The 115343-nt window shown below is 32.8% G+C and carries 98 protein-coding genes and 1 other RNA gene (2 of these 99 cut by a window edge); 63 read left to right on the top strand and 36 right to left on the bottom strand.

The window, feature by feature from the left end:
- Positions 1-124 carry the beginning of a DUF4197 domain-containing protein gene (locus ACN0WI_RS05845; protein ID WP_417885712.1) on the bottom strand. The gene continues 581 nt to the left of window position 1, outside the view, so only the first 124 of its 705 coding nucleotides appear in the window; the start codon lies at positions 122-124; the stop codon falls past the left edge of the window.
- 131 nt (positions 125-255) lie between these two features.
- Between ACN0WI_RS05845 and ACN0WI_RS05840 the strand changes: the two genes are divergently transcribed.
- Positions 256-1746 (top strand): catalase, encoded by a 1491-nt coding sequence (locus ACN0WI_RS05840; RefSeq protein ID WP_417885711.1) that lies wholly within the window; start codon positions 256-258, stop codon positions 1744-1746.
- A gap of 49 nt (positions 1747-1795) precedes the next feature.
- Here the strand turns inward: ACN0WI_RS05840 and purU are convergent, their stop codons facing one another.
- Positions 1796-2644, bottom strand: a complete 849-nt coding sequence (gene purU / locus ACN0WI_RS05835) for a formyltetrahydrofolate deformylase (protein WP_417885710.1) — start codon at positions 2642-2644, stop codon at positions 1796-1798.
- Between the two features lie 170 nt (positions 2645-2814).
- Here purU and ACN0WI_RS05830 point away from each other — a divergent pair, with 170 nt between their 5' ends.
- Both ACN0WI_RS05830 and ACN0WI_RS05825 read left to right on the top strand, forming a co-directional pair.
- The gene (locus tag ACN0WI_RS05830) at positions 2815-6261 is read left to right on the top strand and encodes a methylmalonyl-CoA mutase family protein (protein ID WP_417885709.1); all 3447 of its coding nucleotides are present in this window, start codon (positions 2815-2817) and stop codon (positions 6259-6261) included.
- Positions 6262-6432: 171 nt separating this feature from the next.
- Positions 6433-7053, top strand: a complete 621-nt coding sequence (locus ACN0WI_RS05825; RefSeq protein ID WP_417885708.1) for a MarC family protein — start codon at positions 6433-6435, stop codon at positions 7051-7053.
- A 2-nt stretch (positions 7054-7055) separates the two neighbouring features.
- On the opposite strand, the gene ACN0WI_RS05820 is transcribed toward ACN0WI_RS05825, so the two are convergent.
- A complete protein-coding gene (locus tag ACN0WI_RS05820) occupies positions 7056-7433 on the bottom strand; it encodes a hypothetical protein (RefSeq protein ID WP_417885707.1) in 378 nt (125 codons plus the stop codon).
- 125 nt (positions 7434-7558) lie between these two features.
- Between ACN0WI_RS05820 and ACN0WI_RS05815 the strand changes: the two genes are divergently transcribed.
- Positions 7559-8008: an Lrp/AsnC family transcriptional regulator gene (locus ACN0WI_RS05815; protein WP_417885706.1), complete on the top strand. Its 450-nt coding sequence runs from the start codon at positions 7559-7561 to the stop codon at positions 8006-8008.
- A 35-nt stretch (positions 8009-8043) separates the two neighbouring features.
- On the opposite strand, the gene ACN0WI_RS05810 is transcribed toward ACN0WI_RS05815, so the two are convergent.
- Positions 8044-8940 (bottom strand): class I SAM-dependent methyltransferase, encoded by an 897-nt coding sequence (locus ACN0WI_RS05810; RefSeq protein ID WP_417885705.1) that lies wholly within the window; start codon positions 8938-8940, stop codon positions 8044-8046.
- Between the two features lie 171 nt (positions 8941-9111).
- On the opposite strand from ACN0WI_RS05810, the gene ACN0WI_RS05805 reads away from it, so the two are divergent.
- The gene (locus ACN0WI_RS05805; RefSeq protein ID WP_417885704.1) at positions 9112-9306 is read left to right on the top strand and encodes a DUF1328 domain-containing protein; all 195 of its coding nucleotides are present in this window, start codon (positions 9112-9114) and stop codon (positions 9304-9306) included.
- A gap of 96 nt (positions 9307-9402) precedes the next feature.
- Positions 9403-10857, top strand: coding sequence for a hypothetical protein (locus tag ACN0WI_RS05800; protein WP_417885703.1), 1455 nt, complete (start codon positions 9403-9405; stop codon positions 10855-10857).
- 240 nt (positions 10858-11097) lie between these two features.
- Here ACN0WI_RS05800 and ACN0WI_RS05795 read toward each other — a convergent pair whose 3' ends face one another.
- The 6 genes from ACN0WI_RS05795 to ACN0WI_RS05770 form a co-directional block, all read right to left on the bottom strand.
- The gene (locus tag ACN0WI_RS05795; protein WP_417885702.1) at positions 11098-12207 is read right to left on the bottom strand and encodes a porin; all 1110 of its coding nucleotides are present in this window, start codon (positions 12205-12207) and stop codon (positions 11098-11100) included.
- 133 nt (positions 12208-12340) lie between these two features.
- Complete coding sequence (locus ACN0WI_RS05790; protein WP_417885701.1) at positions 12341-13555, bottom strand: ammonium transporter; 1215 nt, start codon at positions 13553-13555, stop codon at positions 12341-12343.
- A 33-nt stretch (positions 13556-13588) separates the two neighbouring features.
- Positions 13589-13927: a P-II family nitrogen regulator gene (locus tag ACN0WI_RS05785; RefSeq protein WP_417885700.1), complete on the bottom strand. Its 339-nt coding sequence runs from the start codon at positions 13925-13927 to the stop codon at positions 13589-13591.
- A gap of 171 nt (positions 13928-14098) precedes the next feature.
- Positions 14099-14470 (bottom strand): fluoride efflux transporter CrcB, encoded by a 372-nt coding sequence (crcB, locus tag ACN0WI_RS05780; protein ID WP_417885699.1) that lies wholly within the window; start codon positions 14468-14470, stop codon positions 14099-14101.
- Between the two features lie 3 nt (positions 14471-14473).
- A complete protein-coding gene (locus ACN0WI_RS05775) occupies positions 14474-15508 on the bottom strand; it encodes a GyrI-like domain-containing protein (RefSeq protein ID WP_417885698.1) in 1035 nt (344 codons plus the stop codon).
- A gap of 40 nt (positions 15509-15548) precedes the next feature.
- The gene (locus tag ACN0WI_RS05770; protein ID WP_417885697.1) at positions 15549-15734 is read right to left on the bottom strand and encodes a hypothetical protein; all 186 of its coding nucleotides are present in this window, start codon (positions 15732-15734) and stop codon (positions 15549-15551) included.
- Between the two features lie 44 nt (positions 15735-15778).
- Between ACN0WI_RS05770 and ACN0WI_RS05765 the strand changes: the two genes are divergently transcribed.
- Positions 15779-16165, top strand: a complete 387-nt coding sequence (locus tag ACN0WI_RS05765; RefSeq protein WP_417885696.1) for a hypothetical protein — start codon at positions 15779-15781, stop codon at positions 16163-16165.
- Here the strand turns inward: ACN0WI_RS05765 and ACN0WI_RS05760 are convergent, their stop codons facing one another.
- Positions 16166-18016, bottom strand: a complete 1851-nt coding sequence (locus tag ACN0WI_RS05760; protein WP_417885695.1) for a hypothetical protein — start codon at positions 18014-18016, stop codon at positions 16166-16168.
- Between the two features lie 224 nt (positions 18017-18240).
- Positions 18241-19308 (bottom strand): branched-chain amino acid aminotransferase, encoded by a 1068-nt coding sequence (locus ACN0WI_RS05755; RefSeq protein WP_417885694.1) that lies wholly within the window; start codon positions 19306-19308, stop codon positions 18241-18243.
- A 102-nt stretch (positions 19309-19410) separates the two neighbouring features.
- Between ACN0WI_RS05755 and ACN0WI_RS05750 the strand changes: the two genes are divergently transcribed.
- The 3 genes from ACN0WI_RS05750 (at position 19411) to ACN0WI_RS05740 (ending at position 21575) form a co-directional block, all read left to right on the top strand.
- Positions 19411-19923 (top strand): DUF4920 domain-containing protein, encoded by a 513-nt coding sequence (locus ACN0WI_RS05750; RefSeq protein WP_417885693.1) that lies wholly within the window; start codon positions 19411-19413, stop codon positions 19921-19923.
- 1 nt (position 19924) lies between these two features.
- A complete protein-coding gene (gene mnmD, locus ACN0WI_RS05745) occupies positions 19925-20593 on the top strand; it encodes a tRNA (5-methylaminomethyl-2-thiouridine)(34)-methyltransferase MnmD (protein ID WP_417885692.1) in 669 nt (222 codons plus the stop codon).
- Positions 20594-20669: 76 nt separating this feature from the next.
- Positions 20670-21575, top strand: a complete 906-nt coding sequence (locus tag ACN0WI_RS05740; protein WP_417885691.1) for a TIGR01777 family oxidoreductase — start codon at positions 20670-20672, stop codon at positions 21573-21575.
- Positions 21576-21660: 85 nt separating this feature from the next.
- Here ACN0WI_RS05740 and ACN0WI_RS05735 read toward each other — a convergent pair whose 3' ends face one another.
- On the bottom strand, positions 21661-22332 hold the full coding sequence (locus ACN0WI_RS05735; RefSeq protein ID WP_417885690.1) for a YceI family protein: 672 nt from the start codon (positions 22330-22332) through the stop codon (positions 21661-21663).
- A 162-nt stretch (positions 22333-22494) separates the two neighbouring features.
- Here ACN0WI_RS05735 and ACN0WI_RS05730 point away from each other — a divergent pair, with 162 nt between their 5' ends.
- From ACN0WI_RS05730 to ACN0WI_RS05695, 8 genes are all read left to right on the top strand, one after another.
- A complete protein-coding gene (locus tag ACN0WI_RS05730; protein ID WP_417885689.1) occupies positions 22495-23085 on the top strand; it encodes a nucleotide exchange factor GrpE in 591 nt (196 codons plus the stop codon).
- Positions 23086-23128: 43 nt separating this feature from the next.
- Positions 23129-24250: a molecular chaperone DnaJ gene (gene dnaJ, locus ACN0WI_RS05725; RefSeq protein WP_417885688.1), complete on the top strand. Its 1122-nt coding sequence runs from the start codon at positions 23129-23131 to the stop codon at positions 24248-24250.
- A gap of 562 nt (positions 24251-24812) precedes the next feature.
- Positions 24813-24935: a hypothetical protein gene (locus tag ACN0WI_RS05720; RefSeq protein ID WP_417885687.1), complete on the top strand. Its 123-nt coding sequence runs from the start codon at positions 24813-24815 to the stop codon at positions 24933-24935.
- A gap of 185 nt (positions 24936-25120) precedes the next feature.
- Positions 25121-26053 (top strand): ABC transporter ATP-binding protein, encoded by a 933-nt coding sequence (locus ACN0WI_RS05715; RefSeq protein WP_417885686.1) that lies wholly within the window; start codon positions 25121-25123, stop codon positions 26051-26053.
- Complete coding sequence (locus tag ACN0WI_RS05710; protein ID WP_417885685.1) at positions 26046-27344, top strand: ABC transporter permease; 1299 nt, start codon at positions 26046-26048, stop codon at positions 27342-27344. Before ACN0WI_RS05715 ends, ACN0WI_RS05710 begins: the two co-directional genes overlap by 8 nt.
- The gene (locus ACN0WI_RS05705) at positions 27295-28251 is read left to right on the top strand and encodes a mechanosensitive ion channel family protein (protein WP_417885684.1); all 957 of its coding nucleotides are present in this window, start codon (positions 27295-27297) and stop codon (positions 28249-28251) included. The genes ACN0WI_RS05710 and ACN0WI_RS05705 overlap by 50 nt, the downstream gene beginning before the upstream one ends.
- Position 28252: 1 nt before the next feature.
- Positions 28253-29152 (top strand): DUF6268 family outer membrane beta-barrel protein, encoded by a 900-nt coding sequence (locus tag ACN0WI_RS05700; RefSeq protein ID WP_417885683.1) that lies wholly within the window; start codon positions 28253-28255, stop codon positions 29150-29152.
- Positions 29152-30318 carry a sigma-54-dependent transcriptional regulator gene (locus ACN0WI_RS05695; protein WP_417885682.1) on the top strand — a complete coding sequence of 389 codons (1167 nt, stop codon included), beginning with the start codon at positions 29152-29154 and terminating at the stop codon, positions 30316-30318. The genes ACN0WI_RS05700 and ACN0WI_RS05695 overlap by 1 nt, the downstream gene beginning before the upstream one ends.
- Before the next feature lie 40 nt (positions 30319-30358).
- Here ACN0WI_RS05695 and ACN0WI_RS05690 read toward each other — a convergent pair whose 3' ends face one another.
- On the bottom strand, positions 30359-30940 hold the full coding sequence (locus tag ACN0WI_RS05690) for a hypothetical protein (protein ID WP_417885681.1): 582 nt from the start codon (positions 30938-30940) through the stop codon (positions 30359-30361).
- Between the two features lie 185 nt (positions 30941-31125).
- On the opposite strand from ACN0WI_RS05690, the gene ACN0WI_RS05685 reads away from it, so the two are divergent.
- From ACN0WI_RS05685 to ACN0WI_RS05670, 4 genes are all read left to right on the top strand, one after another.
- Positions 31126-31536: a hypothetical protein gene (locus tag ACN0WI_RS05685; protein WP_417885680.1), complete on the top strand. Its 411-nt coding sequence runs from the start codon at positions 31126-31128 to the stop codon at positions 31534-31536.
- 62 nt (positions 31537-31598) lie between these two features.
- The gene (locus ACN0WI_RS05680; RefSeq protein WP_417885679.1) at positions 31599-32972 is read left to right on the top strand and encodes an MATE family efflux transporter; all 1374 of its coding nucleotides are present in this window, start codon (positions 31599-31601) and stop codon (positions 32970-32972) included.
- A gap of 10 nt (positions 32973-32982) precedes the next feature.
- Entirely contained in the window at positions 32983-33213 is a 231-nt protein-coding gene (locus ACN0WI_RS05675) for a hypothetical protein (protein WP_417885678.1), read from the top strand.
- 5 nt (positions 33214-33218) lie between these two features.
- On the top strand, positions 33219-33782 hold the full coding sequence (locus tag ACN0WI_RS05670; protein WP_417885677.1) for a phosphatase PAP2 family protein: 564 nt from the start codon (positions 33219-33221) through the stop codon (positions 33780-33782).
- Here the strand turns inward: ACN0WI_RS05670 and ACN0WI_RS05665 are convergent.
- The 3 genes from ACN0WI_RS05665 to ACN0WI_RS05655 are packed head-to-tail and all read right to left on the bottom strand — an operon-like array spanning position 33779 to position 36751.
- Positions 33779-35404 carry an ArnT family glycosyltransferase gene (locus ACN0WI_RS05665; RefSeq protein WP_417885676.1) on the bottom strand — a complete coding sequence of 542 codons (1626 nt, stop codon included), beginning with the start codon at positions 35402-35404 and terminating at the stop codon, positions 33779-33781. The two genes, ACN0WI_RS05670 and ACN0WI_RS05665, sit on opposite strands and share 4 nt — an antisense overlap.
- A gap of 7 nt (positions 35405-35411) precedes the next feature.
- Positions 35412-36038, bottom strand: a complete 627-nt coding sequence (locus tag ACN0WI_RS05660) for a lipid-A-disaccharide synthase N-terminal domain-containing protein (RefSeq protein WP_417885784.1) — start codon at positions 36036-36038, stop codon at positions 35412-35414.
- On the bottom strand, positions 36038-36751 hold the full coding sequence (locus tag ACN0WI_RS05655) for a glycosyltransferase (protein WP_417885675.1): 714 nt from the start codon (positions 36749-36751) through the stop codon (positions 36038-36040). The genes ACN0WI_RS05660 and ACN0WI_RS05655 overlap by 1 nt, the downstream gene beginning before the upstream one ends.
- Positions 36752-37077: 326 nt before the next feature.
- Between ACN0WI_RS05655 and ACN0WI_RS05650 the strand changes: the two genes are divergently transcribed.
- A complete protein-coding gene (locus ACN0WI_RS05650; protein ID WP_417885674.1) occupies positions 37078-37506 on the top strand; it encodes an organic hydroperoxide resistance protein in 429 nt (142 codons plus the stop codon).
- Positions 37507-37548: 42 nt separating this feature from the next.
- Here the strand turns inward: ACN0WI_RS05650 and ACN0WI_RS05645 are convergent, their stop codons facing one another.
- Positions 37549-38109, bottom strand: a complete 561-nt coding sequence (locus ACN0WI_RS05645; protein ID WP_417885673.1) for a DUF2911 domain-containing protein — start codon at positions 38107-38109, stop codon at positions 37549-37551.
- A 159-nt stretch (positions 38110-38268) separates the two neighbouring features.
- On the opposite strand from ACN0WI_RS05645, the gene ACN0WI_RS05640 reads away from it, so the two are divergent.
- The 4 genes from ACN0WI_RS05640 to ACN0WI_RS05625 are packed head-to-tail and all read left to right on the top strand — an operon-like array spanning position 38269 to position 41526.
- A complete protein-coding gene (locus tag ACN0WI_RS05640) occupies positions 38269-38814 on the top strand; it encodes an RNA polymerase sigma factor (protein ID WP_417885672.1) in 546 nt (181 codons plus the stop codon).
- Entirely contained in the window at positions 38798-39433 is a 636-nt protein-coding gene (locus ACN0WI_RS05635; protein ID WP_417885671.1) for a hypothetical protein, read from the top strand. Before ACN0WI_RS05640 ends, ACN0WI_RS05635 begins: the two co-directional genes overlap by 17 nt.
- Positions 39414-40802 carry a hypothetical protein gene (locus ACN0WI_RS05630; protein ID WP_417885670.1) on the top strand — a complete coding sequence of 463 codons (1389 nt, stop codon included), beginning with the start codon at positions 39414-39416 and terminating at the stop codon, positions 40800-40802. Before ACN0WI_RS05635 ends, ACN0WI_RS05630 begins: the two co-directional genes overlap by 20 nt.
- 34 nt (positions 40803-40836) lie before the next feature.
- Positions 40837-41526, top strand: coding sequence for a peptidoglycan DD-metalloendopeptidase family protein (locus ACN0WI_RS05625; protein WP_417885669.1), 690 nt, complete (start codon positions 40837-40839; stop codon positions 41524-41526).
- Between the two features lie 4 nt (positions 41527-41530).
- On the opposite strand, the gene ACN0WI_RS05620 is transcribed toward ACN0WI_RS05625, so the two are convergent.
- Together ACN0WI_RS05620 and clpB are read right to left on the bottom strand one after the other, a co-directional pair.
- Positions 41531-42013 (bottom strand): DUF4199 domain-containing protein, encoded by a 483-nt coding sequence (locus tag ACN0WI_RS05620; protein ID WP_417885668.1) that lies wholly within the window; start codon positions 42011-42013, stop codon positions 41531-41533.
- Positions 42014-42133: 120 nt separating this feature from the next.
- Complete coding sequence (gene clpB, locus ACN0WI_RS05615) at positions 42134-44740, bottom strand: ATP-dependent chaperone ClpB (RefSeq protein ID WP_417885667.1); 2607 nt, start codon at positions 44738-44740, stop codon at positions 42134-42136.
- 142 nt (positions 44741-44882) lie between these two features.
- Between clpB and ytxJ the strand changes: the two genes are divergently transcribed.
- On the top strand, positions 44883-45311 hold the full coding sequence (gene ytxJ / locus ACN0WI_RS05610; RefSeq protein ID WP_417885666.1) for a bacillithiol system redox-active protein YtxJ: 429 nt from the start codon (positions 44883-44885) through the stop codon (positions 45309-45311).
- A 118-nt stretch (positions 45312-45429) separates the two neighbouring features.
- Positions 45430-45642: a hypothetical protein gene (locus tag ACN0WI_RS05605; RefSeq protein ID WP_417885665.1), complete on the top strand. Its 213-nt coding sequence runs from the start codon at positions 45430-45432 to the stop codon at positions 45640-45642.
- Between the two features lie 71 nt (positions 45643-45713).
- Here the strand turns inward: ACN0WI_RS05605 and fahA are convergent, their stop codons facing one another.
- Entirely contained in the window at positions 45714-47003 is a 1290-nt protein-coding gene (gene fahA, locus ACN0WI_RS05600) for a fumarylacetoacetase (RefSeq protein ID WP_417885664.1), read from the bottom strand.
- Positions 47004-47112: 109 nt separating this feature from the next.
- On the opposite strand from fahA, the gene glyA reads away from it, so the two are divergent.
- Positions 47113-48387, top strand: coding sequence for a serine hydroxymethyltransferase (gene glyA, locus ACN0WI_RS05595; RefSeq protein ID WP_417885663.1), 1275 nt, complete (start codon positions 47113-47115; stop codon positions 48385-48387).
- A 69-nt stretch (positions 48388-48456) separates the two neighbouring features.
- Here the strand turns inward: glyA and ACN0WI_RS05590 are convergent, their stop codons facing one another.
- A complete protein-coding gene (locus tag ACN0WI_RS05590; protein WP_417885662.1) occupies positions 48457-48801 on the bottom strand; it encodes a DUF6249 domain-containing protein in 345 nt (114 codons plus the stop codon).
- Between the two features lie 147 nt (positions 48802-48948).
- Here ACN0WI_RS05590 and ACN0WI_RS05585 point away from each other — a divergent pair, with 147 nt between their 5' ends.
- On the top strand, positions 48949-49530 hold the full coding sequence (locus ACN0WI_RS05585) for an RNA polymerase sigma factor (protein WP_417885661.1): 582 nt from the start codon (positions 48949-48951) through the stop codon (positions 49528-49530).
- Positions 49520-49963, top strand: coding sequence for a hypothetical protein (locus ACN0WI_RS05580; RefSeq protein WP_417885660.1), 444 nt, complete (start codon positions 49520-49522; stop codon positions 49961-49963). Before ACN0WI_RS05585 ends, ACN0WI_RS05580 begins: the two co-directional genes overlap by 11 nt.
- On the opposite strand, the gene ACN0WI_RS05575 is transcribed toward ACN0WI_RS05580, so the two are convergent.
- Both ACN0WI_RS05575 and ACN0WI_RS05570 read right to left on the bottom strand, forming a co-directional pair.
- On the bottom strand, positions 49960-50373 hold the full coding sequence (locus ACN0WI_RS05575; RefSeq protein ID WP_417885659.1) for an acyl-CoA thioesterase: 414 nt from the start codon (positions 50371-50373) through the stop codon (positions 49960-49962). The genes ACN0WI_RS05580 and ACN0WI_RS05575 overlap by 4 nt on opposite strands.
- Positions 50374-50376: 3 nt before the next feature.
- Positions 50377-51444: a glutaminyl-peptide cyclotransferase gene (locus ACN0WI_RS05570; RefSeq protein WP_417885658.1), complete on the bottom strand. Its 1068-nt coding sequence runs from the start codon at positions 51442-51444 to the stop codon at positions 50377-50379.
- 87 nt (positions 51445-51531) lie between these two features.
- Here ACN0WI_RS05570 and ffs point away from each other — a divergent pair.
- From ffs to fsa, 3 genes are all read left to right on the top strand, one after another.
- Positions 51532-51630, top strand: an RNA gene (gene ffs, locus ACN0WI_RS05565) — signal recognition particle sRNA small type.
- 44 nt (positions 51631-51674) lie between these two features.
- Complete coding sequence (locus ACN0WI_RS05560) at positions 51675-52493, top strand: SDR family oxidoreductase (RefSeq protein WP_417885657.1); 819 nt, start codon at positions 51675-51677, stop codon at positions 52491-52493.
- A 75-nt stretch (positions 52494-52568) separates the two neighbouring features.
- A complete protein-coding gene (gene fsa / locus ACN0WI_RS05555) occupies positions 52569-53225 on the top strand; it encodes a fructose-6-phosphate aldolase (RefSeq protein ID WP_417885656.1) in 657 nt (218 codons plus the stop codon).
- 57 nt (positions 53226-53282) lie between these two features.
- Here fsa and ACN0WI_RS05550 read toward each other — a convergent pair whose 3' ends face one another.
- The gene (locus tag ACN0WI_RS05550) at positions 53283-54653 is read right to left on the bottom strand and encodes a TlpA family protein disulfide reductase (RefSeq protein WP_417885655.1); all 1371 of its coding nucleotides are present in this window, start codon (positions 54651-54653) and stop codon (positions 53283-53285) included.
- Between the two features lie 213 nt (positions 54654-54866).
- Here ACN0WI_RS05550 and ACN0WI_RS05545 point away from each other — a divergent pair, with 213 nt between their 5' ends.
- The gene (locus tag ACN0WI_RS05545) at positions 54867-56492 is read left to right on the top strand and encodes an ABC-F family ATP-binding cassette domain-containing protein (protein ID WP_417885654.1); all 1626 of its coding nucleotides are present in this window, start codon (positions 54867-54869) and stop codon (positions 56490-56492) included.
- Between the two features lie 109 nt (positions 56493-56601).
- Here the strand turns inward: ACN0WI_RS05545 and ACN0WI_RS05540 are convergent, their stop codons facing one another.
- Entirely contained in the window at positions 56602-58950 is a 2349-nt protein-coding gene (locus tag ACN0WI_RS05540) for a TonB-dependent receptor domain-containing protein (protein ID WP_417885653.1), read from the bottom strand.
- Positions 58951-59237: 287 nt separating this feature from the next.
- On the opposite strand from ACN0WI_RS05540, the gene ACN0WI_RS05535 reads away from it, so the two are divergent.
- The gene (locus ACN0WI_RS05535; RefSeq protein WP_417885652.1) at positions 59238-59600 is read left to right on the top strand and encodes a CoA-binding protein; all 363 of its coding nucleotides are present in this window, start codon (positions 59238-59240) and stop codon (positions 59598-59600) included.
- Here ACN0WI_RS05535 and ACN0WI_RS05530 read toward each other — a convergent pair.
- A complete protein-coding gene (locus tag ACN0WI_RS05530; protein ID WP_417885651.1) occupies positions 59571-61034 on the bottom strand; it encodes a sodium:solute symporter in 1464 nt (487 codons plus the stop codon). The genes ACN0WI_RS05535 and ACN0WI_RS05530 overlap by 30 nt on opposite strands.
- An 83-nt stretch (positions 61035-61117) precedes the next feature.
- On the opposite strand from ACN0WI_RS05530, the gene recR reads away from it, so the two are divergent.
- From recR to rimO, 17 genes are all read left to right on the top strand, one after another.
- Positions 61118-61741 carry a recombination mediator RecR gene (gene recR / locus ACN0WI_RS05525; protein WP_417885650.1) on the top strand — a complete coding sequence of 208 codons (624 nt, stop codon included), beginning with the start codon at positions 61118-61120 and terminating at the stop codon, positions 61739-61741.
- A 110-nt stretch (positions 61742-61851) separates the two neighbouring features.
- Positions 61852-63186 carry a dihydrolipoamide acetyltransferase family protein gene (locus tag ACN0WI_RS05520; protein ID WP_417885649.1) on the top strand — a complete coding sequence of 445 codons (1335 nt, stop codon included), beginning with the start codon at positions 61852-61854 and terminating at the stop codon, positions 63184-63186.
- Between the two features lie 84 nt (positions 63187-63270).
- Positions 63271-64044, top strand: coding sequence for an exonuclease domain-containing protein (locus ACN0WI_RS05515; RefSeq protein WP_417885648.1), 774 nt, complete (start codon positions 63271-63273; stop codon positions 64042-64044).
- A 4-nt stretch (positions 64045-64048) separates the two neighbouring features.
- Positions 64049-64996 carry a carboxypeptidase-like regulatory domain-containing protein gene (locus tag ACN0WI_RS05510; protein WP_417885647.1) on the top strand — a complete coding sequence of 316 codons (948 nt, stop codon included), beginning with the start codon at positions 64049-64051 and terminating at the stop codon, positions 64994-64996.
- An 11-nt stretch (positions 64997-65007) separates the two neighbouring features.
- On the top strand, positions 65008-65622 hold the full coding sequence (locus tag ACN0WI_RS05505) for a fumarylacetoacetate hydrolase family protein (protein WP_417885646.1): 615 nt from the start codon (positions 65008-65010) through the stop codon (positions 65620-65622).
- Between the two features lie 6 nt (positions 65623-65628).
- Positions 65629-65967: an Hpt domain-containing protein gene (locus tag ACN0WI_RS05500; RefSeq protein WP_417885645.1), complete on the top strand. Its 339-nt coding sequence runs from the start codon at positions 65629-65631 to the stop codon at positions 65965-65967.
- A complete protein-coding gene (locus ACN0WI_RS05495; protein ID WP_417885644.1) occupies positions 65967-67205 on the top strand; it encodes a CinA family nicotinamide mononucleotide deamidase-related protein in 1239 nt (412 codons plus the stop codon). The genes ACN0WI_RS05500 and ACN0WI_RS05495 overlap by 1 nt, the downstream gene beginning before the upstream one ends.
- A 145-nt stretch (positions 67206-67350) precedes the next feature.
- Entirely contained in the window at positions 67351-67590 is a 240-nt protein-coding gene (rpmB, locus tag ACN0WI_RS05490; protein ID WP_013070732.1) for a 50S ribosomal protein L28, read from the top strand.
- Between the two features lie 26 nt (positions 67591-67616).
- Entirely contained in the window at positions 67617-67799 is a 183-nt protein-coding gene (gene rpmG, locus ACN0WI_RS05485) for a 50S ribosomal protein L33 (RefSeq protein WP_417885643.1), read from the top strand.
- Between the two features lie 8 nt (positions 67800-67807).
- Positions 67808-67957: a DUF4295 domain-containing protein gene (locus ACN0WI_RS05480; protein WP_417885642.1), complete on the top strand. Its 150-nt coding sequence runs from the start codon at positions 67808-67810 to the stop codon at positions 67955-67957.
- A 136-nt stretch (positions 67958-68093) separates the two neighbouring features.
- Positions 68094-69044, top strand: a complete 951-nt coding sequence (gene ftsY / locus ACN0WI_RS05475) for a signal recognition particle-docking protein FtsY (protein WP_417885641.1) — start codon at positions 68094-68096, stop codon at positions 69042-69044.
- A 29-nt stretch (positions 69045-69073) separates the two neighbouring features.
- Positions 69074-70738, top strand: coding sequence for an amidase family protein (locus ACN0WI_RS05470; protein ID WP_417885640.1), 1665 nt, complete (start codon positions 69074-69076; stop codon positions 70736-70738).
- A complete protein-coding gene (locus tag ACN0WI_RS05465) occupies positions 70738-71019 on the top strand; it encodes a hypothetical protein (protein WP_417885639.1) in 282 nt (93 codons plus the stop codon). Before ACN0WI_RS05470 ends, ACN0WI_RS05465 begins: the two co-directional genes overlap by 1 nt.
- A gap of 132 nt (positions 71020-71151) precedes the next feature.
- The gene (locus ACN0WI_RS05460) at positions 71152-74376 is read left to right on the top strand and encodes a S41 family peptidase (protein ID WP_417885638.1); all 3225 of its coding nucleotides are present in this window, start codon (positions 71152-71154) and stop codon (positions 74374-74376) included.
- A gap of 102 nt (positions 74377-74478) precedes the next feature.
- Positions 74479-75354 carry an aminotransferase class IV gene (locus tag ACN0WI_RS05455; protein WP_417885637.1) on the top strand — a complete coding sequence of 292 codons (876 nt, stop codon included), beginning with the start codon at positions 74479-74481 and terminating at the stop codon, positions 75352-75354.
- A 118-nt stretch (positions 75355-75472) separates the two neighbouring features.
- Positions 75473-75724 (top strand): hypothetical protein, encoded by a 252-nt coding sequence (locus ACN0WI_RS05450; RefSeq protein ID WP_417885636.1) that lies wholly within the window; start codon positions 75473-75475, stop codon positions 75722-75724.
- Between the two features lie 96 nt (positions 75725-75820).
- On the top strand, positions 75821-77170 hold the full coding sequence (gene rimO, locus ACN0WI_RS05445) for a 30S ribosomal protein S12 methylthiotransferase RimO (RefSeq protein ID WP_417885635.1): 1350 nt from the start codon (positions 75821-75823) through the stop codon (positions 77168-77170).
- Positions 77171-77235: 65 nt separating this feature from the next.
- Here rimO and ACN0WI_RS05440 read toward each other — a convergent pair whose 3' ends face one another.
- On the bottom strand, positions 77236-78297 hold the full coding sequence (locus tag ACN0WI_RS05440; protein WP_417885634.1) for a class I fructose-bisphosphate aldolase: 1062 nt from the start codon (positions 78295-78297) through the stop codon (positions 77236-77238).
- Between the two features lie 202 nt (positions 78298-78499).
- On the opposite strand from ACN0WI_RS05440, the gene ACN0WI_RS05435 reads away from it, so the two are divergent.
- The 4 genes from ACN0WI_RS05435 to ACN0WI_RS05420 all read left to right on the top strand — a co-directional run bounded on the left by ACN0WI_RS05435 (position 78500) and on the right by ACN0WI_RS05420 (position 87010).
- Positions 78500-82198, top strand: a complete 3699-nt coding sequence (locus ACN0WI_RS05435; protein WP_417885633.1) for a two-component regulator propeller domain-containing protein — start codon at positions 78500-78502, stop codon at positions 82196-82198.
- Positions 82199-82372: 174 nt separating this feature from the next.
- Positions 82373-82693 carry a hypothetical protein gene (locus ACN0WI_RS05430; protein WP_417885632.1) on the top strand — a complete coding sequence of 107 codons (321 nt, stop codon included), beginning with the start codon at positions 82373-82375 and terminating at the stop codon, positions 82691-82693.
- A 74-nt stretch (positions 82694-82767) separates the two neighbouring features.
- Positions 82768-84543, top strand: coding sequence for an alkaline phosphatase (locus ACN0WI_RS05425; RefSeq protein WP_417885630.1), 1776 nt, complete (start codon positions 82768-82770; stop codon positions 84541-84543).
- Between the two features lie 244 nt (positions 84544-84787).
- Complete coding sequence (locus ACN0WI_RS05420; protein ID WP_417885629.1) at positions 84788-87010, top strand: TonB-dependent receptor; 2223 nt, start codon at positions 84788-84790, stop codon at positions 87008-87010.
- Between the two features lie 178 nt (positions 87011-87188).
- Here the strand turns inward: ACN0WI_RS05420 and ACN0WI_RS05415 are convergent, their stop codons facing one another.
- From ACN0WI_RS05415 to ACN0WI_RS05385, 7 genes are all read right to left on the bottom strand, one after another.
- The gene (locus tag ACN0WI_RS05415; RefSeq protein ID WP_417885628.1) at positions 87189-88784 is read right to left on the bottom strand and encodes a RagB/SusD family nutrient uptake outer membrane protein; all 1596 of its coding nucleotides are present in this window, start codon (positions 88782-88784) and stop codon (positions 87189-87191) included.
- A gap of 17 nt (positions 88785-88801) precedes the next feature.
- Positions 88802-91825 (bottom strand): SusC/RagA family TonB-linked outer membrane protein, encoded by a 3024-nt coding sequence (locus ACN0WI_RS05410; RefSeq protein WP_417885627.1) that lies wholly within the window; start codon positions 91823-91825, stop codon positions 88802-88804.
- Between the two features lie 345 nt (positions 91826-92170).
- Positions 92171-94561, bottom strand: coding sequence for a TIM-barrel domain-containing protein (locus ACN0WI_RS05405; RefSeq protein WP_417885626.1), 2391 nt, complete (start codon positions 94559-94561; stop codon positions 92171-92173).
- Between the two features lie 101 nt (positions 94562-94662).
- Positions 94663-98586, bottom strand: a complete 3924-nt coding sequence (locus ACN0WI_RS05400) for an ATP-binding protein (RefSeq protein WP_417885625.1) — start codon at positions 98584-98586, stop codon at positions 94663-94665.
- Positions 98587-99161: 575 nt separating this feature from the next.
- Positions 99162-101408, bottom strand: coding sequence for a TlpA family protein disulfide reductase (locus ACN0WI_RS05395; protein WP_417885624.1), 2247 nt, complete (start codon positions 101406-101408; stop codon positions 99162-99164).
- Positions 101409-102068: 660 nt separating this feature from the next.
- Positions 102069-104882 (bottom strand): M16 family metallopeptidase, encoded by a 2814-nt coding sequence (locus ACN0WI_RS05390; protein WP_417885623.1) that lies wholly within the window; start codon positions 104880-104882, stop codon positions 102069-102071.
- 133 nt (positions 104883-105015) lie between these two features.
- Positions 105016-107490, bottom strand: a complete 2475-nt coding sequence (locus ACN0WI_RS05385; protein ID WP_417885622.1) for a M14 family metallopeptidase — start codon at positions 107488-107490, stop codon at positions 105016-105018.
- 115 nt (positions 107491-107605) lie between these two features.
- Between ACN0WI_RS05385 and bshC the strand changes: the two genes are divergently transcribed.
- The gene (gene bshC, locus ACN0WI_RS05380) at positions 107606-109222 is read left to right on the top strand and encodes a bacillithiol biosynthesis cysteine-adding enzyme BshC (protein WP_417885621.1); all 1617 of its coding nucleotides are present in this window, start codon (positions 107606-107608) and stop codon (positions 109220-109222) included.
- A 1-nt stretch (position 109223) separates the two neighbouring features.
- A complete protein-coding gene (locus ACN0WI_RS05375) occupies positions 109224-110588 on the top strand; it encodes a pyridoxal phosphate-dependent decarboxylase family protein (protein ID WP_417885783.1) in 1365 nt (454 codons plus the stop codon).
- 85 nt (positions 110589-110673) lie between these two features.
- Here the strand turns inward: ACN0WI_RS05375 and ACN0WI_RS05370 are convergent, their stop codons facing one another.
- Complete coding sequence (locus ACN0WI_RS05370; protein ID WP_417885620.1) at positions 110674-111399, bottom strand: SIMPL domain-containing protein; 726 nt, start codon at positions 111397-111399, stop codon at positions 110674-110676.
- A 139-nt stretch (positions 111400-111538) separates the two neighbouring features.
- On the opposite strand from ACN0WI_RS05370, the gene guaA reads away from it, so the two are divergent.
- The 3 genes in view from guaA to ACN0WI_RS05355 are tightly spaced (at most 37 nt apart) and all read left to right on the top strand, a layout consistent with a single transcriptional unit that may run on beyond the window.
- A complete protein-coding gene (guaA, locus tag ACN0WI_RS05365) occupies positions 111539-113068 on the top strand; it encodes a glutamine-hydrolyzing GMP synthase (protein ID WP_417885619.1) in 1530 nt (509 codons plus the stop codon).
- 37 nt (positions 113069-113105) lie between these two features.
- Entirely contained in the window at positions 113106-115127 is a 2022-nt protein-coding gene (locus ACN0WI_RS05360) for a PBP1 and LysM peptidoglycan-binding domain-containing protein (RefSeq protein ID WP_417885618.1), read from the top strand.
- Positions 115087-115343, top strand: the 5' portion of a protein-coding gene (locus tag ACN0WI_RS05355; protein WP_417885617.1) for an OsmC family protein. It continues 148 nt past the right edge of the window; the window shows 257 of its 405 coding nt (coding positions 1-257); the start codon lies at positions 115087-115089; its stop codon lies off the right edge, out of view. Before ACN0WI_RS05360 ends, ACN0WI_RS05355 begins: the two co-directional genes overlap by 41 nt.

Genomic DNA, 115343 nt, shown 5'->3' with positions numbered 1-115343 from the left:
GCCCAGAAGCAATGTCATTATTAGAAACCCCATAACCTGAATTTGGCAAATTTGTTGCAATTTGTTGAAGTTCAGCACAGGACATTAGGCTCAATAAAGCGATAAACGATAAAATTTTTTTCATATTTCAAATATACTATTTAAGAGGTTATATCTATGTTTATTATTAAAATCTATTTATAAATAAAATTAATTGATTTTATTTATCGATTTATTTTGCTAATATTGTTTTAATTGCAGTTAAAAACTAGAATTATGTCAGAAGAAAAAAAGTTAACAACCGCATCGGGGAGACCTTTTGCTGAAAAAGAAGATTCATTAAGCGTAGGTAGAAGAGGACCATTGCTATTAGAAGATTATGTACTTCACGAAAGTATGGCGCACTTTAATAGAGAACGAATTCCAGAGCGAGTGGTACACGCAAAGGGTTCTGGTGCTTTTGGAACTTTCACCGTAACAAATGACATTACTAAATATACCCGGGCAAAGATATTTTCTGAAGTTGGTAAAAAAACCGATATGCTAGCAAGGTTCTCTACCGTTGGTGGTGAAAAAGGTTCAGCAGATTCAGATCGTGATCCAAGAGGTTTTGCACTCAAGTTTTATACAGAAGAGGGTAACTGGGATTTAGTCGGAAATAATACTCCGGTTTTCTTTATTAAAGATCCTAAGAAATTTGCTGATTTTATACATACCCAAAAACGCCATCCGTTTACCAATATGAAATCGCAAACCATGCGTTGGGATTACTGGTCACTTAATCCGGAATCTTTACACCAGGTGCTTATTTTAATGAGTGATCGTGGTACACCTTATGGTTTCCGTCATATGAATGGTTATGGCTCACATACTTTTTCTTTAATTAACGATAAAGATGAGCGTTTTTATGTAAAATTTCATTTTAAAACCGATCAGGGAATTAAGAATTTTACCGATGAAGAATCAGTTAAAATGGCAGGTGAAAATCCAGATTTTGCCCAACAGGACCTGCTAGAGCATATTGAAGATGGTAATTTCCCAACCTGGACGCTTAAAATACAGGTAATGCCAGAGGAAGAAGCGAAAGACTATAAATGGAATCCTTTTGATCTTACTAAAGTTTGGCCACATGACGATTATCCGTTAATTGAAGTGGGAAAGATGGAGTTAAATAAAAATGCCGATAATTATTTTGCGCAAATAGAGCAGTCTGCCTTTGCACCGGCACATATAGTAGATGGAATTGGTTATTCTCCAGATAAAATGTTACAGGGACGTTTGCTTTCTTATCCAGATGCGCACCGATATCGCTTAGGTGCAAATTATGAGCAAATTCCAGTAAACCGCTGTCCTTATATGGTGAATAACTATCAAAGAGACGGATTTATGCGAGTGGATGACAACGGTGGCAGAAGTGAAAATTACTATCCAAATAGTTTTGATGATATTACTGTTGACGAAAAATATAAATTAAAAGCTCCTAGAGTAACCGATACTGAAGCTGAATGGTTTAATCGTAATGCAACTGAATCTGGTGATGATGATCATTACACTCAACCGGGTAATTTATATCGAATCATGAATGAGGAAGCAAAATCGAACCTTGTTTCAAATACTGTTGGATCGATGAGCCAAATTGCAGGCGAAAAGAAAGATGAAATTATTATGCGCCAGCTTTGCCATTGGTTTAGAGCGGATCCTGAATTAGGTGCTCGAATAGCTAGTGGATTAGGTGTAGAAATTAATATGGAACAATTTAGTAGATAGTCATTTTAATCATTATTGAAACTAAAAAGCACTCAATTTGGGTGCTTTTTTAATTAAAAATAATAGTTTTATTATTGAATACCATTGTCTTTCGCTGAATATGAAGTTTAATACCGCGGGCAAAAACAATTTTTTCCAAATCTCGACCTTTTAAAATTAAATCTTGAATAGAATTAGAGTGCGAGATTCTTGCAATATCTTGTTCAATAATTGGTCCGGCATCCAATTCGGCTGTTACATAATGACAAGTTGCTCCAATAATCTTCACGCCTCGCTTGTACGCTGAATGATACGGTTTAGCACCCGCAAAAGCAGGTAAAAAGGAATGATGAATATTAATAATATTATTAGGGTATTCGGCAATCAGTTTATCAGAAATTATTTGCATATACCGTGCTAGTACAATAAAATCAATCTCAAATTCTTTTAAAAGTGATAATTGTTTTTCTTCAGCTTCAATTTTAGTGTCTTTAGTTACCGGAATATGATAAAACGGAATATCGAATGCTTTTGCTATGGGCGCTAAATTATTATGATTACTTATAATAAACGGAATTTCAATATTTAATTCACCAGCTTTATAGCGTCCTAAAATATCGTATAAACAATGGTCGTATTTGGAAACAAAAATTGCCATTTTCAACAAGCGCTCTTTTGCAAATAATTTCCAATCCATTTTATAAGTCTGAGCAATAGATTTTTCAAAATCAAGTCTAAGCTTATCAATATCGAATTCCGAAGAAAATTCATTTTCTAGACGCATAAAAAAAGTGCCATTTTCGGTGTCTACATACTGATCGATATAGACAATATTTCCATTACGTTTATGAAAAAAGTTGGTTACTTCAGCAATAATCCCGCTTGTATCTTGGCAATTTATTAAAAGAGTGAGGCGCATAGTTGGTTAATTCATCTTGATAAGCAATGAAGCCTGATTTCTAACCTTCTAAATTAGTAGATTCTAATAATTTAAACCAAAGCTTTTTCATTTTTGTGTAATTATAATTAGAAAGGGATGTATATTTCATTTTTCGTAACTTGCGAGTAAATTTTTTCACTTTTTTAAAAATGAAACAACAAATTCCCTATATTCCTAAACATAAAATAAGAATTGTTACCGCAGCTTCACTTTTTGATGGGCATGATGCGGCTATAAATATTATGCGTCGTATTATCCAGGCAACTGGAGTAGAAGTAATTCATCTTGGGCATGATCGTAGTGTCGAAGAAGTTGTGAATTGTGCTATACAGGAAGATGCCCATGCGATTGCTATGACTAGTTATCAGGGAGGGCATATCGAATATTTTAAATATATGTACGATTTGTTGCAGGAAAAAAATGCCGGGCAAATCAAGATTTTTGGTGGAGGCGGTGGAGTAATACTTCCTGAAGAAATTAAAGATCTTCACGAGTATGGGATTACCAGAATTTACGCGCCAGATGATGGGCGAGAATTAGGATTGCAGGGAATGATTAATGATTTGGTGAAAACTGTAGATGAGGAAGTACCTTCACTACCAGAAAGTACGGATGTTGGAGCAAAACTAAAATCAAAAAATACAAATACCATTTCTCGTTTAATTTCTCTTGCTGAAAATAAGCATGATGAATTTAAAATGCATTTTGAAGCTGTGCCTGAAACCGATAAAAATATCCCGGTGCTGGGAATTACAGGAACCGGTGGTGCCGGAAAATCGAGTTTGGTGGATGAACTGGTTCGTAGATTTTTAACCGATTTTCCAGAAAAACATATAGGAATTGTTTCTGTAGATCCTTCAAAAAAGAAAACCGGTGGCGCTTTGCTGGGTGATCGTATAAGAATGAATGCGATAAATCATCCTCGTGTTTATATGCGCTCGCTAGCAACACGACAAAGTAACCTTGCATTATCGAAATATGTTCAGGAAGCGGTTGAGGTGTTGAAAAAAGCCGAATACGACCTTATCGTTTTAGAAACTTCTGGGATTGGACAATCTGATACTGAAATTATTGATCATTCCGATGTTTCTTTATATGTGATGACGCCAGAATTTGGTGCGGCAACTCAACTTGAAAAGATTGATATGTTAGATTTTGCCGATTTGGTAGCGATCAATAAGTTCGATAAACGAGGCGCTCAGGATGCCTTACGTGATGTGAAAAAGCAATACCAGCGAAATCACCAGTTATGGCATGAAGATGCTAAAAAACTTCCGGTGTTTGGTACAATCGCGTCACAATTTAATGATCCCGGTATGAATACGTTGTACCGTAAGATTATGGATAAGATCGATGAGAAAACAGCTTCGAAATTAGAATCTACTTTTGAAGTGACTCGCGAAATGAGTGAGAAGATCTTTGTGATTCCGCCAAAACGAACTCGTTATCTTTCTGAAATTGCAGATAATAATCGCTCGTATAACGAAGCAGCAATTAAACAGGCTGATATCGCACAAAAACTCTTCGGTATTTATAAAACGATATTAAGTGTTGCGAATATTTCCGAAGAAAAATATAGTGCGCATTTTGATAAAAACGGATTGGTACAGGAAGAATTCTTAGACGATATTCAAACCGAAAATCATGAATTTTTAGGATTGCTGTTTAAAGAATTTGATCGTGTGAAAATGGATCTTGATCCTTACAACTGGGAAATTATTCTGGGATGGCAGGAGAAAGTTAATAAATATAGTGAGCCTATTTATTCGTTTAAGGTTCGAGACAAAGAGATTAAAATTGAAACCCATACCGAGTCGCTTTCGCATACGCAAATTCCAAAGATCGCTTTACCAAAATACTCGGCTTGGGGTGATATCTTAAAATGGAGCCTACAGGAAAATGTACCGGGCGAATTTCCATATACATCAGGATTGTACCCTTTTAAACGACAGGGAGAAGATCCAACAAGAATGTTTGCTGGGGAAGGTGGGCCAGAGCGAACCAATAGAAGATTTCATTATGTAAGTTTAGGTTTGCCGGCAAAGCGTTTGTCTACCGCTTTCGATTCGGTTACCCTTTATGGGAATGATCCAGATCATCGCCCTGATATTTATGGGAAGATCGGGAATGCCGGGGTTTCCATTTGCTGTTTAGATGATGCTAAGAAATTATATTCCGGCTTCGATTTAGCGCATCCATATACATCAGTAAGTATGACGATTAATGGCCCGGCGCCGATGTTGCTCGGATTTTTTATGAATGCCGCTATCGATCAGCAATGTGAGAAATATATAAAAGAGAACGGTCTAGAAGCTCAAGTTGAAACAAAATTAAAAGAACTTTACGACGATAATAATATCGAGCGACCAAGTTACAAGGGAGAGCTTCCTGAAGGAAATGATGGTTTAGGTTTGATGTTACTGGGATTAGCTGGTGACCAAGTGCTTCCGAAAGAAATTTATCAGGAAATAAAAATAAATACTCTGGCATCGGTTCGTGGAACGGTGCAGGCTGATATTTTAAAAGAAGACCAGGCGCAAAATACCTGTATTTTCTCTACGGAATATGCACTGCGATTGATGGGTGATGTTCAGGAATATTTTATCAAAGAGAAGGTAAGGAATTTTTATTCGGTTTCAATTTCAGGATATCATATTGCTGAAGCCGGAGCGAATCCAATTACACAGTTAGCCTTTACGCTGGCCAATGGTTTTACCTATGTAGAATACTATTTAAGCCGTGGAATGGATATCAATAAATTTGGGCCTAATTTATCGTTTTTCTTCAGTAACGGTGTAGATCCTGAATATGCAGTGATTGGCCGTGTGGCGAGAAAAATCTGGTCTAAAGCCTTAAAATATAAATACGAAGCCAATCCAAGAGCACAAATGCTGAAGTATCATATCCAGACTTCAGGACGATCTTTACATGCGCAGGAAATTGATTTTAATGATATCAGGACAACGCTTCAGGCACTTTATGCTATTTATGATAACTGTAATTCGTTACACACCAATGCTTACGATGAAGCAATCACTACGCCAACCGAAGCTTCAGTTCGACGTGCAATGGCAATTCAGCTGATTATTAATAAAGAATTAGGCTTAGCTAAAAATGAAAATCCTATTCAGGGCTCATTTATTATCGAAGAATTAACTGATTTAGTAGAAGAAGCCGTTTATGCAGAATTTGATCGCATCACCGAAAGAGGAGGTGTTTTGGGAGCAATGGAAACTATGTACCAGCGTGGGCAAATTCAGGAAGAAAGTTTGTATTACGAAACGCTGAAGCATAATGGCGATTATCCAATTATTGGTGTGAATACCTTCCTTAGTTCTACAGGTTCACCAACAGTAACACCGGGAGAGGTAATTAGAGCGACCGAAGAGGAAAAGCAAAACCAGATTAAGACTTTAGAAACTTTGCAAAAAGCTAAAGAAACAAAAGCTGAAGAAGCTTTGGAAGCAATAAAGAGAGCGGCAGTTCAAAACGAGAATATTTTTAAGGTATTAATGGAAGCAACAAAGGTATGTAGTCTTGGCCAAATCACTAACGCAATGTTTGAAGTTGGTGGGCAATATCGCAGAAATATGTAGTTTTTAATAAAAAATAACATACTGAAAATGAGTTGTTTTTAGTTTCTAAATCGTCTTTTTTTAATTTATAAAAAAAGACGATTTTTTTGTTTGTGAATTGATAAATCCGTTCTACATTTGCGCGCTTTTTAACGCCTATTTTTTAAAATTAAGCGATTTAATTTCACGTTTATGGAAAATGTATGGTTATTTGCAATAGCCGTTTTTACTGGTTTTTTTGCAATTAATAGTCCTATAGGGAATTTACCCGTATTTATTAGCTTAACTAAACAAGCTGATAAGAAAACACGTAGAAATATTTCAAAAAAAGCCACAATTACTGCATTTATAATTGTATCAGGTTTTGTGATTTTGGGGAAATATATTTTTAGTCTTTTTGGCCTGACAATTCCCGCTTTTAAAATTACAGGAGGAATTCTTATTTTCTTTGTAGGCTTTGAAATGATTAGAGCACAAGAATCTAGTATTGATAACCAGAGCGAAATAAACTTTAATGAAGGGATTTCTACTTCTCCATTAGCAATTCCAATTCTTGCTGGACCTGGTTCTATTGTTACCGCAATGAACTACACAACCAACGCCGATTATCTACAATTATTAGTAATATTGGTAATGTTCGGTTTAATTATGTATCTTAATTATTTAGCTTTTATTTCGAGCGATTATTTAGTTCGTTTTATTGGTCAAAATAAAATAGTTGTGGTAGAAAAAATTATGGGTTTAATAATTGCGATTATTGGTACAAATATGCTAATACAAGGTATTAAAATAGCTTTTTTTGAAGAAATTTAATATTAGTCTTTAGGTGGTAAATCGTTAATAAGTCGTTCAAAAAGATATATTTCTTTTCGAAGTAATTCGAGAAATTCAGAACCTTTTAAATGATGTAATTCTAATCGTTTACAAGTTGACTGTAATCGTGCTACTACTTTTTTAGTCTTTTCGATTCTCTTTCTTCGTAGCTTTTTATTTCTAGCTGATATAGCACTAGCAATACTAGGAGCTAATTGTAAAGAATCCATTACTATTTTACCTGCATATTTATCAGATTCAATTTGGGAAGTTTCCATTTCGATGATGTGCTTATCATCAGAAAAATAAGAAGAAATTGCTCTTGAAATTTGAAAGATTTCGATCGCTTTTTGATAAACAGGCAACTGAGTAGCGTTCATTTTATACTAACATTTGTTTTCTAAAATTACCTATTAAACCAGAAATTTGTATTTTAAATTTAATGCTAAATTAAATTTTTGCTTTAAAAATTAAGTAAAAATGCTTATTTTTATTTAAAAATTAAATGATAGATTCTTTAAATTGGGCTATTCTGGATTGTCTTCAGGAGAATGCAAGGCTGTCTTTTTCTGAAATTGGGCGTAGAGTAGGCTTAAGTTCTCCTGCGGTAGCAGAGCGTGTAAAGAAAATGGAAGACGCTGGAATTATAAAAGGATATAAAACTGACATATCATATCAAAAAGCAGGCTATTATTTAAAAGCAATTATAACTCTTAGCGCCTTTATGGGGCGTTTAAAGCCTTTTCTGGAAAAGGTTAAAGAACTTGAAGAAATTATAAATTGTTACAGAATTACCGGTAATGAGAACATTATTATGGAAGTTGTTTTACGAGATCAAAACCATTTGGAAGTTTTTATTGATAAGTTAATTACTTATGGAGAAACTAAAACACATATTATACTGTCTAATGCGGTAGACAAAGCTCCGGTAAAGAAACCAATTGCCAATCGGTAATCTAAAATTTTGAATTAAATTATTTTAGTAAATATTTACTTAATACCACTTACTAAATATAAAAGCGATCCACCTGCAGCATGATATTGCTCTCGTTGTACTGCACCCATAATATGGTCAGATCGGGTTTCGTATTTTTCTTGATATTCAAAATAGAAACGCATAAACTCTTCACCAGCAGCATTAAAATAATCGATGTCTTTTCGAGTTTCAGATTTCCATGCACTACCTTTCATCCATTGTTTTAAAGTTGCAATTTGCTCATTAGTGCTATAAGGAGGATACATAGCAATAGCTTTGTCTGATAAACGAACTTGAATATCCTGTAAACTTTCTTGTGCAAACCATCCCGGCAATAAATCTCCTAAAGAATTATCGCCTTCGCCTAATTCTTTTTTACCTTTTTCAATAATAAGCCGGTATTTTATATGGTCTAGCCGTTCATCAATACTTTCATTGGTAGACATTGAATCTTTTGTTAAGGTCTGCACAATATTATTAGGCTCTACACATAACAATAATCCATCTTTTTTAAGCACACGAATCATTTCTTTTAGTGCTTTTTTAGGATTTTTTAAATGAATAAGAACTGTTTGGCAAGTAACAAAATCAAAAGTTTCATCTTCAAAAGGAATATTTTCAGCATCCCCTTTAGCAAGCTTGAAATCGATTTTAGATAAATTGAAGTAATTTTCTAATTCATTATTATTTTTAAACCAGTTTACGTCGTTATCAATAGCCGTGACTGATGATTCTGGAGCCAAAAAAGGGGATAGAATGCGTGTCCAATGGCCTTGACCACAGCCTACATCCAGCATATTACAATATTTGGAGAGTTCTAATCGATTAGCGGTAAGTTCTAAAAATTCCTGATTCCACCAAAAATCTCTATACGATCCAAAATAGTTGTTTGAATGCCCTTTTTTACTCAAAATAAACGTTTTTGTAATTGGGAGTGCAATGTAATTATTTAAAGAATAGTGCTAATTATAAATTCATAATAATTGCTTATGTAATATATTAGTTAAACTTAGGTGAATTCTTATTTATTTAATAATATGTAGTTTTATTATTAATTATTTTTGTTAAAAAATAAAATGAATATGAAAAAAATAATAACATTTCTAGTAATAGCAGCAATAACCGGAATTATAGGTTTTTCAGGGTGGCGTTTTGATGGGGTAGCATTTATTAGAATACTATTTTTATTAGCTTTAGATGCACTTGTTATAGTGATCTTGGCGCGGTTTTTGTTTTCTGATAATCGGTTAAAGCTCGAAAGAGTAAAGAGAAAATAATATATTGTTTGTTTTAATTTATTAAAGCTTTCATCCGGCACGATGAAAGCTTTTTTATATTTACAATGTAGCTTATCTTTATGTAAATCATTAATTATGTGTAGAAAATTAATAGTTGTAATTTCCTTATTCTTTTTTATGAATACTCTTGCTCAGCAACAGTATTATTTAAAGAAAGGAGCGATAACCGATGGGCTTGCTATTGTTAACGATTCGCTACAAGAAACTTATGCTGTTTATTTGCCTACAAAATATTCTGTAGAGAATCCTCCAGGGATTTTGATTGTATTAAATGAAAAAGGAAAAGGACGAGAAGTAGTATCATATTTAAAAAAAATTGCTGAAGAACAGAATTATGTAATTGCAGCAACCAATACCCCACTTAAAACAGATAACGTAGAGAAAAATGTTTTACAAAATATTCGTTTTGTAAATAGTGTTTTAACTACTATAAATATAGATCCAAAACAAGTATTTATTGCAGGAAAAGGAAAAGGAGCAATTTCTGCTATTTTTTTAACACAATTGAATTTTCCGATAGCGGGTATTTTACCTATTAATCGAGCTTGGATAAATTCAAAAACTAAATTAACCGAAAGCTTTATTGGATTTAGTGCTGTTGTAGGAAGTCGAGATTACGAACGTGATTTGGTTGGAGATGTAGCTGAATTTTATGAAGATAAAGATAAAGTCTCATCAATAACACTATTTAATGGAGGACCAAATGCATGGCCAGATCTTACTAGCCTATACAATGCAACTAGTACTTTAACAATGGCTGCTATGCAGGCAAATATGCGTAAGAAGGATACTATTTTATTGGATACTTTTTTTAAATCCGATGTGAAAGCAGTTCATCAATTAAAAAATGAAAAAGCCTATTATCTTGCTTGGGAACAGTTCCAAAATATGGAAGCAAAGTATGAGCATTATAACGATCGTTTTAAAGATAAGCTTAAGCAATTAAAAAGAGAATTACGAAAAAATAAAGGAGTACGTAAACAGCGTAGATCTTATTACAATGTTTCAGAAGAAGAAGAATTTAAGAAAAATGATTTTTTAAGTTTTTTAGAAATGGATGTTTTGGAAGCGAATTTTGACAATATATCTTGGTGGGCTTCACAAGTTAACGAGTTAGAAACTAAAAAGGATTCTACAGATCAGGTTCAAGCAAATATGGCGTATCGGTTATTAGATTATTTAGATGCACTAAGCAAAACTAAATTTTTAGATATTAAAAATTCAAATTTCACAATTGATAATAAAATATTTACATCAATAATAAGAACATTAGTCAAACCTAAAGATCCTGAGCCTTATTTTGAAATTATAAAGTTAGCTGGTCACGATGGGGATTATCAAACAGCATTATTATATATGGAAGATTTGTTAAAAACAGGATTTTCTGATTTTCATGAATTGTATAAGGTAGAAGGAATTTTAGATTTACAGATGGGCAATGAATTTAATCAACTTATAAAAAAATATGGTGGAGAGCCTAAATACAGTATTTTGAATATTTCTGAAGAAGAAAAAGTAGATGAAGAATAACTATTTTGACTTATTAAAATTTCTTTTTAAGTTAATTCTTATGCTAATCGATTTATAATAAAATCCTGTCCTACTACTCTGCCGGAGAACAATTTGGGTAAAGAAATCGGCAGAGCAGAGTTTTGGGACAGGTGCATCATTAATAAACTATAACGAAACTAGAATTAATTAATTTGATGCATTTTTGGTTAGTTAATTGTGTACTCTATAAATAGCTCATTTTTTGATGCTTCATATTTTTTAGAATGAATAGATAGCTGCCAAAACAAAAGATGATAGGTTGTCCTGTGGTTTTAAATCCGAATCTAAAAATGGACCTGGATCATCTTGATCTACACTATCTAATCGTAATTCTGGTTTAATAATTAAATTACCTACTGTATAACTTCCTGTTAGTGTAAAATCTACAGTAGATGCATCGGCTCCATAAACAAGACCACCATCTTCTAATTCTTTAAAATATTCTGCACGTAAACCAATTGCAAAATTTTCTGAAGTTTGAAATTCTGGATATAATGCAGCTCCATAAAATCCTACTCCATCTGTAGTTTGGTAGGTTCCGTTAAACCCTAAATAAAATGCATCTGTAAGATTCCATCCGGTAGTTAAATCTATTTGGAATAGAGCTTCATCACTATCGTAAGACTGTTCTCCGTAAAGTAAATTTAAATAAGCGCTTCCTGCATCGTTGCTATAACCAAGTTGTCCGCCAAAACTATACTTTCCAAAAGGATTGTATTCAGTATAATCTGTAGGATTCATTATACCTAACATAGCACTCCAGTTTTCATCTATTGTGAAATCAGCTTTTATACCCGTATGAGAAAAAGGACCATAAGAGAACATATAAGAAGTGGAATAATGAAAATTAGCAGCCGGAGAGATTACTTCATAACCTAAGAAGGTATTAAAATTACCTAACGTTAAACGTACATTTTCGCTCACATTATAGAAAACATATAATTGGTTTACAATATTTGAAGGAGCAGAGGAAGCAAATACAGCATCTTCACCACGAGGACCAAAAACTAAATCGGCCACAAATCCCATTTTTTCATTTTCATAATTTAGAATAACATTTGCCATTCCAATTGCAAATCCAGGATCATTAGCAAATGAAGAAGCCGGTGCTGCTGCCATAAATTGTGGATTTCCATTTTCATCATATTCTGTTTTATTCAAGCCATTAAAATTAGCTCTAAAATAAGCATCTACTGATCCCGATACTTTTACATTGGAAAGAATACTATTATTGCTTTCTTCTTCTTGCGCTATTGCTGAGAAATTTAAAAGACAAATAGCTGAAAAGACTATTAAAATTCGGATATTTGTAAAAGTAAATTTTATCATGTTTGTGAGTATTTAGTTTGTTTGACAATGAATTGAATAAAAGTACAAGCAGAAATTTATTTAGAGGAGCACTCCGCCAAGTGCTCCTTTTTTTCTGCAACTTCTATATTTGGATATACTATTAATTTTTGGATTATTTATCTTTTCCAAATTCAGGATAAGAGTCTACACCGTGTTCGTGAATATCTAGACCTTCTAATTCTTCTTTTTCAGTTACACGTATTCCCATAACAGCTTTTAAAATGGATAATAAAATGAATGTAGTAGCCATAGCCCAAGCGCCAATAGCAATTACGCCAATAGCTTGAACTCCTAATAGTCCGAAACCACCACCATATAATAAACCGCCATCGGTAGCAAAAACACCAACTAAAATAGTTCCTACAGCACCTACTACACCGTGAACTGAAATAGCTCCTACTGGATCATCGATTTTTAATACTTTATCTATAAATTCAATAGAAAATACAACGACAATACCTGAAATAATTCCTATAAAAAATGAGCCCATTGGGGATACTGCTGCACAACCTGCCGTTATACCAACTAAACCAGCTAAAGCCCCATTCAATGTCATCGAGATATCTGCTTTTCCGTATCGAATCCATGTTAAAAATAATGCAACTACAGCTCCAGCAGCTGCCGATAAATTTGTTGTTATTACAATGCCTGCTACATTATTAGCGCTATCTCCAGATATAGCTAATTCTGAACCTGGATTAAAACCAAACCAACCTAACCATAGGATGAATACCCCTAATGCTCCGTAAACCATATTATGCCCTGGAATAGCATTAGATTTTCCATTAGTATATTTTCCAATACGCGGGCCTACTAATGCCGCTGCAACTAATGCTGCCCATCCACCAACCGAATGTACAACGGTTGAGCCTGCAAAATCTATAAAACCTAAATTACTTAACCAACCATCACCTTGCCATACCCAATGTCCGGATATCGGATAAATAACGGTAGTCATTAAAAGTGAGAAAACAAGATAGGTTGAAAATTTTGTTCTTTCAGCAACTGCACCAGAAACAATGGTTGCTGCTGTTGCACAAAATACAGTTTGAAAAAATAGATTGTGCATATCACCTATTTGATCGTAAAAAAGTTTTGGAGTACCTATGAATGTTGCAATATCATCGCCATACATAATTGTATAACCAATAGCCCAAAAGGCAATTGACCCGACAGCGAGATCCATAAGGTTCTTCATGATTATATTTGCAGAGTTTTTAGCTCTTGTGAAACCAACTTCCACTAAAGTAAAGCCAGCTTGCATAAAAAAGACTAGTATTCCGCAAATTACAATCCACATTAAATCTAAGACTGCGTTAGTATCCATAATTATAGTAGTATTTCAGTAGTTAATAATTAGTTATTTTAGAGATTGGCTTCCTTTTTCTTTAGTTCTAATTCGATACGCTTCCTCAATATCAGAAACAAAAATTTTCCCATCTCCAACTGAACCGGTATAGGCAGTTTCTAAAATGGCATTAATCGTTTTATCTAGAAAATCATCGGAGACAATAATGGATAATTTGCGTCGTTGAATGTCTGAAGTACTATACGAAACACCACGATACACATGACCATGTTTTTCGTTACCGACTCCGGTAACATCCCAATATGTAAAAAAAACTACATCATTATTATGTAAGGCTTTTTTTACTTCGTCAAATTTTGACTTTCTAATAATAGCTTCAATTTTTTTCATAAGAATTTCAGGTTTGATATTTTAAATGTATTAAAATTTCTTAATTAAAGTAAAAAAATGTGGGGTGTTGCTTAAATAAATGTAAAAAAAATAAAAATACCCCTAAATTTTTAGGGGTATTTTATTATTATTAGTAAAATTTTATTTTCAGTAGTATATTTATAATTAATCTTAGGTTAATTTTGAACAATATAAGCCTATAGCGGCAGCAATAATTCCTAAAAACAAGCTTCCAAAAGCATAAATTATGAAGTTTAGGAAATCTCCAGACTTGAAAAGTGCTTGATTTTCAAATGAAAAGGTCGAAAAAGTAGTGAAGCCTCCACAAAATCCTGTGGCTAATAATATGTATAATGGAGTTCCTAAATTATTGTGTTTTATTGCAGAACCAATAAATAAACCAATAAGGAAACTTCCTATTATATTAACCGCAAATGTTCCCCAAGGGATATTAAGGTCTGTGCTATTTAAAAATTTACTGATTAAATATCTAAAAATACTCCCTAAGCCGCCACCAAGGAAAACTAATAGTATATTTTTCATGATTTATTTAATAGGAATATAAAGATGAGTATTCCATTTAGCAGGATTTACAACTTTATCAGGGTCCGACAGATAAACTTGGAATCTGTGTCTGGTAGAATCAATTTCTAATCTATTTTCTTCAATATATTGGTAGCTTTTTTGCCAAGCTTTTTCTAAGTTTTTATAATTTCCTTTTAAAATAGTTTTTAATGCTTTTTGTGTAGGAATTTTTCCGCTTAAAATATTAGAATTTATTGGAGTAGTTATTTGAGTAGATGTAAAATACCCGGCTGAAAAAATTACCGAATTATTAGAAGTATTGTACTCATTGTATACAACTAATGGGTTTCCAATTTTTTCTATTTCGTTTTTATTCATAAAAGCATCAATAGCTTGAACTATCGGGCGCATTTTATTACTTATTTGGCTTAATTTGCTAGAAGTGCTGCTATATAAATAATAACCACCGCCATATTGAACAACACCTTCTGTAGTAATGTTGTATTTATTCATTTTACGAAGAACAACTTCTTCAATATTATCTAGACCTTCTTTAAGTTTAGGTTTTAGCTGCTCTATAGTAGATTCTCCGGTTATTAATTCCGCCAGTTTGTCTTTAAAACTTTTTTTACCTTTAATTCCCCAAGTTACTTTAGTTTTTTGGGGAGCAATAGCTTCAAAATTCCAGTACATTTTACCATTTGATTCTCCAAGGAAATTTTCAACTTTTAATTGTTGAACTATACTACTATAAGCTAAAGCTTCGTGAGTAGTTAGATTACCATCTCCTATAACAGAACTCTCCCATTGTAAATAGGGTTTGTTTATATCTATAGTATCATTCTTAATATTTTTAAATTCAATTTTGGTAAATGACCATGGAAGCCAATATTCCCAATTTTTTAAATCTAAAACTTCATTATAAACCATTTGTTGAGGTGCATTTATCGTTTCTTCATAGTCAATTTTATAATGCCCTTCTTGTGTAGCTATATAAATAGATCCTCCAATAACAAAGATTAGTATAAGAAATAAAATATATTTAAAAATTTTCATAATGCAATCGGCTTATTAGCTAATATAATTAATAATAGTATTAATATAACTCCATTTTTATAACTACCAACAATGCAATGAAAAAAAGAAAGGCTAGTAGAACAAAAAAACTTCCTTTATAATATTTACGGTGTAATTTTGCATCTTTTCGATATGTAAATATAATTACAGAGACGAATGCAATGAAAAAGAGTACCGCGAATATTAATTGACCTGTGCTAAACATTTTAGTTATTTTTACGCAAAGTTAATCGAATAAAGAAAAATTTAATGAAAAAGTATCTAGAAGCTGTACAAAAATTTCATGAAACATTTGGATTAGGTGTTTCCGAGGATATGAAACCAAGTTTAGGAAATGCGAAAAATAAGTTACGGTACGAATTAATGAAAGAGGAAAATGAGGAGTATTTAGAAGCAGCAGAGAATAATGATTTAGTAGAAGTAGCTGATGCTTTGGGTGATATGTTATATATTTTGTGCGGTACCATTTTAGAACATGGGATGCAACACAAAATTGTTGAGGTTTTTGAAGAAATACAAGAAAGTAACATGAGTAAATTGGGAAAAGATGGGAAACCAATTTATAGAGAGGATGGTAAAGTTATGAAGGGGCCTGATTATTTTAAACCTAACATAAAAAAGATATTAGATCAATAATTATTGATATTCTAAAATATGTGGAGGTTCATATCGATAAGGTTCTAAATCAAATTGATTATCAGTATTTACATTGAGCTTCATAATGTTTTGCCCACGTCCCGGAACATCGGGGAAAAATGCAAAAGATATTTTCACATTATCAAATACAAAATAATCATTGCTAATTAAGAACCCGAAACCTACTTTGGTATATAAGTCATTCTCAAAAAAGGGATTGGGTTCTTCTCCAATAAAACCTAGATCGAAATTTACATAAGGACTCATTCTAAAACCTAACCAACTAAATGGAACGTAAGATTGTGTTTGAAAGTTAAGCACAAATTTTCGTGTTCCAAATACTTCAAGGCTATTAAAACCTTCTATGCCGTTTTCTTCATTAATAGTTATCCTATCTTTTATAAATTCTTTACGCTTTATTCCTGCTACAATATCAGAACGTACAAACTGTCTAAAATGCCAAGTACCTATAGAAAATATAGGTGAAAAGTAGGTATTTTGCCATTTAAAAAGGGATTGGTTGGCTTCTCCATTATAAAAATTACTTCCGTATTGAATATTAGTAGCTAAATATCCAAAGTCTTTAAAATAATCAGAAAAAGTCAGGTCTATACCTAAATACATATTGTCATGAGAGCCTTGGTTACGTTGTATGCCAGCATTAATAATATAACTGTTACCGATCGGAATATCTTCTATATCACCATTTCTGAAAATATATCGATCTCGAGTATAATTGATTTTACGAATACCAACCGAACCTAAAATGATGTTATGATTCGAAAAATAGGAAACAGAATCTATTTTTTCACCAGGTTTTTTTAGGTATTTACGCTTGGTATAGCGAGCAGCTAACACCAAATTTGTAGGCAATTTTTCTTTAGAATTTTTATTGGCTATAGGAATAGCATAACCACCCCAAATATTAAAATCTCCAATTTTTAAAGGGGTTTTAAATATGGTGTCGAATTCCTGATGATAAATATTTTCTCGGTATAAATTTTCTTGAATACTAACTTGCCCTGCCCAACGTGCGTAGGGGGAATAAAAATCACGATCTATGCTTACGTAGTTTTTATATGATTTATCGGTTTCAACATCTCTAAGTAATTCAGTATTGATGTAGGAATTAAATATATTTTGAGCTCGATAACCAACGGTATATCCTGTACCATTTTTTAAACCATCGTCCGTTTTAGAAAAACCAGTTTTGTAAGCAAGAGTAGTTTGATGTCCTAATCCGAAAGAATTATATTCCCGTAAACGTAATTCTCCTTTTTTACTGGATAAATTTCCATCTACACTTAAACTCCAACTATCCAATATATATATATATACATCTACCGAATCTGAATTTTTAGAGACAGGTTTAGGTCGTGTTAAAACACGCCTAATATACTTTTGATTCCTCATTATACGTTCAGTTTCTAAAATTTTAAGAGAATCTAATTTTTCATTTTTATCATATAAAAGCAAGCCTTTTGCCGTAAATGCTTTTGTTTTGCCGTGTAAAGCATTCCCGATTTTATCTATTTTTCTATGTGGTTTTACGGTGGTGTCTTTTTCAGTATATCCAAAAGGATCTAAACTTTTTACATGGATATGTCGGATAATTTTACCTTGTGAAATACTAAAATTTCGTTGTAATTGATTTTCTATTTTTTGAACAGCTTTTTTTTCGTTCGATGGATTTACCGGTTCAAACATAAGGCCATACAACAGTTTAGTGAATTTACTATTGTACGATTTTTTCTGAATATTTTTATAAAATGTATCGTTTCGTTTATTCTTTATAGAATCTATATTTCGTATTTGTATGTTAGGTAAGCTGTCGTTTTGTTGAGAAAACACAGTTAAACAAAAGAATAAACAAAATATGGTGAAAAGATGTTTCAATCAGGTTTTAATTAATTAAAAAGTTATGCGAAATTATATATTTATAGCGTTATAAAAATAGTATTAACTACAAATTAAGAGGTATTTAAGTTTCATAAAACTTTCTATTCAAATTTATAGCAATAAAAAATGCGTTTCAGTTACGAAACGCATTTTTTGTATTGTAAAACAAATAAAGATTAATCTATAGCATAACGCCAATTAAATTTATCTTCTGCTATATTATACTGTATATTTAACAATTGTTGTTTAAATCTTTTTCCGTAAGAATCATCAATTGTTGGTAATTCAAATTTTTCTCCTTTGTAACCAAAACCTAAAATAGGAGTTACTACAGCAGCAGTTCCTGAACCAAAAATCTCTTTTAAAGTTCCCGCTTTTGCAGCTTCAGTAAGCTCGCTTACTTTTATTTTACGTACTTCTACTTCTACATTTTCGTTTTTAGCCAATTCCAGAATACTTTTTCTAGTAACGCCATCTAGAATTCTATCGCTAGTAGGAGCAGTTATTAATTTATCCCCAATTCTAAAAAACACATTCATAGTACCGGCTTCTTCTAAATATTCGTGAGAGTTAGAATCGGTCCAGATAACTTGTTGATAACCTTCTTCTTTAGCTAAATCGGTTGGATAAAATTGTCCGGCATAATTTCCGGCAGCTTTTGCAAAACCAATACCACCGTCTGCAGAACGGCTATAATCTTCAGAAATTTTTACGCGTACTTCACCACTGTAGTATGCTTGTGCAGGAGAACAAATAATCATGAAACGATATTCACTTGCAGGAGATGCAGAAACGCCTGCTTCGGTAGAAATTACAAATGGACGGATGTATAAAGAATTACCCATTCCTTTTTGAATCCAATCTTTTTCTAGTTGCATTAATTCTTTTAATCCATCAAAGAAAAAATCTTCTGGAAATTCAGGGATAGCTAAACGTTTACTTGATTTGTTTATTCTGTTGAAGTTTTCGTCTGGTCTAAAAAGCCAAACTTTGTCGTTTTCATCTTTATAGGCTTTCATTCCTTCGAAAACGGCTTGTCCATAATGAAAAACTTTAGCAGAAGGATCTAGTTGTAGCGGACCATAAGGTAATATTTGTGGTGTTTGCCAAGAGCCGTCTTTATAATCACAAACAAACATGTGGTCAGTGAAAGTTTGACCAAAAGAGAGTTTACTTAAATCGGTAGTTGCTAGTTTAGATTGTTTTACTTTTGTGATTTGTAAGTTTTGTTTAATGTTTTCCATTTTTTTTCATTTAAAACTCAAATTTACCGAAATTAATGCAATTTAAAAATCTAAAGTTTTGGTAATTTTGAAGTTTAAGCTAACTAATCTAATATATCTACTATGAGAAAATTTACAATTTTACTTGGTTTTATTTTTATTTTGATAGGTTGTGGACAGGTAAGTGCACAATCTTCTGATGAAAGTGTGAAAAATGAACAGATACAAGAATCTACTTACAAATCTTTTGGTGAAAAAATTTACTCTGAAAATGCTCTTTCTCAAAATGATATTCAAGAACACTATCGAAATTTAAAATTAGGAGATACTATTTCTATAAAAATAGAAGCGGTTGCTAGCAGTGTATGTAAGAAAAAGGGGTGCTGGATGGAATTAGCTGTTCCTGGAACACAAGATATTAGAATTCGATTTAAAGATTACGGATTTTTTGTACCTAAAAATATAGAGGGAAAGCAAGTAATAGCTCAAGGTAAAGCTTTTTTAAAAGAAGTATCTGTAAAAGAATTACGCCATTATGCAAAAGATGCAGGAAAAACTAAAGAAGAAATAGCAGCAATTATAGAACCTAAAAGAACATGGTCTTTTATGGCAGATGGCGTACTTATAAAACAATAATTTGGAGCGCAAAATTATAAGAACAGCAGATGGATCGGTAACTATACATTTACCGGAATTAGACGAGCAGTATCATTCTAAACATGGTGCAATACAGGAAGCTATGCATGTTTATATTGAAATGGGATTACGGTTTGAAAATATAAATCAGAAATCATCAATTTCAATTTTAGAAATTGGTTTTGGTACCGGCTTAAATGCATTACTAACAATATTAAACGGATCTGAACATGCCATACAATATACTGGAGTAGAAGCTTATCCGGTAAGTGAAGAAGAAATTAAGAGTTTAGATTATCCGGATAATCTTACTAATTTTAAAGATGCAAGAAATTATTTTGAAAAACTTCACAACGCCGAATGGGGACAACAAACGGCTATTTCTTCAATTTTCGATTTAAAAAAACGGAAACAGGACTTTAAAGATATCCAAGATATTAATGCATTCGATTTAATTTATTTTGATGCTTTTGGAGCTAGAGTTCAGCCTGAATTATGGACTGTAGCTATTTTTGAAAAAATGTATAACGCATTAAAGAAAGAAGGATTATTAGTTACTTATGCCGCAAAAGGAAGCGTACGTAGGGCTATGCAGGAAGTTGGTTTTAAAGTTGAGCGCTTACCTGGGCCACCGGGAAAAAGAGAAATGCTTCGAGCCGTTAAAAATTAGATAAATCTGCTGTTAAAGCCCGTGAAAATTGTTTGATTATTTAGCCATCCAAAGTACCTTAAAACAAAAAAATGCAATGCGGATATTAATTACAGGAGCTACCGGATTAATTGGTAGTAAGATAACCGATTTATGTAGGAAACAAAATATTTCGGTTAATTATCTTACTACGAGTAAGGAGAAAATCAAAAATGAAGAAAATTATCGTGGTTTTTTATGGAATCCTGACAAGAAGGAAATAGATGTTGATGCTATAAAAGGAGTTGATGCTATAATTAATTTGGTAGGAGAAAGTATTGCACAACGTTGGACAAAAGAAAATAAACGAGCAATTATAGAAAGTAGAGTAGAATCTACTAATTTATTGTTTGATACACTAGCTAAAAATCCACACCAAGTTTCACAAATTGTTTCGGCAAGTGCAATTGGTATTTATGAAAGTTCGCTACAGAAATTATATACAGAAGATGAAACAATAATCGACGATTCTTTTGTTGGTGAAGTCGTAGTAAAATGGGAAGCTGCTGTAGACAATTTTAAAGATTTAGGAATTAAAACTTCAAAAATTAGAATTGGATTAGTGATGGCAGAAAACGGCGGAATATTAGATCAGCTTAAACAACCTGTAGCTTATAATGTTGGCGCTCCTCTAGGAAGCGGAAAACAATGGCAATCTTGGATTCATATTACCGATTTAGCACAAATTTTCTTATTTGTTTTAAAAGAAGAAATAGGAGGTGTATTTAATGGAGTAGCACCAAATCCTGTTACTAATAAAGAGCTTACTAAGGAAGTAGCTTCTCAATTAAATAAACCTTTATGGCTGCCAAATGTTCCTTCTTTTATACTTAAAGCTTACTTTGGAGAAATGGCTCGGTTATTATTATCAAGCCAATTAGTGAGTAGCCAAAAAATTGAAGATCACGGTTATCATTTTGAATATAGAAGGTTAAACAAAGCGTTAAGTGATTTGCTGAAGTAAATAAAGAGTTGAGATTAGATTAAAAGAAATAAAAAAGCCACAATTCAAAAATTGTGGCTTTTTTATTTAGAAATAGAAAATGTACTTAGGCCTTTTTATCAGCTCTAATAGTAAACTTTAAAGTGATATCATCGTTTATAAAGTTATCACCTAAACTGTCAAATACAGATTTAGATCCGTAGTTTACATCCCAGTTAGTACGATCTATTGTAAACTCATCACTTGTAATGGTGTAAGCATCATCAGATTTTTTTATAGATACTGGGAATGTAATATTGTTCGTTTTATCTTTAATAGTTAAGTTACCAGAAAGCATTGTTTTTCCGTCACTTTCTTTAAGATCTGTAACTTCGAAAGTAGCTTCAGGATATTGGTTAATGTTAAAAAAGTCTCCTTCTTTACCTTCAACAGTACCTTTAAGGTGTGCTTCTAAGTCAGATTTATCATCACCTTCTAAATCAGTAACGTTGATAGATGTCATATCAATTGTAAAGTTACCACTTTCAATAAGGCTATCATTAGCCATAAAAGTACCTTCAGCAAAACCGATAGTTCCCATGTGCTGTCCGGCTGGTTTTTTTCCAATCCATTCAATTTCTGAAGCTTCAGGATCTACAGTGTAAGCTACAGATTCGTTGCTAGCTTCAGCTACTTCTTGAGCATCTTGAGTATTAGATTTGTTCTCATTGTTTTTACAGCTACTTGTTCCGGCTATAATGGCCACTGCCATAAAAATCTTTACAATGTTTTTTTTCATCTGTTGAAATTTAGTTTTTTTGCAATTTAGTTTAACCCCAAATGTAATTGCTATATAGTTAGCGTAATCATAAAAAAATATTAAAATATAGGATGACAATTTGACACCAGATTTTACTTGGCAACAAATTTGACAATAGACTCACAAAATAATTAAGGTACGATGACGAAAAAAGATAAAGATATTAAAGGACAAGACGATTCTGTAAAAAATAAAGTTGAAGAGAACTTAGATAAAGCTATCGAGGAAGTAGAGAAGGAAATAGAAGAAGCTAATAATAACGACGACGATACAGATGTAGTTTCTCAAGAAGAGAAATTAAAAGAAGAAGTTCAGAAAGAAAAAGATAAGTTTTTACGATTATTCGCAGAATTCGAAAATTATAAAAAACGAACTTCTAAAGAACGTTTAGATCTTTTTAAAACAGCTAACAAGGAAGTTATGCTAGCCTTACTTCCGGTTTTAGATGATTTTGACAGAGCCTTAATCGAAATTAGAAAAACTGATGATGAAAATTTAGTTAAAGGAGTTGAACTTATCCATACTAAATTTAAAGAAACACTCAATAGCAAAGGTCTTGAAATAGTAGAAGTAGAGCAAGGAGAAGTTTTTGATGCAGATAAACATGAAGCTATTACTCAAATACCAGCTCCAAATGAGGATTTAAAAGGTAAAATAGTTGATGTAGTGGAACGTGGATATAAATTAGGAGAGCGCATTATTCGTTATCCAAAAGTTGTTACTGGTAAGTAATTAGCAACAACTATAACAATTAATCGCAAGATCAATACATATCATGAAAGAAGATTATTACGACATACTAGGAATTAGCAAAGATGCTTCTGCCGCAGAAATAAAAAAAGCCTATCGAAAAATGGCTATCAAATATCACCCAGATAAAAATCCGGGAGATACTGAGGCCGAAGCTAAATTTAAAAAAGCAGCGGAAGCGTATGAAGTATTAGGTAACCAAGATAAAAAAGCAAAATACGATCGTTTTGGTCACCAAGCTTTTGATGGTAGCGGTGGTTTTGGCGGTGGTACCGGCGGCATGAATATGGATGACATATTTAGCCAATTTGGAGATATCTTTGGCGGCGGCTTCGGCGGTGGTGGAGGATTCTCTGGTTTTGGTGGTGGCGGTCAACGTCGTGCTAAAGGGAGTAATCTTAGAATTAGAGTGTCTCTAAATCTAGAAGAAATTGCCAATGGTGTTGAAAAGAAAATAAAAGTAAAGCGAAAAATAAAAGCACCAGGCACTACTTATAAAACGTGTTCTACCTGTAATGGAACCGGTCAAGTAACTCGTATTACCAATACAATACTAGGAAGAATGCAAACAGCTTCTCCGTGTACGACTTGTGGAGGTAGCGGTCAGATGATTGATAAGAAACCAGCTGATGCCGACGAGCAAGGATTGAAAATTCAGGAGGAAATGGTTTCAATTAAAATTCCTGCTGGTGTAGAAGATGGGATGCAACTAAAAGTAGCTGGAAAAGGTAATGAAGCTCCAGGAAATGGAATTCCAGGTGATTTATTAGTTGCTATTGAAGAAAAATCTCATGAAAGTTTACAACGAGAAGGAGATAATTTACACTACGATTTGTATGTAAGTTTTTCTGAAGCAACTTTAGGAGCTTCTAAAGAAATACAAACTGTTAACGGAAAAGTTCGTATAAAAATAGAGCCTGGGGTACAATCCGGTAAAATTCTTCGTCTACGCGGTAAGGGGATAAAAAGCCTTAGTGGTTATGGACATGGAGATTTATTAGTACATGTAAATGTTTGGACACCAAAAACGTTAAATAAAGAGCAACGCGAATTTTTTGAAAAAATGGCTAATGACGATAATTTCCGCCCTGACCCTAAGAAGGGAGATAAATCGTTTTTTGAAAAAGTTAAAGATATGTTTTCTTAAAGACTTAATTTTAAGAAAAAATTTATATATTTGATTCTCACTAAGACTTTTAGTGAGAATTTTTCTTTTTCATAGCAATTTTTTTCCCATCCTTATCCCAATAAGGGTGGGTTTTATTTTTAACAACTTCATTAAATCTCTTTTGAATATTATTTATCTCGTTTTAAGTGTTTTATATGGTTTTTTGATTTGAAGTAGTCAAAAATAATTTATTAAAACGAAGAAAATATATCTAGTAATTTGATCATTTTTTATTGAATTATTATTTTCTACTCAGGAAAAGTATTTTTGTAATATAGATAATCTACAGAAGATTCCGCTATAGCAGAATTAGTTAAAATAGATCGTTATTATTCTAACTTTATTAAATTATTTAAAAAGTCTAGTTTGTATAGTTCTTCTAAGTTTGTAGACAGATATACTATTTTATTACCTGTTAATGATGTTTTCCTTTCGATTATATAGATGTAAAAATGAATTAGCAAAATCACAGGAACTCACTAATAATGTTTAATTACTTAATTTTGTTAAGAATTATACTATATCTTTTCTTTCTAAAATAATGACTTCACAATTTGAAGATTTTCGACTATTAGATGGTTTCGACGGTAAAGAAATTCAAATTAGTACCTCTGGGATTATTAGAGTTGGCGGCGGTACGCAAATTATACAACCTAATATTTGAGCTAAATATGGGATTATATATTTAAATTTTGGAAAATTAATATGTTATTACGTATAATTTAGTTTTAAAATAGCATAGAATTTAAACTACCTTTTGAAGGAAGTTTTTTATGGTTTATAAAAAAATTACCGTATTTTTATAAGTCTTGCCCTAATTGAATATCTTTACCCCCACAAATAAAAGGTATGGCAGAAAATCTATTAGTGGCAGAGAACGTATATAAGCGTTTTGGGAATTATACCGCGCTTAATAACGTATCGATAACCATTCCTAAAGGAAGTATATTTGGCTTATTAGGGCCAAATGGAGCTGGAAAGACTACTTTTATCCGAATTATCAATCAAATAACAATGCCTGATGAAGGTAAAGTTTTTTTGGACGGAAATTTATTACAGCCAAATGATATAATGAATATTGGCTATCTGCCGGAAGAGCGTGGATTGTACAAATCGATGAAGGTTGGAGAACAAGCCTTATATTTAGCTAGGTTGAAAGGTTTATCTAAAGCTGAAGCTAAAAGTAGATTACAGTATTGGTTTCAAAAACTAGATATTCTAGATTGGTGGGATAAAAAAATCCAAGAACTCTCAAAAGGTATGGCGCAAAAGGTGCAATTTGTAATTACTGTTTTGCACGAACCGAAACTATTAATTTTTGATGAGCCTTTTAGTGGTTTCGATCCTGTCAATGCAAATATTATAAAAAAAGAGATTTTAGAACTGAAAGAGAAAGGAGCAACTATTCTTTTTTCTACACATAGAATGGAAAGTGTCGAAGAGCTTTGTGATTATATGGCGCTGATTAATAAATCTAATAAGTTGCTAGATGGTAAGGTTTCGGAAATAAAGAAAGCTTATAAAAGCAATACTTACGAGATTGGTTTAGAAACTTTAAATGAAGTAGAATTAGTAAGCGATCTTAAGTCTAAATATGAAATTGGAACTGCCAAGTTTAAAAGTATTAGTAATGACCTTAAGTTAAGTGTAAAATTGCCAGACGGAACTACTTCAAATGAATTAATTCAATACTTATTAACAAAAGGTCAGTTAAACCATTTTGAAGAGGTAATCCCTTCTGTTAACGATATATTCATAAAAACGGTAACTCGTAATGCGTAGTTTAAAACTTATAATACAACGCGAATATTTAGCAAGAATAAGAAATAAGTCATTCGTGGTAATGACGTTTCTTAGTCCACTAATTCTAGTAGGTATGTTTGTATTAATTGCCTATTTAAGCGTTCTAAATGATAGTGAACATTATACAATTGGTGTACACGATGAAACAGGTTTATTTACAGAGGATTTTCAAGATGATTCAAATCTTCAGTATATCGATTTTTCTTCCTCTACGCTTGAGGAAGCTAAAAATATAGTTAAGAAAAATGGATATTACGGACTTATAAATATTCCCAAGGCAACTACTAGTTCTCAATTATCAGGAGATGTAGAATTTTACGGAAAAGAATCTCCCGGATTAGGAACTATTAAAAATATAGAGAAAACAATATCCGAGCGGTTAACTCGAAATAAATTAATAGCTCGTGGGATTGATGTTTCCCAGATAGATAATGCCAAAGCCAATGTGAATGTTGAGATACAAAATTTCTCCGGAGAACATACTTCGAAAATGGCAAATTATTTAAAAATGTTTTTTGGAGGCGCAGCAGGATATTTGTTAATGATGTTTATTATTATTTACGGAAATATGGTGATGCGTAGTGTTATTGAAGAAAAAACAAATAGAATTATCGAGATTATTATTTCTTCAGTAAAACCTATGCAATTAATGTTAGGTAAGGTATTAGGAACATCTCTTGCAGGAATAACACAATTTACTATATGGGTAATTTTGGGTGGTGTTTTGTATTCTTTAGCAGGCTTATATTTTGGAATAGATCTTTTAGGAAGTTCCAAAGATGTTCACATTCAAGCAGCACAAGCAAATATGCCTGAAATTAATCAGTTAGTAAAAGATGTGCTTAATTTGCCTATTTTTAGTTTAATTATATATTTTCTAATTTACTTTTTAAGCGGATACTTTTTGTATAGTGCTATTTATGCAGCTATTGGAGCAGCAGTAGATAGCGAGACTGATACCCAACAATTTATGTTTCCAGTAATTTTACCATTAATGTTAGGTATTTATGTTGGTTTTTTCGCTGTAATAGAGAATCCACACGGTACCATAAGTACAATTTTTTCTATGATTCCGTTAACATCTCCTATAGTTATGTTAATGCGTATTCCTTTTGGTGTACCATGGTGGGAAATTACACTTTCTATTCTTATATTGGTAGTAACCAACATGGGAGTAGTATGGTTAGCTGCTAAAATTTATCGTGTTGGAATTCTAATGTATGGCAAAAAAGCTAGTTATAAAGAAATTTATAAGTGGCTTAAATATTAATATGCAGCAAGATACATCGAGTCATATTTCAAAAATAATTGAGCAAGATATTTGGGGCACTATAAAAAATGCGCTAGACTTTGCAATTTTTTCTTATGGTAAAAATGATTCGGTAGAAATTACTGTAGGTGTAGTATTATTGGTAATATTTGTATTTATTATTACCAGTTTATTATTGCGTTTTATACGTTCTTTTATTCTGAAAAGGCTTTTAAAGGAAGACAAACTTAAGTTTTTAAGTATATTTAAGTTTGTTAAGTACATTGTTTATTTAATTGTTATTCTAATAACATTAAGTTCCGCCGGAATAAATATTACAATCCTGCTTACAGCTTCTGCAGCACTTTTTGTAGGAGTAGGTTTAGCTTTACAGGAATTGTTTCAGGATATTATAGGAGGAGTTTTTATCATTTTAGATAAATCATTACTTGTAGGGGACGTTATAGAGATAGAAGAAAAAGTAGCACGGGTTATTGAAATAAAATTACGAACTACACGAGCACTTACTCGAGATGATAAAGTAATGATAATTCCCAATCATAAGTTTATTAGTAATACCGTTTATAATTATACCCAAAACCACCGAACCACTCGAGAGAATGTAAAAGTGGGAGTTGCCTATGGAAGCCCAACACAAAAAGTAAAAGAGATTTTATTGAATTGTGCCTCAGAACAAAAAGGAATTCTAGAAAATCCTGTCCCTTTTGTGCTATTTGAAGATTTTGGAGACTCATCACTATTATTCGGAATCTATTTTTATATTGATGATAGTTTTACAGATCCAAAATTAAAAAGTGAACTTCGGTTTAAAATCGATGATGCATTTCGAGAGGCAAATATTTCAATTCCTTTCCCTCAGCGAGATGTTCATTTATTTCAGACTTCACAAAAAACAGAAACCAGTTAATATGAAGAAAATACTATTACTTTTTTCGGTATTATTTTTAGTTGTGAATAGTAATAAATCTATCGCACAAACTACAGATTTAGTTCGAATTGAATACACGTATTTTCCACAATCTAATTCCGATAATTCATTTAGACGATTTCGAAGTTTTGTAAATTTTCCAATTGAACTAAAAAAGAAAGGTACCTATATAATTCCTGGGATAGAATATAGAAATGTAAATTTTAAGTATGAAGATCCCGCACAGTTTGAGACGTTACATTTAGATAGATTTCAATCGTTTACTGCTTCTTTAGGTACGATTTTTAATTTGAGAGGGAAGTGGAGAATGGGAGCAGAGGTTGGAGTCAAAGCTGCTTCAAATTTTTCAACAAACGATATTTATAGCGACGACCTTATTTTTGATGGAGCAGTATATTTTATAAGAATAGAAAAAGAAGCTGAAAAGCCATGGCGGCTTATTTTTGGGATGCATTATTCTACAACCACTGGTTTTCCATTTCCACTACCGGTAGTTAATTATTATAAAAAGTTTAATCCAAATTGGTCATATACGCTGGGTATTCCTAAATCGAATTTAAAATACCACATTAATAAGAGAAATGAACTGCAAACTTTTATAACTTTAGATGGCTTTTTTGCCAATATTCAAGATGAATTTGAAGCGACACCTGTGGTAAATGACACTAAAGATATTGCAGAAAGTATGTCGATGACTATATTATTGGCAGGAATAGGGTATCAGTATAATTTTTCAAAACATATTTCCTTTTATATTTATACAGGACATACTTTAATTAATGATATCCGTTTACGCGATAGTAATAAAGACGATGTATATACCATAAATGATACAAATACGTTTTATTCACGTGGCGGACTTAAATTTAGTATATTATAATGTCAAAAATATTATTAGTAGAAGATGAAGCAGCCATTCGAAGAGTGCTGGTTAAAATCTTAAATGAAGAAAATAAAAATTATCAGGTAACCGAAGCTGAAGATGGTTTGGTTGCCATGGATATTATTAAAAATGAAGATTTTGATCTCATTTTATGTGATATTAAAATGCCAAAAATGGATGGTGTTGAAGTATTAGAAGCCACTCATAAAATTAAGCCTGAAATTCCTATTGTTATGATTTCAGGTCATGGGGATTTAGATACAGCCGTGCAAACCATGCGAATGGGTGCTTTCGATTATATTTCGAAACCACCAGATTTAAATCGGTTACTTAATACGGTTCGGAATGCTTTAGATCGAAAAGAATTGGTGGTAGAAAATACCAAACTCAAAAAAAAAGTAAGTAAGAATTTTGAGATGATTGGTGATTCTGAAGCTATTACGCATATAAAACAAATAATAGAGAAAGTAGCACCTACCGATGCCCGTGTTTTAATTACCGGAAAAAACGGAACTGGAAAAGAGTTAGTAGCACATTGGTTACACCAAAAAAGTGAACGTTCTAAAGGACCAATGGTTGAGGTAAACTGTGCAGCAATTCCTTCAGAACTTATAGAAAGTGAACTATTTGGACATGTAAAAGGAGCTTTTACATCGGCTAATAAAGATAGAGCTGGTAAATTTGAAGCCGCCAATGGTGGAACTATTTTTTTAGATGAAATAGGTGATATGAGCCTTTCTGCACAAGCTAAAGTGTTACGTGCATTACAGGAAAATAAAGTGTCTAGAGTAGGTAGTGATAAGGATATTAAGGTTGATGTGCGCGTAGTTGCCGCAACTAATAAAGATCTTAAAAAAGAAATTGAAGACAAGAATTTTAGAGAAGATTTATACCATCGTTTAGCGGTGATTTTAATAGAAGTCCCTTCTTTAAATGAGCGTCGGGAAGATATTCCATTATTAGTAAATTATTTTACAGAAAAGATTGCTGCAGAACAAGGCACTAATAAAAAAGAATTTACCGATCCAGCCTTACAAGAGTTAAAACAATACGATTGGACAGGAAATATACGAGAATTACGAAATGTAATAGAACGCTTAATAATTTTGGGAGGGAAAGAAATTACAGAAGAAGATGTAAAGCTTTTTGCTAGCAAACTATAAGTATAAAAAAACCGGCTAAAAAACCGGTTTTTAATTTTTATTATGGAATATATCGTAAAAAATACATAGTATCCCCGCTAGGATGATCCCACTTATGAAATAAATCAAACCCAAATTTTTGATACACAATTGCATTTTTACGCATTCTAGTTTCGGCGTATAATGGTAAATTGTATTGTTTAGCTCTTCGGTAAAATTCATCTTTCATTTTTACACCAACTTGCGTACCGGCACCTCTAGATTCTTTTAAAATCCCCCAGAACCAGCAATAAAGATATTCGCCTTCCTGAGGACGTTGTTTTTTAATGTAATTCTGAGTTTTTAAAATTTTTAGTGCATTTTTAAAACCAGTTACATTTACAACTAAACCTAATTCAGCCCAAGCTTCTTTCCAAAAAGATTCTTCTTTTTTGCTTGTTTTAAATAAAATAGCAATACCATTACCATCTTCACTAACAATTAAAGCATCTTTTTTTATGGCTTTATTAACCATATGAGTTGCTAAGTATTTGTAGCGTTTCTCTTCGTTGCCTCCTTTTTTTACCACATCCATAGAGGAAGGTATTTCTTGTAATAAGGTAGAGACCTTTTCAATAATTTCCGATTTCTTTTCCTGCGTCATGGTTTGCTTCAAAATTAGACTGCGAATATAATAATTTTAACGCGCTTTTAGAATTTCAAATTTCATTAGAATAAATAAAATTTTTTAAATTCTAATAACATTATTTAATATAATTTATAGTCAGTTTTTATAAAATTAATAAGTAATTGCTATATAGTAAGCAATGCTTTTAAATAAATTATTTTTTGAAATTTCCTTTATTAAATATATCCAATCCCAATTGGCAAAAAGAAGAAGATCTAATGAGCTTTTTATTGCTAGATAATTATAGTTATAAAGATGATATATATTTTGAAAGGTATTTGAAAGACGAACTATTTTGCGACTGCAAAGGATCTATTTTTAAAATTACCGGAAAAAAAGGAACTTTTCGAGCTTATAAAAAACTTTTTGGGTTTTTGCCAGAGATTTATAAAACTAGATTAATATTTGAAAAGACGAATACTTATATAAGTTTAGAAGATTTTAGAGAATATCTAATGGATCGAGTAGCTAGTTTAGGCTATGGTGTTTCTGAAGTAAAATTACTATTGAAACTTAAAAAAGCAACTTCACACGAAGAACTTATTTTAGTTTTCTTCAACGCGAAATTTTAAATTAAAAAATCAATTTGAATGGAACGAAAAGCCATTATCTTTGCGGACTAAATTTTTAAGGTTTGCAGTTTTCAAATTACACAAAAGAGTTCGGTAGAAACTTAACTATTGCTTTCCCTGTTATGTTAGGACAATTGGGACAAGTTTTAGTAGGGTTAGCCGATAATATTATGGTTGGGCGTTTAGGAGCAGCACCACTAGCAGCAGTTTCTTTAGGGAATAGTATGGTTTTTATTGCTTTATCTCTCGGTATTGGTTTTTCGTTTGCGATTACTCCATTAATAGCAGAGGCAGATGGAGAGAATAATATCGACAAGGGACGAAGATATTTTCATCATGGGCTTATACTGTGTGGAATAAACGGAATATTTTTGTTTCTGCTTTTATTGCTTTGTAAGCCTATATTGTATTATTTAAATCAACCTCCAGAAGTAGTCGATTTGGCACTTCCATATCTCGAAATTGTTGCATTTTCAATGCTACCTTTAATGGTATTTCAAGCTTATAAACAATTTGCAGATGGTTTATCACAAACCAAATATGCCATGTATGCCACAATCATGGCCAATGTTGTAAATGTGATTTTTAACTACCTATTAATTTACGGAGTATGGATTTTTCCGGAACTAGGTCTACGAGGAGCAGGTATTGGAACATTGATTTCTCGATTTTTTATGATTTGGTTTATATGGGAAATCTTAAGGCGAAAAGAGCTATTTAAGCCCTATTTTGTATGGTCTAAAAAAGAGCTTTTTAAAGCTGATATTTTTAAACGAATGATTGCGTTAGGTTTTCCTACCGCTTTACAGATGTTTTTTGAAGTAACTATTTTTACCGCTACTGTATTTTTAGCGGGGACTCTAGGGACAATTCCACAAGCAGCCAATCAAATTGCACTAAATCTATCGTCCATGACGTTTATGATTGCTGTAGGGTTAGGAGTAGCAGCAACGGTTCGGGTTGGAAATCAAAAAGGCTTACGGCATTATCATGAATTACGCAGAATTGCATTTTCGTTATTTTTGTTGGTTTTTTTAATAGAGCTGGTATTTGCTATAAGTTTTATTTTGCTAAAAACATGGTTGCCTACTTATTATATTGATAATGTAGAAGTTATTGTATTAGCCTCTCAGTTATTAATAATTGCCGCATTATTCCAGTTGAGTGATGGGCTTCAGGTTGTAATTTTAGGAGCGTTAAGAGGTTTTCAAGATGTAAGAATGCCAACCGCAATTTGTTTTGTTTCGTATTGGATGATTGGTTTTCCAATATCTTGGTATTTTGGTCAAGAAGGTCAATTAGGTAGTTTAGGAATTTGGTTAGGATTATTAGGAGGATTAACAGCCTCTGCTTTAATGCTATTTCTAAGATTCAACTATCTTAGCAAAAAAATGATTTCAGGAGTTGATCCTGAAGAATTAATACAAAACTCATAATCATATATTTATGGAATTTCCAAAATTTTTGTTAGGTGATAATACCGATTATCCCGATGCTATTTTTGTAGTACATACTGAGTTTCCAAGATTTATTATAAATCTTGAAAATGATGAGGTTGAATGGTTAGAAGATTTTGATAAATCAGATGAAGAGGAATTAGCGAATGAAGCTGAAAACTTAATAACAGAAGCTAATGAGTTTTACGATAGAGAAGTAGCTCGCTACGAAGAATCTTAATTAGTATGGAAGAACTTATTCATTTAGATCAAGAGCTATTTTTATATTTGAATAATTTAGGAAGTCAGCGATGGGATGGGTTATGGGTATTTATTAGTGATAAATGGATGGCTATTCCATTATATGCTATATTACTTTTTCTGTTATTTAAAACTTTCGGCTGGAAATATAGTGCTATTACCTTAATTTTTATAGCACTTTTAATAACCTGTACCGACCAGATGGCGAATGCCTTTAAACATGGAATAGAACGTTTACGTCCTTGTAGACAAGAAGGTGTGATGGAGTATGCCAGAATTGTAGCAAAACGTTGTGGTAGTTATGGTTTTTATTCCGGTCATGCTTCAAATTCCATGGCTATAACCTTCTTTTTAGGTTTGCTTTTTCGAAAAAAATATCCAAAATTACTTTATTTATTAATTTTTTGGGCTATTGCTGTAGCTTATAGTCGGGTATATCTTGGAGTTCACTATCCAGGTGATATCATTGTGGGAATGTTTTTTGGTGCATTTTACGGAATATTATGGTATTATATTCACCAATTTGTAATGCAAAAAATAAATCTTTAGTTTTTCTTTTTCAAGATATAAAAATCTCTAATTAATCGTTCTTTATAGCCCGATTTATCGGGATTTACTTGATTTAAATCATATCGATCTATTTTTTTTACTTCATAGTTTTTAAATCGATTAGTTGGGAAATCTTCGGTTATTTCATGTAGCAGTCCAAATTTTTCATCTTTAGGGATTGATAAGCTGTCTTTATATAGTAGTAATGGCAATGGTTTTCCATAGTCCCATACAATTTCCGGAGAAAATGAGTCATATTCATAAACCTTAAAATTCTTCTTATTCGCTACATTTTGTAATGTAGCAAAAGATTTAAAATTGGGATTATCTAGTAGTGTATCTATTAACGGAAAGGCAAAAACTATAATTGCAGCGGTAAAAGCTACTGTTAGGTAGAATACACGTGTAATTTTTTGTTGTTTCAGAAAATATAAAATACCGATTCCTAATACGCATAAAGCAATAGAAGTAAGAATATACCAGATGTAATGTTCTCCTTCTAAATTTAAGAAAAAAGGAGCCGCAATTGTAAAAGCGAATCCAATACAAGCAATTAATCCAAAATTAAAATATACTACCCACTTTTCTTTAATTTTTAATGCTGAAAAATGACTGCCTAAATATTCAATATAGAAAGATGTATTTAATGCCATTGGGATAAGAACGGGTAGTAAATATCTCGATTTCTTTTCAGGGATAATTGAAAGTAATATTACAGAAAGCAATGTCCATAATAACGAAAATTGATATGCCTTTTTATTACTAACTTTGTTTTTTAGGTACGGATATAGCAAGGCTACAAAAGAAGGGATGGTCCAAATTCCACTTTGGGTAAAGAAACTCCAATAATAATAAAAAGGGCGTACATTGTAACTTCCCCAATTCGAAGCTTCATCAGTAGTAATGTCTAGAAAAGCAACCGGATCAGCCATCCGAACGTAAATAAACCACGAACTACCAATAGCTAAACTTAAAAATATAAAAATGGCTAAAGCGAACCACTTTTTTTTAAAGCTATTTGTTTTGTAAACTATAAAGAATGCAATAAGGAAAGGAAGAAATAGCGCATATAATGAAACTGGCCCTTTACTTAAGATCGAGAACCCTAAAAATAGGGCAGCCATAATTGCATTTCGGTAAAATTGATGTGAATTTTTGAAAAATAAGAAAAGAAAGTAAATGGTAACCATCATAAAAGCATGAGTGAAAATATCCCATTGTCCATTTCTACCTGAAAAAATAATATAGAAAGAGGAAGTAAGAATTAAACTAGCTATAAATGATTGTTTTCGAGTTATTTCTAAGCATTTTGCAAAATTATACAAACTAATAGTTAATAGTGTAGCCGCTAAAGCAGCAGGTAATCGAAAAGCCCAAAGTGTATTTTGGCCAAAAATTTCGGCAGAAAAAGCGGTAAGCCAAGTGGGTAGAGGTGGTTTTTCGTAGCGAGGTAAATCGTTTAGGGTTGTGAGTATCCAGTGGTTGGAAGTGAACATCTCTCGGGCGGTAACAAAATTCCGCGCCTCCATGATATTTACATAGATGGCGTCTAAATTAAAAAAGAATATTAGGATACATACCGCAGTTAATACCCATATATACCGATGCGGTGTATGTTTCATACTTTTTTTATTGTTTATATTTTTTTAATAAAATAATATTTCTAACGTAAATAACACTACCAAAAATATGACCAACAAATAGTACTGGATCTTTTCTGATAATGGCATATATTAAAATAAGTAAAGCTCCTATTAAACTCAATAACCAAAAACCAAATGGTAAACTTGATTTTTTTTTCTTTTCAGAATATAGCCACTGGTAAAAAAAACGTAAGTTAAAAATAATTTGAGCAATAGAACCTAAAATTAAAAGCCAAAAGGGAATAGCTTCATTATTAAAGAGCTTTTCGAAATCTTGATTGCCATTATGATAGGAATAAAACAGAATCAAGGCTGGGAAAATGTATAGAAATAATCGAAACAGTTTAGGCAGTTTTTTCCATTCGTTCTGAAGTTGAAGATTTCGAATATAAATAAAATAGGTTAAAGCTTGCCCTAACATAATCGAGAAATCATCTCTTAAATAGCCATATACAAAAAGTAAAAAAGAGGCAAACAAACTTAATTTCCAGAAAAAAGAAGGGGTTAAAACTTTTTTCTTTTTTTCAGAAAGTAACCATTGTAGCAGTAGCCTGCCTGAAAATAAAAGCTGAGCAATAAAGCCTATTGTAAAAATATGCCAAGAATCTATCATCATCCTTTCTTGGCCACTTTATAATTTATATACTTTTTTTTCATCCATAAGTAAGCAAAGCAATCTAATAATGGTCCTAGTAATCGGTTCCAAACATGGAATTTTGCAGTACCTGCAATTCTTGGATAATGTCTTACGGGTATTTGTTTTACGGTGCCTTTTTGTAACATAACCATAGCTGGAAGAAAACGGTGTAATCCTTTAAACATGGGGATTCGTTTTGCGTAATCTGCTTTTATAATTTTTAGAGGGCATCCGGTATCTTCCATTCCATCATGAGTGAAACTGCAACGGATTCCTTTTGCAATACGAGAAGACATATTCTTAACAAAAGAATCTTTTCTGTTAGATCTCCATCCAGTCACCAAATCATATTCACTTATATAATCCATTAGCAGATTGAAATCTTCAGGATCAGTTTGTAAATCGGAATCTATATATCCAATTAAAGGAGTTTTAGCATAATCGAAACCTGCTTTTATAGCAGCACTTAAACCTTGATTTTTTTCAAAAGAAATAAAATAAAAGTGCTCATTACGTGCACTAATAGCTTCAATCATTTCTAAACTATTATCTGTAGAACCATCATCAACTAATAAAATAGAAGTAGGTTTTACTGCAATTTCTAAATAAGTACTTAGTTGTTGTTCTAAGCGTTCAAGATTTTCCTCCTCATTAAATATTGGAGTGATAATCGTAAATTGATAGTACATAAGTTTCAAATTCGAGAGCAAATGTATTTATAAATTGAAAATAATTTAGGTTTTAAATGAAAATATCAATCATTTGTTATAAGAAATGAATCAAATTATGATAGAAATATTTTTATTCAAATTTTTAAAACCAAAACATAAAAAATATACAGTAAATTTATAACTATCTTACAGCCAGTTTAAAACTTCAGATTGCTTGGTATAAAGAGAATTTTATATCTTAATTTATTTTTTAATTATAATTTATAAGAACTTTAGGAAGAGTTTTTTGAGTGCTTTTAACAAGAATAGTATCTTGACCAATAATTAATAAATAAAGATATTTAATGAAAACTTTATATTCAGCAAAAGTAACTACCGATGGTGGTCGAAATGGAAGAACCATTAGTGATGATGGTGTGTTAGATCTTGAACTAGCCATGCCTAAAAGTTTAGGTGGTGAAGGTGGAGATTATAGTAATCCCGAACAATTATTTGCAGCAGGTTATTCTGCTTGTTTTGGAAGTGCTTTAGAAATGATTGCTAAAAAAGCTAATGTAGATTTAGGAGATTATAATGTAACAGCTACTATAGATCTTGGTCAAACAGAAGAAAAAGATTTAGAATTATCTGCTATTTTAGATATTTATATCCCAGATATTGAAGTAGAAAAAGGAGAAGAATTAATAAACGAAGCTCATGAAGTTTGCCCTTACTCTAGAGCAACTCGTGATAATATAGATGTAACACTTAATTTAATGATTGATGAAGAATAATCTTATTATCAATTTATAAATTATACAAAAAGAGGTTTCCTACTAGGAAGCCTCTTTTATTGGTATAGATACACTGGTAGTATCCCAAGTTATTATAAGAAATACAAAATCAGTAGTATCTTCAAAATAAATAGCTAACTGTTCTACCTTATTTTGTAGATGATTTGTGTTCGTTTCTAAAATTAAAGTATCAAATTTAGGATCGCGATAAGCATTTCCTTCCAAATCGATACCCCAGGGATACATTTTCGAATTAAAAATAATCTTCCAACTGTTCTCTTTAGGAATAGTCCATAAGGTATACTTACCAGCAGGTAAAAAACTACCATCGATCATGAGATCTTTGTTGGTAACAAATGTAGTAGCTTCATTCGCTCCAGTGCGCCAAACCTTATTGTAAGGCACTAAGTCGCCAAAAATATGTCTTCCCTTTTTATAAGGACTGTTATAAAAAATTTCTAACTTAAGTCCATTTTCTCCTTCGTAAGAAACAGTTTGTTCAGGGCTATAACTTTTTGTGTTTTGTTTTATCAAGAAGAAAACAAAAACTATAAAAAGTACAATTCCCACAATTTTTAGCAGTAATTTAAGCCCTTTATTCATAGATTTTTAATTAATAATTGAATTATCTTCTAAAAGTTAAGATAGTAATATATCTAGTACTAACAATTCTTTTAAAGATTTTTATTTAAATCTGCAACATCTAAAATTAGAAGTCGTCTTTAGTAATGAAGACCAACTTTAACCAATCAAAAAGTCATTTTGTTACAACATCAACTTTTAGAAGCCTGTAAAAATAATAGCCGAAAGGCGCAGCTAAAGCTTTATAATAAATATAGTGAGGGTATGTATTACATAGCATTACGATTTATGAATGATACTCAGGAAGCTGAAGATGCTATGCAAGAAGGATTTATTAAAGCCTTCGATAAATTACATCAGTTCACTGGTGAGGTAACTTTTGGAGCTTGGTTAAAGAAAATCGTTGTCAACAAATGTTTAGATAAGTTAAAAGCAAAAAAGTTAGAGTTAATTGCTCTTAATGAACAAGTATTGGGTAAAGTAGATGAGGATTCCTCTTGGGCGGTAGAAGATGAGGTAACAGTGACAGAAATAAAAGAAAAAATGAACAATTTACCGGAGAAATATCGATATCCGTTATTGTTATTCTTGGTAGAAGGCTATGATCACGAAGAAATTTCAGAAATATTGAATATCTCTCAAGTAGCTTCAAGAACATTAGTACATCGAGGAAAGAAAAAATTGCAAGAAGAATTAAAATATTTGAAAGATGGCACAAGATATTAGAGAATTAATGAAGAAAGATAGGGAGCAGCAAAAGCATCCGCCGCTTCCAAAAGGACATGAGCAACGGTTTATTGCTAAGTTAGAACAGGAACTTTCGAGAAATAAAAAGCAAAATAATAAACAGAGACTTGTTCAATACTTTTTAAGTGTAGCGGCAATTTTTACAGTTGCAATGGCCGTAGGAGCTTTTTTATACTACCAAACAGATCCACTAGAGATAGAAGGCACTCCACAAGTTTCTAATACTTCTAAAGATATAAATAGCACTTCAGAAAAAAACTCAACAGAAACAGCACAATTTCGGTTAAGTAATGTTTCTCCCCAGTATAAAAAGGTTGAAGATTACTACATGGGAAGCTTAAATGTTTCTTTAGCGAAATTAGAAATTACTCCGGAAAATAAAGAATTAGTAGATTCTTTTATGCTTCAAATGTCAGAGTTAGATAAAGAATATAAACGTTTAAATGAAGAGTTTAAAACTGTTGGTCCTAACGAACAAACAGTAGAAGCAATGATTTCTAACCTCCAATTACGTTTGAAGTTATTTTCGAAACTCAATCAAAAATTAAAAGAAATTCATTCATCAAGAAAAAAAGATTATGAAAATACAGAAGCTTAATTGTTTTATTTGTTTGCTTTTGTTAGGAAGTGTTCTTTCGGCACAAGAAAAAATAAGACGCGATTACTCGGTAAATAAAGATGTTGTTATAGATTTAACAACTACAAATACAAATGTTTTTATAGAAAATTGGGATAAGCCAACAGTAGCCATAGTAGGATATGTAGACTCCGATTTATCAAAATCAGAATCTAATACTATGTTAGATAATTGGGAAGTGTCTACTACAGGAACTAAAAATAAAGTGACTATACGATCAAAAAGCAAACGAGAGGAAGGATGGAATAACACCGTTACAATTCACGATGCAGAGCTTGAAGATGCGCTATCCCAAATCCCTGAGATTATGGGGCCTATTATGAACGATTTGGTAAATCCTTTACTTCAAAGTTTTTCAGAACACCCAATGCCACCCGAAGTTTACAATAATATTAGCAATCTTAATTTTGATTATGAAGCCTATAGAGAAGAAGGTGATGCTTATTTAGAACGATGGGAAAAAGAAGTTGATAAAAAATTTGATAAAGATTTTGAACGAAAAATTGAAAAATGGGCTAAAGAAATCGAAAAAAGTTCAGAAAAAGATCAAAAAAAATTAGAGAAAAGTATGGAGGCCTGGGGAGAATCTTTTGGCAAGAGTATAGAAGCCTGGGGTGAATCTTTCGGTAAAAATATGGAAGCTTGGGGAGAATCGTTTTCCAAAAAAATGGAAGCTAAATACGGAAAGTCAAAAAACAATAGATCTTTTATATCGAATTCAGCTACCGATAAAGTAAAGAAAACCATTCGTATAAAAGTACCTAAAACCGCAACCTTAAAAATGAATATTCGTTATGGCCAAATTACAACTCATACACTAACTAATGTTGATGCTAATATTTCTCACGCAGCTTTTAAAGCTAGTAGGGTAAAAGGAGAAAACTCGCATATTAAAGCTTCTTATTCACCAATATCAGTTAAAAATTGGGAATATGGTGTGCTAAATGCTGCTTATTTGCCAGTTTGTGATATTGCCAATGCAGAGAGTATTAAGTTGATTTCGAATAGCAGTGATATTACTATTGAAAATTTGCAAAAAGTAGGTATATTGTCGGGTACTTTTGGAAATTTAATTATTGAAAATTTATCTTCAGATTTTAAGAATTTGGATATTAATCTTGAAAATAGCGATTTGCGATTACACTTACCAAAAAATGCATTTACAATAAATTATAATGGTACAAAAAGTGAAATAAATTATCCGTCTTTTCTTTTGATGGAAGAAACAAATTCGTACGATAATAAATTACTAAAAGGCTATTCTAAAACGCCAAAATCAAATTCGCAACTTAATATTACTGCTAGATACAGTGATGTTTTGCTAAATTGATATGCATCAACTATTTTTGGCGAAATTGTAAACTATGAAATACGGTTTCGCTGAATTTGTTGCTTCTTTAACTAATGATTTTAATCCGGTTATTGGAAGCGGATATACTCATGAAGATTATATAGCAATAGATCTTTCTGCTAAAAATCCGCAGTTATTAAAATTAGAGCAGCTTTCTTCCGAGGCTTTTTCAGTTTATATTGATCATAATTTAAAAATTGCTAATAAAAAAATAGCTTATGGCGGTTATGCTGAGGTTCGTAATTTATACCAAAGAAGTCAACTTTTTAACGAAAATCAAGAGCAATACTTAAATAGAAATATTCATATTGGTTTAGATATTTGGGCACCAGCACAAACTGAAATATTAGCAGCTTTAGATGGAAAAGTGCATAGTTTCCAAGATAATACTAATTTTGGGGATTATGGACCAACCATTATTTTAGAACATAGTTTTCAGCAAAAAACATTTTATACTTTATATGGCCATTTAAATAGAGCATCTTTAGAATCTCTAGAAGTTGGTGGGAGTGTTAAGGCACAACAGAAAATAGCTGAATTAGGAGCCCCTTTCGAAAATGGAGATTATGCACCCCATTTACATTTTCAATTAATTAATGATATAGCGAATAAAAAAGGAGATTATCCGGGAGTTGCTTCTGAAAAAGATCTTTCTTTTTACAAGCAGAACTGTCCGGATCCTAATTTATTATTGAAAATATAAGATCTTATTTCTTTTTTTTAGTTAGTAAAGCAATTAGTGCAGCAGTACCAATACCCATTCCTAATACATTAAAAATTTCTAAGATAATAAACATTTTGGTACTGTAAAAAGTGTTTACATTTTTAGCAGACATTCCTAAATGATCTACATTGTATGCAATCATATTTTCTAGAAAATTAGGGCTAATGTAATGTAATGCTATAAGTTGAGTGATGGGAGTTAACACAGCAATAAATCCTGTAAGAATAATGCCGGATACAAAACCATTTTGCCAAGTAAAGGTTTCGTTTTTAAAAACCTTACGCCTTTTTTCTATGGAAGCCATAAAATAAATGGCAACAGCTATAAAACCGAAAAGTAATGAATAGAAGCTTTGCTTACTTATATTAACATCGTGCCATCCTAAACTTTTTTCTAAAGTGATCCATGCTAATTTTGCTAATGAAAAGATAAGCGCCCATTTAATTTCAGTTTTAAATTTTTTCATTTTAATCGCTGTTTAGGGCAGCAAAAATAATAAAGTAAATTAAAGCATTCTAGATTTAGTTTTTGAAATAAAAAAACGGACTGTTTTTAGCAGTCCGTTTTATTTATCTGTTCACTAATTTTAATTAGTTTCAGTTAATTCTTCCTGATTTCTAAAAACTAAGTGATCATCAAATTCATCTAGGAGAATAATACTATCAGTGCTTATATTTCCTGAAAGAATCTCTTTCGATAATTTATTCAATACCTCTTTTTGTACGGTTCGTTTCACTGGTCTGGCACCAAATTGCGGATCGAATCCTCGTTTTGCTAAGAAAGACAATGCTTGCTCTGTTGCATCCAAAATAATGTTTTGTTTTGCTAGCATTTTTTTTACGCCTTTTAATTGAAGATCAACAATTCGCTTAATGTCCTGCTGTGTTAATGGAGAGAACATCACAATATCGTCAATACGGTTAATGAATTCTGGGCGTACACTTTGTTTTAATAAACTAAGAACATCTGTTTTTGCAGCTTCCATGGCAGTTTCTACATCACGGATATTTTCAAATTTATCCTGAATAATCTGGCTTCCCATATTAGACGTCATAATGATGATCGTATTTTTGAAATCTGCTAAACGCCCTTTATTATCTGTTAATCGTCCTTCATCTAAAACTTGTAAAAGGATATTAAAGGTATCTGGATGCGCTTTTTCAATTTCATCTAATAATACCACAGAATATGGTTTACGACGTACCGCTTCTGTTAATTGTCCACCTTCATCGTAACCAACATATCCTGGAGGTGCACCAACTAATCGGCTAACCGAGTGGCGTTCCTGATATTCACTCATATCAATTCTCGTCATTGCCGATTCATCATCAAATAAATATTCGGCTAAAGCTTTAGCTAACTCTGTTTTACCTACACCGGTAGTCCCTAAGAATAAGAACGAACCAATTGGTCTGTTTTGATCCTGTAAACCAGCCCGACTTCTTCTAACTGCATCACTCACGGCTACAATAGCTTCTTCTTGTCCTACGACGCGTTTATGTAATTCGTCTTCTAAACGAAGTAACTTTTCACGCTCACTTTGTAGCATTTTGGTAACCGGTATTCCTGTCCACTTCGCTACTACTTCAGCAATATCATCGTTAGTTACTTCTTCCTGAATTAAAGATTTTCCGCTTTCTTTTTCCTGAACTTCTTTTTGAAGGCGTTCTAGTTTTTCCTGAGCATCTTTTATTTTTCCGTAACGTAATTCGGCTACCTTTCCATAATCTCCTTCACGCTCGGCACGTTCAGCTTCTAATTTATACTCTTCAATTTCAGTTTTTGCACTTTGGATGTTATCAACTACCTCTTTTTCATTCTTCCATTGTGCATGAATCTCGTTTCGCTCTTCTTTGAGATTTGCTAAATCGGCGTGTAAAGATTTCAATTTTAATTCATCTTTTTCACGCTTAATAGCTTCAATTTCAATTTCAAGCTGCATGATTTTACGATCTAATACATCTAACTCTTCCGGTTTGGAATTAATTTCCATACGGAGTTTAGATGCTGCTTCATCCATAAGGTCGATCGCTTTATCGGGTAAGAATCGATTAGTGATGTAACGTTGCGATAATTCTACCGCAGCGATAATCGCTTCATCTTTAATTCTTACTTTATGGTGTTGCTCGTACTTTTCTTTAATACCCCGAAGTATAGAAATTGCACTTTCGGTATCTGGCTCTTCCACCATCACTTTTTGAAAACGACGCTCTAGTGCTTTATCTTTTTCAAAATATTTTTGATATTCATCTAAAGTAGTTGCGCCAATAGCTCTAAGTTCACCACGGGCAAGCGCAGGTTTTAAAATATTTGCGGCATCCATGGCACCCTGGCCTCCACCAGCACCAACTAATGTATGGATTTCATCGATAAATAATACGATATTTCCATCGCTCTCAGTAACTTCTTTAATAACCGCTTTTAAACGCTCTTCAAACTCACCTTTATATTTAGCACCGGCTATTAAAGCACCCATATCTAAGGAGAAAATTTGTTTGTCCTTAAGATTTTCGGGTATATCGCCTGCAACAATACGATGTGCTAAACCTTCCGCTATAGCAGTTTTACCGGTACCAGGTTCTCCAACCAACATTGGGTTATTTTTAGTTCTACGAGATAATATTTGTAAAATTCTACGAATTTCTTCATCTCGACCAATTACCGGATCTAGCTTGCCAGTTTCAGCTAGCTCATTTAAATTTTTAGCATATTTATTAAGGGAATTATAAGTTTCTTCGGCACTTTGTGAAGTTACTCGATCTCCTTTTCGAAGTTCTTCGATAGCTGCTTTTAAACCTTTTTCATTGGCACCTTGATCTTTTAAGATTTGCGCAACTTTACTAGATGACTTAAAAATGGCTAAGATTAAATGCTCTACGGAAACATATTCGTCGTTCATTTTCTTGGCAATGCTCGACGCCTCATTTACAGTTTTTCCGGCTTCCCGGCTTAACATGATATCTCCACCGCTAACTTTTGGAAAACTCTGTAGAGTATTATCCAAAATTTGTGTAAATAGGTTAACGTTAATGTTCAATTTTTTCAGCAAAAATGGTGTTACATTTTCATCTACAATCGTAATCGCTTTAAATAAATGTTCATTTTCAATTTGCTGATGGCCCATCTCTTGAGCAAGCTGTTGTGCCTGCTGGATAGCCTCCTGTGATTTTATGGTAAAATTATTAAAGTTCATGGTCTATTTCTTTTTCAGATTCTAAATAACAAATCTTATACCTGAACTAATAATTGACATTTTGACATTATTTTTAAATAAAATTAAGACAAAAAGGCATGTTTATTAAAGATTTTGTTAAGCTATTCCCTTTTTCGTAAAAATGATTTTATGCGATTATCTTTGTGCTAAAATTAATGCTATGGGAGTTTTTGATACAATTTTTGGAAATAATACGGATAAAGAGTCAAGTAATTTAGATTGGAATTCATTAAAAGAGCTATCGCAGATAGGAGAAATAGAGGAAGAATCTGAAGGAAAATTGGTAGTGATTTTTAAACACTCTACTCGATGCGGAATTAGCCGTATGGCTCTTAAACAATTTGAAAGAGAATATGAGATACCTGAAGATGCGTCTATAAAGTTGTATTTATTAGATTTAGTAGCTCATAGAGAAGTTTCTAATAAAGTAGCCGTTATTTTTGATGTACTACATGAAAGTCCGCAGTTGTTGGTGATAAAAAATAAGCAAGTTGTCTACCATACTTCGCATAGTAGTATAAGTGCAAAAAAATTAACTGAATTTATTTAATATTGCTTAATGTTTTATTTTTTGTTTGCTTTAATAGAGATTGTTAAATATTTCTAATTGAATATGCTTTTAATTTGAATTATTTGTATTTTTGAAGCGCAAAAGAAACCCTCAAGTTATGGATAAGGAGATAGATTTTAAAGAATTAGAGAAAAGATGGCAAGCTATTAAAGATAGTAATAATAGAGACCGTCAACAACGAGAATTTCAAGATCACAGTGAAGAAAATATGCAGAGTGACAGAAAAAATTGTGGAGCGTTATCTAATAAAGGTACTTCTACTGCTGGATTAAGAGAATCTCGAGAGTTTAGAAGTTTTAGTAGACGTTAAAATATTTAAATATATAATAAAAAAACTGCCAATTTTTGGCAGCTTTTTTTATAGGTAGTCTGTAAATTAAACTACTTCTTTTTAGTTTGAAATACCGGTAGTAATTTGGTGTTTATCTCACCAAAACCTAATCGGATATTTTCATTTTTGCAAAATCCTTTTATAATAATAGTATCATTGTCTTCAACGAATTTTCGAGTAGAGCCATCTTCCAATTTAACTGGATCGGTTCCGTTCCAAGATAATTCGAGCATACTACCGTAATTCTCTTTTTTACTTCCAGATATACTTCCAGTAGCCATCATATCTCCAGAGTTAACTGGGCAACCATTACTAGTATGATGTGCTAGTAATTGACTCATATTCCAATATAAGTCTTTAAAGTTAGTTTTAGAAAGGAAGTTTTCAGATCCTGATTCTGTTTTTAGTCGAATTTCAAGATTAATATCGAAGCTTTTATTTTCAGAATATTTAAGGTAAGACATTACTTCTTTTTCCGGTTTAGGGCCAGATGTTCTAAATGGTTCCAATGCATCTAAAGTAACGATCCAAGGTGAAACAGAAGAAGCGAAATTTTTACCTAAAAATGGACCGAAAGGTTGGTATTCCCATTTTTGAATATCTCGAGCACTCCAATCATTAAACATCACCATTCCGAATATATAATCTTCAGCTTCTTCAACTGGAATTGGTTCTCCCAGTAAATTGGCATCGGTGGTAATAAAAGCCATTTGTGTTTCAAAGTCAACTTCTTTTGAAGCATCAAAAATTGGCGTTTTTTCACCTTCTGGTAAAATTTGCCCTTTAGGCCGATGTACCGGAATACCACTTGGCACTATAGAAGAACTTCTTCCATGGTAAGCCGTAGGCATATAAATCCAATTATCATTAAGAGGAGTTCCTTCTTCTCGAAGTATTTTACCAAGATTTGTAGCGTGTTCTCTACTGGCAAAAAATTCAGTATAATCTCCAATTTGTACCGGCGTTTGCATTTCTATCTCATCTAGAGTGAAAAGGACAACATTTCGGTGAGCTTGATTGTTTTTGAGCGTTTCGTTGCTTTCATCGAAAATTTCAGCGATCCGATTACGAACTAATCGCCATGTTTTTTTCCCGTCAGAAATAAAGTCATTCAGGGAATCTTGTAAGAAAATATCTTCGGTTAACGGGATGTCTTCAAAATATCCAAGTTGATGAAGGGCTCCAAGATCGATAGCGAAGTCACCAATTCGTGTCCCAATAGTAATAATATCGTCTCTAGTTAAAAAAACACCAAAGGGTATGTTTTGGATAGGAAAATCAGTATCTATAGGAATGTCCAGCCATGTTTTTCTACTAGGGTTGTTTGCTATAATTGACATATAAAGAATAAATTTTTGTTAAAATTTAATGGATTCAAATATATTATTTTCCTGTTATTAACCGAATGTATTTATTACTTTTGAGGAATATTTAACGTAAATATTTAAGATGCAACGAGATACCCAAGTTTTTAAATTAATCGACCAAGAGAGACAACGGCAATTGCACGGCTTAGAACTTATTGCTAGTGAGAACTTTGTGAGCGACCAAGTATTGGAGGCTGCCGGTTCAGTGCTTACTAATAAGTATGCTGAAGGTTACCCCGGGAAGCGTTATTATGGAGGCTGTGAAGTTGTAGATAAAGTAGAACAATTAGCGATAGATCGGTTAAAAGAATTGTTTGGAGTTGAATACGCAAATGTACAACCCCATTCAGGTTCGCAGGCTAATACAGCAGTTTTTCAGGCTTGTTTAAAACCTGGTGAAAAATTTTTAGGATTCGATCTTTCTCACGGAGGGCATTTAACACATGGTTCGCCAGTTAATTTTTCCGGAAGATTATACGAGCCTGTATTTTATGGTGTAGATAGAGAAACCGGACTTATCGATTACGATAAAGTAGCAGAAATTGCTGAAAAGGAAAAACCAAAAATGATTATTGCTGGTGCTTCTGCTTATTCTAGAGAAATCGATTACAAGTGTTTTAGAGAGATTGCAGACAGTATAGGTGCTATTTTATTTGCAGATATAGCACACCCTGCAGGGCTAATTGCTAAAGGAGTAATTGGAGATCCTGTACCGTATTGCCATATCGTAACTTCTACTACTCATAAAACACTTCGTGGTCCTAGGGGTGGAATTATTATGATGGGAGAAGATTTTGATAATCCGTTTGGTGAAAAATTGAAAAACGGAAAATTAAAGAAAATGTCAGCTATTTTAAATAGTGCTATTTTTCCTGGAAATCAAGGTGGTCCTTTAGAACATATTATTGCAGCTAAAGCGGTAGCTTTTGGAGAAGCTTTAACCGATGAGTTTTTACATTATGCAGTACAAGTAAAGAAGAATGCCAAAAAAATGGCAGAAGTTTTTGTTGAAAAAGACTATCAGATTATTTCTGGTGGGACCGATAATCACTCGATGCTTATCGATCTTAGAAATAAAGAAGTAAGCGGGAAACAAGCGGAAGAAGCGTTAACTAAAGCAGATATTACGGTAAACAAAAACATGGTACCGTTTGATGATAAATCTCCTTTTGTAACTTCTGGAATTCGTATTGGTACTGCAGCAGTAACAACTAGAGGTTTAATTGAAGAGGATATGCCGAAAATTGTAGAATTAATAGATACTGTAATTACGAATATCGATAATGAAGCAAAATTAGCTGAGGTTAAATCTGAAGTGAATGCTTTAATGCACGGTCGTCCATTATTTAAAGCTTAATCAATAGATACAATATAAATAAAAAAAGCTACCAATTTGGTAGCTTTTTTTATTTGTTTCTGGGACTTATTAAAGTTTTAGTTTTCGTGTGAGATAGAACCCTAGCAATAACGAAATTCCGGATAAGAAAAACATGGGGGCTAAATAAGCAATTTCATCATGAATTACGGTATTTGTCTCCAAGGCATAACCAACTAGAAAACTTATACCCATAAATATTAATAATAACCCAAGATTTAGAAGAACAATTTTCCATATAGGTGATGCTTTGTCTAATCTTGTTTTAAAAATCCCGGCGTTTTCACCTTTTTCAATAAGAGCTAAGCGTTCTCTATTTCTGGTAGAAAAGAATAGGTAGAAAATTCCGAAGATACTAGCAAAAAGTGATACTGGAATTATTATAGCTGCTTCCATAATATAATGTTTTTATATGATTAATGAATTTTTAAGCGCTTTCTGAAGTTAAGACGATACTTTACAAAAACAGGTTACAAATAATTTTAAAAAAGAAAGAATAAATTTATTGTAACCAGATTTATCCAATCGTCGTCTTATAATCAAATGACCATCAAAAAAGACCAATTACTCATCGATCAAATACTGGGCGGAGATAAGCAATTATTCTCGGTACTGGTAGATCGTTATAAAAATTTGGTGTTTACTTTGTGTTTAAGGTTGTTGAAAAATAGGGAAGAAGCCGAAGAGCTTGCGCAGGATAGTTTTGTGAAAATCTATAAATCTTTAAGTAAATTTAAAGGAGAGGCAAAATTTTCGACTTGGGTATATCGGGTGACTTATAATAATTGTCTCGATTTCCTAAAGGCCAAGAAACGTAAGTTTAAGGAGTTAAGTGTAGATGCTTACGATGGTTTCGAAATTGAAGACTTAGATAGTGCGATTAATAATTTAGAAGAAAATGAGCGAAAAACGGCTATTCTTGGCTGTATAAATATGCTGAATGAAGACGATGCTTTTTTGCTAACTTTACATTATTACGAAGATCAGTCGGTTAAAGAAATAGCTGAAATCATGAATCTTTCTGTAGCCAACGTAAAAGTGAAATTGTACCGAAACCGTAAACAATTGGCGGTTATTTTAAAGAGAAGATTGTCGAATGATATGTTGCTGAATTATGGGAAATAAAGAAAAGAAATTAGACGAATTTACGAAGAAAATTTTCAAGGAATCCAACCTGGAAATTCCTTCTTTCGATTTTACTGATAAGGTAATGGCTAATTTACCTGAATTTACAATGGCCAAAGCAACTAGAGTAAATACTTCAGAAAGTAAAATAAAATACGAGCCATTAATCTCTAAAAAAGGTTGGGCAATGATCGCAGCCTTTGTAGCGACATTGTTAAGTTCTCCGTATTTTTATTCAGGAGGAGAATCTTCAGATTTGGTGGTAGATAAATGGATTAAAATGAAATCTATTTTCAATTTATCTATTGAAATGCCCAATATAGGTGTTTTAAATGCAGATGTTTTAGCAATTTCCGCAGCTCTTTTTACAGTTTATTTCTTATTGGAAATTTTTCTATTGAATAACTGGATGAATAAAAAGAGTTTGGTTTAAACCGATTTTTGCTGAAATAAAACTTTCATGTCGTTATCGATTCTAGTAGGGCGTTTCGTTTCATGGTTCATTAAACACCAAATTGTTTTTGCTTGTGCTAAAACTTTATTAGTAGCTTTATTCCTAATGACCACATGGCGTATTGAAGTAACATTTGTTATTTCATCTACATAAGTTTGCAACAAGATTTCATCATTTAAAAAAGCTTGCTGTTTATAATCAATTTCGTGTCTAACTACAACCCAGAAAAATATAGATTTTTGCACTGTAGATGCTCGGTTTTCCCAATGTGCCTTTGCAACATCTTGTATCCATTGTACATATTGCACGTTGTTAACGTGATTTTGTTCGTCAAGATCAGATTCTGTTACTTGTAAGGTTAATTCGAAAATTTGAGGATTAGAAATCATTTGTTATTTTTTAATAATTTCAACTTCAAAAAGAGTATCCCATTGTTTTCCGGTAACAAATAATTGCTTTGTATTTGGATTGTAAGCAATTCCGTTTAAAACATCATTAGCTTTATCTAGTGCATCTGTATTCCCTAGTTTTTCGCGTAATCCTCTAAAGTCGATAATTCCTTCAATTGCCCCATTTTTAGGGTTTATGATAGCAACACCATCTTTTTGATAGGTATTGGCATAAATTTTACCATTAATCCATTCCAACTCATTCATTTTAGAAACAATGTTTTTATGAGTAGTAACTTGTATGTAATCTTTTTCAGCAAAAGTTTCAGTATCTAATAGCCAAATCTTTTCGGTACCATCACTTTTATAGATATGTGTATCATCATGGCAAAGTCCCCAGCCTTGTTCGCTATTGGTATAATTAAAGATTCCTGTTTTTTCGAAAGAATGTAAGTCGTAAATAAAACCTTCTTTACTACGCCAGGTTAATTGAAGAATTTTATCTTTCCATATCGTTAATCCTTCTCCGAAATAAGCTTCAGGGAGATTTACTTCTTTATAAGATTTCCCGGTTTTATAATCTACTTTACGTAATTGTGATTTTCCGTATTGTCCGGTACTTTCGTAAAGAGTATCATTAAAAAACTCTAAACCCTGTGTGTAAGCTTTTGGACTATGTGGGTATGTATTTATAATTTTATAGGTGTAGGTAACAGGAGGAACATCATTATAAATTTGGATTCCAATGCTAGCAGTATCTATTTGGCCTTCATGATAAATTTTTGCCTCTAGTTGTTGGTTACCTAATTTTTGATCTTTTAAGGGAATAGAAAAATTCCATTCTGGACCAGTTGTAGTAAAACTTTCAGTATTTAAATACACGGTAACCGAATCTATATTCGACTCATTTTTATCTTCAACATTACCATTTATGCTTTCTTCAAGTTTAAATTCTTTCTTATTTTGATCGATTTTGATCTGAAATGCAGATTTTTTTTGTTCGGAATTTGTTCCACAAGAAAAATATAAAAAAACTAAGCTTGTGATTATTAATAATTTATGTTTTGCCATTTTTAGAGAATACTTTTTTTATAGCTAAAGTAATTATTTCTAATTAAAAATACTTGCCAGAAGTATGAAAGATTGTATATTTGCACCCGGCAAGTCCCACACAACCAGCTCCTGCTGAATCCCCCAGGGCGGGAACGCAGCAAGGGTAGGCGGTCGTAGCGGTGTGATGTGGGGAGCTTGCCTTTTTTTGTATCTGGATATTATTAAATTTTATCGCATATTTGTCTTCTATGAAAACAGATACATCTTCTCAAAAAATAGTTCTCATTACGGGTGCTTCTTCTGGTATTGGAAGGGCAGTTGGTAATTATTTGCAACAACGGAATTTTAAAGTGTATGGTACTAGTCGTAATTCTAGCGGGAAATCTTCAAATTTTAGCTTAATAGATTTAGATGTTACTAATGAAGATAGTATATTTAAAGCTATAAATTTAGTTTTAAAAAAAGAAGCGCGAATAGATATTTTAATTAATAATGCAGGTGTAGGAATTACAGGTCCTATAGAAGAAACTCCCACAGAACAAATACGTAAGGCTTTTGAAACTAATTTTTATGGGCCTTTAAATGTAAGTAAAGCTGTGCTGCCCGCTATGCGCAAGCAAGGAGGAGGAATTATTGTTAATATAACATCTATAGCCGGGTATATGGGGTTGCCTTATCGTGGTATTTATTCAGCATCTAAAGCGGCTTTAGAAATTGCTACAGAAGCTTTTAGAATTGAAGTTAAGGAGTTTAATATTAAAATGACCAATGTAGCACCTGGTGATTTTGCAACTAATATTGCAGCGGGACGATACCATGCGCCGGTTATAAAAAACTCTCCGTATGAAAAAGCCTATGGTAATACTCTAAAGTTAATGAATGAACATGTGGATGGAGGAAAAGATCCTGAAATGATGGCAAAAGCAATTTTTGAAATTATTTCAGAAAAAAATCCGAAAACACATTACAAAGTAGGAGAGCTTTTACAAAAAGCAAGTATTGCTTTAAAGAGAATTTTGCCTGATAAAACATATGAAAAAATGCTTATGAAACATTATAAATTATGATTTTGTAAAAAATAAGTGTTATTTTTACACATATTGAATTCTAGTAAATTGTAAATGTTATAAAATTTAGAAATTATGAAATTTTTTATTGATACTGCTAACCTTGATCAAATAAAAGAAGCACAAGAGTTAGGTGTTTTGGATGGTGTTACTACCAATCCATCTTTAATGGCTAAAGAAGGAATCACTGGAAAGGAAAATATAATTAATCACTACAAAAAAATCTGTGAGATTGTAACTGGTGATGTTAGTGCCGAAGTTATTTCTACAGACTTTGACGGAATTGTAAAAGAGGGTGAAGAGCTTGCTGCACTTCATGATCAAATTATCGTTAAAGTACCTATGATTAAAGAAGGAATTAAAGCTATTAAATACTTTAGTGATAAAGGAATTAAAACAAACTGTACTTTAGTTTTTTCTGTAGGACAAGCTTTATTAGCTGCTAAAGCAGGAGCAACATATGTATCTCCTTTTCTTGGACGTTTAGATGATATTTCAACAAACGGGCTTAATTTGATTGAGGAGATTCGATTGGTATATGATAATTATGGATATGAAACTGAAATTCTAGCAGCTTCAATACGTCACACTATGCACGTTATAGATTGTGCTAAAATTGGAGCAGATGTTATGACAGGTCCTTTATCTTCTATTGAAGGTTTATTAAATCATCCACTAACAGATATCGGTTTAGAGAAGTTTCTTGCAGATTATAAAAAAGGAAACGAATAAAAAGTTATCGATAATATATGAAAAAGAGCTATTTTTTAATGGCTCTTTTTTTATTGTCTATTTTCTGTTTATAAATTCAACTATTTTTTCTTCAAATTCAGCATCATCGGATAATGGAGTGTCACCTCGATAAATGACTGAATTCTTATCTAGAAAATTGAGACGAAATAAATACTTTTGAGCTAATTTAATATCAAAATCTCTGTTTATTATCTGAAATTCTTTACTAGTATCATAGTTGTTTTCAGCAATTATTTTTTTCCAAGTTTCTGTTTGTCCTATATCTAAATTGATGCCGATAAAATCTACTTCTGGATATTTATTACGTAAACTATTAATTACTTTATGTTGCCAAATGTATCTAGAACCATTTAGAGACCAAAAAAAAGTAATAGTAGGTTTAGATATTATTTTTTTATAGGTAACAACTTTTTCGTTAATATCTAGAATGGTTAAATCTGCAACAGATTTTCCTTTAAAGTAATTTTCCTGAATTTTAGCAAGAGCTTTAATATCATCAATATTTTTATAGTCTAAACTATTAGCAAATTTTAATAAATCGGCATTTTCTTCACTATTTGAAGTCATTGTCATTGCCTTTGTAAGTAAAATATCAAGAAATTTATTTTTTATTGAAGACGTATGGGATAGTTTATTAATAAGTTTAGATCTATATTTTATATTTTCAATATTAGATCGGCTAAAGCAAGAACGCTCAGCTCCAGTTTTAATGCAATGTTCTATAGCGCGAGTTCGTAAGTAATCATCTATAGTATTAGTATATAAATAATAATTATCTAGCTCTTTATTATTAAAATCGATATTTTTTCGGTAGGCATTAAAATTTTTCGGAATCAATTTAATGTATTCCGGATAATATTTTTTTATAAGATAGGTGTAGCGCTCTCTAAGATCGTATAACTCGTAATGAATACTTTGTTTAGCTATATTTATAAATTCGTTAGAATATTTTTTTTTATTAACGAGCGTATTAAATTCTTTTAATCTATTCTGAAATATAGAATCACTAATTTTTTCGAAGTCCTTAGGTTTGATTTTGTAATACCCTAATATTAAATCGTTATTTTTCTTATTTTCAAGAAAAAGGTTCACTAAAAAATTACTCTTTTTATACCTTTTACCGCTATAGTTTATAGACTGATCGAAATCTAGAGTGTTTGTCCATACCACAATACTATCTCCAGGTTCTAAATAAATTACTTGGCTATTTGGGGAATGTTTAAAAGTGTATATGCCAGATTGGGCTATATTTACATAGTTTCCAAAATTATTATTCTTATCGAGTTTTAGAGTATCAGTATGGTTATTGTTGGTAATAACCACGTAATCGCTAGTAGGGTTTATAATTTTTCCGCCAACATAAGTTTTCTCTTGTAAATTGGTGTCCTTGTCATTGCAACTCACCATAAATAAAGAAAAAGAAGTAAATATAAGGAATAACAATTTTTTGAGGCAATCCATAATTCATTTCGCTATTAGCGATATTTCAATGAACTCACAAATATAGAGGCTGCAGTAAATATAGCTGTTAACTACTAGTTAAAACGGATTTTAGAAACGTTAATCTTTTAGTAAGTGTTCTAATTTACATACTTTTGCAAAAATTAGAGGAAAAAATTTATGCTTTCAGTTTCAAACCTTTCTGTCCAATTCGGTAAACGAGTATTATTTGATGAAGTAAATACTACTTTTACTGATGGGAATTGTTATGGAATTATCGGCGCTAATGGAGCCGGTAAATCTACTTTTTTAAAAATATTATCAGGTAAGTCTGAGCCTACATCCGGGCATGTTCATTTAGAGCCGGGTAAAAGAATGTCTGTGCTGGAACAAAATCATAATTTATATGATGATTATCCAGTTTTAGAAACAGTACTTCGTGGTAATAAGCCATTATTCGAAATAAAATCTGAAATAGATGCATTGTACGCCGATTATTCTGATGAAAATGCAGAAAGAATAGGGGAGTTACAAGTAACTTTTGAAGAAATGGATGGTTGGAATGCCGAGAGTGCAGCCGCTTCTTTATTATCTAATCTAGGAATAGCTGCAGAATTTCATTATAGTTTAATGAAAGATCTTGACGGTAAGCAAAAGGTAAGAATATTATTAGCGCAAGCTTTATTCGGAAATCCGGATGTGCTAATTATGGATGAGCCAACCAACGATTTAGATTATGAAACAATTAGTTGGTTAGAAAATTTCTTAGCAAATTATAATAATACAGTAATTGTAGTATCTCACGACCGTCACTTTTTAGATGCGGTTTGTACACATATTTCAGATATAGATTTCGGCAAAATAAATCATTTTAGCGGGAATTACTCGTTTTGGTATGAGTCTTCTCAATTAGCAGCAAGACAGCGTGCACAACAAAACAAAAAATCTGAAGAAAAGAAGAAGGAATTGCAAGAATTTATTCAACGTTTTAGTGCAAACGTAGCAAAGTCTAAACAGGCTACATCTCGTAAAAAAATGATTGAAAAATTGAATGTTGAAGATATTAAACCTTCAAGCCGTAGATATCCAGCAATTATTTTTGATAGAGATCGAGAAGCAGGAGACCAAATTTTAAATATCGAAAAACTTGAAGCTTCAATAGAAGGAGAAACTTTATTTAAAGATATCGACATTAATTTATCTAAAGGTGATAAAGTGGTGATATTTTCTAGAGATAGTAGAGCAACTACTGCTTTTTATGAAATTTTAAATGGTAAAGAAGAAGCCGTATCAGGAAAATACTCTTGGGGGGTAACCACTTCGCAATCATATTTACCTTCAGATAATTCAGAATATTTTGAAAATGACCTTACTTTGGTAGATTGGTTACGCCAATATGCTAAAACTGAAGAAGAACGTGAAGAAGTTTTTATTCGCGGATTTTTAGGTAAAATGTTATTTAGTGGGGAAGAAGCTTTAAAGACCAGTAATGTACTTTCCGGAGGGGAAAAAGTGCGTTGTATGTTAAGTAAAATGATGATGACCCGTGCAAATGTATTGATGTTGGATGAGCCAACTAATCATTTGGACTTAGAATCGATAACAGCTTTTAATAACTCTTTAAAAAACTTTAAAGGAACGGTATTGTTAACTACCCACGATCACGAATTTGCACAAACTGTAGCTAATCGTGTTATAGAACTTACTCCAAGTGGTGTAATTGATCGTTATTTAACTTTCGATGAGTATATGAGCGATCCTAAAATTAAAGAGCAGCGTAATAAAATGTACGGTACTCAACAATAATAAATAGGTAGGCTATAATATATAAAAACCCGAAGCAATGCTTCGGGTTTTTTGGGCTAATTCAAACAAATCTAAATTCTAATATCGATTTGTTTTACCTTCACAACGATTAAAACATTCCGCCCCCCTGTTTTTCGTCATTATTTCTTTTCTTTCTTTGTAATTTTTTAGTTTTTGAACTTCCAAAGCGGTATGAAAAGCCAACATAAACATTCTGAAACTCTGTTTTAAACATGCCTTTTTGTCGATATGGTTTGGTAGTGCTAAATTCATATTTTTGCGTGCCAAATATATCGTTGAAGTTTAAACTAAGTGTTGCTTTTTTATTAAGAAATGTGTAGCGCGCACCTAAATTGGTGAAAAAGACATCTTCATTTTTAAATTGTAGTTCTTTGTTTGGGCCTCTATAATACGTAAATAGTTGTAAAGTTACTTTTTCTGAAACCGAAAAACTGTTATTAATTCTCGCAGTATAAGCTGTATTATCTACTTCTGTATATTCAGAGCCTACAACACCTTTTTGTGTTTGTTGATATAATTCAAAACTACCGTTGGCGCTCCACCAATTTGTAAATTTGTAATTCGAAGACAGTTCAAATCCATAAGCATTAGTATCATCAAAATTACTATACGTAATAATTAGATTTGCATCATCATTTGGGTCTTCGTTAATAAGCTGGTTAATATTATCGGTAATGTTTCTATAGAAAATACCCGCTGTAAAACTTCCTTTTTTTAAATTTCTGGTATAATTGAATTCTATCGAATTTGTAAATTGAGGTTGTAAATCTGGGTTTCCGAGTACTGTAATAGTTGGCGTGCTTATTTCTCGTATAGGGCTTACTTGCCTTAAGCTTGGTCGGTCTATTCTTCGGCTATAGCTAATTTGATAGCTATTTTTTTTGTTTGGGGTATAATTAAAAAAGCCGGAAGGATATAATGTAATATAATTATCCTCAAATATGCGAGTATTCTCAGCTTCAGCATCAATAGTAAAACGTTCTAATCTCGCACCTATTTGATAAGAAAATTTATCGAAATTTTGTCCAAAAGTGGTATAGAATGAGTAAATATTTCGGTTGTATTCATAATCAGAACTTGTTGAAGCCGGATTAGTAGTATTGTAATCTTGCTCATTTTTAAGATTTCTACTTTCAAGACCACTTTCTAATTTAGAATTTTCTCCAATAGGGAGAGTGTAATCTATACTGGTAATAAGTGTTTTTCTATTTTCGGCTACTGTTTCAGTGTAGGGAGTGTATACTGTTTGATTATCGAAATCTGCAGCAAAGTCTTCATCCTGATCATAATCATTATAATCTGCTTCTATCAAAATTTCATGACCTTCTTTTTTAAAAGTATGCTTGTAGGCAAAATTATAAGTAGAATTAAAATTTTCGATATCCATATTTAAATCTTGTTTTAAATTATTAGAAGGATTATCGAAATAAGTGGCATTAATCACAGCATCTGGACCACCTTTAAAAATATTTTGATTGGTATAGAAACTGAAGGTATTATGATCATCCATAAAAAAGTCGGCTCCAATTTTATATAAATAGGAATTGTTATGGTTAAGCATATCTATTTTTTGTTGCGCATTTTTTCCGGTAAGATCTAAATCATTTCGATTATGTCTATCTCCAAAATTTCCGCCTAAATTGGTGTAAACATTAAATTTCCCAGCCCGATAGTTTAAATTTAATGCGCCGTTAAAACGTGCATTTTCGCCATAAGTTAAACCGGTATTTAAATTTCCATTAAAACCAAGGTTAGTGTTTTTATGTAGCACAATATTTATAATGCCACTCATTCCTTCCGGATTATATTTAGCAGAAGGATTGGTGATAAGTTCAACTCTTTTTATTGAAGAAGATGGAATTTGTTTTAGGAGCTGGGATGGATCCATGTTTGAAGGTTTGCCATCAATTAAAATTTTAACATTAGAATTTCCACGAAGGGCAATATTTCCTTCTTGGTCCACATTTATAGAAGGCAGATTATTCATAATATCAGATGCTGTGGCTCCGGATGTGATTAAATCTTTACCAATGTTGATTATTTTCCTATCGATACGTTGTTCTATGGTAGACCGTTCAGCAACAACTTTTACTTCATCCATTTCTGCTACAGATGGTGTTAAAGGTATAGTTCCCAATTTTAAATTTTTAGAATCAATATTCAATTTTTGAGTATGAGTTTTATAACCCATAAATTGAATTTTTAAAGAATAAGTTCCTTTTTTTATTCTTTTTAGAACAAACGTTCCATCTTCTTTAGATGTAGTGCCATTTACAATTTTTCCGCTAGCATCAATAACGCTAATAGTAGCAAAAGGAATAGCTTCTTTAAGTTGAGCATCTACAATTGTTCCCGAAATTTGACTGAATGGAGTATTGGTAGCGTTCAGTTTGAGAACTCCACAAATAAAAACGATAATTACAATAAACTGTTTCATTTTTTGATTGATGTTGATGGTTGATAATAAATAATACCTTGTAATACCTATTACAGAGTCAATGAATTTCCATAGGTTTTGGGTATTCTATATTAAAGACGATTAAAAAAAATAATTGTTACAAAAAATGTAAAAAAAGTTCGCGCTAGTAAAGCGCGAACTTAAAATAACAAGTTTCCTCTAACCATCAAAAAAAGGATAATTGTTATTTTTATAAGACTTGTCTTATCCTAAAGACTGGAAAGAGAAACTATTGTTACAGTATTTTTTTAATGTATTTTTGAATTATGAAAAAGACAACCTTGGTAATAGGAGCTTCTATGAAACCAAATAGATATTCAAATATGGCTATTAAGCGTTTGGTTACTAATAATCAACCTACAGTAGCATTAGGATTACGAGAAGGAGAAGTTGCCGGAGTAAAAATTGAAAAAGAAAAAATAGTATTTGAGGATATCGATACAGTTACATTATATATAGGAGCTAAAAATCAACCTGAATATTATGAATATTTAGTGGAATTACAGCCCAATAGAGTGATTTTTAATCCCGGAACCGAAAATCCGGAATTATACCGAATTTTAACCAAAAATAAAATCGATTTTATAAATGCTTGTACGTTAGTTATGCTTAGTACGAATCAATATTAAACCTAAAAATGTAATAGCACCGTTTACGATAAGTAGTTCGTAATTAAATACATACCCAGCTAAATATTCGGCAGGAATATTGCCTAAAATAAAGGTGATAATTACAGAAATTAAAGCCACTAGCCATACTAGGTGATCTTTTATTTTTATTTTGGTAAAAATGCCCAGTGCAAAGAGTCCTAATAAAGGGCCATAAGTATAACTTGCTGCTTTTAGTAAAAGGTCTATAACACTGCTATCTAGCAAATATTTAAAGGCGATAATGACAATAACTAAAAGGCCACTTATTAGGATGTGTACTCGTTTTCTAATCGCTTTTTGTGCATTTTCAGGCTTTTTTTCTATAGCTAAAAAATCAATACAAAAACTAGTAGTTAAGCTTGTTAGTGCACTATCCGCACTCGAGTAGGCAGCAGCAATTAAACCAAGCAAAAATATAATAGCTAAACCTATTCCTAATTCTGCGTGTAATGCAATTTCCGGAAACAGTAAATCTGTTTTTGCTTTCCCATCTAAAACAGGAACTGAAATGCCATGTTTTTCGGCATAAACAAACAAAAGTGCACCTAAAAATAGGAAAAGCAAATTAACCGGTATAAAAACTAAACTATACGAAAGCATATTTTTTTGAGCATCTCGTAAATTTTTGCAAGTCAGGTTCTTTTGCATCATATCTTGATCTAAGCCCGTCATACATATAGTAATAAACATACCTCCAAAAAAGGCTTTCCAGAAATAATCTTTCTCTAAAAAACTATCAAAATGAAATGTTGAAGTGTATGCTTGCAATTCTGGGGCAGTAAAAAAGTCATTAAAAGTCCATTGCAATTCATCAGAAATAAAATAAATAGCAATTCCTACCGAAGCTAACATAAATAATGTTTGTAACGTATCTGTCCAAACAATTGTTTTAATACCACCTCTAGAGGTATAAATCCAGATTAATAAAATGGAAAGAACTACTGTAACTACAAAAGGAACATTCCATGCTTCAAATACAAAATACTGTAAAACCGTTGCTACCAAAAATAAACGAAAAGAAGCTCCTAAAACTCTAGAAATAAAAAAGAAAAATGCGCCAGTTTTATAGCTGGTATTACCAAAACGATTATATAAATATTGGTAAATAGAAGTTACATTAAGCTTATAATAAATAGGGAGTAATATAAAAGCAATAACTAAATACCCAAAAAGATAGCCAGCTACCACTTGCATGTAACTAAACTGAGAATCTTTCACCCAGCCAGGAACTGATATAAATGTAACTCCGGAAAGCGAAGCTCCCACCATTCCAAAAGCAACTACATACCAAGGTGATTTCCCTTCAGCTTTAAAAAATGCAGCATTAGAGTCGCTCTTTCCGGTAAAATAAGAAATACCTAATAGCACCCCGAAATACAAAATAATAAGCAGTACAATATGAATTGGTTCCATAAAATCCCTGTTTTTGCAACTTTGCCACAAACTTAGCATAATAGTAACTATTTGCATCAGTTTAAAATTGTAAATTTGTCGTTATGGATTTTTCTTCTAAAATGTTGGAGGAAGCCGTAGATCAGGTTTCCCAATTGCCCGGAATAGGAAAACGTACAGCACTTCGGCTGGTTTTGCATTTGTTGCGACAACCAGAAAGCCAAACGCTACAATTAACTCAAACCCTTTCTAAATTTCGATCTAATATAAAAAGATGTAAAAATTGTTTTAATATAAGCGATACCGAGATTTGTGAAATTTGTAGTAACACTTCTCGAAATAAAAGTTTGGTTTGCGTAGTAGAGGATGTTAGAGATGTTATGGCAATAGAAAATACAGGGCAATACCGAGGAATATATCATGTTTTAGGTGGTAAAATAAGCCCTATAGATGGTATTGGACCTTCTCAACTAAGTATACAGCCTTTAATAGAAAAAGCTAAAAATGGTGAGATAGAAGAAATTATCTTTGCACTTAGTAGCACTATGGAGGGAGATACCACAAATTTTTATATTTTCAAGCAATTAGAGAATTTAAAAATAAGTATAAAAACTTCAACTATAGCAAGAGGGATTAGTGTTGGGGATGAACTTGAATATGCCGATGAGGTAACATTAGGGAGAAGTATTACAAACAGAGTTCCTTTTGAGAATAGTTTAAAAAATTAGACGAGAAATAGTAGTGATAACTACGCTTTAATAAAATTTTATTATTAAATAAGTGAATTTTTGATTAAATTCGCAACAAAATAAATAAAAAATAGCTTTCAGTTATAGATATGGCAAAATTTGAACTAAAATTACCCAAAATGGGAGAAAGTGTTGCAGAAGCAACGATTACCAATTGGTTAAAAGAAGTAGGAGATACTGTTGAAATCGACGAGCCGGTACTAGAAATAGCTACCGATAAAGTAGATAGTGAAGTGCCAAGTGAAGTGGATGGGAAGCTGATAGAGAAACTTTTTGAAGCTGATGATGTAGTGCAAGTAGGACAGACTATTGCAATTATCGAAGTAGATGGAGAACTTTCTGAAAACGATGAAGATGAGTTAGATTTAGATCTTGATATTGAAGATTCTAGTGAATCTGAAGGAAATATAGAAGAACATGCTGCTGAAGCCGAAGAAGCTGTAAATACAGCTCGAAGTGCTACAGAGTCTCAAGACTATTCAAATTCAGATCGTTTTTATTCTCCGCTAGTAAAAAACATTGCAAAAGAAGAGAATATCGATTTGCAAGAGTTAGATACTATAAAGGGAACCGGAAAAAATGGTAGAGTTACTAAAGACGATATTTTAGCCTACGTAAAAAATCGAAAATCGACATCTGCTAACAATGATAAAAGTGGATCCTCTCGAACTTCTACTTCGGATTTAGAACCTCAAAAACCAGTCGTGGCTTCCGGAGAAGACCAAATAATCGAGATGAGCAGAATGGGTAAAATGATCAGTAAGCACATGATGGATAGTGTGCAAACATCTGCCCATGTGCAATCATTCATAGAAGCTGATGTTACTACAATCTGGAAGTGGAGAGCTAAAAATAAAGAAGCTTTTCAAAAAAGAGAAGGTGAAAAACTAACTTTCACACCTATATTTTTAGAAGCTGTAGCAAAAGCAATACGAGATTTTCCTTTAATAAATATCTCTGTAGATGGCGATAAAGTAATTAAAAAGAAAGCTATTAATTTAGGAATGGCAGCTGCATTACCCGACGGAAATTTAATTGTGCCAGTTATTAAGAACGCGGATCAATTAAATCTTGTAGGTATGGCTAAAAAAGTTAATGATTTAGCAAATAGAGCACGCCAAAATAAATTAAAACCTGATGAAATTCAAGGCGGAACCTACACGGTAACTAATGTAGGTGCTTTTGGAAGTATTACCGGAACACCAATTATTAATCAGCCACAAGTAGGAATTTTGGCATTAGGAGCAATTCGGAAAATGCCAGCAGTTATAGAAACTCCGGAAGGAGACTTTATCGGAATTCGATATAAAATGATTTTATCGCATAGTTACGACCATCGAGTAGTAAACGGAGCATTAGGAGGTCAATTTGTACAACGAGTAGCACAATATTTGGAAAATTTTGATCCAAATAGAAGTATTTAAAATTAAATAATCACTATTATAAGCAGAGCGGAATTGTAATTTTTAACAATTCCGCTTATTTTTATAAAACAACATTTTCAACTGATGGAATTAAAACTTGCCAAACCTATCTGTTTTTTTGATTTAGAAACAACCGGAACCAATATTGCAAAAGATAGGATAGTAGAAATCGCAATTTTAAAAGTTTTTCCAAACGGAAATAAAGAAAGTAAAACTTGGTTAGTAAACCCAGAAATGGAAATACCGAAAGAGGTTATAGAAATTCATGGTATTTCTAATGAAAAAGTGGCTAAAGAGCCTACGTTTAAGCAACTTTCAAAACAAGTTTACGATATGATAAAAGGTTGCGATTTAGCAGGCTATAATTCTAATCGTTTCGATATTCCGTTACTGGCAGAAGAGTTGTTACGTGCAGGAGTAGATTTCGATATGAAAAATATGCAAGCTGTAGATGTACAAACTATTTTTCATAAAAAAGAACAGCGTACTCTATCGGCTGCACTTAAATTTTATTGTGGTAAAAATTTAGAAGATGCACATAGCGCAGCAGCAGATACCGATGCTACTTACGAAGTTTTAAAATCTCAATTAGATAAATACGACGATTTAGAAAATGATATAAAATGGCTTTCTGAATATAGTTCTAGACGAAAATTTGCAGATTTTGCTGGATTAATTTCATTCAATAAAAATGGACAAGAAATTTTTAGCTTCGGAAAATATAAAGGTAAATTAGTTGAAGAGGTGTTAGAAAAAGAGCCAGGATACTTTGGATGGGTTCAAAATGCTGATTTTCCACTGTATACAAAAAAAGTACTTACAGCCATAAAATTACGTAAATTAAATACCAAACTATAAGTTAATGAGGATCCTGTTTACCACGGCTTTTTTATTTTTTGTAAGTGTTAACCTTGCACAAACAAAAAGACTAGTTGGGCAGGTAGTAGATTCAGTAAGCTTACAGCCATTACCTTATGTGAATATTGTGCTAGAGAAGGAAGAAAAAGGAATTTCTACTGATAAAGAAGGAAAATTTTCCTTTATAGTTGATAAGGTGTCGGATACTACTGTACTCAAATTCAGTTTTGTAGGCTATACGTCAAGAAAAATAACAATTAAAGAATTACAAGGAAAGTTACTTAAACTTTCTCCATCCATTACTGGTTTAGATGAGGTTAAGCTTTATAATGTCAAAGAAAAACATACAAAGCGAATTAATGATTTTCGAATAGGAGAAATAGTTGGTTTAGGAAATTTCAGTGGAGGGCAATATCCGAGCACTGTTGCAAAGTACTATCCAAAACCTGAAGGCTTCGATAATGTTTGTTTTATAAAACAAATCGAAATTCGATATTTTTCAGAAGAATTTACTATTTATAAAGAGACGAAATTCAGATTGCGAATTTTGGCAGTAAACTCTGAAGGAAAGCCAGGTCAAGACCTCTTAAACCAAAATCTAATTGTAGAAAAATCATCAAATCAATTTAAATCAAAAATAAACATACTTCCTTATAAAATAGCTGTTCCAGAAAATGGATTTTTTGTAGCAGTAGAGCATCTTTTTATTGAAGAAAATAGTTACATTGAAGAAAAAGATTACCGATTAAACGATACATTAGTGTATAAGAATGTAAAGTTAAAGAAGTATGGGCCAATTTTTAAAGGAGTTTTAGTTGAAAATACCGAAAATTTTAATGCTTATTTTAAAGATACAAATGGATGGCGAAAAATGAATCGTTTAGATAATTCAAGCTCTTTATTATCTGGAAAAATACCAACTCCAGCATTTAAAATAACCTTAACCGATTAAATTTTATATAAATGAAGCTGATTTGTATAGGTAGAAATTACGCCGATCATATTACTGAATTAAAAAATGAAAAACCAGAAGATCCGCTTATTTTTCAAAAACCGGATACTTCAATTTTATTAAAAAAACAGCCTTTTTTTATACCCGAATTTTCGGATAATGTTCATTACGAAGTTGAGGTATTGGTGAAAATAAACCGTGTAGGGAAACACATTCAAGAGAAGTTTGCCCATAAATATTATAATGAGATTGGGTTAGGAATCGATTTCACAGCTCGTGACCTTCAGCAAAAATTAAAAGAAAAAGGAGAGCCTTGGGAAAAAGCAAAAGGTTTTGATGGAGCAGCGGTAATTGGTGAAAAATGGTTAGATAAATCTCAATTTTCAGATTTAAATGATATAAATTTTAGTTTGCAAAAGAATGAAGAAGTAGTTCAGCAAGGGAATACTTCATTAATGCTTTGGAAGATAGATGAAATAATAGCGTATATCTCCAGTTTTTTTACACTTAAAATAGGAGATGTAATTTTTACAGGAACACCTTCTGGAGTCGGGAAAGTATCTCCAAACGACCAATTAACTGGTTTTATAGAAAATGATAAATTATTCTCAATTCATATAAAATAACATAAAATGAGTCATTATAATTTAAGTGCTGTTGAAGAAACAGCAGAAGGGGATCAAGACTTCATATTAGTTGTTATACAAACTTTTTTAGAGGAAGTTCCGCCAGATGTTGTTTCCATGAATGAGGCCATTAAAAATGGAAACTCAAAATTAGCTTATCAATTTGCTCATAAAATAAAACCAAATTTAAAACTTTTTGGTCTGGACTTATTAGAGCAAATACAAGTTATAGAAAAATGGGCTAAACAAGGAAAGGTTGAGCATAAAGTACCTGAAGCCGCTTCTATAATTACAGATCAAGTAACCTTAATTTGTGGAGAATTAAGAAATGATTATAATTTATAATGAGAGCAGAAATTGTTACTATTGGCGATGAGATATTAATTGGGCAAATTATAGATACAAATTCCGCATTTATTGCCAAAGTATTAAATAGAATAGGTGTAGAGATTCATCAAATAACTTCAATAGAAGATGATAGAGACCATATTCTATCGACTTTAGAAGAGGCTCAGAAGCGAGCTGATATTGTGTTGATAACAGGAGGTTTAGGTCCTACAAAAGATGATATTACTAAAAAATGCTTATGCGAATTTTTAAATGATTCTTTGGTTGAAAATAAAGAAGTATTAGCACATGTAGAAGAGCTATTCGAAAAGTATATAGATACGCCTATTTCGGATTTAAACAGAAGTCAAGCTCTAGTTCCTTCTAAAGCTGAGATATTAAAAAATAAATATGGTACTGCACCCGGTATGTGGATTCAGCATAACGATACTGTGTATGTATCGATGCCAGGTGTTCCATACGAAATGAAAGGCTTAATAGAAGATGAAGTTATTCCTAGAATTAAAAATAGATATAATCGTCCTGTAATTCTGCATAAAACTATTCTAACACTTGGAATGGGGGAAAGTGCTATTGCTGAAAAAATAGAACCTTGGGAAGATGCCTTACCCGATGCTATTAGATTAGCGTATTTACCAAGTTTAGGTAAAGTTAGATTAAGGCTTAGTATGCGTGGTGAAGATATTCAAGAAATGGAAGCCGAAATTGAAGCGCAAATTTCTGAATTGAATAATTATATAGGTGATATTATTAAAGGTATAGAAGAAGAAAATTCTATAGAAGAAATAATAGGAGATATATTACGAAATAAAAAAGCCAGTCTTTCAACAGCAGAAAGTTTTACAGGAGGACGTTTAGCCTCATTATTTACTGAACATTCAGGATCTTCAGGTTTTTTTAAAGGTAGTGTCGTTACATATGCGACTCAATCAAAAATCGATATATTAGGAATATCTGAAGATTTGCTAGCTAAACATTCAGTAGTAAGTGAAGCTGTAGCCTGTGAGATGGCAAAAAAAGTAAAAGAACTTTACAAAACCGATTATGCAATTGCTACAACCGGAAATGCGGGGCCATCAAAAGGAGATAGCAATGCTGAAGTAGGTACTGTGTTTTTAGCATTTGCAACCCCAGAAAAAGTTTTTGCAAGGGAATTTAATTTTGGAAACAGTCGTGAAAAAGTAGTAGGAAAATCAGTAAATAAGAGTTTAGAAATTTTATTAAATGCCCTATAATAGGGCGTTAATTTGCTAATAAATTTCTTTTCAAGAATAATGCTAAAAAAAATACTGAAATTTTTTCTAAAATATATTGTTTATTAGGTTGAAAAACCGTTAATTTGCACCCTGTTTTGAAATAACGAGATAAAGATATAGAGCAATGTCAAGAGTTTGTGAACTTACAGGTAAAAAAGCGATGGTTGGGAACAATGTTTCTCACGCAATGAATAAAACTAAGCGTAAATTTAACGCTAATTTAGTTAAGAAACGTTTTTTTATTCCTGAGGAAGATAAATGGATTACCTTAAAAGTATCTACTTCTGCGCTTAAAAATATTAATAAGAAAGGAATCTCTGCTGTTATAAAAGAGGCTAGAGCAAAAGGATTCTTGCAAAAATAATCCTTTACCTATAAAAATAAATTACGATGGCTAAGAAAGGAAATAGAGTACAAGTTATATTAGAATGTACTGAGCATAAATCTTCAGGTAAACCAGGTACCTCTAGATATATTACTACTAAAAATAAAAAAAACACACCGGATAGACTAGAGTTAAAGAAATTTAACCCAGTTTTGAAAAAAATGACGGTTCATAAAGAGATAAAATAAGTTGAGTCATGGCAAAGAAATCAGTAGCAGCATTACAGACAGGATCTAAGAGATTAACCAAAGCTATCAAAATGGTGAAATCTCCTAAGACAGGTGCATATACGTTCGTTGAAGCTATTATGGCTCCTGAGAAAGTAAACGATTACCTTAAAAAATAATCGGTAAAGAAATATAGTATATCTTTTAAGCCGTCTTGATTATATCTTGACGGCTTTTTCTTTTTGTGTATATTTACCGTGCGAAGTAATAGTTATATAAAGAGCTATTAATTTTCAATTAAATACCTATCAAAAAATGAGTCTATTCAAAAAGATATTTTCTAAAGAAAAAAAAGAAACTTTAGATAAAGGTTTAGAAAAATCAAAGTCTACCTTTTTCTCTAAAATGAGTAAGGCAGTTGCCGGAAAATCTAAAGTAGATGATGAAGTATTAGATGATTTAGAAGATGTTTTAGTAAGTAGTGATGTAGGGGTAGCTACTACCATAAAAATTATAAATCGTATAGAAGACCGTGTAGCAAAAGATAAATATTTAGGTACTGCTGAACTAAACCAAATATTAAGAGAAGAAATTGCCGGACTTCTTTCTGAAACCAATAGTGGAGAAGCAACTGATTTTACAGTACCTGCCAAAAAACCATATGTAGTAATGGTAGTAGGTGTAAATGGTGTAGGGAAAACAACTACGATTGGGAAATTAGCACAACAATTTAAAAATAGAGGTTTAAACGTAGTTCTAGGAGCTGCAGATACTTTTAGAGCAGCAGCCATAGACCAACTGCAAATTTGGGCAGATCGTACAGATGTTCCTATTATAAAACAAAAAATGGGAAGCGATCCTGCTTCTGTTGCTTTTGATACCGTTCAAAGTGCGGTAAAGCAAAATGCAGATGTAGTTTTAATAGACACAGCAGGACGTTTACATAATAAGGTTAATTTAATGAAAGAACTTACCAAAGTTAAACGTGTAATGCAAAAGGTTATTCCGGATGCACCACACGAAGTTCTTTTAGTTTTAGATGGCTCTACCGGTCAAAATGCCTTTGAGCAAGCTAAGCAATTTACAGCTGCAACAGAGGTAACTTCTTTAGCCGTTACTAAATTAGATGGAACAGCCAAAGGTGGTGTTGTGATAGGTATTAGCGATCAATTTCAAATTCCTGTTAAATATATTGGAGTAGGTGAAGGTGTAGATGATTTACAAGTTTTTAATAAATTCGAGTTCGTAGATTCGTTCTTTAAATAGTAAAATTTAATACTAATTTTTGTTTCCAAATGAGAAATTTAATACTGTTTTTACTGATTTTGGCATCTGTGTCTTGTAGTAATCAGAATAAAGATAATAAAGGATCTGATACACATGTAAAAATAAAACAGAATGCTGGTGAAGAGGAACAGGATGACACCACAATGATATCTTTTAGAGTGTTAGACTCTAAAATATTAGAAAAAAAAGTGCTTTTATCTCCATTTGAAATAGAACTTTTTCAGTTTACAAAGAAAAAATATGATAGTTTAAAGCCACTAATTTTAGAGAAAAATCTTGAAGAATTACAAGCTAATGTTGCAGAAGGTGTTTTTAATTACGAAGACTTAACACTGTTTTATCTATATAGAATTAGAGAGATAGATCGCGAGAATAATTATTCATTAAATTCAATTGTTAATTTAAATTCTCAAGTCTTAACAGATGCCCGATTACGCGATCGTAATTATAAAAATACTCAAAATAAAAGCCTTATTTACGGTATTCCTGTATTATTAAAAGATAATATTAATACCGCTAGTATGGCTACTACAGCAGGAGCTTTGGCGCTAGAAGAGAATACTACAGCGAGTGCATATATAACCAACCAATTGCAAAAAAACGGTGCTTTAATTTTAGGTAAAGCAAACATGAGTGAGTTAGGGTATTACTTTTGTGAAGATTGCCCAAGTGGATATTCTACAATTGGTGGACAAACATTCAACCCATATGGAAGAAGAACTTTTGATACTGGTGGATCTAGTTCAGGTAGTGCCGTAGCCGTAGCAGCAAATTTAGCCCCTGTTTCTGTAGGGACAGAAACAGTTGGTTCTATCTTATCTCCTGCTAGTCAAAATAGTGTTGTAGGATTAAAACCCACTGTTGGTCTGATAAGTAGAAATGGTATTCTGCCAATTTCAAAAAATTTAGATACACCAGGGTCTATCACTAAAACAGTAGCAGATAATGCCATTTTATTAAGTGCCATGGCAGGAAGAGATACGTTGGATACAAAATATTATCCAGATTCATTAGGGATTCCTACCGATTACTATACACATTTAAAAGATTCAGCTAGTGTAAATGGGGTTCGGTTTGGTGTTATAGAATCATTAAAAAACGATTCTTTATATGCTAAAGCCATCGAAGATCTAAAAAAAGCAGGAGCTCAAATTGTTACTTTTACTCCTAAGGAGGTAGACTTAACCAATTTCACTACATTGTTAGATTTAGATATGAAAAAGGATTTAAATAACTATTTAGATAAATTTGTAAAGAGAAAGGTAAATAGTATAGAAGAAATTTTAGAGTACAACCAAAAAGATAAAATTACTCGAATTCCGTATGGACAATCTATACTTGAATCTGTAGTGAAAACAGATACTTCTATAGCTAAAGAAAAATATGAAGCTATTAGAGATATATTGCTAGCAGAAGGGCAACGGTATTTTAAAGTGCCTATGAAAAAATATAATTTGGATGCTGTACTTTCTATCAATAACTATCATGCTGGTTATGCAGCAGCAGCAGAATATCCTGCTATTACTGTACCAATGGGGTATAAAGAAACAGGGGAACCAGTAGGACTTACTATAATTTCAGTACCTTATTCAGAGCAGAATTTACTGCGATGGGCTTATATTTACGAAAAAGCAACACAACAACGTAAACCACCAAAAGATTATATGAACTAATGGCAAGAAGATATCTGGTAATATTAACCAAACTAATCTTTATTTATTGTTTGTTTTATGTTGTAATGAAAATTACGGCTGTATTTCAAGGAGCTTGGTTTTATGCCAATTTAGTTATGGCCTTACCTATATTATTATTAGGTCTTTTAGGAGTGTATTTTGTAAAGTTTGAAAAGTATAATTGGTTCTATGTAATTATAGCTGCACTTATAATAAGCGCAATTCGATATTTTGAACAAGGTTGGTTATTAGAATTACACAATTATTTTATTAGTAGTTAAAATACTATCAATATAGTAAATAGTTTAAAAACCCGCATATATATAAAATTATGTGGGTTTTTTAGTATTCAACAATTAGTATCTTAGTAGTACTTTCAAAAAAAATCATCTAGAACTAAAATCAATTAATTTATGAGAAAAATTTATGTAACAATATTGCTACTCTTCATCACTTTAGCAATAACTGCACAAGACAATGCAAAATGGCTTCGATATCCCTCAATTTCTCCAGATGGAAAAACTATCGTTTTTGGATATATGGGAAATCTTTATCGAGTGAGTAGTGATGGCGGTGTAGCTATTGCTATTACTACTGGCGATGCTCACGATATGCGCCCAGTCTGGAGTAACGATGGTAAAAAAATTGCTTTTGCTAGTGATCGTTATGGTAATTTTGATGTGTATACTATGCCGGCTATCGGCGGCACTCCGGTAAGATTAACTTATAATAGTGCTAATGATTATCCGTACGATTTTACTCTAGGAGATGAGAAAGTTCTATATGGAAGTGGGCGTAATGCTCCTGCTTCAAGTGTTCGTTTCCCGAGTCCAAGATTATTTCAGAATTTATATACCATTCCTGTAAAAGGTGGCCGACCTGAATTACTTACTGCTGCCGGAGCTGAAGAAGCTAATTTCAGTAAAAATGGTAGTCAGTTAGTTTTTGAAGATCGGAAAGGTTATGAAGATCCGTGGAGAAAACATCACAATTCTTCGGTAACTCGAGATATTTGGTTGTATAACGTTGAAGAAAATACGTATGAGCAACTTAGCGATTTTAAAGGAGAAAATCGTAATCCGATATTCAGTTCAGATGCTTCAAAAGTTTTTTATTTGAATGAAAAAGATGGCACACAAAACCTTTATGTAAAAACATTAAAAAATAATTCCGAAGAAAAATTAACCGATTTTAAAGATTTTCCGGTACGACATTTAAGTAGTTCTAATGATGAGAAATTAGCCTTTACTTGGAAAGGTGAAATTTATACCATAACAGCGAATGAAAATCCTAAAAAGCTTGCTATAAAAGTGCTAGATGATGCTGCTTTTGAAGCGATCAAAAATAAAGATATCAATAGCGTAACCGAGTTTGCGGTAAGCCCTAATAATAAAGAAATCGCATTTGTAAATCGGGGTGAAGTTTTTGTAACCGGTGTGGACGATTCTAGAACTAAAAGAATAACCAATACGTCTACCCAAGAGCGTATGGTAAGTTGGTCTCCTAACGGAAAAGAATTATTATTTTCTGGAGAGCAAAATGGCAGTTGGAATGTATATAGAGCTACTTTAAATCGGCCTCAAGAAGAATTTTTCTATGCTTCTACTATTATTGATATAACACCTTTAATTAATACTGGAGCAGAAGAATTTCAATCAAAAATATCACCGGATTCATCGAAAATCGCTTTTATAGAAGAGCGAAATATTTTAAAAGTAATGGATTTAAAATCGGGTAAGAAAACGGTAATTCTTCCCGAAGGTAGAAACCATTCTTATAGCGATGGAGATTGGTCATACCAATGGAGTCCTGATAGTAAATGGCTAATGGTTGACGATCAAAAGGGCTATTTTTTCAATAACAATACAGCTTTAATAAAAGCAGATGGCAGCGGAGAAATTTTTCATCCTATAAATAGTGGATTTGGAGAGTCGAATGCCAAGTGGGCTTTAGATGGTAAAATGATGGCCTATGAGAGTAGTCGAGAAGGTAGAAAATCACTAGCCAACCAAGGAAGTACAGAACAAGATATTTATGCTGTATTTTTTAACAAAAAAGCTTACGATAGGTATACATTAAGTGAAGAAGAATTTAAACTACTAGAAGAGCGGGAAAAAGAAGAAAAAAAGAAGGAAGAAGATTCTAAGAAATCAAGAAAAAAGAAAGAAGATAAAAAACAAGAGTCGCTAAAGCTTAATTTCGATAATCTAGATATTCGTAAGGTCAAATTAACCATTAATTCGGCTAGCATTAGCGATTATGTACTAAATAACGATGCCAGTAAAGTGTTTTACCTTGCTTCTTTCGAGAAAGGATACGATTTATGGGTTACCGAGCCAAGAACTAGAGATACTAAAATTTTAGCTAAAATGGGTGGTTCTCATAGCGGAATTGAAATTAGCGAAGATGGAAAGTCATTATTCTTAAGCAATAATGGAAAATTGGTGAAAGTAGATACAGAAAGTGGAAAAGTTGAGAATATAGCCATTAACGGCGATATGGTTGTTGATGCTGCTGCCGAACGTAATTATATGTTTAATCATATTTGGAGACAGGTTACAAAGAAATTTTATGATTCTGAAATTCACGGAATCGATTGGAAAATGTATCATGATGAATATGCTAAGTTTTTGCCTTATATTAATAATAATTACGATTTTCAGGAACTACTTAGTGAATTGTTGGGAGAATTAAATGCCTCTCATACGGGAGGACGGTTTTACCCATCTAGCGATAATGGCGATCATACAGCATCTTTAGGTTTACTCTATGATGAATCGTATATGGATGATGGAATTAAAATTTCAGAAGTAATTTCTGGCGGACCCTTAGATAATGCCAGTAGCAAAATAAAAGCTGGTAATGTTATTACTAAAATTAATGGTAATAAAATTAAGGCTGATGAGAATTGGAATAAGTATTTGAATAATATTCAAAATAAAAATACATTACTAACCGTAAAAAGTGGGGCTAGCACATTTGAAGAAATAATCAAACCTGTTTCAAAATCACAAGAACGTAGCTTGTTGTACAAGCGTTGGGTTCGGATTATGGAGCATAAAACCGATAGCCTTAGTAATGGTAAATTAGGATATGTGCATGTACAGGGAATGAACGATGGTAGCTTTAGAGATGTATATGAAAATGCATTAGGTAAGAATCTAGAAAAAGAAGGCTTAATTGTAGATACTCGATTTAATGGAGGTGGTTGGTTGCACGATGATTTAAATACTTTTCTAAGCGGAGAAGAATATTTAAAATTTGCTCCACAAGGACATGTAATTAAAGGAGGCGAGCCAATGACGCGTTGGACGAAACCAAGCATCGTTTTAATGAGTGAAGGGAACTATAGCGATGCCTTTATTTTTCCTTACATCTATAAACAAAACAATATTGGTAAATTAGTAGGAATGCCTGTAGCCGGTACCGGTACTGCAGTTTGGTGGGAACGGCAAATAGATCCAAGCATTGTTTTCGGAATCCCTATGGTTGCCACCATTGGTAAAGAAGGTGTGCCAACCGAGAATATGGAATTAGAACCAGATATTGAAGTAAAATTACCTTATAATGAGTTTTTGAACGGACACGATACGCAATTGCAGAAAGCAGTTAAAGAGTTAATAAGAGAAGCTGAATAATAAAAAATCTATTTAAAAGTTATAAAACTGTCTTGTGAAATTTTGCAAGGCAGTTTTTTTATAGCATACAATATGCTATTTTTAAATTTCTGAATATTTAAAATGAAATTAAACTATCCCAAAAAAGTATATCTAAACGGAGCATGGATACATCCGGAAGAAGCCAAAATCTCGGTTTTTGATCGTGGTTTTTTATTTGGAGATGGCATTTACGAGGTTATACCTTTTTATAAAGGAAAGCTATTTTTACTGACAGAACATCTAGATCGGTTGCGGTATTCTTTGAAGGAAGTAGAATTAAAATGTGGTATTACTAATTTTGAAGCACTAATTTCAAAATCTATTGAAGAAGCGGAATTAGAAAAAGAAGATGGTGCAATTTATATTCAGATAACTAGGGGAATGGCACCAAGAACACACCATTTTCCAGAAAATTATCAGGCTACCGTATTGATGTATGCATATAAAGCCAAACTAGATAATTTTCAATATAAATTTATTGATACCTTAGTTTCTACAGATTTACGCTGGCATCGTTGTGATATTAAATCGGTTTCTTTAATGGCTAATATTTTAGCTAATACAGAAGCTAAAAAAGAAGGTTTTGCTGAAAATATAATGATTCGAGATGGTTGCTTCACCGAAGGTTCCCATTCTTCTTTGTTTTTTGTGAAAAATGAAACCGTGTATACCCATCCAAACGGCCCATTTATTTTACCGGGAATTACTCGAAATTTACTTATCAAATTATGCAAAGCCAATAATATTGAGGTTGTTGAAAGAGCACTTCCGGTTTCAGAATTAGATATGGCAACCGAAGTTTTTATCACTGGAACTACCACTCAAATCACTGCTATCAAAAACCTTCATTTTCCAGACAAAATTTTGAATTTTGGAGAAGAAATTGGAAAAATCACTAAAAAACTTCAGGGACTATTTATAGATGAGGTTGAAAAACAAATTGGAGTTAAAATATAGTTTGGGTTTATAAATTCTAAAATTCAAAATAATAAAATCTTGTATTCTTTTTAGTTCACAAAATAATTTAAGATTTCCCACGTTATGGGAAGTCCAAATCAAAAACTCAAATCATTTTATGTTAGACATACTTATTGTAAAAAAGCTAACTCATAAAGGAAAAATTGCATACTGGATTATTCAACTAACCCTTGATATACTTTTTTTAGGCTATCTTTTTATGTTTATGGATTACGATATGGATCGTTTAGCGGGTGATGGCTATGGAATTGTAATTGGCGGTATTGTAGTTTCGTTGTTAATTTCAGCAGCTATTTGTTTGACGTTTTGGCGGAAACCAAAAGAAGAGCCTAACGATCAGGAAAACTAAAATACCTTTAAAAATCACTAAAAGCTAAATTTTAGTTTTGAGTAGGAGTATTTCGTCGATCTTCACTACTTTTGCATTTTTAAACAAAGATTTTACATGAGGACTAAGTCGCTAAAAAAGAATAAGATAAATGTAGTAACCCTTGGTTGTAGTAAGAATGTTTACGACAGCGAAGTGTTGATGGGACAATTAAAAGCGAATGATAAAGAGGTTGTTCATGAGGAAGAAGGAAATATTGTAGTTATAAATACCTGTGGATTTATCGATAATGCGAAAGAACAATCGGTAAATACAATTTTAGAGTTTGTAGAGAAAAAGAATCAAGGAGATGTTGATAAAGTTTTTGTAACCGGTTGTTTAAGTGAACGCTATAAACCCGATTTGCAGAAAGAAATTCCAAATGTAGATCAGTATTTCGGGACAACCGAATTGCCAGGTTTATTAACTGCTTTAGAGGCTGATTATAAACATGAGTTAATTGGTGAACGTTTAACAACAACACCAAAAAACTACGCTTATTTAAAGATTGCTGAAGGTTGCGATCGCCCTTGTAGCTTTTGCGCAATTCCGTTAATGCGAGGGGGGCACAAATCTACACCAATAGAGAACCTAGTGATAGAAGCTGAAAAGCTTGCCGCTAATGGTGTAAAAGAACTGATTCTTATTGCACAAGATCTTACTTATTACGGACTTGATTTGTATAAGAAGAGAAATTTAGCCGAACTACTAGAGAATTTAGTGAAAGTGGAAGGGATAGAATGGATTCGCTTGCATTATGCATTTCCTACCGGTTTCCCGATGGATGTATTAGATTTGATGAAGCGTGAGCCTAAAGTTTGTAATTATTTAGATATTCCTTTACAGCATATTTCAGACGATTTATTAAAATCGATGCGTCGCGGAACTACACACAAAAAAACAACAGATCTTTTATATAAGTTTCGAGAAATTGTACCGGAGATGGCGATTAGAACTACGCTAATTGTTGGTTATCCGGGAGAAACTGAAGCACAGTTTCAGGAATTAAAAGAATGGGTAAAGGAAATGCGATTTGAGCGTTTAGGTTGTTTTACCTATTCTCACGAAGAAAATACACATGCTTATAATCTAGAAGATAATGTTCCTGATGAGGTAAAACAGGAACGTGCAAACGAGATTATGGAAATTCAATCCCAAATTTCTTGGGAACTTAATCAGGAAAAAATAGGGCAGATTTTTAAAGTGATTATCGATCGTAAAGAAGGAAATTATTTTATAGGTAGAACCGAATTTGATTCACCTGATGTAGATAATGAAGTATTGATTGATGCTACTGAAATTTACTTGAAAACCGGCGAATATTATGATATTAAAATTACCGATGCAGCCGATTTCGATTTATACGGAGAACCTTTACAAGCAGAAACAAAACCAACTCGTAAGGAGCTAAAAATAAAAACAGTTTAAAATAACCATAAACTGTTGTTTGATAAAAATAAAGGCTGAAATTATATAATTTCAGCCTTTATTTTTTATGCTATAGTAATTTCTGGGGTTAAATATACCTTTTGGACTTTACGTAGTAGTTCAACTCCTTCTTTCATAGGTCGCTGAAAAGCTTTTCTACCCATTATAAGTCCACTACCACCAGCTCTTTTATTAATAACCGCTGTTTTTATTGCTTCTTTAATATCCGATTCTCCTTTAGAGCCACCACCACTATTTATTAACCCGATTTTTCCCATATAGCAGTTAGCAACTTGCCAACGGCAAAGATCTATAGGATGGTCTGTAGCTAATGTTTCGTACATGGCATCATCGTATTTTCCAAAAGAAAGATTTTTATTTCCAAAGTTTAAAGTTGGCAATTTTTGCTTAATAATATCGGCTTTTATAGTAACACCAATGTGGTTAGCCTGTCCGGTTAGATCGGCAGCGGTATGGTAATCTTTACCATCTTTTTTAAAAGCTTCATTTCTGTTGTAACACCATAAAATAGTAGCCATTCCTAATTCATGAGCTTTATCGAAAGCAGCAGCAATTTCCTGTATTTGCCGGTCACTTTCTTTAGATCCAAAGTAGATAGTAGCACCAACAGCAGCAGCGCCCAAATTCCAAGCTTCAAGAACCGAACCAAATTGAATTTGATCGTAAGTATTGGGATACGTCATTAATTCATTATGATTTATTTTTACAATAAATGGAATTCGGTGAGCGTATTTTCTAGCACAAGAGGCTAGCACCCCAAAAGTGGAAGCTACTCCATTACAATTTGCTTCAATAGCTAATTTTATTATATTTTCAGGATCAAAATAATCTTGGTTTTTATAAAAAGAAAAAGCAGCACTATGTTCTATACCTTGGTCTACAGGCAAAATATTTATATAGCCTGTTCCACCAAGCGTACCACTTTGGTATAACCTACCTAGATTGTTTAAAACCTGCGGATTTCTATCAGAATTTATAAAATTATTTACAACATCTTTGTTGGGAATGTGAAGCCGTTCTTTATTTATTTTTTCACAAGAATGGTTAAGGAGATTCTTAGAAAGATCGTCTCCCAAAATTTCTGTAATTTCATCAATATTACTCATAATACTAAATTTTAATCTTGTTCTATTAAGGTAAGTATTTTACAAAAGATATTTATTTATTGAATTATAAAATATTTATAAATCTCAGTATTAAAATGAAGTTTTTTTGATCTTGAAATTTTAGCTATTTGTTAATATTGATAATTAATGCTTAATAAAGACGTAATAAGAAACTCTATTTTTAGAGCTACTTTTGTTCGTTATGATGAAGCATAAATTCCCTAAAAAAATTGCTTTACTGTTTGTGCTTATTTGCCATAGTTTGCTGGCACAACAAATGAAGTTTAAAACCTTAACTACAGATGAAGGTTTATCTAACAATTCTGTAAACGATATTATTAGTGATCAAGATGGGCGGCTTTGGATTGCTACTTGGGATGGTTTAAATGTTTATGATAGCAATCAAATTCAAGTTTTTAAACATAAGTATCAAGACTCTACCAGTATTGCCGGAAATGTAATTTTGGCTTTTAAGAAAGATAAAAATGGTCGTATTTGGATATTGAACGATAATAATACAATATCATATTACGAAGGAGATGGTATTTTTAAAAATTTCAAATTAAGTCAGCATCCAGAAACTTTTCGGTTAACTAAATCTGGAGAAATAGCCGTAAAAACATCGAATAGTAATTTTGCATATAGCGATAATCACTTTCAAGAAGTATCAGTATCTGAGTTGATTACAGAAGATACTCATAAGCCACTTAAAAAAATTTTGAGGAATCAATTCCCTGAAGTCATGATTAATGATGTTCTAAAAGACCGAGAAGGGAATATTTGGTATGCTTCTCGAAAAAACGGATTGTTTTTTATTCCTAACACGCCAGAGAATATTAATAATCAACAAATAACGCAATATAAATACGATCCGTATTCGCCATACAGTTTTACCAGTAACGAAATCGAAAAGCTTTATGAAGACGATTTTGGAAATATTTGGTTAGCACATAAAGATGGGGGCATTAGTATGGCTTACCACGGAGCTGAGCAAATTACCACGATAATTCCGCATCCAAAAACCTATCCACATTTACCCAATGAAACTATTCGGGGGATTACAAAAGATCAATCTGGAGCAGTTTGGTTGGGTTATTATAATCATGGATTATTTTCTTTCAGTAAGGAAACGAACTGCTTCCTTCCTTTTTCTATTACAGAAGCATCATTAAATTCAGATTGGGATAGAATCCGGAGTGTATATACCGATTCTAAAGGAACTATTTGGGTAGGAACCTATGCGGGCATTATAAAAATTGAAAATCAACAATATTCGCTTATTACTGCTGAAGATTTTGAAAACTTTCCTGCAAATAGAAATTATTCTTTTTTTGAAGATTCAGAGGATTTATGGATTGCCTGTTGGGGTGGTGTTGCAAAGTATAATAGAAAATTAAAGCATTTTGAGGCATTTAAACATCAAGAGGAATTAGCATCATTTCATGTTCGACAAATCATTAAAATAGAAGATACTTTAGTATTAGCTACCGAGCGTAATGGAGTGGTGTTTTTTTCAACAGAAAAAGGAATCCTAAAAACTATTAATACAGAAAACGGACTTTTAGGAAATAGCGTGTATAGTTTATATCAAGATTCAGCAAATAATGAATTGTGGATTGCAACTTTAGGAGGCATTAGCATTTACAAAAAATCGAAGGGAATAATTAAAAATTTAACTGAAGCCGATGGATTACCAAGCCATATGGTATATAGTTTATTGGCTAACGGAAATGAAATTTGGATAAGTACCACCAAAGGAATCGCATTTATTAATAAAAAAAGTTATGCTATTACGCAGTTACCAAAAGAGCAAGGCTGGCAGGCAAAAGAATTTTCTGAAGGGGCTTCGTTTCAAGATGCAAAAGGAACCTTGTTTTTTGGCGGAATTAACGGACTCAGTTTTTTTCAGCCAGATGCGTATCATTATACTGAAAAATCAGTTAAGTTTTTTCTAAAAGTAGATGGTAAAGAAAATTATTCTTCAGAATTCACAAAAGAATATCGGGAAAATTCAGTTGCTGTTACAATTACACCCATAAGCTATACAGGCTTGCCAAAAACAATTTGGTATAAGTTAGAAGGCGCAGATTCCGACTGGAAAACTTTTAAAAATTCAGAAATTATTTATAGTCATTTACAGCCGGGAGATTATAGTTTTAAAGTTACCAGCAATAAAAATGAAGATCAGGAAACTCAATATTTTCAGGTTCATATCGAAAAACCATTTTATCAGACGTTTTGGTTTTACACAGTTTGCACAGTGCTACTAATTCTAATAGGAATAAGTTTTTCGGTTAGAAGAAATAGAATTGCAAAAAAAATTAGAAATCAGTTAGAGAAAAATATAGAAGAGCGTACTGCGGTTATTGCCTCTCAGAAAAAAGAATTATTAGATGCAAATAAGAATCTAGAACAGAAGAATGCTGAGATTGCTAAACAAAAAGAGAAACTTCTAGCCTTGCATCGTGATGTTAAAAATAAAGATTTTGAAGTTGAAAAATTCCAAACATTTTTTTTATCCGACTTTAAATCGAAATTGAACAAAATAACAGCACTTTTAAAAACAGAAGAAAATGATACCAAAAGTGTTGAAAAGGGATTAACGAAGCTTATAGAAGATATTTCAGAATGGGATTATCTCGATCAGGTATCGGAACTTGGAGAAAGTGTTCCTGTACAAATTGATTTTGAAGGTTTTATAACTAAAATTTATCAGCAAATAAGCGATAATCAATATAATACCCAGACGAGTTATCAGTTTTCTAATTTTTCGGATGAAAATTTAGTGGCATTAGATGTTTTGCGCTTCCGGTTGTTACTACGATATCTTATTATTGAAGTTTTTAAATATTCTGGTAGTAATGAAAAATGCCATTTGCAGACCAGTTTACATTCGAATAAAGTGATTATTGAATTGAAGGCTTCGAGTGAACTTCTTAAAAAAGAGTGGCAAAATATCACGAATTTTAGTCCGTATTACAAAGCATTTCAATTATTACTGAAAGAAATAAGTGGCGAAATTGAAGTAAAATTTACTGAGGATTTGGAAATTATGCTACAAATTCCTGTAATTTCAGTTAAAAATCAATCGAATGCTTCGGGAGTTCTTCAGTATAAACATTTACAGCAACCTAAGGACGACGATAAAAGCTATATACTTGTTTATTGTGAGAAAGACGATATTAGTTTTTTTAGTCAGCTTTTAAATTCAAAAGAGCGAGCCTTACTTTTTGAGCATGATTTACACGGAATAACATCTGCTATACATCAATGTAATGTGGAGACTATTGTTATTTATAATATTCCCTTTTCAAATGATTTCGAGCAAGTATTACATCAGCCAGCATTACAGCGAATACCAAGTTTATATATTTCAGAAACTATTAGCCTTTCTATAGAAGAACGAGCAATCGAGAATGGCATTAATGCTATTGCTAATTTGCCAACTAGTTCCGATTTATTGAATAAGAAAATTGCAATGATCACCAATTCGCAAAAGCAAGCATATTCAACCAAAATAAATCGTATAACAGAAAAATTAGATCGAGAAAATGTGGTTTTGAATCCGCATGAGAAAACGGTAAAAAAAGCATTGAAAATTATAGAAGAGGAACTCGATAATCCGCAATTTAACGTAGATAGTCTTTTTAAACGTTTAGAAATTTCCAGAACTAAAGTATATAGAGTTTTTAAAGAAATTCTACAGCAATCGCCATCTGATGTGATTATAAATCTTCGATTACAGAAAGCAGAGAATTTACTGCTAACCGGAAACTTAAATATTAGCGAAATAAGTTTTGAATGTGGCTTTAACGATCCTAAATACTTCAGCAGATTGTTTAAAAAACATTATGGCGAAAGCCCTAAACGCTATAAAAAGCATATCCAGAATATACTTTAAGATTACTACTAGATTAGCGCAATGTTACGTTAGTATTACTGTAACTAAACTGCTAATTTTCAAGCCTAAATAGCACTATTTTGAATCAATACTGAACTTTTTTGAAACAAAAGTACAGTATTGTATCCTGCCCTGAGCCTACATTCACTCAAAATCTTAAACTTTTTAAAGAACATGAAGAATTATTATTTGTTTATGCTTTTTAGCATTTTTTGTGTCTCGGGCACTATGGCTCAGTATGCATTAAATGCACAATCTCCGTTAACTGTTGTAGATGGCGTTCCTTATTATGGAACTCCTAGCAGAGATGCGGAAGAAATGTATAGCAAGCCGCTTCATGGTCGGATTCATAATGATAGAACTAATCCAGATTCCGATTATGCAATTCAGGAAGTTTGGTCATCGAGAAATTTTGATCCTACCTATATGAATGTTTGGCCATTGCCAACAACTGTAATCGAAGGAGCAGGAATTCCTCAAAATATCGGTTGGTAAAGTGTTAGTTTGATTTTAGTTTGTTTAATAGAGAGGTGCTATCCCTACTTAGCACCTTTCTTTTTCTTTATTTTATGCAAAAATTATTTAATTCAGTAGTTCTTTTTTTCTGTTGTGTAACAGTACTACAGGCACAGCAAAGTTTTAAAATTCATTCTCATAACGATTATGAACAAAAAATACCTTTTTGGACAGCTTATGCTGCCGGAGCTGTATCTATAGAAGCCGACGTTTTTCTGAAAAACGGAGAACTTCTTGTGGCTCATTATGAGAACGAAATAAACAAAAAAAGAACGTTAGAAAGTCTTTATTTAAAACCGATCAGCGAAGGATTGCATCTTTTTATCATCAAAGATCAGCCAATTCAGCTAATGATAGATATTAAAACAGAAGCGACATTTACTTTAAAAAAGATTGTAAAAGCGATAAAAAAATATCCTGAAATCATCGAAAATCAACATATTTCGATTGTGATTTCTGGGAACCAACCACTTCCATCAGACTATAAAAATTATCCCGATTTTATTGCTTTTGATTATCAAAAACTAGAACCACTTACGGCAGAACAATGGGATCGAGTGGCTATGATTAGTGTAGATTATAAAAATTATGCAGTTTGGAATGGTAAAGGCAGATTTACTAATGAAGATTTAAAAAAAGTAACAGATGTTATTAAAAAAGCACATAGTTTTAATAAACCATTTCGATTTTGGGGAACACCCGATTCGAAATCGGCTTGGAAAGCTTTTGAAAAATTAGGCGTTAATTATATTAATACCGATGAGCCATTTAAATGTGCTTCGTATTTATTTACACTGAAAGATCGTGTTTATAAAAATGAGTTATTCTCTGAAGTTTATAAACCTACCTTTGAATATGATGGCTTACACGAGCCAGTAAAAAATGTGATTCTATTAATAGGAGACGGAAATGGACTTTCCGAAATTTCATCTTCAGTTTTAGCAAATAATGGCAATCTTACGGTAACACAATTAAAAAATATAGGTTTTATAAAAACATCTTCTGCAGACGATTTTACAACAGATTCTGCGGCTGCCGGAACTGCTTTAGCTACCGGAGAGAAAACCAATAACCGAGCTATTGGAGTAAATGCAGAAGGAAAAGCGATACCAAACTTAACGGAAATTTTAGACAGTAAAGGTTTTAATACAGCTGTTATTACTACAGATGAAATTACCGGTGCTACACCATCTGCATTTTATGCGCATCAAAAAGACCGAGGAATGAATACTGAAATTGCTCAGGATTTATTGAAAAGTAAATTAACGTTTTTTGCCGGTGGAGGAGCTAAGTATTTTACTGATCAAAATATATTCGATATTGCTACAGATGTGAAGGATATTGCTAGTAACAAATCCGATAGATTAGGATTTTTTATGGCTAAAGGTGGTGTGCCTTCAACATTAAATGGTCGTGGTGATCTTTTACCGGAAACAGTAGAAAACGCATTAAGTTTTATGAATTCAGAGAAACCATTTTTTATGATGGTTGAAGGAGCACAAATCGATAAATTTGGTCATTTTAATGAAGTTTCAGGGATAGTAAGTGAAGGGATAGATTTTGATAAAGCAATTTCAAAAGCTGTTCAATTTGCAGATAAAAATCCTGGAACATTAGTTATTGTTACAGCCGATCATGAAACTTCTGGATTTAGTATTCCACAAGGAAATATTAAAAATCATGAAATTGAAGGCGATTTTACAACCCACGATCACACGGCTACAATGGTTCCTGTATTTTCTTATGGTGTATATTCAGATCTTTTTAGAGGAGTTTATGAAAACAACGAAATCTTTAATAAGATTTTAAAAATTGTTAAAAATCCGTGATTTAATATAAATATCTAGATCATTCTACATCACATATTCAAAAAACGGACGCGCTAAATATCATTTAGCGCGTCCGTTTTTTATCATAAATAGGTGTCGTTAGATCATATTTATGATCTTATAAAAATGAAAAAAAATGAATAATTCAGCTTAAAAATGCCGATTTAATAATTTTAGTTTTTTTTGCTCTTGCTTGCAGCAAGAACCTGTTGAATATTTTATTTTTGTTGAAAATCTAAACGTTATGTCCTCAAAATACTATACGCTATTCTTAGCGTTTTTTTTATGTTCTTTTTTGTCTTTCAGTCAAACTACTATTTCCGGAAAAATTACGGATGCAAAGAACAACTCTGTAAGCGAAGCTTATATTCTGAATCTCAAAAGCGGCCACCACACGCATAGTGATACTCAGGGGAATTTTACTATTGCAGCTTCAAAAAACGATAGTATTAAAATTCATCATCTGGGCTTTGGAACAGTATATTTTGAGGTAGGTGCTAAGCAAAATTATGCGGTAAAGCTTCAAACTAAAATGAATCTTATAGACGAAATAGTTATAGCACCAAAAATTAATGCTTTAAGCATCTTTTCTGAAATAAATACTCGTGTAAATCCTGTAAATTCATCTCAGGATCTGTTGCGATATGTTCCTGGTTTGTTTATCGGTCAGCATGCTGGAGGAGGAAAAGCAGAACAAATGTTTCTTCGTGGTTTCGATATTGATCATGGTACCGATATTAATGTTAGCGTAGATGGTATGCCGGTAAATTTAGTTTCTCATGCACATGGGCAAGGATATTCAGATCTTCATTTTCTAATTCCTGAAACGGTAAATGGAGTTAATTTTGGAAAAGGACCTTACACTACTAGTAAAGGTAATTTTTCTACTGCCGGTTTTGTGTCTTTTAACACTAAAGATCAGTTGGAGGATAACTTAATTAAAGCTGAAATTGGCCAATTTAATACACAGCGTTTCGTAGGAATGTTCAAGGTATTAGATTCAAGAAAAGAATCGGCCTATATCGCTTCAGAATATTTGGGAACAGATGGTCCCTTTGATAGTCCGCAATTATTTAGCCGAATTAATCTAATGGGGAAATATGTTGGTCAACTTTCAGCTAAAAATCGTTTTAAAGCAATCGTTTCCTATTTTACCAGTGAGTGGGATGCCTCTGGACAAATTCCGCAACGAGCAATAGATAGTGGATTGATTTCAAGGTTTGGAGCTATAGACGATACTGAAGGTGGGGAAACCAGCCGAACAAATATTATCTTAAATAATGACTATCAAATTGACGACCAGTCTGGCTTATCTACTACCTTATATTATTCAAAATATGATTTTCTGTTATTCTCTAATTTCACGTTTTTCTTGAACGATCCTGAAAATGGAGACCAAATTAAGCAAAAAGAAACTCGAGAGATTTATGGACTAACCAATACCTATCACCATAAATTTTACACAAATGAGGTTAATGGTGATTATGAATTTGGAATTTCGCTTCGTAACGACCAAAGTCGAAATAATGAATTATCGCATACCGTAAATAGGGCAGAAGTGTTAGATTCGCTAAGTTTTGGTAATATTAATGAAACTAATTATTCGGTTTTTGCTAATGCAAATTTTCACTTCGGAAAGTGGACACTAAATCCAGGTTTACGCTTAGACTACTTTAAATTTATGTATGAAGATGGTTTGATTGAAAAGTACACAAATACAGCTGAAAATAAAGCAATATTAAGCCCTAAAGTAAATATTCTTTATAACCTAAAAGACAATGTTCAATTATATTTAAAATCAGGTAAAAGTTTTCATTCAAACGATACGAGAGTTGTTATTCAACAAGAAGGAAGAGAAATTTTACCGGCAGCTTACGGGAGTGATCTCGGGTTTATATGGAAACCTGTACCTAAGCTAATTCTAAATACTGCTTTTTGGTACTTGTACCTGGAACAAGAGTTTGTATATGTTGGTGATGAGGCTGTGGTAGAGCCTAGCGGAAAAACAGTACGAAAAGGAATCGATTTTAGTTTGCGTTACCAGCCATTTAATTGGCTTAATTATGATCTTGATGTTAACGGTACTTTAGCAAGAGCTAAAGATGAACCTGATGGGGAAGATTATATTCCACTTGCTCCAGATTTTACATTTACTTCTGGAATAAATATTATCCATCCTTCAGGAGTTTATGGAGGTTTACATGCAAGACACATGAACTCTAGAGCAGCTAATGAAGATAATTCTATTGTTGCTGAAGGCTATACAGTTTTTGATTTTAATGCCGGCTATCGTTGGAATCATTTTGATTTTGGACTTTCGATACAGAATATTTTTGATACTGACTGGAATGAAACACAATTTGCTACCACATCAAGATTGGCTTTTGAAGATCAGCCGGTAGAGGAAATTCATTTTACACCAGGGACTCCTTTCTTTTTAAAAGGAATTATTTCATATCGATTTTAGACAAAAAAGCCCGAATTTCAATAATTCGGGCTTTTTTTAATTGTATTTAGTCTAATCTTTTTTAGTGGTTAAAAGAATTGGTTTTGCTATAGCTTAAGTATTTTAAACGCTCTTGAAATTTTAAAAAAGATTTTCCTATATATACTTCGCTATGCTTGCTCCTAAACTCTATTCCTAATTATCCGCTATATCCAGGGTTTTGTTTCAAATTACTATTGGTAAGCATAACTTCATATGGGATAGGATATAACTTTTTAGAAGCATCGGAGACATCATGAGAAAACCATGATCTCGTAGTAAAAACTCCGAATCTTATCAAATCTTGTCGGCGTCTTCCTTCCTGGCAAAATTCCCATCCAAGTTCATCTAAAAACCGACCATAAGTAATATTTGAACCGCCTTCGTAGGTCTGGGAATAGCTATCCCTACGTCCATAATTGTAGTTACTTCCCATGCTAAGTTCCGCATCGGTAACTGTAGCTTCCTGTGATGAATCGAAATTTCTCATCCTAACCTCGCTAACTAGTTCTCCTGCTCCAGATTGTCCGGAGCGCATTAAAGATTCAGCTTTCATAAGCAAGATATCAGCATATCTGAAAACCGGGAAGTCATTACCAAGTCGGTTGGTACAGCCTATTTTATATTCAAATTTTCCCCAACGATATCCATCATCTTTGTCAGATTCATCGATAGAAGGAACCGAATTAGTATAGTTTATCGATAATGCTTTTCCTGATGAGGAATATTGTTGCCCTTTTATATAATTATCTTTTAATCTTTTATCGTTCGGATTAAAAGAATCAATAAACTGAGGGATTGCACAAACACCACCCCAAGGAGCGTATGTCATATCGTAAGTTTCTTGATTTTCTTGTGCTAATGTGTACATGTGGAAATCAAAGGCATTCCAGTCAGTAACATATTTTTCGTCCATTGGTAGGGCAAAAATAATTTCTTTGGAGTCTTGATTTTCGGTTATAAATATATTTTTCTGATTGGCTTCTAAATTATAATTACCAGATGCCATTACTGCATTACATTCTTCAATACATTTTTGCCACATTGGTTCTCCTATCCAAACTTCTGCATTAAGATACATTTTTGCCAATAGGGTATGGGCTACCCATTTGTTCATTCGGCCGTAATAATAACCTCTGGCTTCTTCAGACAAGTTATTAATGTTATCTGTAATTTCCTGAATGATAAAATCAAAAACTTCAGAACGTTTTGATTGCTGTGGTAAACTTGTATCACTATAATCAGTTACAATAGGAACATTACCATAAAGGTCTACCAGAATATAATAATAAGAGGCTCTTAGCACTTTTAACTCTGACATTAAAGCATTTTGGGTATCTTCATCGGGTAAAACGATAACTCCCTGATCGATTTGATATAGTAATCGATTTACCGTATTGATCCCCTCAAAAGTCCTGTTCCAGGGTTGATAAACACTATCGTCATTGGTAGTCCAGGTATGTTGATGCCATCTTTTATAAATATATCCATCGATCCATCCTATTCCAATACGTGCAGGGATTACATCCTGATCGGCACTTAATTCCTGAGCCCGAACTACACCATTCCATAAAAGCATTGTTTTACGCCAAGGTACATAAGCCGCATTTATCAATGCACTAATATCTTCTTCTGATTCAGGATTGAATCTTTCGGTTACTACGCTACCATAGCTATCGTCGTATAGTTCGGTACATGAGGTATTACATATTAACAGTAAAATACCTATGACTATAATTATTTTTTTAGTTTTCATTAGATTGCTTTTTAATATTAAAATCTGGCACTTAGACCTAAGGTAAAGGTGGTTACGGTAGGGAATTTTTCCCTACGGTCTACTCCTGGGGTTAATCCTGAAGTATTTACTTCTGGATCGATACCATTATATCCGGTTATGGTAAATGCATTATTTACTGATCCATATACCCTTATAGATTTAATAATTTCAGTATTAAATTTATCAATAGTATATCCTAAAGCGATATTATCGATTTTCCAATAATCCCCGTCTTCAACATAATAACTGTTATATTCTGCCTGTACTTCTGGACTAAGTGTTGTTTTACCGAATACTTTATCAGTAACCGAAGTAAGACGATTGTCCCTATATCCATTTTGAGTACCTTCAAAATTCATTCTAGCTTCATTAATAATCTGAAAATTGAAAGCCCCTCTCATATTTACCGTTAAATCCAGTTTTTTATAACGAAAAGTGTTATTAAAACCCGCATACCATTTAGGAATACCATTTCCTATATAATGACGGTCTTCTGGAGCGTGGTTAAAATCGTCGTAAGCCACTTTATCTCCGTTGGCATCTTCATATACCCATTTTCCATCCTGATCTACATCAGTAACTTTGAATCCATAGAAATTTCCTATGGGATAACCTACCTGAACACGATGGGAGCTTGCTACCTGCCCCTCATAACCAACAGATCCTTCTTCAAAATAATCGTTATCGGTTTTAAACACACTTCCATTTAAGCTCTTTAACTTATTATCGTTAACAGAATAGGTAATGGTACTATTCCAACTAAAATCTTCAGTTTCTATAGGTGTAGTATTAATCAAAACTTCAATTCCTCGGTTTATCATATTTCCACCATTTGCCATTATAGTCGGGTATAAGTAAGGTGGCATAGGAACCTTGTAAGAATATAAAAGTCCTACTACATTCCTTTTGTATGCATCTATTGAACCGGAAAGCCGGCCATTTTTAAGTGAAAAGTCTAGCCCAATATTAGTTTCTCTTTTTTCTTCCCATTTTAAGTTGGGATTGGGGTTAGACCCGGGGACAATAGTTCTTACCCATTGACCATTTACATAGGCATAATCGCCATATTCAAGCATTGCTATTCCCAAAAAAGGATCTTCAGGTTGTGAGCCGGTAACACCGTATCCTATTCTCAATTTAATTTCATTAAAAAGATTTTGGTCGTTCATAAAATTTTCATTGGTGATTTTCCAGCCAATAGAAGCCGCAGGGAAAGTCCCCCATGCATTATTAGTTCCCCAAAATTGGCTTGCTCCTTCGTGCCTAATACTTGCCATAAGTAGGTATTTATCCTTATACGAATAGGTAGCACGAGAAAAGAAACTAATCAAATTCGTTTTTAATTTTTCGGAGTTCATTCCCGCAAAGCCTCTTTGAAGTGCATTTCCCACTCCTATATTATGCCATCCTCCAAAATAATCATCTTGGAAGCCATAATTATTCATACTATACTTTTCTTTTTCATTACTTAAATAACTGTATCCTAAAAGAACTGAGAATTCATGATCCTCTAAATCTTTATCATAGGTAGCTGTTAATTCCATTTGCCTATCGGTATCTGTATAGCCTCCTATATTAGAATAGCCTGCGAAACCATCCCTGAGGTTGGAAATATGATTTAAAGTTTCTGAATAACCATTGGTGCTTGGTTCTCTTCTTAAAGAGAAATTTCCATTTATTGTAAGCGCTTCAATAGGGGTATAGGTAATTGTCCCAACATATCTCATTTCAGAAGTTTTTACATTTCCGTCCGATTCTTTAATTAGGGAAAGTGGGTTTTCATATCCTAATTTACTTGTGTTCTGGTACCAACTCCCATCTTCGTTTTTAATAGGCGCTGTAGGATTATAGCGCATGGACTGATAGTAAATCCAAGGCCTAAAGCTGTCTCCAGCTCCGGTAGAGGTATATTTATTTTCCCTTCCCAATAAAGAAAATCGCAAATGGAGTTTATCGTCAAACATCTTATGATTTACTTCTAGACGTCCTCTAAAGGTTTGGTTGTCTGACTTTAAAAATATTCCTTGTTGTGAATTATAATTAATATTGGCAATATAATTGGTTTGTGAATTGCCTCCTCTAAGGGTAACATTATGCACATGGGTTATAGGTGTTCTGGTAATTTCGTCTAACCAGTCAGTATTGGCTCCTAAATCTGATTTTGGGTATAACTCCCTAAACTGTTCTGCACTTAAGAAATCGAGTTTTCTGGCAATTTTTGCTGTGCTTACATATCCTGAATATTCTATCGTATTTATTTTGGCACCTGTGGCTTTTTTTGTGGTAATTAAAACAACGCCGTTAGTTCCTCTTACCCCATATATTGCTGCAGCAGATCCGTCTTTTAAAACATCTATGGTTTCAATATCTTCTGGGGCAACTGTATTTAAAGCTCCGGGAATACCATCTATAAGTACTAGAGGATCTGAATATGCACCATATAGTGTATTATTTCCTCTTAATTTTATAGAACTTGTAGCAGTAGGATCACCATTAGAATTGGTAACCGCTAATCCGGCGACCTTTCCTTGTATTAATTGTCCGGCGTCGGTAAGCTGTCCTTTATTAAAATTTTCGGCTTTAACATTGGCTACGGCACTGGTCACATCTCCTGCTTTTTGTTTCCCATAGCCTATGAGTACGATTTCTTCCAGAGCATTGGTATCCTCTTCTAGGGTGATATTAATTACTTTCTCGTTTCCTACAGGAATTTCCTGAGTAGCAAAACCTATATAGCTTACTACCAAGATAGATCCTTCAGAGGCGTCCAAGGTGTAGTTTCCATCAAAATCTGTAGAAGTTGCCGTTTGTGTACCTTTAACTACAATATTAGCGCCAGCTAAGGGCATACCATCTTTTTTTGAAGTTACAGTACCGGTTATTGGCTCTTGTAAATTATGATCAGCGAAATCTATGATTTTCGCCTGTGCTTCATAATTTGAAAATACAATCATTACCGCAAGCAAGGCGATAGCATACCTTGATATAGCGTAATGAGCAAAAAAATAAAATTTACACATAAAAAATGATTTAAATTAATAGTTTATTGATTAATCTTTTTATTATCTCAAATATTTTAACGATAACGTTTTCGTTGTTGGTGCTTTTATTGAATTGTAGGTATGATGTCTTGCCAGGAGACATTACAAAGTATTTGGCAATTTATTGGGACTTCTAAAATTCAAGCTGAAAGCCATCATTTTAAAAAAATATTTATACCCCCGGCTTTACTGCTCGATAATTTCAAATAGACACGTAAAGCCGGATTATTGGGTTATAAATTTAATTTAAAATAGCGGGTATGATTTTAAGCGTACTTTTGAATCCTTAATGAAAAGATTAATTCCGCAAGATTCTTGATTCGTTTAAAATCCTATTACTATCTTCTCACCATTATAAGTGATTTTCTTTGTTGTTTTAGTTGTTTCAGCAGTTTCTATATGCAGTTGGAATGATCTATTTTTAAGCATTCCCTCAAATTTTCCTTGATGCTTTCCGATGGTTAATTCTTTTTTGTCATTATTCCAAACGAATTTTATTTCGCTATAAGCTCCATTTTCATAATTATAATTATCGTTTTCATCTTCATATAATGTAAATTCAGCATCAGCACCAGGATATATATTTATTTGTAAGTTAGACCAGTCTTTTTCTTCAGCATATTCAACTTTTGGACCTACCGGAACAATACTCCCTGCTTTTACATATAAAGGAAGAATATCTATTGGAGCTTTTTTATTGATAGTTTGTCCACCAGAAAAACGTTCTCCAGTCCAATAATCAAACCAATCTGCTCCTTTTGGTAGATACACTTTTTGATAGCCCTCTTTTTGAAAATTTTCTTTTTTATCTTCAGTATACATTGATTTGCAAACCGGAGCCACTAAAAATGAATGTCCAAACATATATTGGTCGTTAAGATCTAAGACCTTTTCATCTTTAGGGAAATCCATTACCAAAGCACGCATTAAGCTTGATTGTTGATTTGTAATCTGCCATGCTTCAGAATAGATATAAGGTAGTAAGCTGTAGCGTAAATTGATATATTTTTCTAAGGCATCGTATACGGGTTCTCCTTTTTTACCAAATTGATAAATTTCGCGTGGCGCATCGGCTCCATGAGATCGCATCATAGGGGTGAAAGCTGCAAACTGAAGCCATCTTGCGTAGAGTTCTCTATATTCTGGATCGTCTAATTTATCTTTAAACTTCCCTAGAAAGAAACCTCCAATGTCGCTGTTCCAGTAGGGAATTCCTGTAAGTGAAAAGTTTAATCCTGAGGATATCTGATCTTTCAGTGTTTTCCAGGAAGCATGGGTATCACCAGACCAAGTATTGGAGGCATAGCGTTGCTGGCCTGCAAAAGCTGAACGAGTTAAAATAAATACCCGCTTATCTGAGGTAGCTTCTCGCATATGTTTATATACACCGCCAACCGTCATTAATGGGAAAGCATTACGTACTTTTCTAAAGGAGCCTAAATAGGTTTTCTCGTCAAAATCTTCAGGTTTGATATCTAAATGATCTGGTTCTGTAGAGTCCATCCACCAGCCGTCGATACCTAAAGAAAATAATCCTTTATTTAGATACTTCCAATAGATATCGCGGGCTTTTGGATTGTAGGGATCGTAAACCCTTACGCCTGATGGATAATCCATATTTGGTGGCCAGTCACTTTTACCAGATTGTGGCCATGTAGAAAAGTTAAACAACATGTTACCTTTTTCTAATTCTTTATAAGGTTGGGTTTTTGGTCCAAAGGAAGCCCATATTGAAATGATGATATGTGCATTTAAGGCATGAATGTCGTCTACCATTTTTTGAGGATTTGGGAATTCCTCATTTAAAAATTCCATAGCATTCCAATGGTAATTATCTCCCCAATATTGCCAATCCTGGATTATACCATCTAATGGAACTCCTAAATCACGGTATTTTTTTACTACACCAACGGTTTCTTCTTGACTTTTATAACGTTCTTTACTTTGCCAGTAGCCATATGTCCATAGTGGGAACATCGGGGCTTGTCCTGTTAATTGTCTCATGTTGGCAATCACACCATCGGCATTACCGCCATACATAACATAATAGTCTATGCCATCGCCAACTTCTGAGGTAAAAGAAGTGGCGCTAGTATCGTCGCTAAACGTGGTAGGAGAGTAATTGTCCCAAAATAAACCATATCCTTTAACCGATTGGAAAAACGGAATATAATCTTCGCGGTTTGCCTGGATCATTTTAATTTCCAGGTTGCGTTGTGACATTTTGCCATTTTGTAAAATCCCAAGGCCATAAATAGTCTCCTTAGGATCTAAATTAAAGCTTTGGCTTACCGTGTAGGTGTCCTGATCTACATCTTTAAATGGAGTAAATAAAGGATCGCCTGTTTTCTCTTTTAAAAGAAGCGAATGATCTGGAGAATTATAACGTATATTACCTGTTTTGGTATTAATAGCGATCTCCAGTTTTTCACTTTTCAATAGGAGTTCATTCTTTTTTTCTTCAATTTTAAATGATGTTTTTTTAGGCTTTAAAACAACTGAAAGACTTTTCTTTTCAAATGAAGAATTTTTAGGAGTTTTAATTACCCTAGCTATAGAAGGCGTATAAAACTGAATTTCAAGATTGGTGTTTTCCAGACTTAATTTTATGCCTAATTTGGTTTTCTCATAATTAGGATCCTTGTTAAAATTACAAGAAGTACAAATGAAAGCAATACATGCTATTCCGATTAAAAAGTATTTAATATGAGTCATTTAGAAAATTTTTATACCTCAAATTTATTTTTAAATACTTAAAATAAGTAGTGCAAATGTTGCAACAATTATCATATTGGTTGAATTTTAGGTGTAATTTCTCAGCTTTTATAATCTGAAGGTTTTTTTCCGTATTCCCGCTGAAAACATTTCCCAAAATAACTAAGGCTGGAAAAACCTACTTTAACAGATACCTCGGAAACCGATTTACCTTCTTCCAAAAGCTGACGGGCATGTTTTAATCTTATAGAGCGGATAAAGGCAGTAGGTGACAGGCCGGTAATTGCTTTAATTTTTCTGAAAAGGCCTGTACGGTCCATGTTTAGATCACTACTTAATTGCTGAACGGAATATGCGGTGTTCTCCATATTTTCGTGAATCTGCTGAAGCGCTTTTTCTATAAATATGCTATCGGTTTTACCGATCGTTATTTCGTCCGGCTTAATTTTAGCCGAATTTTTGAAAACTTCTTTCCGTGATTGTTGTTCCCCTACCAGGTTTTGAATTCTTTGTTTCAAAATTTCCAGGTTAAAAGGTTTTCCGATGTAAGCATCAGCCTTAGCTTCAAAGCCTTTTAATTTAGATTCTTCTGATGATCTGGCACTAAGCAAAATCACAGGAATATGAGAGATTTCAATATCGTTTTTGATATTATCGCATAATGTTATTCCAGACATTACGGGCATCATAATATCACTAATAACCAGGTCTGGATGGTGTTTCTTTACTAGTTCTAAACCTTCTAATCCATTTTTTGCAGTGTAGATATTAAAATCCTCTTTAAGTTCACTAAATAGGAAATCCTGAAAATCTGGATGATCCTCTACAATAAGAATAGAAAATCGTTCATCTGTATTTTTAGCATAAGTTGGGATTTTAGGTTGTTCAGTAATATTTATTTTTATAGGGATACTTATGGTAAACGTACTTCCTTTTGCCGGCGCACTGGTTACCTCTATAGTTCCCCGTAATAATGCGATATAAGATTTCACCAAATGTAGGCCAATGCCAGTGCCGGTATTTTCGTTTTCAGGAGCAGATCGATAATAGCGTTCAAAGATTTTGGGTATCTCTTCCTTAGCAATCCCTTTCCCATTGTCGGTTACCTTTATTTTAAGTATTTCTCCATTTAATTTTGCGGTAAAAGTTACCTTCCCATTTTGCGGTGTGAATTTAAATGCATTAGATAATAGGTTACTTACTATTTTTTTAAACTTTTCATTATCTATAAAAATTAAGGTTTCTTCTTCGGGAATTTCTCTTTTGTAATTTATTCCTTTAAGGCGTGCTAATTCTTCAAAAGGCTGAGTAGCATTATTTAAAAGCTGATTGAGCTGGCAACAGTCTGAATTTATAGATAGCTTCCCTGTGGTTTCGATTTTCCGAACGTCCAGTAATTGATTTACCAATTGCAATAGTTCTGTAGCACTTTGGTGAATTTTGATCAATTTATTGCGATTCGCACCATTTTCGGTTTTCAAAATTGAGGATAAAGGAGTGAGGATAAGGCTAAGTGGTGTTTTTAGTTCATGACTTACATTGGTGAAAAACTGATCTTTTAAGACACGCAATTCTTCCGATTGTTTTGCTTTAAGTTTTTCCTTCTGAAATTTTAAAAGTAAACTGAAGCTTAAATAAATAATGAACAAAATCAATATTATATACCCAAGGTAGGCTGGCCAGGTTTTCCACCATGGGGGTAAAATGCTAATATGTAGTTTGGCACTATCACTCCATAACGTTCCATTAGAAGAAGAAGTTACTTTCAAGATATAGTCTCCCGGTTTTAAATCTGTATAAGAAGCTTTTCCTAATCCATTATCTGGTGCTATTTCCTGCCAGTTTTCGTCGATTCCCTCGAGCCTATATTTGTATTTTGTTTTTGATACATTGGTATAGTTTAGTCCAGAAAAACTTAACGAAAAAAAGTTTTGTCGATGTTTAAGAGTAATTGCTGAAGTATACTGTATGGCTTTATCTAAAATTGTTTTACCGTTAAATTTCTGTCCAGGTAATACAGGTTTTCCAAATAATTCTAACTGCGTGAAAACAGGTCTCGATAATTTTGTTTTTTCTAAAAGATTATTTGCAGGATTAAAAATATTAAAGCCATCCAAGCCGCCCCATAACAAACTACCATTGTTCATTTTTAATACTGACTTTTCTACAAATTCATAATCTACAACACCATCATATTGGTTGTAATTTGTAAAAAAGAAGCTTGGGTCTTTTTCTTCTCCCGATATATGCACACAAGACAACCCGTTAGAAGTGGCAACCCAAATTTGATGTTTATCATCTTCTATAATCGATTGAATACTGTTATTTATCAATCCATTTTTAGCATAAAAATTTTTAAGTTTATTTGTTTTTGGAATCCAAAGGCTTAGTCCATCTTGAGAAGCCGTCCAGATCCATCCACGACTGTCTGTATACAAGTCGTTTATATTCTGGTTGGTTTGATGGAAAAAGCGAATTTCCGGATTGGTTTTTACTGTTTTTATGCTATTTTCTTTAAGATTATAAAAAAACAGACCTTCTGTGGAAAACCCGACATAATTATTCGAATCAACCTTAGAAATATCAAAAATTGTGACTAATTCTTCTGTTACTTTTTTTATCGATTTGCTTTTAGAGTTCAATGAAAACAATCCCTGTTCTGTAGCTAATAAATATTGATGATCTGAAGTGGAGAGGTATTGATAAGCTTGTGAGAAAGGGGTTTTTAATTTTTGGAAAGTTTGATCGCTAGCAATATACAGACCATTGGAAGTGCCAATCCAACAATCATCATCTTCAGCAAAAATAAACCTGCAGCTTACATTTATTGGAAACCCAGAATACCTCACTATTTTCTGGGTTTTTGGGTAGTATAAGAAAAGTCCGGTATCGGTAGCTATTAAAATTTTATCCTTAAGTTCAGAAAAACCATTTATTACAATATCTTTTTCTGAAGTAGAAGGAAAGAATTGGTGTCCAATATTTGTAAATTTAAAGCGGTCTCGGTGATAATATAAAAGACCTCTATTTAATGTGCCAATCCATATACCTTTATCCTTATCAAAAAATATTGTGCTAATTTCAGAATTAATAATATCCCCATTTACTGTTTTTAGCTTTTCTATAGCTTTTTTGTGAAATAGAGAAGTGTCTATTTTCATAATTCCTTTTGGATTGGTAATCCAAATATTGCGATTCCAATCGATGCTTAGTGTATTTAGAAAATGATCTCTTTTAAGAAGCATTTCCCATTTTCCGCTATTAATATCCAGTCGGTGTGCAATACCTAAACTATCTCCATTTCTTAGTTGATAGATATAATCTTTATCTGGAACCACCAATAAAGTATTGTGATAAGGCTTATTTTGAATCGAATTTTTAAAAACTTTACTTTTTTTAGAAGTGAGGTTGTAAGCTTCTACCTTCCCGGAGCGATAAAATAGAAAAACCTGATTTTTAGCTACTGTAAGATCGTAAAGAGGATCGCCTTCAGGTAATTTATCTATAAAAACCGAAGCCTTTTCTTTATCCTTAGGTTTAAAAAATAACTTTCCACTCTCTCCTTTATACCAGAAGTCTTTGTTGGGATCTATAAAAAAATCAGTCACTTTTTCATTTATTCCCATCTTTTGAAAAATTTGATCCACATTGGTTACAAATTTTTCTTTTTTCATATCGATATACTTCAGTGAATACGTATTCTTCAACCAAATACCGTCGTTGGGACCTATGTAAAGGCGGTGATAGCCAGAATAATCAGAAAGTTCATAATCCTTATCTTCATTATAATGCATATACGTAAAAGAAGTACCATTATAGATGTCTACCAGCCCTTCTGTAACAATTACCATTCTCCCATCACTTAACTGACCAATACTGCGTACCTTGTTTCCAGATAAACCGTCACTTGCATTTATTTCCGAAAAAACATATTGTGGGGATTGTGGGTATAAAAATTTAACAGAAAAAATCAGAAAAATAAAAAGAAATAAATTCTGGTTATATTTATTATGAAAGGAATACATTATTGTAGGGATATAAATGATTACTTTTAAAGTATTGTGTTAAAATGTATGTAAAAATTATATTAAATAAAAATTAGAGGATTATTATTATTGAAAATAAAAAGATATCTGTTTTTTATGAAGTTCTTATTTTGTGTATTTGGTATACTATAATGGTATTCTGTAGTGAATAATAGAAGTTATCTTTGCTCTAAAATTTTTTATCAAATTCTGTATTTAACCTCTTTAGGCTCTATACTTTTTAACAGTGTTTTTCTTTTTTAGATATTGCAAATATTTATTTTTTTAGTGTAAAATAAAACATAACTAGTGTTTAGGACTTGTTTTTACTACTGATTAATTTGTTGAAATGAAAATATAAGATAATTAGTTCATACTATAAAAGTTACAATATGTATATAATTTGAATTTATTTTTGATATATAGTATATACAATCTGTAAACCGATATAGGTGGAATCTTTAATATCTTTATTTGTTTTAGAACTTTAGGTTTAAAAATTTAAAATTCTCATCCAATTCAAGAAACTAAAAAAGTAGCAATAAGAATATAACTTTTTTAATTGGATTTAGGTTTTACTTATACTTCGTCAGTATTTTAGGTAATTCATAATTAAAATCATGCATTTTAAAATAAGAATCGACCACATCACCTGCCTTATCCATAACAATATATCGTGGAATTCCGTTAAAACTGAATAAATCCCTAAAGCGGTGAAATGTGCTTTGATCTACACGATATACGTGCTCCAGCTCCTGTTCTGCTATAAATTTATCGTATGATTTTTTAGGAGACTGACTTTCGTCTGTAATAAAGACGAACTCAAAATCTGGATTATTCTTATATTTTTCTCGTATTTTTTTCATCCGTTTGATGTTAGCTACACAAGGACCACAGGTAGTTGCCCAGAAGTCAATAAACAAGATTTTGCCTTTAAAGGGATCTGTAATATTTCGAAAAGCTGTTGTACCCTTCCCCTGGGGTAGTATCAGTTTATTTTTATTTGAAATATTAGAAGCAATAACATTACCATCAATCACTGTTTCAGTTTCATTTAATTGTTCTTCTGGATATGCCTTTTCGTACATTCGTTGTCCTTCAGCCTTTACAAATGGATTTGCTATATCCTGTTTTAAGTCTTGCCAAACCAGATCTGAACTTTCTTTTCCCCAAGCATCAAACCAAAATTTCAAGGATCGTACTTTAATAATGTCACTGGCAAGACCTTTATTAATACCAAAATAATGAACCATTACGCTGTCTTTTTTATTCCATTTTTCTAATTCTATCCGAGCTCTATCTTCTGGCAGTACTTCTACATATTTCTTATAATAATTTTGCAGTTCAGTTTTGTATTTCTCATTGAATGCTCTAGATAAATTTACAATTTCCAAAGAGTCAAGTTTAGTAGATTCATCTTTGGAGGTCGCTTTAAAAAAATTCTTATATTTTTCTTCTAAAAAAATGCCTTCATCCTCAAAATACTCTAGTATTGTCTTCTCAGGTTGCCTAACATTTGCCATTTGGGATTTGCGCTGTACTTCCATTAATGGCTTGGCATACTCGAGGCGGTTTATCAACGAGCTATATTGACTAGAAGCTAAAGCAGCGGGTTTATTTACAGGTAGTAAAAACTGCATGGCTTCATAATAAGAATCAGGTATATCTATTTTAAGAACCGTATTGGTAGAATCTTCTTTTTTTAAATAATTTCTTCTATCTATATAATCAAACATATCGGTACTCGCGATCAACTTAATATTGTCTTTTAGGAAGTCTTCAGCTTTTTTAGAGATGTTTTTATCGGCTATATAATTGTTGAGTTTTGTTTTATTTTGGGCATACAAGTCAAGAATTTTTGTTTGATAATCAAGAGGAGCAAGGGTCTCAACCCATTCTTTAAATTCTTTTCGGTAATCAATACGGTCAGGACTAAATGCGGTTAATTCATTATTTATCTTGGCAAGCGGCCCGTAATATTTAATATCCTTAAATTTATAACGCCGGTTTCGGTAGCGATCTGCAAGTAGAAACTCTTCCCAATCTAAAACAAGGCCAATAGTACTACCGGGTTCTATATAGAAGCTAAAGCCTTGCTTGTATAAGATCATATAAATTTCTATAGGATTAATCAATGGTATTTCGGCTTCAAATCGTCCATCAGGATTGATTTCTGCTACTATAGGATATTCTTCACGGGTAAGCTCATTACCTATATATATTATTCCGGTTTCAAAACCCAACCGGGGATCATAGCCTTTTATGTAACCTACAACGCGTCCCATTTTACGCTTGAAAAAATCAGGGCTATCGAAACTTTTTAAAGGCAGATCTGATTTAGATATTTCTTCTTTAATCCAGGTTAGTACTTTAGGAGGTACTTCTTCATTAGTTTTGCTTCGACTTTTGTTAAGCGAAACACTGAGAATTTTGTTAGAACTATCTATATAATCAATCTTTTGGGTAGAAGAGGAGAGTGGTTCAAAAATAAGCTCGGTAAATTGCTCTCCAGACTCCGGCGTCCAGAGTTTTTCATCAAATTCCGCACCTACTACTTCTTTAATTTTATACTTTTTATTGGTATCTACGTCTCTTAAATAGGTGTCTGGAGTAAAATTGACCCACCATCCTGGAATAAATTTGGAAAGAATTGTGATACGGGTTTCCTCTGGAGTGGTTTCTATACGGTGGATGTGGGTAATCCCACTGTTAGTCACTTCATAATCAGGTTTATCAATGATCCGAATATGTGATTGCCCAATACAGAAGTTTGAGGTGATTAAAATAAGAAATAGTGATAAGTTGTAAGTACTAATTTTCATGATTGATGAATTTATTAGAACCTAAATTAAGGAAAATTAGTTTTTACTATATTAATTTTCAAGATAATATGTGTATTTTTAACATTTAAATATTTTTTGAAAATTGATTTCCAAATTACCTTTTTTGCTAAATTTTAATATAGATTTATTTAAATTGTAAATATGTATATGCAATTTTCATCAAATTAATTACCCCGAGTTTTTTATTTTAAAGTTGTTTTATCAAACTGAAAAGGCATAAAAACAGGATCAGTTTGATAATAAACCTATTGGTACTTAGAAGAGCATTTATATACTTTGGCATTATGCCATAGATCTGTTTTATAGAGGTCTCTGGTTTTCCTTGATGAAGATCATTCCTCGGGTATTCTTTATTCTAGAGTTTTATTTCCTACTAGTGACCAGATCAACTTATTCGATTTCCCTGTATATCTACTCGGTAGTACCCACAACTGTCCATATATTCAAACCACACCCTCTGGTTGCCGCGGAAATAAAGCGGCTATACTAATGTGGTAGTGATTAACTACCTGTCGGTGAGCTTTCTGTTATGTTTTCTTCCTTTTAATAGATCGTTGACCAAACAATATATTGCTATAACGTTTAATTTTCTTTGAATAGAGGCTTTTATGTTTTGTTGAAATACTCTGATATTAAAATTTACTCTTCAGAATTGATAAGGATCGGCTTACCGAAACCTAAGTTTTCTAATTTGTCTAATTGAGTTTTGGCATCTCCAACAATTAAATAATACATTCGGTTTGGGTTGATATATTTTTTAGCTAAATCTTGTACTTCAAGAATATCTAAGTTATTTACTAATTCTTCGCGTTGTTTAATATAATCGTATTCAAGGTTATAATTACTTATTTCACTCAGCATATTCAGTTTTGCATCCAAAGTTTCAAATTTTCTCATGTTACTTTTAATCATATAACTCTTAGTAACATCAAGGTCATGCTGATTAAAATCCTCTGGATAATCCTCTAATATCTGCTGAACAAGTCTTGCAGCATCATCTGTAATGTTTGTTCTAACTCCGGTTGAAATCATAAACGGGCCTACATATTTATCACCGAAAAATCTAGAGCGAATTCCATAAGTATAGCCTTTACCTTCTCGTAATTGCTGTGTAAGTTGTGAAGCAAAACTGCCACCACCTAATCGATAATTCATAACTTCAGCAGGATAAAAATCCTCACTTTTAGCAGACATTGCCGGAGCTCCAAATCTAAAAATAGACTGTTTTGCATCCGGAACATCGTAAAAATAAACTTTTGATTGCTGCGGAAGTCGAGGTTCAAAAAGTTTTGGAAGCTGAACATTTTTAGCCGGCCAATTGGCAGAAAGTGATTTTAGAGCATCGGTAGCCATATTTTTATTGAGCGCTCCTACCACTAAAAATTTGGTTCGCTGTGGGGTTAAATTTTCCTTATAGTATTCTTTTAAATCTTGAAGGCTAATGGCTTCAACTGAAGCTTTTGTGCCTAAAGTATTCTTAGAAAGTATATTTCTTTTACCGTAAATCAATTTCTGAAACTCCAGATCTGCAATAGCGTTTGGATTTGCTTTTTCTTCTTCCAATTCGCTAAGCACCTGCTGTTTTGCCAGTTTAAACTCTTCTTCGTCCCATCTGGGGTACAACAAGATTTCTTCAACCAGAGCAATAGTTTCTTCGAAGTTTTTGGCTAAAGTTGTTCCAGAAATGCTGATTTGAGTCTTACCTGAATTTATTCGAATATTAGCACCTAGTAATGCAATAGCTTCTTCTAGTTCTTGCGGCGTTTTTGTTGCAGTTCCTTCCCCTAAAATTTCTGCTAGTAAATTAGAGACTCCCGTTTTGTTTGGGTTTTCCAAGAGTAATCCGCCATCCATCTGAAATTCAAATTTCACTAGGGGAACTTCGCTATTAGTGATCCCATAAACTTGCATACCAGAGGGCATAAAATCTTTCCAAACTTTGGGAGTAGAAAGTTCCGGTGTAGCAGCGTAAGGCGGTTCTACCGTTCTATCGAAACTGGAAGGAGTTTTTTCGTAAGAAGCTTGTTGCGAGGCGTCGAAGTCTTCTTCAGCATTTTCAACAATTTTTTCTTCTTCAATTTCAGCAAGTTCAGAATTTTCTAAAGCTAAAGTTGTTTCACCTTTAGGAACAAAACTAGTAGCCACGTAATTCTGGTCTTTGATGTATTTTTTAAAAACTCGCATCACATCCTCTTTGCTTACCGCTAAAAGTTTATCCATTTCTTTATTAATAAAGTTAGGATCGTTAGCGAAAATCTGATATTGGGCCAATTGAAAGCCTTTTCCTAAAACGCTACTTACACTATTATAGAAGCTGGTTTCTTGTCCCGCTTTTATTCGTTTAAGATCTTTGTCTGAAATTCCATTTTGGGCAAATTCAGTAAAAGTTTCTTGTATAGCAGTGGCAACACTATCCAAATCTTTTCCGTTATAAGCTCTTACCTGAAGTAAAATTTCGCCTGCAAGTTCTGAAGTGTAATTGTACATTCTTACTGAACCAGTGAGCTCTTTTTCTTCAACTAATTTTTTATACAAGAGCGCGTTTTTTCCGCTACTTAAATATTCTGAAAGAATGGAAAGCGCATAGGAATCTTCGTGATACGAATAAACGCTGGGCCATGCCATAGTAAGTTCGGGTAGGCGCGCAAAATTATCTTCGTAATACAGTTTTTTGGTTTCCTTAAGGTTTACTAACTGTTTTTCTTGTCTTTTGATTTCCTCTCCTGAAGGAATTTCATCAAAATATTTATGAACCCATTGTTTGGCTTGGTCTTTATCAAAATCTCCGGCAATCGTTAAGATTACATTATTAGGGACATACCATTTGTTATAGAAATCTTTTACATCCTGAAGTGTAGCATTTTGAAGATCCTCTAAACTACCAATTACTTGCCAGTTGTATGGATGATCTTTAGGATAAAGATTTTTATCGATAACATACATCGTATGTCCATAAGGACGGTTATCATAACTCTGTCTTTTTTCGTTTTTAACCACCTGCTTTTCTTTGGCCAAGACCGGTTTGGTTACCGTATTGATAAAGAAGCCTAATTTATCCGCTTCTGCCCAGATCATTTTTTCAAGAGCATCTTTAGGTACTGTTTGAAAAAAGTTGGTACGATCACGACTAGTCGATCCATTGGCACCAGAACCGCCAATTCTTGCACTCATTTTATCGAGTCCGCCTTTACCAAGATTCTCAGATTCCAGAAATAATAAATGCTCGAACAAATGAGCAAAACCGGTACGATTTTCTTTCTCTCTGGCCGATCCTACATGTGCAGTTAGCGCCACTGCAACTACAGGATCTGAATGATCAGTATGCAGTATAACTTGAAGTCCGTTTGATAATGTAAAACTTTCAAAGTTTACTTTTAGCGAACTATCTTCTTGTGCGTTTCCCGAAAAAACAGCCAAAAAGCACAAAAAAGCAACTATTTTTTTGAATGTCATTTTTTACAATTTAATTTTCAGCATTCAGCATTCAGCATTCAGCATTCAGCATTCAGCATTCAGCATTCAGCATTCAGCATTCAGCATTCAGCAAGTCTAAACTCTATAATCCCCATTTCTAGAATCTAGAACTCTACTTCACCATGAATAAAGCGTTGGCGAAAAATAATTTTCCGTTTTGCCAGAACGATCTGAACAATGGATTATCTACCATATAAATCACGCTACCTCTGCCCATATTTTCTTGTGCAAATACAACCGAATTTTCTAAAGTTTTATAAGCTTCGCTACCAACGAATCCAGAAACAACTTTTGGTTCTTGCATGTAAGCTACATTGTAACCATTGTTAAGTAAACCATAATTACTGCTGCTTAGTTTTAAGCTGAAATAAGCATTATCGTATCCAAAAGCAAGAGGATGTGTGTTATCTACTGTAGTTTTTACAATACTTCCAGGGCTGTTTCCTTTAATTCGCTCTCTGGTTCTCATGCTATACGGAGTAAGATTTGGCGAATTTGCATTGTCTTTATTTTCTTCAACTTTGTTTTCTTTAATACTGAAACCATCCTGACCTGCGAAATAACCAACAGATCTGCCAATGGTGATCATTTTACCGCCTGCCTGAACAAAATCCTTTATTTTATTCACACTAGCATTACCTAAAGCATTACCGTAATAACCTTCAGGAACAATAAGAATATCGTAAGAATTAAGATCGATTCGATTAAAATATTCTGTACCTATTGCAGTTACGGGATAATGTAATTCCTGCTCAAAGAAATACCAGATCTCACCATAATTTAGTGAAGAAGTTCCTTCACCACGTAACATGGCGATCTTAGGATTTCCTATTAATTTTACATCGGGAGAACCAAAATCTGGGCCGCTGGTTACAAAACTTGTATTGGCAACGGTTAATTCTCTTTCAAATTCATTAGCAGTTTCGACCACAGTTTTGTTGAAATCTTCTAAATTCTTATTATCACTTTTGGTAATAATTAAACTACCGGCATCAAATTTTTTCCCTTCTGATGAAAAAGGAAGTTCACTAAACCTAACTTTTACATCTTTTTTTAAAAGAGCGGCTAGGAATTCAGGATCCTTTAGACTGTTCCACTTTGAAATATAACCGGCAGCTTCAGCATCCACCACGTTACTGATATTTGATGTTGTTTCAGTAGTATTTTTTCCTGAATAATCCCTGGTGCTGGCAACCGCATTTAAACCATAAGCATAAGGCAAACTCCACGCTGTAATATCGTAGGTAACCGAGTCGTTTAACTTCGTTTTAGGTTCAAAAAGAACTTCAACCATATGTCCTTTTGGCTGTTGTGTGCTCACCAGTAAAGTTTGATCTGTAGTGGTTAAACTTCCATCTTTATTTTCAGTAAAACTGTATCCTGAGATTCTTTCACCTTTATTTGCTCTAGAATATTTAATTTCATGACGATCCAATAATTCTTTTAAAGCATCAATTTTATCTTTGTTACCATTAAGGGCAAAAGTTTTATACTTTCTATCGGTGTTTTCAAAGTAATTACTGAATTCTGAAGCTAATTCTTCTGCATTTTTCGAGGCCATTTCAACCGTAGAAATACCTGTTGTAAAATGGTGATTAATACGATCTTTAAGAGTTAAAGTTTGTTCTTGATCTGTTTCTATCCCTAAACCACTACGGCCATGACCTGCCTGCTCGTAGGTCATTCCAATAGCTCCCATATATGTTGGATAGGTGTCACCATAACTTGGATAAAGCAAATCAAAACTCTCTTTAGTGAAAAATAACCATCCTTCTTTATCAAAATATTTAGCATTGTTTTTACCGATTCTTGTCTGGAAATCTCTTTGAAAAGGTGTAATAATATCGTGGAATGGCTCGGCTGCCGGAGCAAAATAATAGGGATTGTTAATTCCTTGTTCATGAAAATCTACATGAATATGGGGCATCCATTGGTTATAGATTTTTAAGCGGCTTCGTGTTTCTACCTGTGTAGCCCAAAGCCAATCACGGTTTAGGTCGTATAAATAATGGTTTGGTCTTCCACCGGGCCATGGTTCGTAATGTTCAGCAGCATCTTGTGAAGTGTTAAAAGGTGTTTGCTTTACTTGATTATACCAGTTAGCATAACGATCACGTCCATCGGGATTCACACAAGGGTCTATAATCACGATGGTGTTTTTTAACCAGTCCTGCTTTTCAGTAATAAGATTATAAAGGGTTTTCATCGAGGCTTCTGTACTAGAAGCTTCGTTACCATGCACGTTATAACTTAACCAAACGATCGCTTTATCGGTTGTGGGGGTACCATCTAAAATTCCGGTTTGGCGTAAGTGATTTTTTCTAATTTCCTCGATGTTTCCAATATTTTCTTCTGTAGAAATCACGGCATAGGTAAGTGGTCTTCTTTCGTTGGTTTTACCGTATGTGTGGTAAGTAACTAAAGGAGAATTTTCTGCGATATATTCAAAATAATCGACAACATCGGCATGTCTTGAAAATTGGCTCCCAAGTTCATATCCTAAAAAATCCGAGGGTGATTTTAGCTGTGCGTGTACACTAAAAAAAGTTAGAAAAAAAAGAGAAACTGCGAGTATTTTATTCTTCATAAAAAGGGATCAGGTTAAGATTATGATAGTAAAGATAGCGTTCGCGGGTGAATTAACTAAAATTTAGTGGATAAAAGTTATACATTCGGTATCTTTGCATTCTCAAAAAAAATGTATGCCGACCGATTGTATTTCGTATTCCGAAACCAATTATTTTTCAAATCTTATTTTGGATTATTTGGATCAAAAAGAAGAATTAGCTTCTTTTTATAATCGATTTCCTGAAATTGATAATTTTAAAGATCAAATTAATGAAAAGGAAAAGAATTTTTCTGTAGAAAGCCGTAAAGTATTGGTTGAAAGCCTTCATAAACAATACAATGGTTTTGAGGTTTCTGAAGCTACTTTGGCTAATATAGAGTCACTTTCTAAATCTACAACCTTTACCATAACAACCGGGCATCAGTTAAATTTATTTACCGGACCACTTTATTTTCTGTATAAAATAATTTCAGTAATCAATCTTACAAAACTGCTTAAAAAAGAATATCCAAGTCACGATTTTGTGCCTGTTTATTGGATGGCTACCGAAGATCATGATTTTGACGAAATCAATTATTTTAATTTAAACGGTAAAAAATTTCAATGGAATTCTTCAGAAAAAGGAGCTAGTATTGATGCTGTAGGCTATTTGTCGACAGCTGGTTTAGATGAGGTATTTAAACTTTTTTCTGCTGAAATAGGTGGAGGTTCAGCTGCCGATAAGCTAAAATCATTATTTCAAGAGGCTTATTTAGCGCATGAAAACTTAACCGATGCTACCCGTTATTTAGCTAATGAGCTTTTTAAGGAATACGGACTCGTAATTATTGGCGCGCAACAGCCTGAGCTTAAAAAAATGTTTATTCCTTATGTGGAAAATGAATTAGTAAAACAACATTCTTATAAGCATACCGAAAAAAAGACTGAGGAATTAGCTAATTTAGGCTATAATGTTCAAGTAAACCCACGTGAAATTAACCTATTTTACTTGAATAACGGTTATCGAGAACGTATTATAAAACGAGATGGTAAGTTTTATGTCCACGAAAAGAAAATAGAGTGGAGTAAAGAAGATATTTTATCAGAATTGCATGAAAATCCACAACATTTTAGTTCGAATGTGATGATGCGTCCGCTTTATCAAGAAGTAATTTTGCCAAACCTATGTTATATTGGCGGTGGTGGTGAGCTGGCGTATTGGTTAGAACTAAAAGATTATTTTGAAGCTGAAAACGTGCCATTTCCAATACTTTTATTACGAAATTCAGCATTACTTCAATCTGAAAAACAACAGGAAAAAAGAACGAAATTAGATATTTCGAATAAAGAATTATTTCTTCAACAGCACGAGTTAATCAACAGAAAAGTGCGAAAAATATCGAATATCGATATTGATTTCAGTCCACAAAAAGAACATTTAGTGAAGCAGTTTCAAGAAATGTATGATTTGGCTGAAAAAACCGATAAATCCTTCTTAGGAGCCGTAAAAGCCCAGGAAGTAAAACAATTAAAAGGATTACAAAATCTAGAGAAACGTTTGTTAAAAGCCCAAAAGCGAAAATTAAAAGAAGAGGTAAGTCGAATTGCCGAATTACAAAATCAATTATTTCCTAACCAAAGTTTACAAGAGCGCCAAACCAATTTTTCGGAATGGTATGCAGAGTATGGAAATGAATTAATTGAAATGTTATTAAATACGTTGAACCCCTTAGAACAAAATTTTAAAATTATAACTTTTGGAACAAAATAAAATGCACACAATAGATATGGACTTGGTGGAAATGACGTTAGACGTCATGAAGTATGCCATAGACCGTATCTCGAATATTACACCAGAACTTGGTTCTCCTAAAAGTGAGAATGAATTATTACGAATTGTAGGAGAAACAATAACACCTAGTGGAATTGGTGGTGAAAATGCGTTTAAACTTTTTAAAGATGTATTAGCAAAAGCTAATGTACCTATAGATCATCCTAGAAACTTAGCATTTGTGCCGGCCGCACCTACAAGGGCAGCTATTATGTTTGATTTGGTAACTTCTGCGTCTAGTATTCATGGCGCGTATTGGATGGAAGGAGCCGGTGGAATTTTTTGTGAAAACCAAGCTATGAAGTGGATGGTTTCCCTAACCGGACTTCCTGATACTGCTTTTGGAGTATTTACAAGTGGCGGTACATCAGCGAATCTTTCAGCGTTAGTTACGGCACGGCAGGCTTGGCGTGATGCTGATGTTTCTAATATTGGTGTAAAAGGACTTATATTAACCTCAGATGGGGCACATAGTTCTGTACAATCTATGGCTCAAGTTATAGATGCTGATGTAGTGATGATAGATAATGATGGCGAAGCGCTTGGAGGAAAGGAACTTCAGCAAGCTATCAATGAATTAGAAGAAACTGATCGAAAACGGCTATTTGCGGTAGTAGCAACCGGAGGAACCACCAATGCTGGTATTATAGATAAATTAGATTCTATTGCTGAGGTTTGTAATAAAGAAGACGTTTGGATGCATGTAGATTGTGCTTATGGTGGCGGTGCTTTAGCTGCAAATTCGGTACGGCATTTATTTAATGGTATTGAAAACGCCGATAGTATTACAATAGATCCGCATAAATGGTTATTTTCTCCTTACGATTGTGGCGCGGTAATTTATAAAAATATGGAATTGGCTAAAAATGCCCATTCACAAAAAGGTGCTTATTTAGATATTTTTTCTGATGAAGGTGCGCAAGGATTTAATCCGGCCGATTATCAAATTCAGTTAACACGTCGTGTTCGCGGAATGCCATTATGGTTTTCGTTAGCCATGCACGGAACCGATAAATATAAACAAGCTATTGAACGCGGTATTGAATTGGCTAATATTGCTGCTGAAAAAATAGTTTTTCGAGAAGAAGTAGAACTTATAAGGCCACAGAGTTTATCTGTAGTATTATTTAGAAGAAAAGGATGGAAAGCCGAAGATTATAAAGCTTGGACGTATAAAAATCATAATTCCGGTTTTGCATTGGTAACACCAACTACTTGGAAAAAAGAAACAGTGATACGTTTTTGTTTTATCAATCCAGATACTACAGAAGATGATATCGATAAAATTTTAGATTCGATGAAATAATCCGATTTCAGTTTTAAATAAAACTAAAAAAGTTCAGAATTAAATTTAATTCTGAACTTTTTTAGTTTATAAATATACTTACTAATTATTCAATTTCGTATTCTAAACGCATTGTAATACTAGCTGTTTTCTTTTTGTCTCCGGTGTTGTAGGCACCACTCCAGCTATAATCTTCCCCACTGTTTTGTCCGGTAATTTGGAAAACTCCCATGTTAGCACTTTTGAGGTCACCTAATTTACCACCTGAATTTTTAGCAATTCTTTCAGCTCGTAATCGGGCATCTTCGGTTGCTTTAGAAATCATTTCAATTTTAAGATCTGAAAGTTTAGTGTAATAATATCTTGGCGGGGTTGAATTAAATTGAACTCCTTTATTTAGTAATTCGGTAATTTCTCTAGAAACTCCTTCGATTAATTCCACATCGTTAGATTCTATTTTTACATTCTGAGTAAGTTCATAGCCTTTAAAAACACTACCTATATAATTACCATTTTGGTATTGTTGTTCACGTTGCTCATTCGTATTTACAGAATTAAAAATAATATTATCTTCTTTAATACCTTTTTGTATTAAATACTTTTTTACAGTCTCTTTATCTTTATTGAGCTGAAAATAAGCTGTTTCTAAATTAGAACTCATTCTACTAAAACTTCCCTCCCAAACAATTAGATCGGAAGTGAAATTTTCGCTACCGGCTCCGGTAACCGATATGGTTCCATCGGGATTAGCTCTACTTACATAAGCATCTCCTAAAAACCAAGAAGCAATAACAATAGCTATTGAAAAAATGATAGCACTTAAATATTTCATGTGTAATAAAAGGTTTTAATAGTTAGTTTTGTATTAACTATAACTGAATTTTAAAAATTATAGTATCTACTAATTCAGAATGTTTTTAAAATATATGAGTTTTGTATTTTATTTTTAGCGTAAATTTTTAATTTTGCGCATGCAAAATAACGTACTCATCTTAGACTTCGGCTCGCAGTACACGCAATTGATAGCAAGGCGTGTAAGAGAATTAAATATTTACTGCGAGATTCACCCATTTCACAAAGTTCCACAAGACCTTTCAGGCTTTAAAGCAGCTATTCTTTCCGGAAGTCCATTTTCGGTAAGGGCAGAAGATGCACCGCATCCAGATTTGTCTCAAATTAGAGGGAAATTACCTTTACTTGCCGTTTGTTATGGTGCTCAATATTTAGCCCATTTTCACGGAGGTAAAGTAGAAGCTTCTGAATTTAGAGAATATGGTCGTGCAAATTTAGACGTAATTAAAAGTGGAGAACCCCTTTTTGAAGCTATAAAAGAACGATCTCAAGTATGGATGAGCCATAGTGACACTATTAAAGAATTACCTGAAAATAGTGTTCGTTTAGCAAGTACTACAGACGTATTAAATGCGGCCTATCGTATTGAAGGCGAAGAAACTTTTGCAATCCAGTTTCATCCTGAAGTTTACCACTCTACCGATGGAAAACAATTACTAGAAAACTTTTTAGTAAATATTGCCGGGGTAGAACAAAGCTGGACTCCAGGTGCTTTTGTAGATTTAACTGTAGGTGAGTTAAAAGAGAAAATAGGTAACGATAAAGTAGTTTTAGGACTTAGTGGAGGAGTAGATTCTACTGTAGCAGCAATGCTTTTACATAAGGCTATCGGTAAAAACTTATATTGCATTTTTGTTAATAACGGTTTACTTCGTAAAAATGAGTTTGAAGATGTGCTTCACCAGTATAAGGATATGGGGTTAAACGTAAAAGGAGTAGATTCTTCTGCACGTTTTCTAGGTGCTTTAGCTGGAATTAGCGATCCTGAATTAAAAAGAAAAGCCATAGGAAATACTTTTATTGAAGTTTTTGATGATGAGGCGCACGAAATAAAAGATGTAACCTATTTAGCACAGGGAACTATCTATCCCGACGTAATCGAGTCGGTTTCTGTAAATGGACCATCGGTTACTATAAAATCTCACCATAATGTTGGTGGTTTACCGGATTTTATGAAGTTAAAAGTGGTAGAGCCACTTCGAATGTTATTTAAAGATGAGGTAAGAAGAGTAGGGGCAGAGATAGGAATTGATAAAAAATTATTGGGTCGCCATCCATTTCCTGGGCCTGGTTTAGCGATTAGGATTTTGGGTGACATAACTGCTGAAAAAGTTAGAATATTACAAGAAGTAGATCATATTTTCATCCAAGGTTTACGTGATGCTGGATTATACGATCATGTTTGGCAAGCCGGAGCAATGCTTTTACCTGTACAATCAGTAGGAGTGATGGGAGATGAGCGCACCTATGAGAAAGTTGTAGCTTTAAGAGCGGTAGAATCTACCGATGGAATGACAGCCGACTGGGTAAATTTACCCTATGAATTTTTGCAAAAAACATCTAATGCCATAATAAATCGAGTAAAAGGCGTTAATAGAGTGGTATACGATATTAGTTCTAAGCCGCCAGCAACAATAGAGTGGGAATAGAATTTGCAGTACACTAAATAAAGCAAAAAAACATAAAATGAGATACCTTTTTTTAATTTGTTTCTTATGTATGACAGCTATTTCTGCATTTTCGCAGGGATTTGATTACCATACTGTAAAGAAGGGAGAAACTGTTTACAGTATCTCCAAGGATTATAATATTTCTGAAGAAGACATATATAAATACAATCCCGATGCAAAAAACGGTATAGAAGTATCCTCTAAGCTGGTAATTCCTTTAGCAAAAAAAGATAAAGGAATGCCGGCTAAAATAGGTGAGGTAAGTTTAAAACCTGTAGAATTTAAGGAGCATAAAGTAAAAAAGAAGGAAACACTTTTTAGTCTTTCTCAACAGTATAATGTAGAGATAAGTGATATTAAGCGTTATAACAAACAATTATATTCTAAAGAACTTCAAAAAGGAGAAGTAATAAGGATTCCTGTTTTTAGAAAAATTGATAGTATTGTAGCAAAGCCGGAAAATGATTCTAAAGAAGGAATTAGAAAGCAATACAACCAAGATAAATTACGAGAACATATAGTTTTACCTAAAGAAACTAAATTTGGTATAGCCAGAAAATATGGAATTACAGTTAAAGAACTTGAAGCTTTAAACCCAACAGTAGATGTTTTACATCCAGGTTTAATGTTGAAGGTAGGAACTAAAGTTTCTCCGGAACCTGTGGTCTTATTAGATGATGTTTTTAAATATTACGAAGTAAAACCGAAAGAAACATTATTTCGTTTAGCCAAACGATTTCATGTAACTCAAGATTCTATAATAGAACTTAATCCTGCAGTTAGACAAGAAGGTTTAAAAGCAGGAATGGTATTAAAAGTACCTAATCCGGAAGAGCAAGATCCTGCTGATTGGGAAACTCCATCTAAAAGTTATGCATTAGAAAAAATTCGTGGAAACAAAGTGAATTTAAAAGATTCATTAAGTAATTTTTCTCCGAAGCGATTAGCATTTATGCTTCCTTATAATTTAAATGAAATTCAAATTGATTCTTCTGCTGATTACGAAAAAGCAATACTTGATAAACGTATTTTACGGATTAGTTTAGACTTTTATACTGGAGCACAAATGGCAATTCGTGATGCAGAAAAGTTGGGAATCCATACCGAAATAAAACAGTACGATACAAGACAAAATCCACAAGAAGTAGCTAATATTATTAATACACATAGTTTTAATGATGTAGATGCGGTAATAGGACCGTTGTTACAATCTACCACTGAAGCGGCAGCAAAACGCTTAAAAAGCAAAAATATACCTGTATTTACACCATTAACTAATAAAGAAATAAAAGGTAATAATAACTTATTTATTTCTCGCCCTAGTGAAGAAGTAATGGCTCAACAAATGTTAGATTACTTAAAACTATTTGGGCAAGATAAAAATATAATAGTAGTAGCCGACAGTCAAAATTACGATTGTAAACGAAAATTAGGAGAGATTTTTCCAAATGCAAAATTTGTAGAACCTAGCAATGCTTATGTTGCAGAATCTAAACTTTCTAATGCTATTATTCCAACGATGCAGAACTGGGTAGTTTTGATTTCTGAAAATGTAGGGACAATTAGTAGTACCGTTGCTGCATTAAATAGATTGCTTCGAGATGAAGTTAATAATATCACGTTATTTACCACTGATAAAAATGCTAGTTATGAAAATGAGAGCGTAGCGAATTCAGATTTAGGAAACCTTTATTTCCATTATCCTTCTATCGATAAAGAATATGATCCTGAAATTTCTGATACTTTCATAAATTCCTACAAAGATGAATATGGTGTAACGCCAAATCAGTTTGCTGTAAGAGGCTATGATTTAACAATGGATGTGTTATTGCATTTGGCTAGTTCAGAAGATATATATACATCTTTTGAAAACGTAAATGGTTATACAGAATATAACGAAAATAAGTTTTTATATAGACCACAGCCCGGAGGTGGTTTTCAAAATGAAGCAGTTTATATTCTACAAATGAATCCGGATCTAACATTAAAACAAGCCGATGACAGCAAAAGTGAAATACTTAGGGAATTTAAGGACTGAAGCAGAACACTTACAAAGTGGAACTAAACTAATTACGGATGCCCCCTTAGATAACCACGGTAAAGGAGAGTCTTTTTCTCCTACAGATACAGTAGCTACAGCTTTGGCAAGTTGTATTTTAACCATGTTAGGTATAAAAAGTGAGTCTTTAGGAATTTCTATTGAAGGAACAACTGCAGGTGTAGCTAAAACTATGTCTGCTAGTCCTCGACGGAT

This window comes from Zunongwangia sp. (genome assembly GCF_048269745.1).
Taxonomy (GTDB): Bacteria; Bacteroidota; Bacteroidia; order Flavobacteriales; family Flavobacteriaceae; genus Zunongwangia.
The sequence above is the reverse complement of the archived record's forward strand: the minus strand, read 5'-3'. Positions and strand labels throughout refer to the sequence as shown.

What these genes read in the sequence shown, in the direction of transcription:
- ACN0WI_RS05570 (WP_417885658.1), bottom strand. Translation starts at nt 51,444, where the DNA reads ATGGCAAAACATAAATTATTAATAATCACAAGCTTAGTTTTTTTATAT.
- ACN0WI_RS05675 (WP_417885678.1), top strand. Translation starts at nt 32,983, where the DNA reads ATGGAATTTCCAAAATTTTTGTTAGGTGATAATACCGATTATCCCGAT.
- ACN0WI_RS05455 (WP_417885637.1), top strand. Translation starts at nt 74,479, where the DNA reads ATGAAATTAAACTATCCCAAAAAAGTATATCTAAACGGAGCATGGATA.
- ACN0WI_RS05830 (WP_417885709.1), top strand. Translation starts at nt 2,815, where the DNA reads ATGAAACAACAAATTCCCTATATTCCTAAACATAAAATAAGAATTGTT.
- ACN0WI_RS05670 (WP_417885677.1), top strand. Translation starts at nt 33,219, where the DNA reads ATGGAAGAACTTATTCATTTAGATCAAGAGCTATTTTTATATTTGAAT.
- ACN0WI_RS05405 (WP_417885626.1), bottom strand. Translation starts at nt 94,561, where the DNA reads ATGACTCATATTAAATACTTTTTAATCGGAATAGCATGTATTGCTTTC.
- ACN0WI_RS05545 (WP_417885654.1), top strand. Translation starts at nt 54,867, where the DNA reads ATGCTTTCAGTTTCAAACCTTTCTGTCCAATTCGGTAAACGAGTATTA.
- ACN0WI_RS05515 (WP_417885648.1), top strand. Translation starts at nt 63,271, where the DNA reads ATGGAATTAAAACTTGCCAAACCTATCTGTTTTTTTGATTTAGAAACA.
- ACN0WI_RS05775 (WP_417885698.1), bottom strand. Translation starts at nt 15,508, where the DNA reads ATGAAAATTTTTAAATATATTTTATTTCTTATACTAATCTTTGTTATT.
- purU (WP_417885710.1), bottom strand. Translation starts at nt 2,644, where the DNA reads ATGCGCCTCACTCTTTTAATAAATTGCCAAGATACAAGCGGGATTATT.
- ACN0WI_RS05580 (WP_417885660.1), top strand. Translation starts at nt 49,520, where the DNA reads ATGGGAAATAAAGAAAAGAAATTAGACGAATTTACGAAGAAAATTTTC.
- ACN0WI_RS05815 (WP_417885706.1), top strand. Translation starts at nt 7,559, where the DNA reads ATGATAGATTCTTTAAATTGGGCTATTCTGGATTGTCTTCAGGAGAAT.
- ACN0WI_RS05690 (WP_417885681.1), bottom strand. Translation starts at nt 30,940, where the DNA reads ATGACGCAGGAAAAGAAATCGGAAATTATTGAAAAGGTCTCTACCTTA.
- ACN0WI_RS05660 (WP_417885784.1), bottom strand. Translation starts at nt 36,038, where the DNA reads ATGATAGATTCTTGGCATATTTTTACAATAGGCTTTATTGCTCAGCTT.
- ACN0WI_RS05500 (WP_417885645.1), top strand. Translation starts at nt 65,629, where the DNA reads ATGAGTCATTATAATTTAAGTGCTGTTGAAGAAACAGCAGAAGGGGAT.
- ACN0WI_RS05840 (WP_417885711.1), top strand. Translation starts at nt 256, where the DNA reads ATGTCAGAAGAAAAAAAGTTAACAACCGCATCGGGGAGACCTTTTGCT.
- ACN0WI_RS05705 (WP_417885684.1), top strand. Translation starts at nt 27,295, where the DNA reads ATGGCAAAAAAGCTAGTTATAAAGAAATTTATAAGTGGCTTAAATATT.
- ytxJ (WP_417885666.1), top strand. Translation starts at nt 44,883, where the DNA reads ATGATTTTATGCGATTATCTTTGTGCTAAAATTAATGCTATGGGAGTT.
- rpmG (WP_417885643.1), top strand. Translation starts at nt 67,617, where the DNA reads ATGGCTAAGAAAGGAAATAGAGTACAAGTTATATTAGAATGTACTGAG.
- ftsY (WP_417885641.1), top strand. Translation starts at nt 68,094, where the DNA reads ATGAGTCTATTCAAAAAGATATTTTCTAAAGAAAAAAAAGAAACTTTA.
- ACN0WI_RS05550 (WP_417885655.1), bottom strand. Translation starts at nt 54,653, where the DNA reads ATGGTGAGTTGCAATGACAAGGACACCAATTTACAAGAGAAAACTTAT.
- guaA (WP_417885619.1), top strand. Translation starts at nt 111,539, where the DNA reads ATGCAAAATAACGTACTCATCTTAGACTTCGGCTCGCAGTACACGCAA.
- ACN0WI_RS05420 (WP_417885629.1), top strand. Translation starts at nt 84,788, where the DNA reads ATGTCCTCAAAATACTATACGCTATTCTTAGCGTTTTTTTTATGTTCT.
- ACN0WI_RS05495 (WP_417885644.1), top strand. Translation starts at nt 65,967, where the DNA reads ATGAGAGCAGAAATTGTTACTATTGGCGATGAGATATTAATTGGGCAA.
- ACN0WI_RS05625 (WP_417885669.1), top strand. Translation starts at nt 40,837, where the DNA reads ATGAAATACGGTTTCGCTGAATTTGTTGCTTCTTTAACTAATGATTTT.
- ACN0WI_RS05620 (WP_417885668.1), bottom strand. Translation starts at nt 42,013, where the DNA reads ATGAAAAAATTTAAAACTGAAATTAAATGGGCGCTTATCTTTTCATTA.
- ACN0WI_RS05395 (WP_417885624.1), bottom strand. Translation starts at nt 101,408, where the DNA reads ATGAAAATTAGTACTTACAACTTATCACTATTTCTTATTTTAATCACC.
- ACN0WI_RS05415 (WP_417885628.1), bottom strand. Translation starts at nt 88,784, where the DNA reads ATGAAAACTAAAAAAATAATTATAGTCATAGGTATTTTACTGTTAATA.
- rpmB (WP_013070732.1), top strand. Translation starts at nt 67,351, where the DNA reads ATGTCAAGAGTTTGTGAACTTACAGGTAAAAAAGCGATGGTTGGGAAC.
- ACN0WI_RS05585 (WP_417885661.1), top strand. Translation starts at nt 48,949, where the DNA reads ATGACCATCAAAAAAGACCAATTACTCATCGATCAAATACTGGGCGGA.
- crcB (WP_417885699.1), bottom strand. Translation starts at nt 14,470, where the DNA reads ATGAAAAATATACTATTAGTTTTCCTTGGTGGCGGCTTAGGGAGTATT.
- ACN0WI_RS05645 (WP_417885673.1), bottom strand. Translation starts at nt 38,109, where the DNA reads ATGAATAAAGGGCTTAAATTACTGCTAAAAATTGTGGGAATTGTACTT.
- glyA (WP_417885663.1), top strand. Translation starts at nt 47,113, where the DNA reads ATGCAACGAGATACCCAAGTTTTTAAATTAATCGACCAAGAGAGACAA.
- rimO (WP_417885635.1), top strand. Translation starts at nt 75,821, where the DNA reads ATGAGGACTAAGTCGCTAAAAAAGAATAAGATAAATGTAGTAACCCTT.
- ACN0WI_RS05785 (WP_417885700.1), bottom strand. Translation starts at nt 13,927, where the DNA reads ATGAAAAAAATTGAAGCTATTATTAGAAAGTCAAAATTTGACGAAGTA.
- ACN0WI_RS05480 (WP_417885642.1), top strand. Translation starts at nt 67,808, where the DNA reads ATGGCAAAGAAATCAGTAGCAGCATTACAGACAGGATCTAAGAGATTA.
- ACN0WI_RS05430 (WP_417885632.1), top strand. Translation starts at nt 82,373, where the DNA reads ATGAAGAATTATTATTTGTTTATGCTTTTTAGCATTTTTTGTGTCTCG.
- ACN0WI_RS05805 (WP_417885704.1), top strand. Translation starts at nt 9,112, where the DNA reads ATGAAAAAAATAATAACATTTCTAGTAATAGCAGCAATAACCGGAATT.
- ACN0WI_RS05370 (WP_417885620.1), bottom strand. Translation starts at nt 111,399, where the DNA reads ATGAAATATTTAAGTGCTATCATTTTTTCAATAGCTATTGTTATTGCT.
- ACN0WI_RS05650 (WP_417885674.1), top strand. Translation starts at nt 37,078, where the DNA reads ATGAAAACTTTATATTCAGCAAAAGTAACTACCGATGGTGGTCGAAAT.
- ACN0WI_RS05635 (WP_417885671.1), top strand. Translation starts at nt 38,798, where the DNA reads ATGGCACAAGATATTAGAGAATTAATGAAGAAAGATAGGGAGCAGCAA.
- ACN0WI_RS05790 (WP_417885701.1), bottom strand. Translation starts at nt 13,555, where the DNA reads ATGGATACTAACGCAGTCTTAGATTTAATGTGGATTGTAATTTGCGGA.
- ACN0WI_RS05700 (WP_417885683.1), top strand. Translation starts at nt 28,253, where the DNA reads ATGAAGAAAATACTATTACTTTTTTCGGTATTATTTTTAGTTGTGAAT.
- ACN0WI_RS05465 (WP_417885639.1), top strand. Translation starts at nt 70,738, where the DNA reads ATGGCAAGAAGATATCTGGTAATATTAACCAAACTAATCTTTATTTAT.
- ACN0WI_RS05750 (WP_417885693.1), top strand. Translation starts at nt 19,411, where the DNA reads ATGAGAAAATTTACAATTTTACTTGGTTTTATTTTTATTTTGATAGGT.
- ACN0WI_RS05530 (WP_417885651.1), bottom strand. Translation starts at nt 61,034, where the DNA reads ATGGAACCAATTCATATTGTACTGCTTATTATTTTGTATTTCGGGGTG.
- ACN0WI_RS05425 (WP_417885630.1), top strand. Translation starts at nt 82,768, where the DNA reads ATGCAAAAATTATTTAATTCAGTAGTTCTTTTTTTCTGTTGTGTAACA.
- ACN0WI_RS05720 (WP_417885687.1), top strand. Translation starts at nt 24,813, where the DNA reads ATGACTTCACAATTTGAAGATTTTCGACTATTAGATGGTTTCGACGGT.
- bshC (WP_417885621.1), top strand. Translation starts at nt 107,606, where the DNA reads ATGCCGACCGATTGTATTTCGTATTCCGAAACCAATTATTTTTCAAAT.
- ACN0WI_RS05770 (WP_417885697.1), bottom strand. Translation starts at nt 15,734, where the DNA reads ATGTTTAGCACAGGTCAATTAATATTCGCGGTACTCTTTTTCATTGCA.
- ACN0WI_RS05535 (WP_417885652.1), top strand. Translation starts at nt 59,238, where the DNA reads ATGAAAAAGACAACCTTGGTAATAGGAGCTTCTATGAAACCAAATAGA.
- ACN0WI_RS05730 (WP_417885689.1), top strand. Translation starts at nt 22,495, where the DNA reads ATGACGAAAAAAGATAAAGATATTAAAGGACAAGACGATTCTGTAAAA.
- ACN0WI_RS05450 (WP_417885636.1), top strand. Translation starts at nt 75,473, where the DNA reads ATGTTAGACATACTTATTGTAAAAAAGCTAACTCATAAAGGAAAAATT.
- ACN0WI_RS05795 (WP_417885702.1), bottom strand. Translation starts at nt 12,207, where the DNA reads ATGATAAAATTTACTTTTACAAATATCCGAATTTTAATAGTCTTTTCA.
- ACN0WI_RS05590 (WP_417885662.1), bottom strand. Translation starts at nt 48,801, where the DNA reads ATGGAAGCAGCTATAATAATTCCAGTATCACTTTTTGCTAGTATCTTC.
- ACN0WI_RS05575 (WP_417885659.1), bottom strand. Translation starts at nt 50,373, where the DNA reads ATGATTTCTAATCCTCAAATTTTCGAATTAACCTTACAAGTAACAGAA.
- ACN0WI_RS05435 (WP_417885633.1), top strand. Translation starts at nt 78,500, where the DNA reads ATGATGAAGCATAAATTCCCTAAAAAAATTGCTTTACTGTTTGTGCTT.
- ACN0WI_RS05665 (WP_417885676.1), bottom strand. Translation starts at nt 35,404, where the DNA reads ATGAAACATACACCGCATCGGTATATATGGGTATTAACTGCGGTATGT.
- ACN0WI_RS05375 (WP_417885783.1), top strand. Translation starts at nt 109,224, where the DNA reads ATGCACACAATAGATATGGACTTGGTGGAAATGACGTTAGACGTCATG.
- ACN0WI_RS05470 (WP_417885640.1), top strand. Translation starts at nt 69,074, where the DNA reads ATGAGAAATTTAATACTGTTTTTACTGATTTTGGCATCTGTGTCTTGT.
- ACN0WI_RS05560 (WP_417885657.1), top strand. Translation starts at nt 51,675, where the DNA reads ATGAAAACAGATACATCTTCTCAAAAAATAGTTCTCATTACGGGTGCT.
- ACN0WI_RS05695 (WP_417885682.1), top strand. Translation starts at nt 29,152, where the DNA reads ATGTCAAAAATATTATTAGTAGAAGATGAAGCAGCCATTCGAAGAGTG.
- fsa (WP_417885656.1), top strand. Translation starts at nt 52,569, where the DNA reads ATGAAATTTTTTATTGATACTGCTAACCTTGATCAAATAAAAGAAGCA.
- ACN0WI_RS05520 (WP_417885649.1), top strand. Translation starts at nt 61,852, where the DNA reads ATGGCAAAATTTGAACTAAAATTACCCAAAATGGGAGAAAGTGTTGCA.
- ACN0WI_RS05715 (WP_417885686.1), top strand. Translation starts at nt 25,121, where the DNA reads ATGGCAGAAAATCTATTAGTGGCAGAGAACGTATATAAGCGTTTTGGG.
- fahA (WP_417885664.1), bottom strand. Translation starts at nt 47,003, where the DNA reads ATGTCAATTATAGCAAACAACCCTAGTAGAAAAACATGGCTGGACATT.
- ACN0WI_RS05510 (WP_417885647.1), top strand. Translation starts at nt 64,049, where the DNA reads ATGAGGATCCTGTTTACCACGGCTTTTTTATTTTTTGTAAGTGTTAAC.
- ACN0WI_RS05800 (WP_417885703.1), top strand. Translation starts at nt 9,403, where the DNA reads ATGTGTAGAAAATTAATAGTTGTAATTTCCTTATTCTTTTTTATGAAT.
- ACN0WI_RS05820 (WP_417885707.1), bottom strand. Translation starts at nt 7,433, where the DNA reads ATGAACGCTACTCAGTTGCCTGTTTATCAAAAAGCGATCGAAATCTTT.
- ACN0WI_RS05390 (WP_417885623.1), bottom strand. Translation starts at nt 104,882, where the DNA reads ATGACATTCAAAAAAATAGTTGCTTTTTTGTGCTTTTTGGCTGTTTTT.
- ACN0WI_RS05740 (WP_417885691.1), top strand. Translation starts at nt 20,670, where the DNA reads ATGCGGATATTAATTACAGGAGCTACCGGATTAATTGGTAGTAAGATA.
- dnaJ (WP_417885688.1), top strand. Translation starts at nt 23,129, where the DNA reads ATGAAAGAAGATTATTACGACATACTAGGAATTAGCAAAGATGCTTCT.
- ACN0WI_RS05385 (WP_417885622.1), bottom strand. Translation starts at nt 107,490, where the DNA reads ATGAAGAATAAAATACTCGCAGTTTCTCTTTTTTTTCTAACTTTTTTT.
- ACN0WI_RS05440 (WP_417885634.1), bottom strand. Translation starts at nt 78,297, where the DNA reads ATGAGTAATATTGATGAAATTACAGAAATTTTGGGAGACGATCTTTCT.
- ACN0WI_RS05400 (WP_417885625.1), bottom strand. Translation starts at nt 98,586, where the DNA reads ATGTATTCCTTTCATAATAAATATAACCAGAATTTATTTCTTTTTATT.
- ACN0WI_RS05630 (WP_417885670.1), top strand. Translation starts at nt 39,414, where the DNA reads ATGAAAATACAGAAGCTTAATTGTTTTATTTGTTTGCTTTTGTTAGGA.
- recR (WP_417885650.1), top strand. Translation starts at nt 61,118, where the DNA reads ATGGATTTTTCTTCTAAAATGTTGGAGGAAGCCGTAGATCAGGTTTCC.
- ACN0WI_RS05655 (WP_417885675.1), bottom strand. Translation starts at nt 36,751, where the DNA reads ATGTACTATCAATTTACGATTATCACTCCAATATTTAATGAGGAGGAA.
- ACN0WI_RS05360 (WP_417885618.1), top strand. Translation starts at nt 113,106, where the DNA reads ATGAGATACCTTTTTTTAATTTGTTTCTTATGTATGACAGCTATTTCT.
- ACN0WI_RS05710 (WP_417885685.1), top strand. Translation starts at nt 26,046, where the DNA reads ATGCGTAGTTTAAAACTTATAATACAACGCGAATATTTAGCAAGAATA.
- ACN0WI_RS05825 (WP_417885708.1), top strand. Translation starts at nt 6,433, where the DNA reads ATGGAAAATGTATGGTTATTTGCAATAGCCGTTTTTACTGGTTTTTTT.
- ACN0WI_RS05540 (WP_417885653.1), bottom strand. Translation starts at nt 58,950, where the DNA reads ATGAAACAGTTTATTGTAATTATCGTTTTTATTTGTGGAGTTCTCAAA.
- ACN0WI_RS05410 (WP_417885627.1), bottom strand. Translation starts at nt 91,825, where the DNA reads ATGTGTAAATTTTATTTTTTTGCTCATTACGCTATATCAAGGTATGCT.
- ACN0WI_RS05505 (WP_417885646.1), top strand. Translation starts at nt 65,008, where the DNA reads ATGAAGCTGATTTGTATAGGTAGAAATTACGCCGATCATATTACTGAA.
- clpB (WP_417885667.1), bottom strand. Translation starts at nt 44,740, where the DNA reads ATGAACTTTAATAATTTTACCATAAAATCACAGGAGGCTATCCAGCAG.
- ACN0WI_RS05765 (WP_417885696.1), top strand. Translation starts at nt 15,779, where the DNA reads ATGAAAAAGTATCTAGAAGCTGTACAAAAATTTCATGAAACATTTGGA.
- ACN0WI_RS05735 (WP_417885690.1), bottom strand. Translation starts at nt 22,332, where the DNA reads ATGAAAAAAAACATTGTAAAGATTTTTATGGCAGTGGCCATTATAGCC.
- ACN0WI_RS05460 (WP_417885638.1), top strand. Translation starts at nt 71,152, where the DNA reads ATGAGAAAAATTTATGTAACAATATTGCTACTCTTCATCACTTTAGCA.
- ACN0WI_RS05755 (WP_417885694.1), bottom strand. Translation starts at nt 19,308, where the DNA reads ATGGAAAACATTAAACAAAACTTACAAATCACAAAAGTAAAACAATCT.
- ACN0WI_RS05605 (WP_417885665.1), top strand. Translation starts at nt 45,430, where the DNA reads ATGGATAAGGAGATAGATTTTAAAGAATTAGAGAAAAGATGGCAAGCT.